Source organism: Phycicoccus sp. Root563, assembly GCF_001427915.1.
Taxonomy (GTDB): Bacteria; Actinomycetota; Actinomycetes; order Actinomycetales; family Dermatophilaceae; genus Pedococcus.
This window is the reverse complement of the sequence record NZ_LMGM01000001.1, coordinates 1,387,872-1,501,942: the sequence shown is the minus strand read 5'-3', so window position 1 is coordinate 1,501,942 and position 114,071 is coordinate 1,387,872. Positions and strand designations below refer to the sequence as shown.

101 protein-coding genes, 2 tRNA genes and 1 pseudogene (1 of these 104 only partly in view) are annotated in these 114,071 nt (G+C 71.5%); 70 read left to right on the top strand and 34 right to left on the bottom strand.

All coding sequences use genetic code 11. The features are described from left to right. Both ASD62_RS07025 and ASD62_RS07020 read left to right on the top strand, forming a co-directional pair. On the top strand, window positions 1–3,100 hold the 3' portion of the coding sequence (locus ASD62_RS07025) for an ATP-dependent DNA helicase (RefSeq protein ID WP_235530761.1). 92 nt of this gene lie to the left of the window's left edge; 3,100 of the gene's 3,192 nt are visible here — the last part of the coding sequence; its start codon lies off the left edge, out of view; its stop codon occupies window positions 3,098–3,100. Continuing rightward, window positions 3,097–6,450 (top strand): ATP-dependent DNA helicase, encoded by a 3,354-nt coding sequence (locus ASD62_RS07020; RefSeq protein WP_056915346.1) that lies wholly within the window; start codon window positions 3,097–3,099, stop codon window positions 6,448–6,450. The genes ASD62_RS07025 and ASD62_RS07020 overlap by 4 nt, the downstream gene beginning before the upstream one ends. A gap of 1 nt (window position 6,451) precedes the next feature. On the opposite strand, the gene ASD62_RS20450 is transcribed toward ASD62_RS07020, so the two are convergent. After that, window positions 6,452–7,948 (bottom strand): phosphotransferase, encoded by a 1,497-nt coding sequence (locus ASD62_RS20450; RefSeq protein WP_056915345.1) that lies wholly within the window; start codon window positions 7,946–7,948, stop codon window positions 6,452–6,454. Between the two features lie 41 nt (window positions 7,949–7,989). On the opposite strand from ASD62_RS20450, the pseudogene nudC reads away from it, so the two are divergent. Continuing rightward, window positions 7,990–8,857, top strand: a pseudogene (nudC, locus tag ASD62_RS19680) (NAD(+) diphosphatase); the annotation flags it as partial. 80 nt (window positions 8,858–8,937) lie between these two features. Here the strand turns inward: nudC and ASD62_RS07005 are convergent. Continuing rightward, complete coding sequence (locus ASD62_RS07005) at window positions 8,938–9,201, bottom strand: glutaredoxin domain-containing protein (protein ID WP_056915343.1); 264 nt, start codon at window positions 9,199–9,201, stop codon at window positions 8,938–8,940. 97 nt (window positions 9,202–9,298) lie between these two features. Between ASD62_RS07005 and ASD62_RS07000 the strand changes: the two genes are divergently transcribed. From ASD62_RS07000 to ASD62_RS06965, 9 genes are all read left to right on the top strand, one after another. Continuing rightward, the gene (locus ASD62_RS07000) at window positions 9,299–9,745 is read left to right on the top strand and encodes a PPOX class F420-dependent oxidoreductase (protein WP_056915342.1); all 447 of its coding nucleotides are present in this window, start codon (window positions 9,299–9,301) and stop codon (window positions 9,743–9,745) included. Window positions 9,746–9,799: 54 nt separating this feature from the next. Continuing rightward, entirely contained in the window at window positions 9,800–11,992 is a 2,193-nt protein-coding gene (locus ASD62_RS06995) for an ATP-dependent DNA helicase UvrD2 (RefSeq protein WP_056915341.1), read from the top strand. A 137-nt stretch (window positions 11,993–12,129) separates the two neighbouring features. Then, window positions 12,130–12,384, top strand: coding sequence for a hypothetical protein (locus tag ASD62_RS06990; protein WP_056915340.1), 255 nt, complete (start codon window positions 12,130–12,132; stop codon window positions 12,382–12,384). Between the two features lie 251 nt (window positions 12,385–12,635). Next, window positions 12,636–12,923, top strand: coding sequence for a WhiB family transcriptional regulator (locus ASD62_RS06985; RefSeq protein WP_056915339.1), 288 nt, complete (start codon window positions 12,636–12,638; stop codon window positions 12,921–12,923). A gap of 38 nt (window positions 12,924–12,961) precedes the next feature. After that, the gene (locus ASD62_RS20905) at window positions 12,962–13,093 is read left to right on the top strand and encodes a hypothetical protein (RefSeq protein ID WP_255353222.1); all 132 of its coding nucleotides are present in this window, start codon (window positions 12,962–12,964) and stop codon (window positions 13,091–13,093) included. Window positions 13,094–13,230: 137 nt separating this feature from the next. Next, on the top strand, window positions 13,231–14,712 hold the full coding sequence (locus tag ASD62_RS06980) for an alkaline phosphatase family protein (RefSeq protein WP_056915338.1): 1,482 nt from the start codon (window positions 13,231–13,233) through the stop codon (window positions 14,710–14,712). A gap of 80 nt (window positions 14,713–14,792) precedes the next feature. Next, the gene (locus ASD62_RS06975) at window positions 14,793–15,089 is read left to right on the top strand and encodes a hypothetical protein (RefSeq protein ID WP_056915337.1); all 297 of its coding nucleotides are present in this window, start codon (window positions 14,793–14,795) and stop codon (window positions 15,087–15,089) included. 10 nt (window positions 15,090–15,099) lie between these two features. Continuing rightward, entirely contained in the window at window positions 15,100–15,699 is a 600-nt protein-coding gene (locus ASD62_RS06970; RefSeq protein ID WP_056915336.1) for an HhH-GPD-type base excision DNA repair protein, read from the top strand. Window positions 15,700–15,701: 2 nt separating this feature from the next. Next, entirely contained in the window at window positions 15,702–15,878 is a 177-nt protein-coding gene (locus ASD62_RS06965; RefSeq protein WP_157581390.1) for a hypothetical protein, read from the top strand. A gap of 48 nt (window positions 15,879–15,926) precedes the next feature. Here ASD62_RS06965 and ASD62_RS06960 read toward each other — a convergent pair whose 3' ends face one another. The 3 genes from ASD62_RS06960 to ASD62_RS20375 all read right to left on the bottom strand — a co-directional run bounded on the left by ASD62_RS06960 (window position 15,927) and on the right by ASD62_RS20375 (window position 18,533). Beyond that, the gene (locus tag ASD62_RS06960; protein ID WP_056915335.1) at window positions 15,927–17,264 is read right to left on the bottom strand and encodes an AarF/ABC1/UbiB kinase family protein; all 1,338 of its coding nucleotides are present in this window, start codon (window positions 17,262–17,264) and stop codon (window positions 15,927–15,929) included. Next, window positions 17,261–18,244 carry a hypothetical protein gene (locus ASD62_RS06955; protein ID WP_157581388.1) on the bottom strand — a complete coding sequence of 328 codons (984 nt, stop codon included), beginning with the start codon at window positions 18,242–18,244 and terminating at the stop codon, window positions 17,261–17,263. The genes ASD62_RS06960 and ASD62_RS06955 overlap by 4 nt, the downstream gene beginning before the upstream one ends. A 121-nt stretch (window positions 18,245–18,365) precedes the next feature. Beyond that, complete coding sequence (locus ASD62_RS20375) at window positions 18,366–18,533, bottom strand: DUF5679 domain-containing protein (RefSeq protein ID WP_164488415.1); 168 nt, start codon at window positions 18,531–18,533, stop codon at window positions 18,366–18,368. 131 nt (window positions 18,534–18,664) lie between these two features. On the opposite strand from ASD62_RS20375, the gene ASD62_RS06950 reads away from it, so the two are divergent. Together ASD62_RS06950 and ASD62_RS06945 are read left to right on the top strand one after the other, a co-directional pair. Then, window positions 18,665–19,489, top strand: a complete 825-nt coding sequence (locus ASD62_RS06950) for an enoyl-CoA hydratase/isomerase family protein (RefSeq protein WP_056915333.1) — start codon at window positions 18,665–18,667, stop codon at window positions 19,487–19,489. An 80-nt stretch (window positions 19,490–19,569) separates the two neighbouring features. Beyond that, window positions 19,570–20,151 (top strand): M48 family metallopeptidase, encoded by a 582-nt coding sequence (locus ASD62_RS06945; protein WP_082552872.1) that lies wholly within the window; start codon window positions 19,570–19,572, stop codon window positions 20,149–20,151. Between the two features lie 17 nt (window positions 20,152–20,168). Here the strand turns inward: ASD62_RS06945 and ASD62_RS06940 are convergent, their stop codons facing one another. Together ASD62_RS06940 and ASD62_RS06935 are read right to left on the bottom strand one after the other, a co-directional pair. Continuing rightward, on the bottom strand, window positions 20,169–20,741 hold the full coding sequence (locus ASD62_RS06940) for an NUDIX hydrolase (RefSeq protein ID WP_235530654.1): 573 nt from the start codon (window positions 20,739–20,741) through the stop codon (window positions 20,169–20,171). Further along, complete coding sequence (locus tag ASD62_RS06935) at window positions 20,738–22,141, bottom strand: zinc-dependent metalloprotease (RefSeq protein WP_056915331.1); 1,404 nt, start codon at window positions 22,139–22,141, stop codon at window positions 20,738–20,740. Before ASD62_RS06935 ends, ASD62_RS06940 begins: the two co-directional genes overlap by 4 nt. 121 nt (window positions 22,142–22,262) lie before the next feature. Between ASD62_RS06935 and ASD62_RS06930 the strand changes: the two genes are divergently transcribed. Genes ASD62_RS06930 through ASD62_RS06920 form a run of 3 tightly spaced genes read left to right on the top strand, consistent with a single transcriptional unit; the run spans window position 22,263 to window position 24,939 of the window. After that, window positions 22,263–23,357: an NAD(P)H-binding protein gene (locus tag ASD62_RS06930; RefSeq protein ID WP_056915330.1), complete on the top strand. Its 1,095-nt coding sequence runs from the start codon at window positions 22,263–22,265 to the stop codon at window positions 23,355–23,357. Beyond that, window positions 23,354–23,818: a molybdenum cofactor biosynthesis protein MoaE gene (locus ASD62_RS06925; protein ID WP_056915329.1), complete on the top strand. Its 465-nt coding sequence runs from the start codon at window positions 23,354–23,356 to the stop codon at window positions 23,816–23,818. The genes ASD62_RS06930 and ASD62_RS06925 overlap by 4 nt, the downstream gene beginning before the upstream one ends. Window positions 23,819–23,829: 11 nt before the next feature. Further along, window positions 23,830–24,939, top strand: a complete 1,110-nt coding sequence (locus tag ASD62_RS06920) for a PDZ domain-containing protein (RefSeq protein ID WP_235530653.1) — start codon at window positions 23,830–23,832, stop codon at window positions 24,937–24,939. 19 nt (window positions 24,940–24,958) lie between these two features. On the opposite strand, the gene ASD62_RS06915 is transcribed toward ASD62_RS06920, so the two are convergent. Next, a complete protein-coding gene (locus ASD62_RS06915) occupies window positions 24,959–25,513 on the bottom strand; it encodes a PPA1309 family protein (protein ID WP_056915327.1) in 555 nt (184 codons plus the stop codon). Between the two features lie 299 nt (window positions 25,514–25,812). Here ASD62_RS06915 and ASD62_RS06910 point away from each other — a divergent pair, with 299 nt between their 5' ends. The 3 genes from ASD62_RS06910 (at window position 25,813) to ASD62_RS06900 (ending at window position 31,921) form a co-directional block, all read left to right on the top strand. Next, window positions 25,813–28,785 (top strand): UPF0182 family protein, encoded by a 2,973-nt coding sequence (locus ASD62_RS06910; RefSeq protein ID WP_235530652.1) that lies wholly within the window; start codon window positions 25,813–25,815, stop codon window positions 28,783–28,785. Between the two features lie 108 nt (window positions 28,786–28,893). After that, a tRNA-Met gene (locus tag ASD62_RS06905) sits at window positions 28,894–28,970 on the top strand. A 209-nt stretch (window positions 28,971–29,179) separates the two neighbouring features. After that, window positions 29,180–31,921 (top strand): ATP-binding protein, encoded by a 2,742-nt coding sequence (locus ASD62_RS06900; protein WP_056915326.1) that lies wholly within the window; start codon window positions 29,180–29,182, stop codon window positions 31,919–31,921. 100 nt (window positions 31,922–32,021) lie between these two features. Here ASD62_RS06900 and ASD62_RS06895 read toward each other — a convergent pair whose 3' ends face one another. After that, window positions 32,022–33,722 carry a ribonuclease J gene (locus ASD62_RS06895; protein WP_056915325.1) on the bottom strand — a complete coding sequence of 567 codons (1,701 nt, stop codon included), beginning with the start codon at window positions 33,720–33,722 and terminating at the stop codon, window positions 32,022–32,024. A gap of 341 nt (window positions 33,723–34,063) precedes the next feature. Here ASD62_RS06895 and ASD62_RS06890 point away from each other — a divergent pair, with 341 nt between their 5' ends. The 4 genes from ASD62_RS06890 to ASD62_RS06875 all read left to right on the top strand — a co-directional run bounded on the left by ASD62_RS06890 (window position 34,064) and on the right by ASD62_RS06875 (window position 36,711). Beyond that, a complete protein-coding gene (locus tag ASD62_RS06890) occupies window positions 34,064–34,693 on the top strand; it encodes a hypothetical protein (RefSeq protein ID WP_056915324.1) in 630 nt (209 codons plus the stop codon). A 142-nt stretch (window positions 34,694–34,835) separates the two neighbouring features. After that, a complete protein-coding gene (locus tag ASD62_RS06885) occupies window positions 34,836–35,570 on the top strand; it encodes a YcnI family protein (protein ID WP_056915323.1) in 735 nt (244 codons plus the stop codon). Continuing rightward, window positions 35,567–36,196, top strand: a complete 630-nt coding sequence (locus tag ASD62_RS06880; RefSeq protein WP_056915322.1) for a copper resistance CopC family protein — start codon at window positions 35,567–35,569, stop codon at window positions 36,194–36,196. The genes ASD62_RS06885 and ASD62_RS06880 overlap by 4 nt, the downstream gene beginning before the upstream one ends. Then, on the top strand, window positions 36,193–36,711 hold the full coding sequence (locus tag ASD62_RS06875; RefSeq protein ID WP_056915321.1) for a lipase chaperone: 519 nt from the start codon (window positions 36,193–36,195) through the stop codon (window positions 36,709–36,711). Before ASD62_RS06880 ends, ASD62_RS06875 begins: the two co-directional genes overlap by 4 nt. Before the next feature lie 18 nt (window positions 36,712–36,729). On the opposite strand, the gene ASD62_RS06870 is transcribed toward ASD62_RS06875, so the two are convergent. Continuing rightward, entirely contained in the window at window positions 36,730–37,647 is a 918-nt protein-coding gene (locus ASD62_RS06870) for a cation diffusion facilitator family transporter (protein WP_082580608.1), read from the bottom strand. Between the two features lie 59 nt (window positions 37,648–37,706). Further along, window positions 37,707–38,516, bottom strand: coding sequence for a PAS and ANTAR domain-containing protein (locus ASD62_RS06865; protein ID WP_056915320.1), 810 nt, complete (start codon window positions 38,514–38,516; stop codon window positions 37,707–37,709). A 503-nt stretch (window positions 38,517–39,019) separates the two neighbouring features. Here ASD62_RS06865 and ASD62_RS06860 point away from each other — a divergent pair. Continuing rightward, window positions 39,020–41,065, top strand: a complete 2,046-nt coding sequence (locus ASD62_RS06860) for a DEAD/DEAH box helicase (RefSeq protein WP_082552867.1) — start codon at window positions 39,020–39,022, stop codon at window positions 41,063–41,065. Between the two features lie 36 nt (window positions 41,066–41,101). On the opposite strand, the gene ASD62_RS06855 is transcribed toward ASD62_RS06860, so the two are convergent. Next, window positions 41,102–42,100: a MerR family transcriptional regulator gene (locus ASD62_RS06855; protein WP_056915318.1), complete on the bottom strand. Its 999-nt coding sequence runs from the start codon at window positions 42,098–42,100 to the stop codon at window positions 41,102–41,104. A 272-nt stretch (window positions 42,101–42,372) separates the two neighbouring features. On the opposite strand from ASD62_RS06855, the gene ASD62_RS06850 reads away from it, so the two are divergent. The 12 genes from ASD62_RS06850 to ASD62_RS06795 all read left to right on the top strand — a co-directional run bounded on the left by ASD62_RS06850 (window position 42,373) and on the right by ASD62_RS06795 (window position 55,846). After that, on the top strand, window positions 42,373–43,590 hold the full coding sequence (locus ASD62_RS06850) for a heparan-alpha-glucosaminide N-acetyltransferase domain-containing protein (RefSeq protein WP_056915317.1): 1,218 nt from the start codon (window positions 42,373–42,375) through the stop codon (window positions 43,588–43,590). A gap of 64 nt (window positions 43,591–43,654) precedes the next feature. Beyond that, the gene (locus ASD62_RS06845) at window positions 43,655–44,971 is read left to right on the top strand and encodes an NAD(P)/FAD-dependent oxidoreductase (RefSeq protein WP_056915316.1); all 1,317 of its coding nucleotides are present in this window, start codon (window positions 43,655–43,657) and stop codon (window positions 44,969–44,971) included. Next, window positions 44,968–45,699, top strand: coding sequence for a DUF1365 domain-containing protein (locus ASD62_RS06840; RefSeq protein ID WP_056915315.1), 732 nt, complete (start codon window positions 44,968–44,970; stop codon window positions 45,697–45,699). Before ASD62_RS06845 ends, ASD62_RS06840 begins: the two co-directional genes overlap by 4 nt. Further along, window positions 45,696–47,033 carry a cyclopropane-fatty-acyl-phospholipid synthase family protein gene (locus ASD62_RS06835; RefSeq protein WP_056915314.1) on the top strand — a complete coding sequence of 446 codons (1,338 nt, stop codon included), beginning with the start codon at window positions 45,696–45,698 and terminating at the stop codon, window positions 47,031–47,033. The genes ASD62_RS06840 and ASD62_RS06835 overlap by 4 nt, the downstream gene beginning before the upstream one ends. After that, window positions 47,030–48,343: a cyclopropane-fatty-acyl-phospholipid synthase family protein gene (locus ASD62_RS06830; RefSeq protein WP_056915313.1), complete on the top strand. Its 1,314-nt coding sequence runs from the start codon at window positions 47,030–47,032 to the stop codon at window positions 48,341–48,343. The genes ASD62_RS06835 and ASD62_RS06830 overlap by 4 nt, the downstream gene beginning before the upstream one ends. Further along, complete coding sequence (locus ASD62_RS06825) at window positions 48,340–49,131, top strand: DUF1295 domain-containing protein (RefSeq protein WP_056915312.1); 792 nt, start codon at window positions 48,340–48,342, stop codon at window positions 49,129–49,131. The genes ASD62_RS06830 and ASD62_RS06825 overlap by 4 nt, the downstream gene beginning before the upstream one ends. 66 nt (window positions 49,132–49,197) lie before the next feature. After that, window positions 49,198–49,620, top strand: a complete 423-nt coding sequence (locus ASD62_RS06820; protein WP_056915311.1) for an HIT family protein — start codon at window positions 49,198–49,200, stop codon at window positions 49,618–49,620. Window positions 49,621–49,624: 4 nt separating this feature from the next. Continuing rightward, entirely contained in the window at window positions 49,625–50,125 is a 501-nt protein-coding gene (locus tag ASD62_RS06815; protein ID WP_056917219.1) for a methylated-DNA--[protein]-cysteine S-methyltransferase, read from the top strand. Window positions 50,126–50,308: 183 nt separating this feature from the next. Continuing rightward, window positions 50,309–51,526 carry a lytic murein transglycosylase gene (locus ASD62_RS20900; RefSeq protein ID WP_056915310.1) on the top strand — a complete coding sequence of 406 codons (1,218 nt, stop codon included), beginning with the start codon at window positions 50,309–50,311 and terminating at the stop codon, window positions 51,524–51,526. A gap of 155 nt (window positions 51,527–51,681) precedes the next feature. Continuing rightward, window positions 51,682–53,100 carry an NAD(P)/FAD-dependent oxidoreductase gene (locus tag ASD62_RS06805; protein ID WP_056915309.1) on the top strand — a complete coding sequence of 473 codons (1,419 nt, stop codon included), beginning with the start codon at window positions 51,682–51,684 and terminating at the stop codon, window positions 53,098–53,100. Window positions 53,101–53,183: 83 nt separating this feature from the next. After that, a complete protein-coding gene (locus ASD62_RS06800) occupies window positions 53,184–54,467 on the top strand; it encodes a pitrilysin family protein (protein WP_056915308.1) in 1,284 nt (427 codons plus the stop codon). Beyond that, on the top strand, window positions 54,464–55,846 hold the full coding sequence (locus ASD62_RS06795; protein WP_056915307.1) for a pitrilysin family protein: 1,383 nt from the start codon (window positions 54,464–54,466) through the stop codon (window positions 55,844–55,846). Before ASD62_RS06800 ends, ASD62_RS06795 begins: the two co-directional genes overlap by 4 nt. Window positions 55,847–55,937: 91 nt before the next feature. Here the strand turns inward: ASD62_RS06795 and hisN are convergent, their stop codons facing one another. After that, window positions 55,938–56,729 carry a histidinol-phosphatase gene (gene hisN, locus ASD62_RS06790; RefSeq protein WP_056915306.1) on the bottom strand — a complete coding sequence of 264 codons (792 nt, stop codon included), beginning with the start codon at window positions 56,727–56,729 and terminating at the stop codon, window positions 55,938–55,940. Between the two features lie 173 nt (window positions 56,730–56,902). Between hisN and ASD62_RS06785 the strand changes: the two genes are divergently transcribed. The 6 genes from ASD62_RS06785 to ASD62_RS06760 all read left to right on the top strand — a co-directional run bounded on the left by ASD62_RS06785 (window position 56,903) and on the right by ASD62_RS06760 (window position 63,459). Continuing rightward, window positions 56,903–57,376 carry a DUF2231 domain-containing protein gene (locus ASD62_RS06785; RefSeq protein WP_056915305.1) on the top strand — a complete coding sequence of 158 codons (474 nt, stop codon included), beginning with the start codon at window positions 56,903–56,905 and terminating at the stop codon, window positions 57,374–57,376. A gap of 219 nt (window positions 57,377–57,595) precedes the next feature. Beyond that, on the top strand, window positions 57,596–59,257 hold the full coding sequence (locus ASD62_RS06780) for an ABC transporter substrate-binding protein (RefSeq protein ID WP_056915304.1): 1,662 nt from the start codon (window positions 57,596–57,598) through the stop codon (window positions 59,255–59,257). A 248-nt stretch (window positions 59,258–59,505) separates the two neighbouring features. Next, the gene (locus tag ASD62_RS06775; protein ID WP_056915303.1) at window positions 59,506–60,432 is read left to right on the top strand and encodes an ABC transporter permease; all 927 of its coding nucleotides are present in this window, start codon (window positions 59,506–59,508) and stop codon (window positions 60,430–60,432) included. Continuing rightward, complete coding sequence (locus tag ASD62_RS06770; protein WP_056915302.1) at window positions 60,425–61,357, top strand: ABC transporter permease; 933 nt, start codon at window positions 60,425–60,427, stop codon at window positions 61,355–61,357. Before ASD62_RS06775 ends, ASD62_RS06770 begins: the two co-directional genes overlap by 8 nt. Before the next feature lie 19 nt (window positions 61,358–61,376). Continuing rightward, entirely contained in the window at window positions 61,377–62,423 is a 1,047-nt protein-coding gene (locus tag ASD62_RS06765; protein WP_082552864.1) for an ABC transporter ATP-binding protein, read from the top strand. Further along, window positions 62,416–63,459 (top strand): ABC transporter ATP-binding protein, encoded by a 1,044-nt coding sequence (locus ASD62_RS06760; RefSeq protein WP_056915301.1) that lies wholly within the window; start codon window positions 62,416–62,418, stop codon window positions 63,457–63,459. Before ASD62_RS06765 ends, ASD62_RS06760 begins: the two co-directional genes overlap by 8 nt. Before the next feature lie 140 nt (window positions 63,460–63,599). On the opposite strand, the gene rsgA is transcribed toward ASD62_RS06760, so the two are convergent. The 3 genes from rsgA to ASD62_RS06745 all read right to left on the bottom strand — a co-directional run bounded on the left by rsgA (window position 63,600) and on the right by ASD62_RS06745 (window position 66,542). Further along, window positions 63,600–64,637, bottom strand: a complete 1,038-nt coding sequence (gene rsgA / locus ASD62_RS06755) for a ribosome small subunit-dependent GTPase A (RefSeq protein WP_056915300.1) — start codon at window positions 64,635–64,637, stop codon at window positions 63,600–63,602. Further along, complete coding sequence (gene aroA, locus ASD62_RS06750) at window positions 64,634–65,923, bottom strand: 3-phosphoshikimate 1-carboxyvinyltransferase (protein WP_369818755.1); 1,290 nt, start codon at window positions 65,921–65,923, stop codon at window positions 64,634–64,636. Before aroA ends, rsgA begins: the two co-directional genes overlap by 4 nt. A 79-nt stretch (window positions 65,924–66,002) precedes the next feature. Further along, window positions 66,003–66,542, bottom strand: a complete 540-nt coding sequence (locus ASD62_RS06745; RefSeq protein ID WP_056915299.1) for a DoxX family protein — start codon at window positions 66,540–66,542, stop codon at window positions 66,003–66,005. 96 nt (window positions 66,543–66,638) lie between these two features. Here ASD62_RS06745 and ASD62_RS06740 point away from each other — a divergent pair, with 96 nt between their 5' ends. Together ASD62_RS06740 and ASD62_RS06735 are read left to right on the top strand one after the other, a co-directional pair. Further along, window positions 66,639–67,577: an SOS response-associated peptidase gene (locus ASD62_RS06740; protein WP_082552862.1), complete on the top strand. Its 939-nt coding sequence runs from the start codon at window positions 66,639–66,641 to the stop codon at window positions 67,575–67,577. Beyond that, a complete protein-coding gene (locus ASD62_RS06735; protein WP_056915298.1) occupies window positions 67,574–68,227 on the top strand; it encodes an alpha/beta family hydrolase in 654 nt (217 codons plus the stop codon). Before ASD62_RS06740 ends, ASD62_RS06735 begins: the two co-directional genes overlap by 4 nt. Here the strand turns inward: ASD62_RS06735 and ASD62_RS06730 are convergent. Next, a complete protein-coding gene (locus ASD62_RS06730; RefSeq protein WP_056915297.1) occupies window positions 68,224–68,766 on the bottom strand; it encodes a ferritin in 543 nt (180 codons plus the stop codon). The genes ASD62_RS06735 and ASD62_RS06730 overlap by 4 nt on opposite strands. A 251-nt stretch (window positions 68,767–69,017) precedes the next feature. On the opposite strand from ASD62_RS06730, the gene ASD62_RS06725 reads away from it, so the two are divergent. Both ASD62_RS06725 and rsrA read left to right on the top strand, forming a co-directional pair. Continuing rightward, window positions 69,018–69,641, top strand: a complete 624-nt coding sequence (locus tag ASD62_RS06725; RefSeq protein ID WP_056917216.1) for a sigma-70 family RNA polymerase sigma factor — start codon at window positions 69,018–69,020, stop codon at window positions 69,639–69,641. 53 nt (window positions 69,642–69,694) lie between these two features. Continuing rightward, on the top strand, window positions 69,695–69,922 hold the full coding sequence (gene rsrA, locus ASD62_RS06720; RefSeq protein WP_235529062.1) for a mycothiol system anti-sigma-R factor: 228 nt from the start codon (window positions 69,695–69,697) through the stop codon (window positions 69,920–69,922). An 89-nt stretch (window positions 69,923–70,011) separates the two neighbouring features. Here the strand turns inward: rsrA and ASD62_RS20975 are convergent, their stop codons facing one another. Continuing rightward, window positions 70,012–70,086, bottom strand: a complete 75-nt coding sequence (locus tag ASD62_RS20975; protein ID WP_369791897.1) for a 50S ribosomal protein bL37 — start codon at window positions 70,084–70,086, stop codon at window positions 70,012–70,014. 310 nt (window positions 70,087–70,396) lie between these two features. Between ASD62_RS20975 and ASD62_RS20065 the strand changes: the two genes are divergently transcribed. The 3 genes from ASD62_RS20065 to ASD62_RS06710 all read left to right on the top strand — a co-directional run bounded on the left by ASD62_RS20065 (window position 70,397) and on the right by ASD62_RS06710 (window position 73,368). Further along, complete coding sequence (locus tag ASD62_RS20065; RefSeq protein WP_157581381.1) at window positions 70,397–70,558, top strand: hypothetical protein; 162 nt, start codon at window positions 70,397–70,399, stop codon at window positions 70,556–70,558. A gap of 63 nt (window positions 70,559–70,621) precedes the next feature. Continuing rightward, window positions 70,622–72,070: an HD-GYP domain-containing protein gene (locus ASD62_RS06715; protein ID WP_157581379.1), complete on the top strand. Its 1,449-nt coding sequence runs from the start codon at window positions 70,622–70,624 to the stop codon at window positions 72,068–72,070. After that, a complete protein-coding gene (locus ASD62_RS06710) occupies window positions 72,067–73,368 on the top strand; it encodes an HD-GYP domain-containing protein (protein WP_056915294.1) in 1,302 nt (433 codons plus the stop codon). Before ASD62_RS06715 ends, ASD62_RS06710 begins: the two co-directional genes overlap by 4 nt. 87 nt (window positions 73,369–73,455) lie before the next feature. Here the strand turns inward: ASD62_RS06710 and mctP are convergent, their stop codons facing one another. The 8 genes from mctP to ASD62_RS06670 form a co-directional block, all read right to left on the bottom strand. Continuing rightward, on the bottom strand, window positions 73,456–75,135 hold the full coding sequence (mctP, locus tag ASD62_RS06705; protein WP_056915293.1) for a monocarboxylate uptake permease MctP: 1,680 nt from the start codon (window positions 75,133–75,135) through the stop codon (window positions 73,456–73,458). Further along, window positions 75,132–75,428, bottom strand: coding sequence for a DUF3311 domain-containing protein (locus ASD62_RS06700; RefSeq protein ID WP_200947709.1), 297 nt, complete (start codon window positions 75,426–75,428; stop codon window positions 75,132–75,134). The genes mctP and ASD62_RS06700 overlap by 4 nt, the downstream gene beginning before the upstream one ends. Window positions 75,429–75,568: 140 nt before the next feature. Further along, the gene (locus tag ASD62_RS06695; RefSeq protein WP_056915292.1) at window positions 75,569–77,281 is read right to left on the bottom strand and encodes a hypothetical protein; all 1,713 of its coding nucleotides are present in this window, start codon (window positions 77,279–77,281) and stop codon (window positions 75,569–75,571) included. 338 nt (window positions 77,282–77,619) lie between these two features. After that, window positions 77,620–78,018 carry a superoxide dismutase, Ni gene (gene sodN, locus ASD62_RS06690; protein WP_056917214.1) on the bottom strand — a complete coding sequence of 133 codons (399 nt, stop codon included), beginning with the start codon at window positions 78,016–78,018 and terminating at the stop codon, window positions 77,620–77,622. 43 nt (window positions 78,019–78,061) lie between these two features. Next, the gene (locus ASD62_RS06685; RefSeq protein ID WP_056915291.1) at window positions 78,062–78,445 is read right to left on the bottom strand and encodes a S24/S26 family peptidase; all 384 of its coding nucleotides are present in this window, start codon (window positions 78,443–78,445) and stop codon (window positions 78,062–78,064) included. Continuing rightward, entirely contained in the window at window positions 78,445–79,239 is a 795-nt protein-coding gene (locus tag ASD62_RS06680) for an amino acid ABC transporter ATP-binding protein (protein WP_056915290.1), read from the bottom strand. Before ASD62_RS06680 ends, ASD62_RS06685 begins: the two co-directional genes overlap by 1 nt. Beyond that, window positions 79,236–80,201, bottom strand: a complete 966-nt coding sequence (locus ASD62_RS06675) for an amino acid ABC transporter permease (protein ID WP_056915289.1) — start codon at window positions 80,199–80,201, stop codon at window positions 79,236–79,238. The genes ASD62_RS06680 and ASD62_RS06675 overlap by 4 nt, the downstream gene beginning before the upstream one ends. A 12-nt stretch (window positions 80,202–80,213) precedes the next feature. Next, window positions 80,214–81,134, bottom strand: coding sequence for an ABC transporter substrate-binding protein (locus ASD62_RS06670; RefSeq protein WP_056915288.1), 921 nt, complete (start codon window positions 81,132–81,134; stop codon window positions 80,214–80,216). Between the two features lie 334 nt (window positions 81,135–81,468). Here ASD62_RS06670 and ASD62_RS06665 point away from each other — a divergent pair, with 334 nt between their 5' ends. Then, entirely contained in the window at window positions 81,469–82,671 is a 1,203-nt protein-coding gene (locus ASD62_RS06665) for an NADP-dependent malic enzyme (RefSeq protein ID WP_056915287.1), read from the top strand. On the opposite strand, the gene ASD62_RS06660 is transcribed toward ASD62_RS06665, so the two are convergent. Then, window positions 82,650–83,252, bottom strand: a complete 603-nt coding sequence (locus ASD62_RS06660) for a dTDP-4-dehydrorhamnose 3,5-epimerase family protein (RefSeq protein WP_056915286.1) — start codon at window positions 83,250–83,252, stop codon at window positions 82,650–82,652. The two genes, ASD62_RS06665 and ASD62_RS06660, sit on opposite strands and share 22 nt — an antisense overlap. Further along, complete coding sequence (rfbA, locus tag ASD62_RS06655; protein ID WP_056915285.1) at window positions 83,252–84,130, bottom strand: glucose-1-phosphate thymidylyltransferase RfbA; 879 nt, start codon at window positions 84,128–84,130, stop codon at window positions 83,252–83,254. Before rfbA ends, ASD62_RS06660 begins: the two co-directional genes overlap by 1 nt. Before the next feature lie 76 nt (window positions 84,131–84,206). Between rfbA and rfbB the strand changes: the two genes are divergently transcribed. The 3 genes from rfbB to ASD62_RS06640 all read left to right on the top strand — a co-directional run bounded on the left by rfbB (window position 84,207) and on the right by ASD62_RS06640 (window position 87,134). Then, complete coding sequence (rfbB, locus tag ASD62_RS06650; protein WP_056915284.1) at window positions 84,207–85,202, top strand: dTDP-glucose 4,6-dehydratase; 996 nt, start codon at window positions 84,207–84,209, stop codon at window positions 85,200–85,202. Further along, window positions 85,202–86,065: a dTDP-4-dehydrorhamnose reductase gene (rfbD, locus tag ASD62_RS06645; protein WP_056915283.1), complete on the top strand. Its 864-nt coding sequence runs from the start codon at window positions 85,202–85,204 to the stop codon at window positions 86,063–86,065. Before rfbB ends, rfbD begins: the two co-directional genes overlap by 1 nt. A gap of 97 nt (window positions 86,066–86,162) precedes the next feature. Next, window positions 86,163–87,134 carry a zinc-binding dehydrogenase gene (locus ASD62_RS06640; RefSeq protein WP_056915282.1) on the top strand — a complete coding sequence of 324 codons (972 nt, stop codon included), beginning with the start codon at window positions 86,163–86,165 and terminating at the stop codon, window positions 87,132–87,134. Window positions 87,135–87,203: 69 nt separating this feature from the next. Here the strand turns inward: ASD62_RS06640 and ASD62_RS06635 are convergent, their stop codons facing one another. Next, window positions 87,204–87,854, bottom strand: coding sequence for a GDSL-type esterase/lipase family protein (locus ASD62_RS06635; RefSeq protein ID WP_056915281.1), 651 nt, complete (start codon window positions 87,852–87,854; stop codon window positions 87,204–87,206). A gap of 45 nt (window positions 87,855–87,899) precedes the next feature. Further along, window positions 87,900–88,079, bottom strand: coding sequence for a DUF6104 family protein (locus ASD62_RS06630; protein ID WP_056915280.1), 180 nt, complete (start codon window positions 88,077–88,079; stop codon window positions 87,900–87,902). Between the two features lie 103 nt (window positions 88,080–88,182). Here ASD62_RS06630 and ASD62_RS06625 point away from each other — a divergent pair, with 103 nt between their 5' ends. After that, entirely contained in the window at window positions 88,183–89,520 is a 1,338-nt protein-coding gene (locus tag ASD62_RS06625) for an HNH endonuclease signature motif containing protein (RefSeq protein WP_082580605.1), read from the top strand. A gap of 105 nt (window positions 89,521–89,625) precedes the next feature. Here ASD62_RS06625 and ASD62_RS06620 read toward each other — a convergent pair whose 3' ends face one another. The 3 genes from ASD62_RS06620 to ASD62_RS06610 all read right to left on the bottom strand — a co-directional run bounded on the left by ASD62_RS06620 (window position 89,626) and on the right by ASD62_RS06610 (window position 95,550). Beyond that, a complete protein-coding gene (locus ASD62_RS06620) occupies window positions 89,626–93,519 on the bottom strand; it encodes a multifunctional oxoglutarate decarboxylase/oxoglutarate dehydrogenase thiamine pyrophosphate-binding subunit/dihydrolipoyllysine-residue succinyltransferase subunit (protein WP_056917213.1) in 3,894 nt (1,297 codons plus the stop codon). A 238-nt stretch (window positions 93,520–93,757) separates the two neighbouring features. Continuing rightward, window positions 93,758–94,564 (bottom strand): ABC transporter permease, encoded by an 807-nt coding sequence (locus ASD62_RS06615; protein ID WP_056915278.1) that lies wholly within the window; start codon window positions 94,562–94,564, stop codon window positions 93,758–93,760. Further along, window positions 94,561–95,550 (bottom strand): ABC transporter ATP-binding protein, encoded by a 990-nt coding sequence (locus ASD62_RS06610; protein WP_056915277.1) that lies wholly within the window; start codon window positions 95,548–95,550, stop codon window positions 94,561–94,563. The genes ASD62_RS06615 and ASD62_RS06610 overlap by 4 nt, the downstream gene beginning before the upstream one ends. 130 nt (window positions 95,551–95,680) lie before the next feature. Between ASD62_RS06610 and ASD62_RS06605 the strand changes: the two genes are divergently transcribed. Beyond that, window positions 95,681–97,117 (top strand): hemolysin family protein, encoded by a 1,437-nt coding sequence (locus tag ASD62_RS06605; RefSeq protein ID WP_082580604.1) that lies wholly within the window; start codon window positions 95,681–95,683, stop codon window positions 97,115–97,117. Beyond that, window positions 97,114–98,148 (top strand): hemolysin family protein, encoded by a 1,035-nt coding sequence (locus tag ASD62_RS06600; RefSeq protein ID WP_056915276.1) that lies wholly within the window; start codon window positions 97,114–97,116, stop codon window positions 98,146–98,148. Before ASD62_RS06605 ends, ASD62_RS06600 begins: the two co-directional genes overlap by 4 nt. A gap of 77 nt (window positions 98,149–98,225) precedes the next feature. On the opposite strand, the gene ASD62_RS06595 is transcribed toward ASD62_RS06600, so the two are convergent. Next, window positions 98,226–98,300 (bottom strand) — tRNA-Arg (locus tag ASD62_RS06595). A 57-nt stretch (window positions 98,301–98,357) separates the two neighbouring features. Here ASD62_RS06595 and ASD62_RS06590 point away from each other — a divergent pair. From ASD62_RS06590 to ASD62_RS20615, 13 genes are all read left to right on the top strand, one after another. Continuing rightward, a complete protein-coding gene (locus ASD62_RS06590) occupies window positions 98,358–98,774 on the top strand; it encodes a PleD family two-component system response regulator (RefSeq protein WP_082552858.1) in 417 nt (138 codons plus the stop codon). 34 nt (window positions 98,775–98,808) lie between these two features. Beyond that, on the top strand, window positions 98,809–100,455 hold the full coding sequence (gene argS / locus ASD62_RS06585) for an arginine--tRNA ligase (protein ID WP_056915274.1): 1,647 nt from the start codon (window positions 98,809–98,811) through the stop codon (window positions 100,453–100,455). Between the two features lie 3 nt (window positions 100,456–100,458). Continuing rightward, a complete protein-coding gene (lysA, locus tag ASD62_RS06580; RefSeq protein ID WP_056915273.1) occupies window positions 100,459–101,895 on the top strand; it encodes a diaminopimelate decarboxylase in 1,437 nt (478 codons plus the stop codon). Between the two features lie 132 nt (window positions 101,896–102,027). Then, a complete protein-coding gene (locus tag ASD62_RS06575) occupies window positions 102,028–103,377 on the top strand; it encodes a homoserine dehydrogenase (protein ID WP_056915272.1) in 1,350 nt (449 codons plus the stop codon). After that, the gene (gene thrC, locus ASD62_RS06570) at window positions 103,377–104,462 is read left to right on the top strand and encodes a threonine synthase (protein WP_056915271.1); all 1,086 of its coding nucleotides are present in this window, start codon (window positions 103,377–103,379) and stop codon (window positions 104,460–104,462) included. Before ASD62_RS06575 ends, thrC begins: the two co-directional genes overlap by 1 nt. After that, window positions 104,462–105,400 (top strand): homoserine kinase, encoded by a 939-nt coding sequence (locus tag ASD62_RS06565; protein ID WP_056915270.1) that lies wholly within the window; start codon window positions 104,462–104,464, stop codon window positions 105,398–105,400. Before thrC ends, ASD62_RS06565 begins: the two co-directional genes overlap by 1 nt. 237 nt (window positions 105,401–105,637) lie before the next feature. After that, window positions 105,638–107,872 (top strand): transcription termination factor Rho, encoded by a 2,235-nt coding sequence (rho, locus tag ASD62_RS06560; RefSeq protein ID WP_255354134.1) that lies wholly within the window; start codon window positions 105,638–105,640, stop codon window positions 107,870–107,872. 294 nt (window positions 107,873–108,166) lie between these two features. Continuing rightward, window positions 108,167–108,544 carry a response regulator transcription factor gene (locus ASD62_RS06555; protein ID WP_056915269.1) on the top strand — a complete coding sequence of 126 codons (378 nt, stop codon included), beginning with the start codon at window positions 108,167–108,169 and terminating at the stop codon, window positions 108,542–108,544. Continuing rightward, a complete protein-coding gene (locus ASD62_RS06550) occupies window positions 108,541–109,584 on the top strand; it encodes a HEAT repeat domain-containing protein (protein ID WP_056915268.1) in 1,044 nt (347 codons plus the stop codon). The genes ASD62_RS06555 and ASD62_RS06550 overlap by 4 nt, the downstream gene beginning before the upstream one ends. After that, window positions 109,581–111,023, top strand: coding sequence for a glycosyltransferase (locus ASD62_RS06545; RefSeq protein ID WP_056915267.1), 1,443 nt, complete (start codon window positions 109,581–109,583; stop codon window positions 111,021–111,023). Before ASD62_RS06550 ends, ASD62_RS06545 begins: the two co-directional genes overlap by 4 nt. Beyond that, window positions 111,020–113,191, top strand: a complete 2,172-nt coding sequence (locus tag ASD62_RS06540) for a cell wall metabolism sensor histidine kinase WalK (protein WP_056915266.1) — start codon at window positions 111,020–111,022, stop codon at window positions 113,189–113,191. The genes ASD62_RS06545 and ASD62_RS06540 overlap by 4 nt, the downstream gene beginning before the upstream one ends. A gap of 101 nt (window positions 113,192–113,292) precedes the next feature. Next, a complete protein-coding gene (gene rpmE / locus ASD62_RS06535; RefSeq protein WP_056915265.1) occupies window positions 113,293–113,517 on the top strand; it encodes a 50S ribosomal protein L31 in 225 nt (74 codons plus the stop codon). Window positions 113,518–113,681: 164 nt separating this feature from the next. Next, the coding region (locus tag ASD62_RS20615) for a PCRF domain-containing protein (RefSeq protein WP_235530651.1) at window positions 113,682–114,071 on the top strand (390 nt) is incomplete at its 3' end.

The following is a 114,071-nucleotide window of genomic DNA, read 5'->3' as shown; positions in this document are numbered from 1 at the left end:
CGTCCTGGGCGGCCCGGGCACCGGGAAGACGACGGTGGCGATCGAGACGGTCGTGGCCCGGGTCGAGGCGGGGGAGGCGACGCCGGACCAGTGCCTGGTGCTGACCTCCTCGCGCGTCGGTGCCGGCAGCCTGCGAGAGCGGGTCACCGCGCGGCTCGGTCGCACGTCCACCGAGCCGCTGGCCCGGACGCACCAGGCCTTCGGGTTCGGGATCCTGCGGCAGGCCGCGGCGCTGCGCGGCGACCCTGCTCCCCGGCTGCTCAGCGGACCGGAGCAGGACGTCATCCTGCGCGACCTGCTGGCCGGCCACGCCGCGGCCGAGACCGGGCTCGTGGCCGGGGCGACGCCGGCCCCGTCGTGGCCCACCGCGCTCGACGCGGCCCTGGGCACCCGTGGGTTCAGGGCGGAGCTGCGCGACCTGCTCATGCGGGCCGTCGAGCTCGACCTCGAGCCCGACGACCTGGCCCGCCTCGGTGTGGAGCACGACCGCCCCGAGTGGGTGGCCGCCGCCGACGTGCTCGCCGAGTACGACGAGGTGACCGCCTTCTCCGCGCCCGGCGCCTACGACCCCGCGTGGATCCTCGGCGCCGCGGCGGACCTGCTCGTCGAGGACCCCGACGCCCTCGACCGGTTGCGCAGGGGACTGCGCCTGGTCGTGGTGGACGACGCCCAGGAGCTCACCTCGGCGGCGACCCGCCTCCTGCGCACCGTCGCCGCGCCAGGCATCGACGTCGTCCTGCTCGGCGACCCCGACAGCGCCGTGCAGACGTTCCGCGGTGCCGACCCGCGCTACCTCGCCGACGGCTGGACCGCGCTCGGCGAGGGCCCGACCCTCGTCCTCCCCACGGCCCACCGCCTCCCGGAAGCCGTCCACGCCGCAGCCGCACGGGTGGCGCCCAAGATCGGTGCCCTCGGTGGTGGCAGCCAGCGCGGCGCCGTACCCGGCCGGCCGGGAGGCCGGGTCGAGGTCCGGCTGCTGCGGGCGGTGAGCCAGGAGGCGAGCTTCGTCGCCGCCGAGCTTCGCGAGGCCCACCTGCGGCACGGGGTCCCGTGGTCGCAGATGGCGGTGGTCGTCCGCGGCCAGGGGCGGACCTCGACCCTGCGCCGGGTCCTCATGTCGGCGGGCGTGCCGGTGGCCGGCAGCGCCACCGACCTCCCCGTGCGCGACGAGGTGGCGGTACGTCCGCTGCTGACCCTGCTCGAGGTGGTCCTCGGCATCGTGCGGGTGGACCTCGCCCAGGACGCCGTTCCCCGCATCGCCCCCCAGGTGGCGGTCGACGCCCTGCTGTCCCCGATCGGTGGCGCCGATGCCGTGGGACTGCGCCGGCTACGTCGTGCCCTGCGCCGCGTCGAGCTGGCCGCGGGCGGCAGCCGCACCAGCGACGAGCTGCTCGCGGAGGCCCTGACCGTGCCGGGTTCGCTCGTCGAGCTCGGGCCGGAGGGAGGCCCTGCCAGACGAGTCGCCCGGACCATCGCCGCCGGGGTCAAGGCCGCGCGCGGCCGGGCCGAGGGAGGCACCTGGCGCTGGGAGCCCGGCGTGAGCGCCGAGTCGGTGCTGTGGGAGATGTGGTCGGCCACCGGGTTGGCACCCGAGTGGCAGAGCGCCGCGCTGTCCGGCGGACCGGCCGCGGCCCGGGCCGACCGCGACCTCGACGCGGTCGTGGGGCTCTTCGACGCTGCGGCCAAGTTCGTCGACCGCCTGCCGCAGGCCGGCCCCGAGGCCTTCCTCGCCCACATCGGCAGCCAGGACATCCCGGGCGACACGCTCGTGGCCCGCTCACCCGTCGGGGAGGCGGTCACCATCACCACCCCCCAGGCCGCCGCCGGTCGGGAGTGGTCCCAGGTCTTCGTCACCGGGGTGCAGGAAGGGGTCTGGCCAGACCTGCGGCTGCGGGGTTCGCTGCTGGGGTCCGAGCGACTCGTCGACGTCGTCGCGGGGCGCACCTCGACGTTCCGGGCGGCCCAGGCGGCGGTGCGCTACGACGAGACCCGCCTGCTGCTGGTGGCCCTGACCCGGGCCACCGACCGGGTCGTCATGACCGCAGTCCGCAGCGACGACGAGCAGCCGTCGGTCTACCTCGACGTCGTCGACCCCGACACCATCACCGAGCTCGGCGACCGGCCGTTCGCCGACGTCGCCCGCACGATGACCTTGCCCACCCTGGTGGGCGAGCTGCGCCGCCAGCTGCTGTCCGAGGACGGCAGCACGCGCCGCACCGCGGTTGCGGCCCTCGCCCGGCTCACGCACGAGCGGGTGCCGGGCGCCGATCCCGGCCAGTGGTGGGTGATGCGGTCGGTGTCCGACGAGCGACCCCTGCGCACGGCTGACCAGCTCGTGCGGGTCTCGCCGAGCAAGGTGGAGTCGTTCGGGAAGTGCGGCCTGCGATGGCTGCTCGGCTCCGTCGGCGGCGACGGGCCGTCGGTCGGGGCCGCAGACATCGGCACGCTCGTGCACGACATCGCCGCCGAGCTGGGCGACGTCACCGCCGACGAGCTCGTCGCGGAGGTCGACGCCCGCTGGGCCAGGCTCGGCATGCCGTCGGGCTGGGTCTCGGACCGCAAGCGGGTCGAGGCGCACGAGATGGTCCGCAGGCTGGCGCGCTACTTCGACGAGGCGCGGTCCCACGGCTGGGTGCGCCTCGGCGCGGAGCTGGACATGAAGGTCACGCTCGGTCGGGCGGTGCTCAGCGGCAAGGTCGACCGCCTCGAGGAGGTCACCGTGCCCGGAGGGGGACCGACCGGGTTGCGCGTCGTCGACTACAAGACCGGCAGCAGCAAGCCCCGCAACGACGAGATCGACCGGCACCCCCAGCTCGGCGCCTACCAGCTCGGGGTCGAACAGGGCGCCTTCCCCGAGCACGGCTCGACCTCCGTCGGTGCCGCCCTGCTCCAGGTGGGCAAGGCGGCTCTGGTGAAGACCACCCTGCAGGAGCAGAAGCCGCTCGCCTCGGACGAGGACCCGACCTGGGCCGCAGACCTCGTCGCGCGGACCGCTGAGGGGATGGCCGGTGCGACCTTCCTCGCGAGCGTGGGGGACTGGTGCAAGCAGTGCCAGGTGCGGTCCTCCTGCCCGGCCCAGCCCGAGGGGAGGGTCCTGTGACGCCGCGGTGGTCGGCGCGAGCGGTCGCCGAGGCCCTCGGCCAGCCGGAGCCGACACCCCAGCAGGTCGCCGTCATCGAGGCCCCGATGTCGCCGCTGCTGGTCGTGGCCGGAGCGGGTTCGGGCAAGACCGAGACGATGACCGGCCGGGTCGTGTGGCTCGTGGCCAACGGGTTCGTCGAGCCCGACCAGGTGCTGGGCCTGACCTTCACGCGCAAGGCTGCCACCGAGCTGTCCGAACGCATCGGCTCCCGGCTGCGGCTGCTGCAGCAGCGCGAGATCTGGACCCCGCGCCCCGACGACGGCGAGAGCGACGCCGAGGTGCTCGGCGGGACGCCCACGGTCTCGACCTACCACTCCTACGCGGGACGGCTGGTGCGCGAGCACGCTCTGCGCCTCGGGTTCGAGTCCGAGTCCCGGCTCCTGTCGGAGGCCGCGGCCTGGCAGTACGCCTCCGAGGTCGTGGCGGCCTACGACGGGCCCATGGACGACGTCCCCAACGCGGAGTCGACCGTCACCGCCGCCGTCGTCGACCTCGCCGGGGAGATGGCCGAGCACCTCGTCACCCCCGCCCAGGTGCGCGAGCACATCGAGACCGTCCTGGCCGCCCTCGCGGCGCTGCCGCCCGGCGCCAGCAGGGCCAAGGACCTCCCGGGTGAGGCGAAGAAGATGCGTGAGGCCCTCAGGGCACGAGCGGGGGTGCTGCCCATGGTCGAGCGCTACCTCGCCCTCAAGCGACAGCGCGACGCGATGGACTTCGCCGACCAGATGGCGCTCGCCGCCCAGCTCGCCCTGACCTTCCCGGACATCGGTGCCATCGAACGACAGCGTTTCGGTGCCGTGCTGCTGGACGAGTTCCAGGACACCTCCGCCGCGCAGCTCGACCTGCTCCGCGCCCTGTTCGTGGCCGCCGGGGAACCCGTGCCCGTCACGGCCGTCGGTGACCCGCACCAGTCCATCTACGGCTGGCGAGGCGCCAGTGCCACGACGCTCAGCGCCTTCCGTGACCAGTTCCGCGACGGCTCGGACCCTGCGCCGGTCCGCCCGCTCGCCACCAGCTGGCGCAACGACGCGACGATCCTCGACGTGGCCAACGCCGTGGCCACCCCCCTGCGCGAGCGGTCCGCGGTGCCTGTCGAGCAGCTCGGTGCCCGCCCGGGAGCGGGCCCCGGCACGGTCGAGGTCGCACGCGTCCTCACGGCTGCGGACGAGGCTGCGATGGTGGCGCAGTGGCTGGGTGACCGTCGCGCGTCCGGTGCGAAGTCGTCAGCGGTGCTGTGCCGCAAGCGGTCCCAGTTCGCCGCCGTCATCGACGCGCTCGAGGCGCGCACCATCCCCTACGAGGTGGTCGGCCTGGGCGGCCTCCTGCTCACCGCCGAGGTGCAGGACATCACCTCGCTGCTGCACGTGGTCCACGACCCCACCCGCGGCGACCAGCTCATGCGCCTGCTGACCGGGCCGTTGTGCCGCCTGGGTGCGGCCGACCTCGACGGCCTGATGGCGTGGGCTCGCCACCAGCAGGACGTCCGGCAGCAGCAGGACGTCCGCCACCGGGAGGCGAGCGGCGCCCCCGCACCAGTCCACGACCAGTCGCCCGACAGCGCCGACACCGTGAGCATCGTCGAAGCCGTCGACGACCTGCCGCCGCTCGGCTGGCGCAGCCGGGACGACAAGGCGGTCAGCGAGGTCGCCGTGCACCGGCTGGTCGGCCTGCAGCACGCCATCCGCCGGCTGCGTTCGCTGAGCAGCCTGCCGCTGGCCGACCTCGTGGGCGAGGCCGAGCGCGCCCTCGGCCTCGACATCGAGGTGCTGGCCCGTGAGGGGTACACGCCGGCCGCGGCCCGGGCCCACCTCGACGCCTTCGCCGACGTCGCCGCCACCTTCACCACGAGCGCTGACCGCCCCAACCTCGGAGGGTTCCTCGCCTGGCTCACCGCCGCCCTCAAGGAGGAGCGCGGGCTCGACAAGGGCTACATCGAGGCGTCGACCGATGCCGTGCAGGTCCTGACGGTCCACGCGGCCAAGGGGCTGGAGTGGGAGGCCGTGGCCGTCCCGGGGCTCGTGGAGGGGTCGTTCCCGGCCCTGGCATCGGCCGCCAGCCGGGTCGGCGACGACGGCACGTGGACCCTGTCCACCCCCAAGGGGCGCGGGTGGATCGCCGGGCTCCAGGACGGCGGCATCCCGTACGCCCTCCGCGGTGACGTGTCCGGGCTCCCGCACCTGGACTGGCCGGGCGCGCAGGACTGGAAGGACATCGACGCCCGCGTCGAGGACTTCCTGCTGGCCAGCGGTGAGCACGGGGTGGCCGAGGAGCGCCGCCTCGCCTACGTCGCCTTCACCCGTGCCAAGACCCACATGCTGCTCACGGCGCCGGTGTGGACCGACGGCAAGACGCCGAAGGTCACCTCGCGCTTCCTCACCGAGGTCATGGACGACCCCGACCTGCGGGTCCGCCGCCTGGCCTGGGTCGACCTGCCCGACCCCCTCGACCCCGAGGCCACCCAGAACCCCGCCACCGCGGTCGCCGTGTCGGTGCCGTGGCCGGCCGACCCCCTCGAGGCGCGCCGCGAGGCGCTCGCGGAGGGGGCCCGGCTCGTGGAGGCGGCGATCGACGAGTATGCCGCCGGGTCACCCGCCGATGACGTGTTCGAGCAGGGCCTGCTGCCGATCCCCGGCGCTGAGCTCACCGTCCTCGAGGAGCTCGACCTGCTGCTCGAGGAGCGGCGCCGCCTGGGCGCGCGCAGCGACGTCACGGTCCTGCTGCCACGCCACCTGTCGGCCTCGGCCGTCGTCGCGCTCGCCCAGGACCCGGACCGGTTCGCGTCGACGCTGCGCCGACCCATGCCCGAGCCACCCGCGCTGGCCGCCCGTCGGGGCACCGCCTTCCACGCCTGGGTAGAGCAGCACTACGCCCAGGCCGCCATGGTCGACATCGTCGACCTTCCCGGCAGCGCCGACGACGACCCCGGTGACGACGCCGAGCTCCCCGTGATGAAGGAGCACTTCCTCGCCAGCGAGTGGGCCGGGCGCGTGCCCAGCGAGATCGAGATCGCGGTCGAGACGGTGATCGACGGGATCGCCGTCCGTGGCCGCATCGACGCCGTCTTCCCGCGCGAGGGCGGCGGCTTCAGCGTCGTGGACTGGAAGACCGGGGCGAAGCCGAGCGGCGAGGCGGCCCGGGTGCGGTCGCTGCAGCTGGCCGCCTACCGGGTCGCCTTCGCCCGGCTCCGCGGGCTGGAGCTCGACGAGGTCGACGCCGCGTTCTACTACGCGGGGACCGGCGAGACGGTGTGGCCGGACCTGCCCGACGACCGGGACCTCGCGACGCTGCTGTCGGCAGTTCCCGAGTAGGTCAGCGGCTGGTGTAGCCGGGCTCGTGCTCCGGTCCCGGGTCGTCCTCGTCGAACTCGAGCAGGTCCGGCTGGGCCGGTCCGCCCGTGCGCACCGGGATCTCGGTCGTCGCCGCGCCGCGGTGGTCGGCGGGTTCGGCGTCGGTCGGCTCGTAGTCGGTCGGTTCGGGGTCGGTCGGCTCGGAGACGGTCGGTTCGGGGTCGGCGTCCGTCGGGTCCTCGTCCACCGGCACGGCGAACGCGTCCGTGTCCTCATCGTCGTCCGCCCGCTGAACGTCGTCTCCCGCCTGCTGGTCGGTCAGGGACTCCTCGTCAGCCGAGGACGCCTCGTCCGTCGGCGGCTCCTGGTCGACCGCTGCGTCGTCGTCCGTCGCGGGACCGTCGTCCGTCGCGGGACCGTCGTCCGTCCCTGGACCGTCCGTGTCGCTGTCCGTGTCGGCCGTGCGGGCGAACATCACGGCGACGTCCTCGTCGTCCTCGTCCACGTCCTCGACCACCGGGGGAACGACGACGGGGCTCACGGGCCGGGCGGCGGCCTCGGCCTGGCGGCGGTAGTCGTTCGTGGCCTCGTCCTCGGCGTGCAGCTGCTCGTCGAGGCGGCGCAGCCCGGCGGCGTGGCGTTCCACGAGCAGTCGGTCACCGCCGCCGACGGCGACCATGAGGTCGCCGAGCGCACGCATCTGGGACGCGAGCCGGGCTCGGGTGAGCAGGTGGGGGTCGGGTCGTTCGGAGCGCGCGTGGGCGTAGGCCTCCATGAGCGTCTCGAGAGCGCTCTCGGGCACCTGGGTCACCAGGGCCGAGAAGTCGTCGGCGGGGTCGGCGACCTTGGCGTCCTCCCAGCCCGTGATGGCCTTGACCCGGCCGGTCGAGGCGTCCTGGTCGTCGTCGAACACCACGAGGACCTGGTCCCCGGTGAGGTCACCGTGGGTCGGCGTGGGCGCGAACCGCCACAGCACGACGTCCTCAAGGAGCTTCTCCCACCGGGTGAGCAGTCCGGTCGGCACGTGACCGGTGGCGGCTGCACGGTCCAGCTCGGTCAGGCGGCGGGTTCGGTAGGTGTCCGCGTCGTACGCCGGGAGGCCGGCCTCGTCGAACAGCCCGTGGTCGGTGTTGTGCAACGCCGCGATGGACCGGCCGAGCTCGGCCGCCAGCCCGGGACCGGCGGGCAGGGCCCCGAAGTCGAGGTTCCGGCCCGGCAGGTAGGGGTAGATCGCTGCGCGACCGCCCTCCTTGAGGGCGGCGAAGCCCTTGGGCGTCGGCACGCTGAACGGCAGGCGTCGGGCCAGCAGCGCCAGCAACGCGAAGGTGGACTCCATCTGCGCCGCCGCAGTCTGGCTGCGGGGCACGCGGATCACCCACCGACGGTGCTGGGTGTCCTGGACGAACGCGACGTCGTACTGGTGGTCGGGTGCCCCGGGCAGGGCTTCGACGCTGGCGGGGTCGAGGCCCGGAACGGCCGCACTGGCCAGCGCGGCAAGGAAGAGGGGGCTGCGGTCCACGCGCCCACCGTATGCCGATCTGCCACGCCTAGGGTGGAGGCGTGGGCTCCTACGCGAAAACTCTCCCGAATCTCGCGCTCGCCGGACCCGGTCTGGACCGGGCTGCGGACCGGCGCACGGACGAGAACCTCCTCCGTGAGCTCCTGGCGGACCCGTCGACGCGAGTCCTCGAGCTCCGCGGTGACCGGGTCGACCTGGTCGAGGACGGTCCGGACCTGCACCTGCGGCTGCGCCCGCCGGCACCGCACGACCTGACCCGGCTGGGACTGTTCCTGGGTGCGGACGGCGACGAGACGGCATACGTCGCGGTCGTCAGCGAGCCGCCGCCCGAGGCGGGCGACCACGAGGACGACGGCCGCACCCTGCGCCAGGTCGGCGCACTCCTCGGCGAGCGGGACGCGGCGCTGTTCACCACGGCGCTCGCACTGGCCAACTGGCACCGGGCGCACCCGTTCTGCGCGCGGTGCGGCGCTCCGACCGAGGCGGCGTCGGCGGGGTGGTTGCGGCGGTGCACGGTCGAGGGCAGCGAGCACTACCCGCGCACGGACGTCGCGGTGATCATGTCGGTCGTCGACCCCGACGACCGCCTGCTCCTGGCCCGTGGGGCCGGGTGGGGCGAAGGGCGGTTCTCGGTGCTGGCGGGGTTCCTCGAGCCGGGGGAGAGCCTGGCCGGGGCGGTGGCGCGCGAGGTGCGCGAAGAGGTCGGGGTCGAGGTCCACGCCGTGGAGTACCTCGGCGACCAGGCCTGGCCGTTCCCCAGCTCGCTCATGGTCGGCTTCACGGCCAGGACCACCACCGCACAGCTCACGCTGCAGGAGTCGGAGATCGCCGAGGCGCGCTGGTACACCCGTGAGCAGCTGCTGGCGGCGGTCGCCGACGGCTCGCTCACGGTGTCGCCACGGGTGTCGANCACGAGATCGCCGACGTGCCCTAGGGGCGCGTCGGCGAGGTCGTGCCCGTGGGGGCGGCACGTGGCGCCCGCCCGGGGATCAGGAGGCGAGGCGCTTCTTGACCTCGTTGATCGAGGGGTTGGTGGCGGCGGTGCCGTCCGGGAAGAGCAGCGTCGGGACGGTCTGGTTGCCGTCGTTCGCGTCCATGACGAACTGCACGGCCTCCGGGACCTCCTCGATGTTCACCTCGGTGAACGGGATGTTCTCGCGCCCCATCTGCGCCTTGAGACGGTTGCAGTAGCCGCACCAGGAGGTGGTGAACATGGTCACGGAGCCGGGGGCCGGGGCCTTGAGGGACGACATCTGGAGGTGCTCTCTCTCGATCGGGAGTGGTCGCAGGGTCCAACGCCGACGGGCCGCACAATCTTCCGCGCGCGCCAGTCTGTGTCCATGATGACCCATGAGCCCCACAGCCCTCGACCCGAACCTCCTCGCCCTCGCCGCCGCCGGCCACCTCGGTGGGCTCGCCGCCCTCAAGCGTGACGGCCGCCCGCAGCTGTCGATGGTCAACTACGCCTTCGACCCGGCTGCCGACGGCGGCCCCACCGCGCGGGTGTCGGTCGTCGACGGCCGGGCGAAGGTCGCGAACCTGCGTCGTGACCCGAGGGCGTCGTTGCTGGTCACCTCGGCCGACGGGTGGTCGTATGCCGTCCTCGAGGGTGACGCGGAGCTGTCACCGGTCGCGCGCGCGGAGGACGACGCGACGGTGGACGAGCTCGTGGAGCTCTTCCGCACCATCCGCGGTGAGGACCACCCCGACTGGGCCGAGTACCGCGCGGCGATGGTGGCCGACGGTCGGCTGGTCCTGCGCCTGCGGGTGACGCGCGTCTACGGGCTGCAGCAGTAGCGCGGCCCCGCCTCACGTGGGCGGCGTCGGCGGCGTCTGACAGGATCGCGGGCGATGCCCAACCTCCCCTCGCCCCTGACGCCGTTCGGTGCGGTCGCTCCCTCCCCGGACGACGTGCTCGCCGCGCTCGACCCCGAGCAGCGGGAGGTCGCGGCCCACCCGCTGGGCCCGATGTGCGTGCTTGCCGGTGCCGGCACCGGCAAGACCCGCGCGATCACCCACCGCATCGCCTACGGCGTCCACTCCGGCGCCTACCAGCCGCAGCGCGTGCTGGCCGTCACCTTCACGGCGCGGGCCGCGGGCGAGATGCGCACGCGGCTGCGCGACCTCGGCGCCGTCGGGGTGCAGGCCCGCACGTTCCACGCGGCGGCACTGCGCCAGCTCCACTACTTCTGGCCGCAGGCCATCGGCGGAGCCGCGCCGGAGGTGATGGCGCAGAAGGCCGCCGCCGTCGCCCAGGCCGCCGCCTCGTTGCGCCTCGACCTCGCCCGCGACCGCACCGCCATCCGTGACCTCGCCGCCGAGGTGGAGTGGGCCAAGGTCTCCATGCTCACCCCGGAGACGTATGCCGCCGGGGCCCGCGCCGCGCGCCGGGAGCCGCCCGGCCTCGACGCGACGGCGATGGCACGGGTGCTGGAGGCCTACGAGCAGGTCAAGACCCAGCGCGGGGTCATCGACTTCGAGGACGTCCTGCTCCTCACCGTCGGCATCCTCGCGGAGCGTGACGACATCGCCCGCGCCGTGCGTTCGCAGTACCGGCACTTCGTCGTCGACGAGTACCAGGACGTCAACGCCCTGCAGCAGCGGTTGCTCGAGCTGTGGGTGGGGGAGCGCGACGACCTGTGCGTGGTCGGCGACCCGGCCCAGACCATCTACTCGTTCACCGGCGCCAGTCCCCGCCACCTGCTGGAGTTCCCGACGGCGCGACCGACCGCCAAGGTCGTGCGACTGGTGCGCAACTATCGCTCGACGCCCCAGATCGTCGGTCTCGCCAACCTCATCGTGCGAGGGCCGTCCGGGGCGATGCGCAGCAACGCGGTCCAGCTCCAGGCCCAGGCCGGCGACGGCCCGACGCCGTCCCTCACGGCGCACCCGGACGACCCGGCGGAGGCCGCCGCGGTGGCCTCCGAGATCGCCGACCGCGTCGCCAAGGGCATGTCGCCCGGCCAGATGGCGGTGCTGTTCCGCACCAACGGGCAGTCCGAGGCCTTCGAGTCGGCGCTGTCCGAGCGAGAGATCCCCTACCTCGTGCGCGGTGGCGAACGGTTCTTCGCCCGCAAGGAGGTGCGCGACGCGATCCTCCTGCTGCGGGGTGCGGCGCGCTCGGACGACGGTTCCGTCCCGCTGCCGGAGCTCGTCCGCGATGTCCTGCTCGGAGCCGGGTGGACGCGCGAGGCCCCGAACGCCGGAGGCGCCGCGCGGGAGCGGTGGGAGAGCCTGGCCGCCCTCGCCGCCTTGTCGGACGACCTCGTGGCCGCCGGTCCCGAGGCGCGTCTGCCCGACTTCCTCCGCGAGCTCGACGAGCGCGCCGCAGCGCAGCACGCTCCCGCGGTCCAAGGCGTCACGCTCGCGTCCCTGCACGCGGCGAAGGGCCTCGAGTGGGACGTCGTGTTCCTCGCCGGCGTCTCGGACGGGTACCTGCCGATCACCATGGCCGACACCCCCGAGGCCATCGAGGAGGAGCGCCGCCTGGCCTACGTCGGCGTCACCCGTGCCCGCAAGGAGCTGCGGCTCTCGTGGTCCGGGGCCCGCACGCCAGGTGCCCGGGCCAGCCGGCGGCCCTCCCGCTTCCTTGACGGCGCGGCCAGCATCTTGGGGGACGGGGCGCGGTCCCAGCCCAAGAACGCGTCGGGAGGACGCCGCTCCGGGGGCAAGGCAGGCAAGCCGGTGCTGCCGGCGCACTGCCGTTCGTGCGGCACGGAGCTGACCACGGCGGCCCAGCGCAAGACCGGTCGTTGCGACGACTGTCCGCCCACGTACGACGAGGCCACCTTCGAGCGCCTGCGCGAGTGGCGGCTGGCCGTGTCCCGCGCGAGCAGCGTGCCGGCCTACGTGGTCTTCACCGACGCCACCCTGACCGCGATCGCCGAGCGGGTCCCCGCGTCCGAGGGGCAGCTGGCCCAGATCTCCGGGGTCGGCGCCCGCAAGCTCGGGCTGTACGGCGAGCAGGTGCTGGCTGTCCTCGGCGGCGCCACCGCGGATGAGGTGCTCGAAAGTCGTTCTGCTGCAACGGATTCCGGCGAATAGCCAGTCGTTCACCAATCTGTTCCCGAATTTCTCGTTAAATCCGTTGCTGTCGTCGCAACCGCTGCCCTACCCTTGACGAGCACGCCCGGGCGGTACAGCGACCCGGTCACCACGACATGACGAAGGAGGTTGGCCCCATGGAGAACATCACGATGACGATCGACGCGACGCACATGTCCCGCGTCCGTTCCGTGTGCCCCGAGGCCGGCCGTCAGCTCCTCGTCAGCACGCGTGGATGGGTTTCCCAGTTCCAGGGGATCGCTGTGCCCGCGTCCGTCGCCGTCCGCGCGAATGCCGATGTCCAGGCCCCGGTGGGCTACATCGGCGGTTTCGACGCCACCCCCAGCACCAAGGATCTCGCGTTCCGTCCCTTCGGAGAGCCACCTGTCTAGGCCACCAGCCAGCAGGGCCCTCCAAGGCCGCGGAACCCGACATCCGGGATCCGCGGCCTTTTTGTTTGTCCCCACGGATTTCTTCCGCTCCACGCACGCTCCACGCACTGCAGGAAGAAGCAGCACCACATGAAGCAGCACGACACCACCGAAGAGAACAGGCCGGCCCCCGACCGGGGACCAACCGGCCAGAACGCAACGAAAACCTTCGCCACCACCGTGGCGGGACGAGAAGAGGGAGGTGACACCCGATGCAGTTGAGCGCACTCCACGACCTGAACGAGCAGGCCGCGACCTCAGGCGCCGGCATCCCGTGTCGAGAGAACGACGCCGAGATGTGGTTCGCCGAGAGCCCGGCCGACGTCGAGTTCGCCAAGTCGCTGTGCCACACGTGCCCAGCCCGGTTGGCCTGCCTCGCAGGGGCCATCGACCGTGCCGAGCCGTGGGGCGTCTGGGGCGGTGAGCTCCTCGTCCAGGGAGCGATCGTCGCCCGCAAGCGTCCGCGTGGCCGTCCGCGCAAGAACCCGGTGGCCGCATGACCACCACCTTCCTTCGTCACCACACCAGGAGATCCACCATGTTCCAGGCCTTGTACGCCGACCTGGCGCGCGCTCATCGACAGCGTCGCCAACGGGAGTACCAGCGCCGGCTCGAGGCACAGGCGCAGCACGACATGCTGCTCGCCATGCCTCGCATGCTGGCCCGGTGACCCCGGCCCGCGAACCCGCCGGGACCCCCGCTCTGGGGAGGTCCCGGCGGGTTCTTCCTTGTCCCGCTGCCTGTGCTCGCGGGGGCGTCCGGGCCCGACCTCCTGCCCGGCGGCGGCCGTCCCCCTAGGCTCGCCGCATGTCGCTCGACGAGGTCGTGACCGCGCTGACCGTCCCGGACCTCGCTCGCGTCGTCGACCTGGTCGTGTGGGTGGAGGACGGAGCGGCCATGGCGGCGAACCACCTGGGTTGCGTGCGGCTGCACCCCGACGGCCACCACGAGGTCGTGTCCGGCATCGACCCCGTGCCCGACACCAGTCCCATGGCCTTCCTGCCCTACGAGCGTGAGCTGCAGGCCCCGGGCCCGCTGGTGTCCACCGACAACGCCTACCCGTATGCGGCGCAGCGCATCCTCTCGCTGTTCGCCGACCCCGACCGCAGCCCCGACCTCGTTGTGGTCCACACGCCACGTCACCACTTCCCCGACGAGGGTGGGCACGCAGGGGAGCACGGCTCGCTGGACGTCATCCAGTCGCGGGCGCCCCTCGTCATGTCCGGGCCGGGTGTACGCCGACTCGGCCGGGTGGACGACCACGCCCGGCTCGTGGACGTGGGTCCCACGCTCGCCGTCCTGTCCGGGGTGCCTCCCACCGACCTCGTCGACGCCAACGGCGCACCCCTGGACGGTCGCGCGCTGACGGCATACCTGGAGGACCTTCCTTCCGGGCACCGCCCACGGGTGGTGGGGATCCTCTGGGACGGGGCGCACTGCGGTGAGCTGCTCGCCCTGGCCGAGTCGGGGGAGCTGCCCGGGGTCGCACGGCTCATCGACCGAGGCCTCGCCCTGGACGGGGGAGCGGTGGCGGAGTTCCCGAGCGTCACGCTCACCAACCACACCTCGATCCTCACCGGGGTCGGCCCCGGGAGGCACGGCGTGCTCGGCAACGTCTTCTACGACCGCTCGACCGGTGACCAGGTCGTGCCCAACGACGCGGGGACGTGGCACCGCAGCGCCGAGTGGTTGCGGCCCTCGGTGCGGACCGTGTTCGAGATGGTGAACGAGCATGTGCAGCAAGGAGATTCGCCGCGTACGGCGAGCGTGGACGAGGCGATCGACCGAGGGGCCGACTACGGAACGATGGCACTGCTGCGTCAGGCGGGCGGGTTCGAGGCGGCGACCACGGGCCTGGGCGACCTGCTGCCGGACCCCACGGCCTCCCCGTTCGTCGCCCACCCCGAGCACCTGGAGGACGCCTACTTCTCCTGGGGCGTGCAGGTCGACGACCTCGGCCTCCAGCAGGTGCTCCAGCTGTGGGAGGACGCCGACAGCGCCCCCACCCTGACCTGGTGGGCGAACGTCGTCACCGACGCAGGTCACCACGGCGGCGGACCGCGCTCGGAGATGGCCAGGGACTCGCTGCGGCAGAGCGACGCGCGGCTGGTGGCGTTCCTGGACCACCTCGAGCGACTGGGTGTCCTGGACGAGGTCACCTTCCTGCTCACGGCCGACCACGGGTTCGAGGCAGCCGACCCTGACGTCACCGGCTCGTGGACCCCGGTCCTCGAGTCGCTCGGCATCCCCTACCGCGACGAGGGCCCCGGGTTCGTCTACCTCCTCTGACCGCTCGCAGCGCGAGGCCGGCTGTTGCGTGGTCACGCATCGCCGTGGTGCCGCCCGCTCGGGCGAGACAGACTCATCCCATGGCGCAGTGGTGGGTGAAGGTGGTCGGGTCCCCCGTGGGACGGGCGCTGGCCTGGAAGCCGAGCACCTGGCGCGGACTCCTCGTCAGCAACGTGGGGCTGTTGGTGGTGATCCTCCTCGTCGAGGACCTGCTCGGGTGGTACGACCTCCGTCGCGACCCGGCCCCGGGCCTGCTGTTCGGGGTCTGCATGATCGGAGCCCAGGTCTTCGCGTTCGGCCGGGCACGCCGACTGGACGGCAGGGACGCCGAACGTCGTGACACGAAGGCCCGGGCCGACCGGTCGAGGGCTGGCTAGGCTGGTGGGCATGGCCACGCAGATCCGGATCGCCCAGGACGCCGCCGCCGACGAGGTGCTCAGCTCGGACCCGTTCGCCCTGCTCGTGGGGATGCTGCTGGACCAGCAGTACCCCATGGAGCACGCGTTCCGCGGTCCGTGGAAGATCCTCGAGCGGTTCGGGACGCTGTCGCCGTCAGCGATCGCGGAGGCCGAACCAGAGGCCTTCGCCGACCTGTGCTCCACGCCGCCGGCCATCCACCGGTACGGCCGCTCGATGGCCGGGCGGGTCCAACAGCTCGCTGTGGTCGTCCGTGACGAGTACGGCGGCCGGGCCGAGTCGATCTGGCAGGACGCCGAGGACGCCCGGGACCTGCTGGCTCGGCTGCGGGCGCTGCCCGGGTTCGGCGACCAGAAGGCACGGATCTTCGCGGCCCTCGTCGGCAAGCAGCTCGACGTCCGGCCTGCCGGGTGGCAGGAGGCCGTCGGCCCGTATGCCGAGGATGGCAGCTACCGCTCGGTGGCCGACGTCGTCGATGCGCAGTCGCTGGCCAAGGTCCGCGAGTTCAAGCAGGCCGCCAAGGCGGAGGCCAAGGCCAGGGCGGCGGCCGCCAAGGGCAGCAAGGGCTGAGCGTGTCGGACGAGTCGCCCGTCTGCGCCACCTGCGGGGCCACGGCTCCGGACCCGGCGCTCGCCACGATCACCTGGACCCGGGGCACCGAGAACGGCCGGGACGTCTGGACCTGCGACCGGTGCAGCCGCGAGCACCTGCGCAGCATCGAGGGAAAGCTCGACAGCGCCTGGTGGTGACCTCACCGCCGTGGCCGCAGGTGCGTGCGCGGGTGGGTGCGGTGGAGCTCAGTCGATGGGCGGCGGCAGGGTGTGCAGCTTGAGCCCGGGCATGTGCTCGATGACGATGTCGCGTGCCGGGATGGTGCCGTTCAGCTGGCACAGCACTCCGATGCCGCCCAGCCAGACCCGGTGGATCAGCAGGTACGACGGCGGCAGGTTGAGCTTCATGCCGACGAGGAACTCGGGCCGGCGCACGTCGTTGACGTGGGCCGCCACGCTGCGCAGCCACTCGCGGCTGAAGGTGAACTCCTCGTGCAGCAGCGGGTCGATGAACGGCTGCAGGTAGTCCAGCAGGGCCTGGGCGTCCAGTGACATCGTGGGCTTGATGAACCCTTCGGAGCGCAGCCCGGCCTCGAGGGCCCGGGCGTCACCGCACAGTGCGGCGGCGGCGAGCGAACCCATCGCGGGCGGCAGGCCCTGGGGGAGCCGGTTGACCGCGCCGTAGTCGATGACCCCGAGGCGGCCGTCCTCAAGGAGGCGGAAGTTGCCCGGGTGCGGGTCGGCGTGGAGCAGGCCTGCGCGGGCCGGACCGACGAGCAGGAACTCCATGTAGCGCTCGGCCGCGGCGTCACGCTGGGCGCGGGTGCCCTTGGCGACGATGGTGGACAGCGGGATGCCGTCCATCCATTCCGAGACGATGACGTGCTCGCTGTTGACCAGCACGTCCGGCACGGCGAACCGCTCGTCGTCGCGGAAGATCTTGGCGAAGCGGCGCTGGCTGGCGGCCTCGAGGTTGTAGTCGAGCTCCTCGGACATGCGGGACTTCAGCTCGTCGGTGATCGGCTTGATGTCCATGCCGGGGATCCAGCCACCGGCGAGCCGGGCGACCCGGGCGAGCTGGTTGAGGTCGGACAGCAGGGCCTTGCCGGCTCCCGGGTACTGGATCTTCACGGCGACCTCGCGGCCGTCGCGCCACACGGCCTTGTGGACCTGCCCGATCGAGGCAGCGGCGGCCGGCGTGTCGTTGAACGACTCGAACTTCGCCGTCCGCCAGCGCGGGCCGAGCTCCTCCGCCAGGACGGCGTGCACCGTCGCCGCGGGGAGCGGGGGAGCTGCCTCCTGCAGCTTGGTGAGGGTGGCGCGGTAGGGCGCGGCCATCTCCTCCGGCAGTGCGGCCTCCATGACGGACATGGCCTGGCCGAACTTCATCGCGCCACCCTTGAGCTCGCCGAGCACCTTGAACAGCTGCTCCGCGGTCCTGGCCTGCAGCTCGGCCGCGACGACCTCCGCGGACTTGCCCCCGACGCGCTTGCCGAGCCCGACCGCCGTACGACCTGCGAAGCCGAGGGGCAGGCTGGCCAGACGGGCCGTGCGGGTGACGGCACGGCGTGGGAGCTCGTTCATCCAGCCATTCTCACCTGTCTCGCAGGATTCGCGTCGGCGGGTGGGTCGTAGGTCACCTGTACGGCGCACGAACAGCGGGGGTGGACGGCCCATTCACGCTGCCGGACGCGGGGCCACGGCAGGCCCACCTCGAGGGATCGACCCGCCGGGAGGGGCTGCCCGTCGACCACCCCGAGCACGACCATCGCCGCCATGCCCGCGGCCATCCCGACCAGCGTCGTCTCACCGCCGACGTCGTGCCCGGCGCCGACACCCGGTCGGGTGAGCTGGCCGAGCAGGGCCGGCCAGGCCGGGTCGAGGTCGGCCCGCGTCAGGTCGAGGCAGCGCAGGCAGGGCCCGCCCGCCACGACCAAGGGGCCGACGACCGCCTCCACGTCGTGCATGAGGACCGGCAGGACGGGTGTGCCGCGACGACGCCACGAGTGCGCCGCAGCCGGTTCGAGGGCGCCCGAGGCGGGCAGCACCACCACGTCCGGTCGGGGCACGGGCGGCCGTTCGCGCAGGGCCACGTGCTCCCAGTCGTCGGCCGAGCGCGGACCGTGCGACACGCGTCCGATCCCGGCCCGCCGGAGCGCGGCGGTGAGGGCGGCCGGCAGGTCCCCTCGGCCGGCGACGACGACGTGGGCCGCGCGGCGGGCGGACAGCGCCGCATACCCGGCGGTGGGTGGGCAGCTCGTCCGGACGAGGGCGTCCGCGTCCGGTGCGAGCACGGCCCGCACGACCGGGGGCACGGTCGAGGCAGGTGCGGCCTCGACGACGAGTCCGCAGGCCACGAGCTCCTCGAGGAGGGTGGCGCCGGTGCCGCTGGTCAGGGCGACCGGGAGGTCACGCGTGCCGTCGAGCTCCTCCAGCGAGACGACCTCGGGCTCGGTCAGCCCACCGACGACGACCGCGTGCTCGGCCGCTGTGCCGAACTGCACCTGTCCGGGGCCTCGTCGCAGCGCCGGCCACACGGTGCGCAGGAGGGGGCGGCGGGTCACCTGCGACAGGGTGGCACAGCCGATGGCGGCCGCCAGGCGTCATCCACAGGAGACGAAACGCCGCGAGGGGCGGACCCGACCGTGTGGTCGGACCCGCCCCTCGCGATGGGGTCGGCCTGGATCAGGCCTTGCCGAGAATGCGGTTGAGGTTGGTCCCGCAGACGGGGCAGACGCCCTTGGCCATGCGGCGGCCGTTCGTCTCCACGACACGGCCCTCGGCCTCGCGCTTCTCCTTGCACTTCACGCAGTAGAACTCGCCCTTGTAGGTCTCTTGGGTCTCTTCAGCCATCGCCATGTCTCCTTGTCGATCTCGGCGCACGCTGCGCCGTCGGACTTCGGCCACCGTAGACCATGCTGAGCACAAAATCGCGCAAGGGGGGTGTGTCCCTCGTGCTCAGCTCCGCCCCTAGGCTTCGCGCCATGACGGGTCGACAGTGGCGGGACGAGACGTTCGAAGATCTGCAGGTCACGAGCCGTGAGAGCGCCGGACGCCGGGTCGCGGTGGTCACCCTCGACCTGCCGGACCGCCGCAACTCGATGAGCGCCGCCATGACGGCGTCGTGGGTCGACCTCATGGGCCTGCTGCGCCTCGACCCCGACCTCGCAGCGGTCGTCGTGACCGGTGCGCCTCCGGCGTTCTGCGCCGGCGGCGACCTCTCCTGGATCGTCTCCGAACCGGACGCGGCCGTCTCCGACCTGCGCTCGCGGATGCTCGCCTTCTACCGCTCCTGGCTCTCGATCCGTGACCTCGAGGTGCCGACCATCGCGGCCGTCAACGGGTCGGCGATCGGGGCCGGGTTCGCGATCGCCCTCGCCTGCGACCTGAGGTATGCCGCCGCTGACGCGAAGCTGGGCGTGCCGTTCACCTCCCTGGGGCTGCACCCGGGCATGGCCACGACGTGGTCGCTGCCCGACGTCGCCGGTCAGGCGGTGGCCCGCGACCTGCTGCTCACGGGCCGGATCATCAACGGCGACGAGGCCTTTCGCCTGGGGCTGGTCTCCCGGTCCGTGCCCGCCGCGGACGTCCTGGACGAGGCGCTCGCGGCCGCGGACCGCATCGCCGCTGCGGCCCCGGTCGCGACGCGGCTGACGCTGCAGGCCCTTCGTGGCGGCGGTCACGCCGACCTCGAGACGGCGTTGCAGTGGGAGGCGCTGGCCCAGGCGACGACGCTGGCGACCGACGACGTCCACGAGGGCATCGCCGCTGCGGCGGGGCGACGCGCCCCGCGGTTCCAGGGGAGGTAGGGGGCGCCGGCCCGCTGACCTGCACGGGTGTCGCGGCGCAGATCACCGGCGATGTCAGATCCGTCACCTATCGTGGTCACATGGGGAGTACTGACATCGAGGTCAGGCGCAGCCGGCGCCGGCGTCGCACCGTGAGCGCCTACCGCGAGAACGGTCGCACCATCGTGCTCATCCCCGCGCGGTTCACGCGCGCCGAGGAGCAGCAGTGGGTCGCCACCATGGTCGACAAGCTCGACAAGGGCGACCAGCGCCGCCGGCCGAGTGACAGCCAGCTCCAGAAGCGGGCGGCCGACCTCTCCCAGCGCTACCTCGGGGGCCTCGCGAAGCCGTCGAGCATCCGCTGGGTGACCAACCAGAACTCCCGGTGGGGTTCGTGCACCCCTGCCGACGGCACGATCCGGATCTCGGCGCGGGTCAAGGGCATGCCGGCCTACGTCCTCGACTACGTCATCCTCCACGAGCTCGCCCACCTGCTGGCCCCCGGCCACGGGCCGGACTTCTGGCGCCTGCTCAAGGCCTACCCGCGCACCGAGCGCGCCCGCGGCTACCTCGAGGGTGTCGCGGCCACGGCAGGGCTCGACCTGTCCGAGGACGACGAGGTCGTGGACGGCGTCGACGGGGACGCCGAGCAGGCCGCCCTCGACGTCGTGGCCACCGACTGACCCGTCCCGCGCGTCGGTCAGCCCAGCTGCCTGCGGGCGGCGTGCGCGAGGGGTCCGATCTCGTGGGCGCTCTCGGGCGGCAGCGCATCGACCGGCCACCAGGCGACGTCGAGCGACTCGTCACTGACGGCGTAGGCGCTCTCGTCGCGGGCGACACCGGCGTACCGGAGGTCGAGGTGCTCGCTGCACCTGCCGAACCCCGCGGCCAGCAGCCGGTGCCGGTCCAGGTGCACCAGCTCCGGTGCCAGCTCGAGGCCGGCGATCCCCGACTCCTCCCGGGCCTCGCGGGTGGCGGCTCCGAGGACGGTCCGGTCGCCGGGCTCGAAGTGGCCGCCGAACTGCAGCCACAGGCCCGCCTTCGCGTGCAGGGTCAGCAGGACCTTGTCCAGTGAGGCGTTGAGCACGAGGGCGCTGGCCGTCAGGTGGGCCGGTGGACCCTGTTTCGACAGCGCGTCGGGATGGGACCGGCAGTGCTCGAGCAGCTCGACCCGCAGCGTCTCCTGCTGGTCGTCGGGTGCGGCCCAGGCCTGCAGGACCCGGACCGCGTCGTCCCGCAGGGCGAGGTAGCCGGGAGGGATCCGGTCGGTCACTGCTCGGGGCCCTGCTCACCCTCGCTGAGCAGCTGGTCGAGCGCGGCGTCCATCTCGGAGTCGCTGGACCCACCGACACGGTCGACGTACCCGAGCGGGTCGTCGAGGTCGGCAGCGGTCGGCGCGACGTCGGGGTGGCCCCACGCGCCGTCCCGGCCCTCCTGCCCGTGGCGGTCCTCCAGCGCGGCCCAGAGGTTGGCGGCGTCACGGAGGCGACGCGGTCGCAGCTCCAGTCCGACGAGACCGGAGAACGCCTTCTCGGCCGGACCACCGATGGCCCGGCGACGGCGGACGGCCTCGCCCAGGGCGGCTGCCTGCGGCAGGTGGTCGCGGGTGGCGCGGTCGGCCACGACGTCGACCCACCCCTCGACGAGGGCGAGGTAGGTCTCCAGGCGTCCCAGGGCAGCACGCTGGCTGGCGCTCGGCTCGGGGCGGAAGAGCTGGTCCTGCAGCGCCGACTGCAGGGCAGTCGGGTCGCTGGTGTCGACCGAGGTGAGGGCCGACTCGATGCGGTCGGTGTCGATGCTGATGTCGCGGGCGTAGTCGCGCACCGCCGCCAGCAGCTGCGGGCCGATCCACGGCACCTCGGAGAACAGCCGGACCCGGGCCGCCTCGCGCACGGCGAGGTAGAGCCGGACCTGGTCCAGGTCGACGCCCAGGCCCTCGGCGAACGCCTCGACGTTCGCCGGCAGCAGGACGACGGACCGGTCCGCCACCAGCGGGAGACCGACCTCGGTGCCGCTGACGGTCTCGGTGGCCAGTGCGCCGAGCGCCTGACCCACCTGAAGGCCGAACATCGACCCGCTCATCTTGGCCATCATCGGCTCCATCTGGCCGATCAGCGCGGACGGGTCCATCCCCGCCGGCAGGAGTCCCTCGGGCAGGGCGGCCCCGTCGCCCAGCTCCTTCATCTGCGCGCGCATGCCGTCGCCCACGGCGCGCCCCACACCCTCGGCCACCGGCTCCACCAGGGTGCGCCACGTGGGCATCGTCGCCTCGACCCACTCGGCGCGGCTCCAGGCGTGCGTGGTGATGCCGGGCGCCTCGAACGCCGTGACCTCGTCGAGCCACAGCTCGGCGACCTGGGCGGCCTGGGCGACCTGGCGCACCGTCGCCTCGCTGACGCTGGCGTCGCCGGCGGCCGAGACGGTCTTGCGTGCCGTGTCGGTGGCGAGGGCGACGTTGAACGGCCCCTCGTCGGTGCTGGCGAACATCGCCTGCACCTGGCCCATCATCATCTGCAGCATCGCCGGGTCCACCTGGTCGATCCCCATGTCCTTGAGGGTGCGCGCCATCTCGGGGTCGATCGGTCCGCCGGTGATCCTGGCGATCATCTGCTCGAGCTCGGGCGGCAGACCCGACTCGGTGGGTTCGTCGGGGGTCTGGGGGTGGTCGGGCACAACGGCTCCTCGGCAGTCCTGAGAGGATGGGCTTTCCCTAGACAACCACGCGGAGGCCATGGTGAGTTCCCCTGCGCGCGCCGGAGCAGGCGGCGTTCGCTCGCGGCGTAGCGCCATCGACGTGGCCGTCGTGGGTACCGCCGACGCCGCCAGCCACGCCGTGCTGCGCGCGCTCGTCACCGCCGCCGCCCGCGGCCACGCGGCACCGGGGGAGCCGGGCTCCGAGTCGCGCATCGGCAGCGTCGTGGCCGTGGACACCGAACGCCCGGCTGTCGGTGGGGTCGAGTTCCGCCTCGCCGACCCGGCCGACCCCGCCCTGGTGCGCGCGCTGACGGGGATCCACGCCGCGGCACACGTGGCGGCGAGCACCGACCTCGAGCAGGACCTCGCGCTCGGCACCCGTCCGCGCCGCGAGCGCAACCTGCTCCGCGCCCAGACCGTCATCACCGCGGCAGCCGCTGCGGGGGTGCGCCACCTCGTCGTGGTCACCGGCGCACAGGTGTATGGCGCCCTGCCGGACAACCCGGTGCCCCTCGCCGACGACGCCCCGCTGCGCGCGCCGGCCGACGAGGGCCAGGTCGGCGACCTCATGGATGTCGAGCAGCTCGTGGCCGTCGCCCGCGACGTGCACCCCGGGCTGAAGCTGACCGTGATCCGCCCCGCGGCCCTCGTCGGGGACGGGGTCGACACGGTCGCGACCAGGCACTTCGAGGCGCCGCGGCTGCTCACGGTGCGTGGTGCCGCCCCCGCCTGGCAGTTCTGCCACGTCGAAGACCTCGGGTCGGCCGTGGCGCTCGTGGTCGCCCGCGGGATCGAGGGGGCAGTGACGGCAGGCGCCCCCGGTCACCTCACCCAGGCGGACCTCGAGCGCCTCACCGGGATGCGGCAGGTCGAGCTGAGCCTGGGCGCCGCGATGGGAACTGCCGACCGCCTCCACCGCGTTGGTGTCTTGCCGGCACCCGCCAGCGACCTGGCCTTCGTGGCTTTCCCGTGGGCGGTCTCCTCCCACACCCTGCTGGGTCGCGGTTGGGTGCCGGTCCATGACAATGAGACGTGCCTCGGTGTCCTCCTGGACGCCATCCGGGGCTCACACGCGGTCGCGGCGAGACGCCTGGACCGCAAGGACGCCGCCCTCGGGGCGGCCAGTGCCGCTGTCGCCCTCGTGGGCACGGCGGCGATCATGCGGCGTCGCCGCAGGAAGGGTGCGACCGGATGACCGAGCCGACCACCGGGTCGACCAGCGAGCTGTCGACCAGTGCCGAGGTCGTCCTGTGCGACGTCCGGGACGAGCCCCTGAGCGTCGACGAGGTGCTCGGGGTCGTCCGGCACCCGCAGTGCGGCGGGATCGCGCTGTTCGTGGGCGTCGTCCGCGACCACGACCACGGTGCCCCGGTCACCGCGCTGGACTACTCGGCGCACCCGACCGTCGTCGACGCGCTGGCGAAGGTCTGCCGCGAGGTCGCCGAGCGCCACCCCGTCGCGCGGCTCGGGGCGGTCCACCGCGTCGGGCACCTCGAGATCGGCGACATGGCGGTCGTGGCCGCCGTGTCCGCCCCGCACCGGGGGCAGGCCTTCGACGCCTGCCGCGACCTCATCGACACCCTGAAGTCCACGGTGCCGATCTGGAAGCACCAGCAGTTCACCGACGGGTCCGACGAGTGGGTGGGCCTCCCGTGACCACTCCCGGCATGACGCCGTCCCCGATCGTGGAGGCCGGCCAGCGTGGCGGTCCCGGCCAGACCGATCCCTACCGCCTCGGGCGGCGTTCCTCGGCGAGCCTCATCGCCCTGTTCCTCGCGATCGCCCTCGGGGCGTTGTCGACCCTCGTGGGCCTGCCCTACGTCGTCATGAAGCCCGGCCCGATCACCAACACGCTCGGGCAGCTGTCGGGCAAGGACCTCATCACCGTCTCGGGTGCCCAGACCTACCCGACCGAGGGTGCGCTGGACTTCACCACCGTGCGGGTCTCCGGTGGGCCCGGTTTCCGCGTCACCATCTGGGACGTGCTCAAGGGCAAGCTCGACCCCAGCGAGGAGGTCGTCGACGAGGAGCTGTACTTCCCCAAGGGCGTCACCGACAAGCAGGTGGAGGAGGAGAGCACCGCGGAGATGATCGACTCCCAGCAGGAGGCGATCGCCGTGGCGCTCAAGGCCACCGGGCAGAAGGTCACGACCCACACGGTCATCGGGCAGGTCGCCAAGGACGCGCCGTCGGCCGCCCTGCTCAAGGCCGGCGACGAGGTGCTCGCCGTGGACGGCAAGACCGTGGACGGGCCGGACTCGATCCGCAAGGCGGTCAGCGCCCACAAGGCGGGGGAGACCGTCGACCTCAAGCTCCAGCGCGACGGGAGCACCGTCGACGTCGCGGCCAAGACGCGCGACTCCGACGGCCGCGTGACCGTAGGGATCTTCCTCGGGACCAAGTTCGAGTTCCCGTTCGACGTGAAGATCGACGCCGGGAACGTCGGCGGGCCTTCTGCCGGAACGATGTTCGCTCTCGGTGTCTACGACCGACTCACCCCCGGCGCGCTCACCGGTGGCAAGAAGATCGCCGGCACCGGCACGATCGACGCGGCCGGGACGGTGGGTCCCATCGGCGGCATCCGGCAGAAGCTCGTGGGAGCCCGCGACGGCGGCGCGAAGTTCTTCCTCGCGCCGGCGCAGAACTGCGACGAGGTCGTCGGCCACGTCCCGGACGGCCTGACGGTCGTGAGGATCAGCACCTTCGACGAGGCGAAGAGCTCCGTCGAGGCGATCGCCGCGGGCAAGGCGTCCAGCCTGCCGACCTGCACCAAGTAGGCGAGGCGGGCGGCCCCGGTCAGTCCTGGAGCGTCGCGCGCAGCGCGTGCACCAGGCCAGGTGCGATGTCCTCGCCCAGCGCCACCTGGTCGTCGCTGTCATGGGCGCGCTGGCGCAGCAGGCACCGGCTCTGCCCGTCCCTGGTCACCGCGACGAGGAGGCGCACGTCCTGCCGCTTCGGGTGCGCGGCCAGGGCGTCGACGGCCGACTCGGCGTGGACCGGGAGGTCGCGCTCCGCCTCCGGGGGCACGACGATCCGCTCGACGGCCAGGGCGGCCCCGACGACGCTCTCGGGCCAGGCGATGCCGCCGAGCAGCGACTCGAGGTTCGAGGTCTTCGGGAGGTCTTCCTGCTCGATGGCGCTCAGGGCGCCCTCGGCGAGGTCGGCGCCCTTGAGCTGGGCCCGCAGGTGCGGCTCGCGCGCGACCAGGTCCGAGGTCGGGACGAGGGCGAACAGGCGTGGGTTCTGGTCCCAGCCCGACGCCGCGACGTGCTTCTCGGTGTCGAGGGCGGCGATGGACAGCGGGTCGGCGACAGGTTGGGACGTCTGGCTCACGCGCCCATCGTGCCGCATCGCCGACCGGGGGCGCGCACGCGGCATTCCCAGCGGGTTGCCAGCCGACGCCAAGGCGTGACCGAGGTTGCCGTGGGAACCACAGGCGCGCTCGGTAAGTTGGTCCCACTACCAGCAGGCCCCCATCGTGGGAGGCGGCGCGGCAGATCGGGCGTGGAGTGAGTTCTTCAGAGTGGTTCGGGCAGGACGGACCGGGCGGCGAAGGGGGTCGGGGCGACGGTGCCCCGCGCCCCGGTGGGGCAGGGGCCGGCGGTCGGCGACCCCCGACCCTGAGCTTCGGCAGGCGCCGAGGCCCGCTCGTGCCGACGATCCTCATCCTCGTGGCGCTGGGCTTCCTCATCTCCATCGGGTCCTCGCTGTGGACCGAGGTGCTGTGGTTCAAGTCGGTCGGCTACGAGAACGTGTTCACCACGCAGCTCGTGACCAAGATCGTCCTGTTCGTCATCGGGTTCGTCATCACCGCGGCGCTCGTCGCCTCCAGCCTGCTCATCGCCTACCGGACCCGGCCCATCTACGCGCCCGTCACGGCGCAGCAGCAGAACCTCGACCAGTACCGCGAGGCCATCGAGCCGCTGCGCAAGATCGCGATCTTCGCGGTCCCGGCGGTGCTCGGGCTGCTCGCCGGCACCGGTGCCGCGGGCCAGTGGCAGACCTTCCTGCTGTGGCGCAACGGCAGCTCGTTCGGCACCAAGGACCCGCAGTTCAACCTCGACCTGTCCTTCTTCGTCTTCACCCTGCCGTGGATCCGGTTCCTCCTCGGGTTCTTCACCATGGCGCTGGTCATGGCCCTGCTCGCCGCCGCGTTCACGCACTACGTCTACGGCGGCCTGCAGATCCAGACGCGCGCCGAGCGCACCACCCGGGCGACCCGCACCCACCTGGCGATCCTCGTCGCGGTGCTCGTCCTCGTCCGTGCGGCGACCTACTGGTTCGACCGGTACTCGTTGTCCGTCAAGGACTCCACGCTCCTGACCGGCATCAGGTACACCGATGCCAACGCCGTCCTGCCGGCCAAGGCGATCCTCGCCGTCGCGGCGGTCATGGTCGCGGGCATCTTCGTCGCCTCGATCTGGACGCGCTCCTGGCGCCTGCCCGTCGTCGGTGTCGCCCTGCTCGTCATCACGTCCCTGGTCGTCGGCAACATCTACCCGGCGCTCGTTCAGCGCTTCCAGGTCAAGCCCTCGGAGAAGTCCCTCGAGCAGCCGTACATCGAGCGCAGCATCAAGGCGACCCGTGCAGCGTTCGGGATCGAGTCGGTCAAGACCACGCCGTACACGGCGACCACCGAGGCGAGCCAGGGCCAGCTGCGTGACGACGCCGAGACGATCCCCGGCATCCGCCTCGTCGACCCGATCGTGGTGTCGCCGACGTTCAAGCAGCTCCAGTCGGTGAAGTCCTACTACGCCTTCCCCGACGCCCTCGACGTCGACCGCTACAACGTCGACGGCAAGGTCAGCGACACGGTCGTCGCCGTGCGCGAGCTCGACCTGGCCGGGGTGCCCCTCAACCAGCGCAACTGGCTCAACGACCACACCGTCTACACCCACGGCTACGGCGTCGTGGCGGCCTACGGCAACCAGCGCACCGCGGACGGCGAGCCGGTCTTCTACGAGCGCAACATCCCCCCGACCGGGAAGCTCGGCGACTACGAGCCGCGCGTGTACTTCGGCGAGAAGTCCCCGTCGTACTCCATCGTCGGTGGAGCCTCGGGTGCATCGCCGCGCGAGTTCGACTACCCGGACAACAGCACGGCGGGGCAGAAGAACAACACCTACGCGGGCAAGGGTGGTGTGGCGCTGAGCTCGTTCGCGCGCCAGGCGGCCTACGCCCTCAAGTACCGCGAGCTCAACCTCCTGCTCTCGGACGCGGTCACCGACAACAGCCGGATCCTCGACCACCGCGAGCCGCTCGAGCGCGTCGAGCGCGTCGCCCCCTGGCTCACCCCCGACGGCAACCCGTACCCCGCCGTTGTGGACGGCCGGATCCAGTGGATCATCGACGGCTACACGACCTCGGCCGACTACCCGTACTCGAAGCTCACCGAGGTCGACACGGCCACGTCCGACTCGGTCACCGCGCGCTCCAGCGCGGTGCAGGCGATCGGCGCGGGCAAGGTCAACTACATCCGCAACTCGGTCAAGGCCACGGTCGACGCCTACGACGGCTCGATCAAGCTCTACTCGTGGGACGACAAGGACCCGGTGCTCAAGGCGTGGAGCAAGGCCTTCGGCAACACGGTCCTGCCGATGTCGCAGATCAGCAGCGACCTCATGGCGCACCTGCGCTACCCCGAGGACCTGTTCAAGGTGCAGCGCAAGATCCTCACCAAGTACCACGTGACCGACGCAGCGTCCTTCTACGGCGGCCAGGACTTCTGGGAGGTCCCGGAGGACCCGGCGCAGGAGGCGCGCAACGTCGACCAGCCTCCGTACTACCTGACGCTGAAGATGCCGGAGCAGGCTGCCGCCAAGTTCTCGCTGACGACGACCTTCAAGCCGGTCGGTGACCGGCAGGTGCTCTCGGGCTTCCTCGCGGTCGACGCCGATGCCGGCAGGACGGCGGGTCAACCCAGCAACGACTACGGCACGCTGCGGCTGCTGGAGCTGCCCAAGGACAGTCAGGTCAAGGGTCCCGGACAGGTCCAGAACGACATCGGGTCGTCCAACCAGACCTCGGCGGCCTTCAGCCTGACGCTGTCGCAGTTCCTCAACAACGCGCGGCAGCCGGGTTCCAGCGTGACGCTGGGCAACCTGCTCACCCTGCCGGTCGGTGGCGGACTGCTCTACGTCCAGCCGATCTACGTCAGCGCCAGCAGCACGACGGCGTTCCCGCTCTCGCGGGCCACGGTCGTGGCGTTCGGCAACAAGCTGGCGTGGTCCGACACCCTCGACGGGGCGCTCGACGGCCTCTTCGGCGGTAACTCGGGCGCGACCGCGGGCGACTCCGGCACCGGTGGGGCCACGACCCCCACCCCCACGCCGAGCCCGAGCGGCACCGGTGGCGGCAGCACGCCGACGCCCAGCCCGAGCAGCACCGGTGCCGCCAACCCGGCGGCGCTCGCCCAGGCGCTCTCCGACCTCCAGGCCGCGTATGCCGCGGGCCAGGAAGCGTTGCGCAAGAACGACTTCGCCGCCTACGGCGAGGCGCAGAAGAAGCTCGACGACGCGATCAAGCGGGCCGTGGCCGCGTCACCGAAGGGCGGCAGCGCGACGGTGTCGCCGTCCCCGTCGGCGACCACCACCACGCCGGCTCCGAGCGCGACGACCCCGTGAGGAGGGCTGCCGGGGGACTCGCCCGAGTCCTCCGGCGGCCGCCCCGCAGCACCCGCCGGGGACGATTTGGAGATGGCGCGGGCCGTCCCGTAAGGTTGGGTCTACCGACGCGGGGTGGAGCAGCTCGGTAGCTCGCCGGGCTCATAACCCGGAGGTCGCAGGTTCAAATCCTGCCCCCGCTACCAACGCGTCAGCGACAGAACGCCCGGACCACTGGTCCGGGCGTTCTGCTGTGTGCGGCGCGCCCCCTGCCGCAGCGGACGCCCCTCCGAGGCTGCTCGTCGCTCGCCGGCCCCCGCCACCGGCAAATGTGTGACTTCCGTCCGGTGGGCACCCCACGCCTCTACCATCGGCGTGCGAGAGGATCGCTGGGACGGTGGAGGGGAGGGTTCGGATGGAGTCGCGTACCGGCGTGGCCGGCCAGCTCGACCCGTCCGGCGCGGTCGTGACCTCTCCCGTACGGCGCGTGGTCACCTACCGCGCGGTGCCCGGCGAGCAGGGGCGGTTCCTGTCGGTCGCCGGTGGCGTGAAGGACGTGCTCGGGGCGCCGTCGAGCCGGATTCTCGCCGACGACGACTACTGGTCCCGCCACCTGCACCCCGCCGACCAGGCGGCAGCGCTGGAGCAGGAGGAGATCGGCTTCCGCAACGGAGAGCTGGTCTCGGAGTACCGGATCGTCCGCGAGGACGGCCGGCTGGTGTGGGTGCTCGACGAGGCGAACGTGGTCGAGGACCCCGTCGAGGGGCCGGTGTTCGACGGCGTCTTCGTCGACGTGACCTCCCTGCGGCGGTCCGAGCTCAAGGTGGCCGCGCACGGCCTCCTCGTCGAGCAGGTGAGCGCCGGGGCGCCGCTCGCGGACTGTCTCGAACCGCTGGTTCGGGCCGCCGGCGAGATGTGCATGGCCCACCACTGCCGGGTGTCGGTCGGTGCGGACACCACGGTGGCCCACGAGCTCGCGGCATCCGGCCCGATCCTCACCGAGCACGAGGCCGTCGACCACGTGCGCGACTGCGGCCTCGACGGCCCCGGCGAGGCGTCGATCCTGGCCGCGCCCTCGCCGGACGTCGAGGACACGCTGGCCTGGCTGGCGGACACGACGGTGCAGGCGCAACGCATGCTCGCCGACCGCTCGCGCTCGCTGCGCGCGGCCGCCCTCGCCGCCGCGACCCTCGAGTCCACGGTGGACGGGCTGCTGGTCGTCGACCAGGCGGGTCACGTGGTCGGGTACAACCAGAAGTTCGCGTCGATGTGGCGGGTGCCGCCGGGGCTGCTCGAGGCCGGTGACGACGAAGCGGTCATGGGTTCGGTCCTCGGGCAGCTCGTGGACCCGGCGGCCTTCCAGGCCGGGGTGACGGCGCTGTACGAGGACACGGTGGCGACGAGCTTCGACGAGATCCTGTTCACGGACGGTCGGATCTTCGAGCGCTACTCGCAGCCGCAACGCCTCGAGGGCCGCGTCGTCGGACGGGTGTGGAGCTTCCGCGACGTCACGGCAGGGCGGCAGCTGCAGCGGGAGCTGGCCACCGCGGCGGACACGCTGCAGAGGCAGCAGCGCGTGCTCGAGCTGCTCGGCACCGTGGCCGCCGCAGCCAACTCGGCCGTCAGTGTGGAGGCTGCGGTGGCGCAGACGCTCGACGCCCTCTGCGAGTTCGGGGAGTGGGACGTCGCGCACGCGTGGCTGGCCCCGCGGTCGGCGGCGACGGCGTCGACCCACATGTGGACCACCTCGGCGGGCCCGGACGACGACTCGTTCCGCAGCCAGACCGAGAGCACCGAGCTGACCGACCTCCCCGTGGTGGGCCTGGCCATGGAACGAGGGGTCCCGGTGTGGAGCGACACCCGGGAGTGGAGCAGCGCGGCCTGGCTGCGCACCGCGGAGTCGGTGGGTCTGCGGACGGCGGTCGCCCTGCCGATCCGCGTGCGCGACAACGCGGTGGGTGTGCTGGAGATGTTCTCCCGATCCGTCGTCGAGGAGGACGCAGCGGTCACCGAGGTGATGAGCCAGGTCGGTGTCCACCTCGGGCGCAGCGTGGAGCGGCACTATGCCGAGGACGACCTCGCGTCGCAGTCCACGGCGCTGCAGGAGCTCACCGACCAGATGGGTACCGTCCTCGACTCGGTGGAGGAGGGAATCTTCGGGGTCGGCGGTGACGGGGTCATCACCTTCGTCAACCGCGCCGGGGAGGACCTCGTGCGGCTGCCGCGCACGAGCATCCTGGGGCGCACCGACGTGGAGGTCCTCAGCCTGGCCTGCGTCCCGGCGACGCGGTCTGCGCAGGCGGTGGCGACACCGGCGGGAGCCGTGCCACCAGAGGTGAGGCCGGGCCTGCCCGAACGCGGCACCCACGTCAGGGCGGACGGTTCGAGCTTCGACGCCGAGTGGGTCGTGTCACCGATGCGCACCCGCTCCGGAGCGGTGGTCATCGTCCGGGACATCGGCCAGGTGCAGGTGGTCGAGCGGATGAAGGACCAGTTCACCGCCATGGTCAGCCACGAGCTGCGCACCCCGCTGACATCGTTGCGCGGGTCGCTCGGGCTGCTGAGCGGGGGAGCGGCCGGCGAGCTGCCACCAGCCGCCGCGCGGATGGTGGCCCTCGCGACGACCAGCGCCGACCGGCTGGTCCGGCTCGTCAGCGACATCCTCGACGCCGAACGCCTGCGCACGGGCCGTCTCGTGCTGCACCCGGCGGAGGTTCCCGTCGACGACCTGGTCTCGGCAGCCTCGCTCGACGCCGCGGCCGCGCTCAAGCGGGCGGCCGTCGCGCTGGAGTACACGCCGACCCCGCTGACCGTGCGGGTGGACTCCGACCGCATCGTCCAGGTGCTCGCGAACCTGCTCGTCAACGCCTCGAAGTTCTCCAGCCAGGGCGCGTCCATCGACCTCGACGTCCGCGCCGACGACCACTGGGCGACCTTCGAGGTGCGCGACCACGGCAGCGGCATCCCTGCGGAGATGGTCGAGAAGATCTTCGAACCGTTCGTGCAGGTCGACGCGACCGACACCCGGTCCCACCAGGGCTCGGGCCTGGGCCTGGCCATCTCCCGTGACATCGTGCGCCTGCACGGCGGCGACATGCACGCCGGCGGCACCGAGGGTGGCGGGGCCCGCTTCACCTTCACCGTGCCCCTGGCCTGAACATGACGACGCCCCACCCGATCGGTTCGGGTGGGGCGTCGTCACGTGCGCGGTGGGCTCGCGGCGCGCAGGTGACCTCCGCGCCATACCCAGGGGTTGGTCAGGCGTCGACGATCACGGGGATGATCAGCGGGCTGCGGCGGTGCTTGCGGTGCACCCAGGTGGAGGTGGCCTTGCGGACGAGCTCCTCGATCTGGTCGAGGTCGTCCACGCCGTCCTTGGACGCCTTGAAGAGCGCCTGCTGGATCGCCGACGTGGCGTCGGTGAAGTCGATCGTGTCGGTGGCCAGGCCGTGGACCATGTAGTCGGGGTCCTCGGTGAGCTTGCCCGAGTCGGGGTCGACGATGCAGACGATCGTCAGGACGCCCTCCTCCGCGAGGGTCCGGCGGATGTGCAGGGTCTCCTCGGTCGCCCCACCGACCCGGCCGCCGTCGACGTAGACCATGCCGGCGGACACCTTGCCGGTGATGCTCACCTTGCCGCGGACGAGGTCGATGACCGAGCCGTCCTCGGCGATGAGGGCGTTGCGGGGGTCGACACCGGTGCGGATCGCGATGTCGGCGTTCGCGCGCAGGTGACGCCACTCGCCGTGGACCGGGAGCACGTTGCGCGGCTTGATGATGTTGTAGCAGTAGGACAGCTCGCCGGCGCTGGCGTGGCCGGAGACGTGCACCTTGGCGTTGCCCTTGTGCACGACGTTCGCGCCCCAGCGGGTGAGCTCGTTGATCACGCGGTAGATCGCGTTCTCGTTGCCGGGGATGAGCGAGCTGGCCAGCAGGACGGTGTCGCCCTCGGTGACCTCGATGGGGTGGTCACGGTTCGCCATGCGCGACAGGGCGGCCAGCGGCTCACCCTGCGACCCGGTGCAGATCAGCGCGATCTTGTCCGCGGGGAGGTTCTCGAGCTTCCTGAGGTCGACGACCAGTCCCTGCGGGATGTTCAGGTAGCCGAGCTCGGACGCGATGCCCATGTTGCGGACCATCGACCGGCCGACGAACGCGACCTTGCGGCCGTGCTCGTGGGCGGTGTCGAGGACCTGCTGGATCCGGTGCACGTGGCTGGCGAAGCTCGACACGATGACCCGGCCCTTGGTGGTCCGGAACACGGTGTCGATGGCGGGGGACAGCTCACCCTCCGAGATCGTGAACCCGGGCACCTCGGCGTTGGTCGAGTCGGACAGGAACAGGTCGACCCCCTCCTCGCCGAGCCGGGCGAACGCGCGCAGGTCGGTGACCCGGCCGTCGAGCGGGAACTGGTCCATCTTGAAGTCGCCCGTGTGCAGGACCAGACCGGCCTCGGTGCGGATGGCGACGGCCAGGCCGTCCGGGATGGAGTGGTTGACGGCGATGAACTCGCAGTCGAACGCCCCGAGCGTGCGGCGGTCACCCTCCTTGACCTCGACGGTCTTCGGGGTGATGCGGTGCTCCTTGAGCTTGGCCTCGAGGAAGGCCAGCGTCAGCCGGGACCCCACGACGGGGATGTCCGCCCGCTCGCGCAGGAGGTACGGCACACCGCCGATGTGGTCCTCGTGGCCGTGCGTGAGGACGATGGCGTCGATCTTGTCGAGGCGGTCCCGGATCCAGGTGAAGTCCGGGAGGATGACGTCGACGCCGGGCTGGTGCTCCTCGGGGAAGAGGACGCCGCAGTCGACGATCATCAGGCGGCCCTCGTGCTCGAAGACGGTCATGTTGCGGCCGATCTCGCCCAGGCCGCCGAGCGGCACGACGCGCAGGCCACCCTTCGGCAGGGGGGCGAGCGTGTCCTTGGTCCGGCGACCGCGTCCGGAGCTGCGGCGGCTCATCGCGCCGCGCCGGGGATCGTGGTGGACGAGGCACGACGTGCCTGCTGGGGAGTGTTCATCGATGTCCTTCGGTATGGGGTTGAACGGTGCTGCGGGGTGAGCCACCCGGGTGCCCGCTGGGCTCCCGACCGGTTCGGTCACCTGCCAGTGTCCTCTGTCCGCGGCGGGATGGTGCGCACAGGTGGCCCCGACGACCATCCGGGGGGGCCCGCGCGGCCCTGGTCCACCCGTGTCGGTGGGTGGCTCGACCGGTTTCGTGGCGGCGTGGCAGCCCTGGTGGTGGGCGTCCTACGCAGGCTGCCGGAGGGGCCGCCGGCACCCGGGTGCGTACCCTGGTCCGCATGGTCTCGGCAGGCGCGGGTGCTCTGCGCCTGACCCGTGCCCTCGGCCTGGCCGTCGCGGCATACGGACTCTCGCTCGCCGCCCACCTCGTGGGCGGGGGGAGTGCTCCTTCGGCGGTTGGCACCGGCGTGCTGCTGTTCGTGACCTGGTGGGCCTGTGTGCTCGTCACGCACCGCCGACTCGGCCGGATCGCGCTCGTCTCGGTGCTGGCACTGTCCCAGGTCCTCCTGCACCAGGCGTTCCTGGTCGCCGGGACCGCCGGGTCGTGCGTCACCGTGGTGCACGCCCACGCCGGTCACCTCGTCGACGGCGCCAGCACGGTGTGCAGCGCTGCCGGGATGAACGGCATGGGCGCGATGTCGCACCAGGGGCCGTCGGAAGCGGCCATGGTCGCCGCCCACGTTCTCGCCGCCGTCCTCCTCGCCCTCGTGCTGGCGCGCGGTGAGGCGGCGGTGTGGTTCCTCGCCGGTCTGGTGTGGCCGACGCCGCCCGCTGCGGCGCAGCTGCCGGCGGCGCGCCGACCGCTGACCGTCCTGCCCCGGCTGCTCCTCGCGGTGGCCGAGCCCGTCGTGCCCGGCAGCGTGGGTCGCCGGGGCCCGCCGTGGGTCCACACCCCGGCCACCTCCTGAGCGACCGCACCTCCCCATCGCGTCGACGACGCGACGACGGCGTATGGCGCGCGGACGGGCCGGGTGCCCATCACCCCCCGAACTCCCTGCGTCCGCAACGCCTCGGGGCGTTCCGGCGTACCCACGCAAAGGAACCTCATCGATGAACCACTTCCCGGCGCGCCTTCGTGCGCGCACCACCACCGTCGTCCTCGGCGGACTTGCTGCAGTCTCCCTGTCAGCGGGGCCGGCCGCGGCCCACGTCAGGGTCGACCCCGACTCGACGGTCTCCGGCAGCTACTCCGGGCTCACGTTCCGTGTGCCGAACGAGTCCGACTCCGCGTCCACGACGAAGGTGGTCCTGACGCTGCCCCAGGACACGCCCTTCCGCCACGTCTCGGTGCGACCGGTCCCGGGGTGGACCGCAGCCGTCACCGAGGCCTCCCTCCCGACACCCGTCACGCTCGACGGCAGCACGCTCACCAAGGCCGCTCGCACTGTCACGTGGACGGCCGGGGGTGGGCAGGCGATCGCCCCGGGCCAGTACCAGGAGTTCGCGATCAGCGCGGGCCCGGTGCCCGCCCCCGGCACCCTGGTGCTGCCCGTCACCCAGACCTACTCGGACGGCGAGGTCGTCAACTGGGCCACGGCCCAGGCTCCCGGGCAGGAGGAGCCTGAGCACCCGGCGCCGCAGTTCGAGGTGACGGCTGCCACGGCGGGAGGCACGGCTGGCGTGTCAGCCGGGGCGGGGGACGGGCGGGCCGCGCACGCGGAACAGACCTCCGGCGACGAGGGCGACCTCGTCAGCCGCCTCCTGGCGGGTGGTGCGCTCCTCGTGGCCCTGGCCGCCCTGGCCGGCCAGGTGCTCGCACGGCGACGACGTGAGGTCTTCGCGTGACCGGCACGCGACGGGGAGGGCGCACCCGGCGCGCCCTCCCCGGGGTGCGGGCGGTGCTGGTGGCCCTCGTGGCCGCCGGCACCGTCGGCCTCGCGCTCGCGCCGTCGGCGCAGGCCCATGCCCGCGTCCGCTCCACGGTCCCGGCTGCGGGGGCCACGCTCACGACCGCGCCGCAGGAGGTCGTCCTGACGTTCAACGAGCCGCCCATCGGCGTCGGCGCCGTCGTCCGCGTGGAGGCGCCGGACGGTCGGGTCGTCTCCGTCGGTGCCGTCCGGGTGGTGGACGACGAGGTCCACCAGACCCTCGCGGACGGTCTCGCCCGGGGGGCGTACCACGTCGCCTGGCGGGTGACCTCCGACGACGGACACCCCGTCTCGGACGAGTTCGCCTTCACCGTGGCTGGGGGCGGTGCCGCGTCGTCGTCGGCGCCGTCGACGACCTCCGCGACACCCGGCGCTGCCCCCAGTGTGGCGACCACGCGCCCCACACCCCCCGAAGCCACCTCCGGCACGGCCAGCCGGTGGCTGGTCCTGGCCGCCGCCCTCGTGGCCGTGGCGCTGGGGGTTCTCGCCCTCGCGCGCACCCGCTCCACCCGTCATCTCCGAAAGTGGAGGCCCCTCCCATGACCCGTTTCCAGCACCCGCGCCCGTCCCATGGCGTTCGCGCCACCGTGGGTATTGCCGCCATCGCCGTCGCCCTCGCCGGCTGCTCCTCGGGGTCCGGCACCTCGGGGTCCTCGAGCACCACCGGGGGCTCGAGCTCCACGGCGGCGGCCACGAGCACGTCCGCCGCCTCCAGCGGTGGAGACCCGACGTCGTCCACCTCCTCCACGAGCCCGCCGACCACCACGACCTCGTCAGCGGGTGACCTGCCGGCCGGAGCGAAGCAGCTGTCGGTCACCGTCACCGGCAAGAAGGTCTCGCCGTCACCGGGGGTGGTGGAGCTCCGGGTCGGCCAGGTGTTGCGCCTGACCGTCACGAGCGACCACGCGGACGAGCTGCACGCGCACGGCTTCGAGAAGGAGGCCGAGCTCGTGGCCGGCACGGCGACGACCCTCGACCTCGTCACGGACCAGCCAGGGACCTACGAGGTGGAGACGCACCACCCGGCGCTGCGGCTGCTCAAGGTGCAGGTGCGGTGAGCCGGCTGGACGGCGGCATCACCAGGTGACCTCGGCGCAGCCGGTGTGGGTGTCGGGCTCGACCTGCAGGGTCGCGTGCTCGACCCCGAACCGGCTGCGCATCACCTGGCGCGCGTCGTCCAGCACGGCGTGCGCGTCGGTGCTCTGTGCGGTGACGAGGTGGGCGGTGGCGACGTTCATGCCGGAGGTGAGCGTCCACACGTGCAGGTCGTGGACCTCGCGCACTCCCGCCACGGCACCGAGCGCGCTGGCGACCTGGTCGGGGTCCATGCCCGCGGGGGCGTGCTGACCCAGGACGACGAGGACCTCACGACCGAGGGCCACGGCCCGGACGGCGACGAAGACGGCGATGGCCAGGGCCACGCCGGTGTCCCACCAGGCGCTGCCGGTGGCGGCCACGAGGACCCCGGCCACCAGGACGCCGAGCGACCCGACGGTGTCGGCGACGACCTCGAGGTAGGCGCCCTTGACGTTCAGGGACTCCGAGGCGCCCTCGCGCAGGAGGACGAGGCAGACGACGTTGACGACGAGCCCGAGGAAGCCCACGACGAACATCGGTGTCGCCGCGACCTGGGCCGGCGTCCCGATCCGTCCCAGCGCCTCGACGACGATGTAGACCGAGACGCCGAGCATGAGGAGGACGGCGAGCCCTGACGCGAACACCTCGGCGCGGTAGGAGCCGAAGGTGCGCCTTCCCGTCGTGTCGGGCCGCGCGGCGATGCGGGTCGCCACGAGGGCGGCGCCGAGGGCCACCACGTCCGCGGCCATGTGCCCGGCATCCGAGAGCAGCGCCAGCGACCCCGACACGATGCCGGTGACGAGCTCGACGACGAAGAACCCTGCGACGAGGGCGAATGCGGTCCGCAGTCGCCACCGGTGCGCCGCGCCCGCGTGACCGGGGATCGGCGCGTGCGAGTGGGAGTGGGAGCCGCCCACGGCGTCAGGAACCGTCCGTGGAGGTCATGTCCCGATCGTACCCGGGGGGTCTCGGAGGCTCAGTCCTCGTCCAGGGCCGTGAGGCCGAGGTAGGCGCACGCCCTTCGTGCTGCACTGAGGTCGTCGTCGTGGACGGAGTGGAACTCCGCGACGAGGCCGCGCGCCACGATGGCCAGGTCCGTGCCCGTCTCCTCCGAACGCCAGGTGAGCAGCTCGAGTGCTGCGCCGGCCGTGAGCCGGAAGGCGGCGATGAGGGCGCCCTTGGCTTGCTCGATGACGGGGTCGATCGCCGGGCGACGCGCCTCGACCATGAGGACCTCGGCGGCGGCCTGCGAGGTGGCCACGGCGAAGGCCGAGGTGAGGTCGACGAAGTAGCCCTGCACCGTGGCGATCCGTCCGTCGGCGTCACAGACGGCCTCGCCCACCGAGAGCACCTCGCGCACCTGATCGTGGGTGTCGAGGACGCGGTGCCGGCAGCAGAAGGGCTCGCCCGTCGAGAGGACGCTGCGCAGCGTCTGCTCCGTCGCGGCCAGGTCCTCGGGGTGCTTGTGGCTCATGAGCAGCTCGGTGGTGGGTTCGACCTCGCCCTCGGTGAGCCCGTGCAGGTCGAACATGCCCGGTGACCACCACCAGTCACCGCTGCGGACGTCGTAGCGGAAGCGCGCGGCGGGCTCGGCGGTGCCGGCAGTCAGGGCGGTCAGCGGGTCCCAGGCCGCGGCACCGGTGCCCGTGGCCCGGCCCGGCTGGGTGGGTGCCTCGTTGACCGGCTTGCTGTGGACCGTGCCTGCGAGGGCCTCACCGGGGACGGGGGAGGATCCCTCCGTCCGGAGGGGTCGGTCGACGGGGGAGCTGGGCGTGACGGTGCTCATCGTGCTCTCTCGCCTCGGAGGATGGTGCGAAAGATGTACCACAGCCGGGGTGCCCGCTGGGGGTTTGCGGGCCGCCGCCCGCAGGGGCGCCGCGGACGGTAGGATGGACGCAGTACCGGCCCCGGCGCCATACCGTCCCTCTCGCACCGACTCAGCTCGGTGCACGGCGGTCGCGGCACCCCGGGGTCCCCGGTCCCACCGCGGGGGCAGCTGCTCCGTCCCCGCCCCGGTCGCTCGACCGGCGGGTCCGGGTCGCGTCGAGGGGTCCCGGGAGGGACGCCTGCCGTCGCCTGATCGTCCCGGTCGTCCCAGGCCGGGTCCGCCCGTCCGCTCGTCGCGGTCCTTCGGAGGAGAAGTTCTTGGCTCGAGGCCAACGCCAGCCCGGCGCCACGCGCAGTGGTGCCGCCAGTGGTGGTCCCGCCCGCTCGGGCGGAGCGCGTCGCGGAGGTGCCCAGGGGGGTCAGCGGTCGCCCCGACGGGTCCGTGACCTCGACAACGAGGGGATGATCCCGGTCCTCGCCCGCGCCGTGCGCGAGGTCGAGGCCGCCGCCCAGCGTGGAAAGGTCCGCCCGTCCGGCCGGACGAAGTTCCAGGTCGTCGCCCTCCTGGTCCGCGAGGAGCGGGCGCGGATCCGCAGCGACGCCGAGAGCACCGAGGCGCAACGCACGGAGCAGCTCAAGCGGCTCGACGGCGTGGCCACCATCCTCGCCAAGACCGCGGCGCGGGACACCTCCCTGCTGGTCCTGCTGCCCGAGGACACCCCGGTCTCCGACGACGCTGCGACGCTCAAGCGCGAGATGCAGCTGGCCGCAGGGTTCGAGGTGCCCGACGAGCCGGAGCCCGAACCCGTCGACGACTCCGCAGCCCCGGTCCCCGAGCGGCGGGTCGTGCCCCGCTCGGTCGTCGCCCGCCAGCTCGCCAACCCGTTCCTCGCCCCCGACTTCTCCGCCGTGGAGCACAAGCGCCCCACGGGCCGGCTCAGCAGCTGGGAGCTGCTCGGTCCGCTGTTCCGCTCCTTCGAGTACGGCGGTGCGTCGTCCTGCATGGAGCTGCCGGAGGACGCCCCCGTCAAGGCCCCTGCCGGGCTCGAGCTCATGCACCACCAGGCCCAGCTCGTCGGCGCGGCCGCAGCGGGCCACCGCACCTTTCTGCTCGCCGACGAGCCCGGTCTCGGCAAGACCGCCCAGGCCCTGCTCGCCGCCGAGGCCGCGGGCGCCTACCCGCTGCTCGTCGTCGTCCCGAACGTCGTCAAGACGAACTGGGCCCGGGAAGCGGCCCTCTGGACCCCCCGCCGCACCGCGACCGTGGTCCACGGCAACGGCGACACCATCGACGGGTTCGCGGACATCGTCGTCGTCAACTACGAGGTGCTGGACCGCCACGTCGGCTGGCTCGGCAACCTCGGGTTCCGCGGCATGGTCGTCGACGAGGCGCACTTCATCAAGAACAAGACGTCGCAGCGCTCGCAGCACGTCCTGCAGCTCTCCGAGCGCATCCGCTCGCGCACCGTGCGGCCGCTGCTCATGGCCCTCACCGGGACGCCCCTGATCAACGACATCGAGGACTTCCGCGCCATCTGGCAGTTCCTCGGCTGGATCGACGACAAGAAGCCGTTGGCCCCGCTCATGCACGCGCTCGAGGAGACCGGGCTGACGCCGGCCGACCCGGGCTTCTACACGGCTGCGCGCACGAGCGTCATCGACCTCGGCATCGTGCGCCGCCGCAAGGTCGACGTCGCGTCCGACATCCCGGCCCGGCGCATCGCCGACCTCCCGGTCGAGCTCGACGACGAGGCTGGTCGGTCGATCCGCGCCGCCGAGCGCGACCTCGCCCGGCGCCTGGTGTCCCGCTACGACTCCGCGCTGGAGAACCGCCGCTCGAGCGTCCTCGTCGAGGGCATCGACCACGAGCTGGTCCGCAGGGTGGCTCGCTGGGAGCGCGAGGACACCAACTCCTCCGCCTCGGAGGAGAACGTGTTCGGCGTGATGCGGCGCATCGGGCAGGCCAAGGCCGGCCTCGCCGCCGACTACGCCGCCCAGCTCGCGCGCAGCGTCGGCAAGGTCGTCTTCTTCGCCAAGCACATCGACGTCATGGACGTCGCCGAGGAGACCTTCGCCAAGCGGGGGCTGCGCTACTCCTCGATCCGCGGTGACCAGACGCCCAAGCAGCGCCAGGCCAACATCGACGCGTTCGTGAACGACCCCGAGGTTGCGGTCGTCGTGTGCTCGCTGAGTGCGGCCGGGGTCGGCCTGAACCTGCAGGTGGCCTCGAACGTCGTCCTCGCCGAGCTCTCGTGGACCGACGCCGAGCAGACCCAGGCCATCGACCGGGTGCACCGGATCGGGCAGGAGGAGCCGGTCACTGCGTGGCGCATCATCGCCGCCCAGACCATCGACTCCAAGGTCGCCCAGCTCATCGACGCCAAGGCCGGCCTGGCCGCGCGCGCTCTCGACGGGTCGGACGAGGACGTGTCCTCCTCCGAGGACATCCAGCTCGAGGCCCTCGTGGCGCTGCTCACCGACGCGCTCCAGGCCCGTCTGACCGTCTGACCGCACGGTCGGCCGTCTGCCCGGCGGGCTCGTCGGTCAGCGCGTGGGGACCGTCGAGCCGTGCGTGGCGAGCGCGAGCTCGATCAGGTCCGCGGCGTCCCGCAGGGTGTGCCCGAGGGGTAGGGTCCCGTGGGCGACGTCCTCCTGGGCAGCCCCGCCGACGTACACCGGGAACCCGGCGTCGAGCGCGTGCAGGGCCTCGGCGGTCTCGCGGACGGCGATGACGTCGGCCCGCATCGGCACCCCGACGACCACGGCCGCAGGGGAGTGCCGACGGACGACCTGCACCCAGTCCTGCGCCGGCAGGTCGGTGCCGAGGTAGACGACCCGGACCCCGCGTCGGCGCAGCACCACCGAGAACGCCAGCACCCCGAGCTCGTGGTGCGATCCGCGGGCGAGGCCGACCACCACCAGGGGTCCGCCGGGTTGGCGCGGGCAGGCCTCCATCGCGGCGCCGAGGTGACGGTGCACGGTGGCGCTCACGACGTGCTCGCCGGCGACGTCGACCCGGCCCTCGCGCCACCAGGCGCCCACGACCTGCAGGGACGGCATGAGCCAGGTGTCGACGACGTCCTCGAAGGCACCGCCCGCGAAGGCCTCCACCATCGCGGCGGAGACCGCCCCCGGGTCCATCGCGGCAGCCCCCCGCGCCAGCGCGGCCAGGGGGTCCCCGTCCGGCACCTCCGTCGGCGCGGGAGCCGCGACCGGTGCAGGACTCCTGCCCCGGCCCGATCCCGGCGCCGAACCCGGTGCGGGCCGCAGGCCCGTCATCGTCTCGAGGGCCACGGTCGTGTCGGTGCCCCCGGTGTCCCGGCCGGGCTGTTCGGACAGCAGGTGGTCGGCGGCCTGGCGCGGCGCCCAGCCGGCGGCCACGAGCGAGGACATCGCGCGCACGACCTGCAGGGCGCGCTCGTCGTAGAGGCGGTAGCCACCGTCGGTGCGCAGCGGCTCGACCAGCGCGTACCGCCGCTCCCAGACCCGCAGGGTGGCGGCCGGAACACCGGTCAGCCGCGCGGCGTGGCTGATCGTGTACACCAGCGCAGCGTAGCCCCGACGTTGGTCAAAGTATGGACAAGAGCTCCTGCGGCGGGCAGGATCACTCCAGGGTGCAACCTTGGACAAACATTGTTCACAGAGTCTGGGCCTGCTTGGCCTCCTCGACCAGGGGCTAGGCGGCCGCGGAGCTGTCGGCTCGACCGACCACCCGACCGACCCCGACGTGCCGAGACCTTGCTCCGGCGCGTCGGGGTCCACCCGTCGGGGCCGACGGGCGCGCGGAACCAAAAGCCTGCTGACAGGATGACTGCATGAGCGAGCCCGTCCTCCCGGACATCGCGCCGGGGCGGGTCGTCGGCGTCGACGTCGCCCGAGCGTTCGCGCTCGCGGGAATGATGGCCACCCACCTCCTGCCCGGTCGGATCGGGAACGACGTGCCCTGGGCCCAACAGGTGGCCGGGGGTCGCGCGTCGGCCCTGTTCGCGGTGCTGGCCGGGGTCAGCGTCGCCCTCGCGAGCGGCCGGACCGAGCCGCTGCGAGGCCGTGAGCGCGGCGCCGCGTCGGTGCGGCTCGCCGTCCGTGCCCTGCTCATCGGCGCCCTCGGCCTGGCGCTCGGTGCCGTGCCCACCGTGATCGCGGTCATCCTCGCCTCGTACGCAGTGCTCTTCCTCCTCGGCCTGCCGTTCCTCGGGCTGGGCCCCCGCTCGTTGGCGGCCTGGGCGGTGGCGTGGGTCGCCCTCGCCCCCGTCGGCGCCCACCTCCTGCGCCCCCTGCTCCCACCTCACGAGGTCGGCAGCCCGGAACCCGAGGACCTCCTGCGCCCCGGCCACCTCCTGAGCGAGCTGCTCCTCACCGGTTACTACCCAGCCGCCGTGTGGGTCGCCTACCTGCTCGCCGGTATGGCGCTGGGCCGGCTCCCGCTGGCCCGGCCCGTGGTCGCGGCCCGGGTGCTCGCCGTCGGGGTGGTCCTCGCGGTGGCGGCCACCGCGTGCTCCCGGCTCCTGCTGGGGCAGCCGGGAGCGCGGGCGGCGCTCGCGGCGACCTATCCCGACACGGTGACGCCCGACCCCTCCCTCGCCACGGACCCCGGGGCCCTCGACGCCCTGTTGACGCACGGGCTGGGCGGGACCACGCCCACCGGTTCGTGGTGGTGGCTGGCGGTTGTGGCCCCGCACTCGGGCGCGCCGCTGGACCTGGCCCAGACGATCGGCAGCGCCATGGCCGTGACCGGGCTCTGCGTGCTCGCCACCCGGATCCACCCGAGGGTGTGGGCGGCGGTGTTCGGGGCCGGCGCCATGACCTTGTCGCTGTACACCCTGCACGTGCTGATGATGGCCCAGGGCTGGTGGCCCGACTGGGAGTCACCGGACCACTACGGCGACCAGGTCCTCGTGGTCGGTGTCGTCGGCGCGTTCTTCGCGCTCGTGCCCCTGCGCGGACCGCTGGAGACGGTGGTGTCGGTGACCTCCCGGCGGGCGGCTCTCTGGCTCGTACCCCCTGCCCGTCTGCCGGGCACGGCCCCGCGATAGGCAATCCGTCCCACCCCGCACGCCGAATGACCTGCACGTCGACCCCCTGAACGGATGGACCACCATGTCAGCACCACGCCGCGCCGTCATCGGCAGCGGAGTCGCAGGCCTCACCGCCGCCCACGTGCTCAGCACGCGCGGCCCCGTGACCCTGTACGAGGCCGACGCCCGCCTCGGCGGTCACGCGGACACGCACGAGGTCGAGGTGGACGGTCGCGTGGTCGGCGTGGACACGGGCTTCATCGTGCACAACGACCGGACCTACCCGACGTTGCTGCGCCTGTTCGCCGAGCTCGGTGTGGCCACCCAGGACTCCGACATGAGCATGTCGGTCCGGGACGACGAGTCCGGCCTGGAGTACGCCGGCGCGAAGAAGGCCAAGGGGCTGTTCCCCCGCGTCGCCAACCTCGCCAACCCGTCCTACCTGCGCATGCTCACGGAGGTGAAGAAGTTCCACGGTGCTGCCCGCGACGTGCTGGCCCGCGACTCCTCGGACACCGACCGCGACGAGACCCTGGGCGCCTTCGCCCGCCGGGTCGGCTTCAGCGCGTACTTCACCCGCCACTTCCTCGAGCCGGTCGTGGCAGCCGTGTGGTCCTGCGACCCGGACGTCTCGCTGAAGTACCCCGCCCGCTACCTGTTCGAGTTCCTCGACCACCACGGCATGCTCACCGTCTTCGGGTCGCCGACCTGGCGCACCGTCACCGGCGGCTCGAAGCGCTACGTCGAGGCCCTCGCCGCAGGCATCGACGACATCCGCCTCGCGACCCCCGTCAGCTCGGTCACCGAGACACCTGACGGCGTGCTGGTGGTCGACGCCGGCGGGAACAGCGAGACGTACGACTCCGTCGTCATCGCAGCCCACCCGCACCAGGCGCTCGCCATGTTGAGCACCCCCACCGACCTCCAGCGCGACGTCCTCGGCGCGATCCCTTACTCCAGCAACGTGGCCCAGCTGCACACCGACGAGTCGGTGCTGCCGCGCACGACGGGTGCCCGGGCCTCGTGGAACTACTGGCGTCGCCCCGAGCGCGCCGGTGGGACCGGTGTCCTCGTGACCTACGACCTCACGCGGCTGCAGCGCCTCGACGTGCCGGGACGGCGGTTCCTCGTCACACTCAACGGCGTGGACTGCGTGGACCAGGACAAGGTCATCGACACGATGAGCTACGAGCACCCCCTCTACACCCCGGAATCCGTTGCGGCGCAACGACGTCTTCCCGAGATCAACACCTCGCGGGTCGCCTTCGCCGGCGCCTACCACGGGTGGGGGTTCCACGAGGACGGCGCGCTCTCCGGGGCCAAGGCTGCGGCTGCTCTCGGCGTCGACTGGGACGAGGCGGTCGTCGAGGAAGTGCCGGAGGAGGTCGTCGCCCGATGAGGACCTCGCCCGCGACGCGCATCTACGCGACGTCGGTCCACCACGCGCGCAAGGAGCCGGTCGCCCACCGGTTTCGCACGCGCAGCCACAGCTGGCTCGTCGACCTCGACGACCTGCCGCGCCTGGGTGGCCTGCAGCGCCTTGCGAGCTTCGAGTCGCGCGACCACCTCGGTGACCCCGCGCGGACCCTGCGCCAGAACCTCGACACCTTCCTCGCCACCAAGGGCGTCGACCTGCGCGGCGGGCGGATCCTGATGCTCGCCATGCCCCGGGTGCTCGGAACCGTCTTCAACCCCATCAGCGTCTACTGGTGCCACGACCCGGAGGGCACGCTCGCGTGCACCGTGGTCGAGGTCCACAACACCTACGGCGACCGGCACGCCTACCTCGTGCAGGCCGACGAGTTCGGCCGGGCAGAGGTCGACAAGGCCCTCTACGTGAGCCCGTTCAACGACGTGTCGGGCTCCTACAGCCTCACCGTCCCCGAACCCGACGACCGGGTGTCGGTCCAGGTCGTCCTCCGACGCCCCGGACGCCCCGCGTTCGTCGCCGGGATGACCGGGCGCGCACTACCCGTCACGACCCGCACGGTCCTGCGCCTGGCGCTGACCCAGCCCCTCGAACCTCTCTCCGTCTCGGCACGGATCCGACTCCACGGCATCTGGCTGTGGCTGCGTCGCCTGCCGGTCCAACCCCGTCCGTCCCACCACCAGGAGGCAGTCCAGTGACCACCGCCACCGCCGGGCTCTCCATGAGCCCCGCCATCGACCCCGTCCGCTGGCCGGGCCTGACCACCCGCCGCGCCAGGGCGCGCCGGGTCGTCGAGGGTGCCCTCGCCCGACGCATCTTCCTGTCCGCGGTGAAGCGGCTGCCCGTGCGTGTGCAGCTCGGCCGCGAGGCGATCGTCGGCGGAGCGGCCGTGGACCCGACCGCACCCCTCATGGTCATCGAGCGCCCCGACGCCTTCTTCGAGGCCGTCGGTGCCAACGGCCTCATCGGCTTCGGTGAGTCCTACATGGCGGGCGACTGGAACGCCGAGGACCTCGGCGGCCTGCTCGAGGTGTTCGCCGCCCAGATGGCCACGCTCATCCCCGAGCCGCTGCAGAAGCTGCGCGCGGTCTACGTCGCCCGCATGCCGCACACGGAGAAGAACTCGACGGCCAACACCCGCAACAACATCGCGAGGCACTACGACCTGTCCAACGACATGTTCGCCACGTTCCTCGACAGCACCCTCAGCTACTCGTCGGCGTTGTTCGCCGGGGACGAGCAGCGCGGCGGACCGGTGGCGGGGGAGGCCGTCACGGTCAGCCGTCCGGCGTCCGCCCCGGCCTGGGACGACCTGGCCGAGGCGCAGGGCCGCAAGGTCGAGCGCATGCTCGACTCCGCGGGGGTGGGTGAGGGCAGCCGCGTCCTCGAGATCGGCACCGGCTGGGGCGAGCTCGCCATCCGCGCCGCCCGACGGGGCGCGACCGTGCTGTCGGTCACCCTCTCGTCCGAGCAGCAGGCCCTGGCCCGCGAGCGCATCGCCGCAGCAGGGTTCGCCGAGCAGGTGGACGTGGAGCTGCTCGACTACCGCCTGGTCGAGGGCAAGTTCGACGCCGTCGTCTCCGTCGAGATGATCGAGGCCGTGGGGCACGAGTACTGGGGCGAGTACTTCCGCAAGATCGACAGCGTCCTCGCTCCCGGCGGCAAGGTCGCCATCCAGGCGATCACGATGCCGCACGACCGGATGCTCGCGACGCGCTACACGTACACGTGGATCCACAAGTACATCTTCCCCGGCGGCTTCCTGCCGTCGACCCAGGCCATCGTGGACGTCAACCGTGCCCAGACCTCGTTGCGGGTCTCGGAGCGGCTGTCCTTCGGCCAGCACTACGGCGAGACCCTGCGCCTCTGGGACGAGCGGTTCCTCGGTGCGCTCGAGCGGGTCCACCAGCTCGGTTTCGACGAGGTCTTCGACCGGATGTGGCACTTCTACCTCGAGTACTCCCGGGCGGGTTTCCGCTCCGGCTACCTCGATGTCCAGCAGCTCGTTCTCCAGAGGGAAGGCGGCCGATGACCGCGACAGACACCACCCCCAGCACCGCCACGGCCACCCAGCCGGGCGTCGCCACCGAGATCGCCGCGGCGCTCGCCCCCTTCGTGGGCGGCGCCCTGCCGGTGCACCTCACCGCCTGGGACGGCAGCGCGGCCGGCCCGCAGGACGCCCCCCACGTCGTCCTCCGGTCGCCGCGCGCCCTGCGCAGGCTGCTGCGCCACCCGGGTGAGCTCGGCGCCTCGCAGGCCTACGTCACCGGCGAGCTCGACGTCGAGGGCGACCTCGACGCGGCCCTCACGCACGTGTGGTCCGTCGCGCACGAACGCGGCCTGGGCGCCATACGCCCGACTCCGGCGGCCATCGCCGCGATCGTCAAGGTTGCGAAGAGCGCTGGGGCACTGGGGATCCCGCTCCCGCCGCCGGCGAGCCAGGCCGTCCTCAAGGGGCGCCTGCACAGCCTGGGTCGCGACAAGCAGGCCATCCACCACCACTACGACCTGTCGAACGAGTTCTACGAGCTCATCCTCGACCCGCACATGGCCTACTCCTGCGGCTACTGGACCTCCGACGACCCCGACTACACGGTCGAGGACGCCCAGCGCGACAAGCTCGACCTGGTGTGCCGCAAGCTCGGCCTCCAGCCGGGCATGCGCCTGCTCGACGTCGGGTGCGGCTGGGGATCGATGAGCCTGTATGCCGCGGAGCACTTCGGCGCGCAGGTCACCGGGGTGACCATCGCCGCCGAGCAGAAGAAGTTCATCGACGCACGCATCGCCGAGCGTGGACTGCAGGACCGGGTCGAGATCCGGCTCCAGGACTACCGCGACGTGCCGGACGGCGACTTCGACGCCGTCGTCTCCCTCGAGATGGGTGAGCACGTGGGGGAGCGCAACTACCGCACCTACACCTCGGTCCTCCACGACCGCGTGCGCCCCGGTGGCCGGGTGCTCATCCAGCAGATGTCCCGGCGTGGCCGGCACCCGGGTGGGGGTCCCTTCATCGAGTCGTTCATCGCCCCCGACATGACGATGCGGCCCGTCGGCCAGACCGTCGACCTCATCGAGGAGTCGGGGCTGGAGGTGCGCGACGTGCACGCGCTGCGCGAGCACTACGTGCGCACCGTCGATGCCTGGCACGACACGTTCGAGGCCAACTGGGACCGGGCCGTCGCCCTGGTCGGTGAAGAGGTCGCCCGCGTGTGGCGGCTCTACCTGGTCGGTGGCTCGATGGCCTTCCGCGACGGTCGCATGGGCGTCGACCAGATCCTGTCGGTCCGCCCGGACCACGGTTCGTCCGGCCTCCCGCCGCAGCGCCCTACGATCTGGTCATGACCTTCGACAGCTCGAACTTCCTGGCCGTCACCGGTCTCTCGCTCCTCGCGGTCGTCGTCCTCATGGCGGCGACCGCGGTCGTCGGCGCGAGGCAGGGGCGCGTCAGCGTGGTCGACACGACCTGGGGCCTCGGGTTCGTGGTCGTGGCGGTCGTGGCCGCCCTGGCCGGTGACGGCACGGGGTGGCGCCGCCTCGCCCTCGTGGTCGTCGTCGCGCTGTGGGGTCTGCGCCTGGCGTGGCACGTGACGCGACGCAACGCGGGCAAGGGCGAGGACCCGCGCTACGCGGAGATGCTCGACAAGGAGCCCGGGAACCCGACGTGGGTCGCCATCCGGAAGGTCTACCTCGTGCAGGGCCTGGCCGTCTGGTTCGTGTCCCTGCCGATCCAGGTGAGCGCTGCGTCCGGACCCGGGATCACCGTGGTCGCCGTCCTCGGGCTGCTGCTGTGGGCGGTCGGCCTCACGTTCGAGGCGGTCGGTGACGCCCAGCTCAAGGCGTTCAAGGCCGACTCCTCCAACAAGGGCAAGGTCATGGACCGCGGCCTCTGGTCGTGGACGCGCCACCCCAACTACTTCGGGGACTCCTGCGTCTGGTGGGGGATCTACCTCGTCGCCGCGAGTGCGTGGCCCGGTGTCCTCACCGTCCTCTCGCCCGTCGTCATGACCTACTTCCTCGTCTTCGCCACGGGGGCCAAGCTCCTCGAGAAGCACATGGGCGAGCGCCCCGGGTACGCCGAGTACCGTCGGCGCACGAGCTACTTCCTGCCCCGCCCGCCGAAGCAGGCCTGAGACCTCCGCCCGACCGTCGGGACCGACGTGGCGGCCGTGTCGGACACGGCGGCTAGGGTCCCTGGGGTGGACTGCCTCTTCTGCCAGATCATCGATGGCTCGGTGCCCGCCACCGTCGTCGTCGACGAGCCGTTCGTGCTCGGGTTCCTCGACACCCGGCCCGTGTTCAAGGGGCACGTCCTGCTCGTGCCCCGCATCCACGTCGACACCTTCACCGACCTCCCGGCCGAGCTCCTCCCGGTCCTCATGGGCGCGGCCCAGCGCACGGCGAGCGCCGTCGTCGCCGGGCTCGGTGCGCAGGGGTCGTTCGTGGCGATGAACAACGTCGTCTCGCAGTCGGTCCCGCACCTGCACGTCCACGTCGTGCCGCGCACCAAGGGCGACGGGCTGCGCGGCTTCTTCTGGCCCCGCACGAAGTACGCCTCGGACGAGGAGGCGCAGGAGTATGCAGGGCGGGTCGCTGCCGCGCTCGCGCCTGCACCCCGGTGACGCCATGAGGACCCACACCGTCGTGCCCTCGCCGATCGGCGACCTCACCCTCATCGCCGAGGACGGCGTCCTGGTCGCGCTGCACATGGACCGGGCGAAGCACGCACCCGGCTCCGCGGCCGAGCTGGGGGAGCGGGACGACAGCGGCTTCGACACCGCCACCAGCCAGCTCGGCGAGTACTTCGCCCGCGAGCGGACCACCTTCGACCTGCCCCTGGCGCCGGTGGGCAACGCGTTCGAGCAGAAGGTGTGGGCGTTGCTCCGCGAGATCCCGTACGGCCAGACCCGCAGCTACGGCGACCTGGCCAGGGCGCTGGGCGACGTCGGGTTCAGCCAGGCGGTCGGGGCCGCCAACGGACGCAACCCGCTCGGCATCATCGTCCCGTGCCACCGCGTGATCGGCGCGGACGGCAGCCTCGTCGGCTATGCCGGTGGCCTGGACCGCAAGCGGTTCCTCCTCGCCCTCGAGGAGTCCGAGGAGACCCGGGCCGCACGGTTGTTCTGACCGGCCGTCCACGTCCTGGGACGACGTGGGGCGCCTGTGGCTCGTGGGGCCTGTGTCCGGTCTGCGCCTCGTCCGTTCGTGCTGTTCCCCCCGCGCGGTCAGGTGGGCGGCGACGCGGACCGGCAGGGTGGGCGGGTCTGCTGCGGCCGGGTCCGGCCGCTCCACGCGCGGGAGGAGAGGTCGGTGCGGGTCCAGCTGGTCAAGCTCGGGGTGCTGTCCGCCCTCGTCACGGCGGTCGTGGCCCAGACGGCGTCCGCCCACGAGCTGACCGCGGGGGCCGGGTCCGCCGAGAAGGTCTCCACCGCGTCGGCGGTCCCGCCGGTCGACCTGTCGGTCGGGCCAGCGGTGACGCCTCCCGTGGTTGCCGTCCCCGACGCGTGGTCCTTCGACGACGCGCACGGTGCGTTAGCGCCGGCCGCCGGTGCTGCCGGCCGGGTCGTCGTGGCCGTCCGCCGGGCCGTCGCACCGCCCAAGCCGCCGAAACCCCCGACCAGGGCCTCCTCGGGCGCGCTCCCGCGGGCGGGCACACCGCAGGCCGTCCTCGCCGCCGCCTACGTCAGGGCCGCGGCCGCCGCCCCGGCCTCCTGCCACCTCCGCCCGGCCCACCTCGCTGCCATCGGCCAGGTCGAGTCCGGCTCCATCGGTGGTCGCCAGGTCGACGCCGACCACCGGGTGACCCCGGCGATCTACGGCCCGCTGCTCGACGGCGGACCCTTCGCGGTCGTGCACGACAGCGACGGGGGTGCCTACGACGGGGCCGGCGACTACGACCGTGCCGTGGGTCCCCTCCAGTTCCTGCCGGGTACCTGGCGCTGGGCCGGGCGCGACGGTGACGGCGACGGTCGCCGCGACCCGCAGAACGTCTTCGACGCCGCCCGGGCGACCGCCGACTACCTGTGCCGCGACGGACGCGACCTGTCCCGCAGCGGTGACCTGCGCTCGGCGATCCTCACGTACAACTGGTCCGGGGAGTACGTCGCCGCGGTCTCGCAATGGGTCACCTTCTTCACGCGGCACGGGCTGGCCCCGATGACCGACGTCGCCTTCCGGGTGGGTTCCGGCGGTCGCGCCAGCGACCTGGCGGTCGCCGAGCCCGAGAAGGCGAAGAAGCCGGCCAAGAAGCCGGCGAAGAAGCCGGCGAGGAAGCCGGTCAAGGCGTCACCCACGACGCCGCACCGGGGTCCCGTGACGACCCTGCCGACCCCGTCCCCGACGACACCGGTGCCGACCACACCGCTGCCGACCACGCCGGTGCCCGACCCGACGACCTCGGGGCCCACGACCCCCGATCCCTCCACGACCACACCGGTCCCGGACCCCACACCCTCGACCCCCGACCCGGCGTCGACGGTCCCTCCGCCCGAGCCGTCGGGCGACGTGTCGACCTCCTCGACGGGGTGAACCCGACGACGTGATGCGCATCGCAGCCCACGCAGCGAGGTGAGGCCACGGCATACGTGCGCCGATAGGGTTGTTGACGCAGATGCAGGCGTCATCGAGGACGGCACCCCCGACCAGGGGTGGCCGTCCTTCGTCTTTCACAGGAGAGTGTCGGTATGTCGCACGAGGTCCACACCCAGCAACGTCACCGCGTCGTCGTGGTCGGTTCGGGGTTCGGTGGGTTGTTCGGCACGCAGGCGCTCAAGCGCTCCGACGTCGACATCACCCTGATCGCCAAGACCACCCACCACCTGTTCCAGCCCCTGCTCTACCAGGTGGCCACGGGCATCCTGTCCGAGGGCGAGATCGCGCCTGCGACCCGTGAGGTGCTCGCCCGACAGGACAACGCCCGCGTGCTCCTGGGCAACGTCACACACATCGACCTCGAGTCCAGGACGGTGACCTCCCGCGTCCTCGACCGCGAGACCGTCACCGAGTACGACTCGCTGCTCGTCGCGGCGGGTGCCGGCCAGTCGTACTTCGGCAACGACCACTTCGCCCAGTACGCGCCCGGCATGAAGTCGATCGACGACGCGCTCGAGCTGCGCGGACGCATCTTCGGTGCATTCGAGTGGGCGGAGCTGGCCACCACCCCCAAGGAGATCGAGCGCTTCATGACGTTCGTCGTCGTCGGCGCCGGACCGACCGGGGTGGAGATGGCCGGCCAGATCGCCGAGCTGTCGCGGCGCACGTTGCGTCGGGACTTCCGGTCCATCGACCCCACCCGCGCGCGCATCGTGCTGCTCGACGCCGCACCGACCGTCCTGGGGGCGTTCGGTGACCACCTGGGCGCCAAGGCCGCCGAGAAGCTGCGCAGCCTCGGGGTCGAGGTCCAGCTCGGTGCGATGGTGACCGGGGTCGACGCGACAGGCATCGACGTCAAGGACTCCGACGGCTCCATGCGTCGCATCGAGTCCGTCACCAAGGTCTGGGCCGCCGGGGTCCAGGCCTCCGAGCTGACCGCCCAGCTGTCGGAGCAGTCCGGCGCAAGCCTCGACCGGGCCGGACGCATCGAGGTGAACGACGACCTCACCCTCCCGGGCCACCCCGAGGTGTTCGTCGTCGGTGACATGGCCGCGCTCAAGGGCTATCCCGGTGTCGCGCAGGTGGCGATCCAGGGTTCGCGCTACGCCGCCGACCAGATCAAGCGACGGCTCGCGGGCCAGGCGCCGGCCGGCCCCTTCGTCTATAAGGACAAGGGATCGATGGCGACGATCTCGCGCTTCAGCGCCGTCACCTCGATCGGCAGGCTCCACTTCAGCGGCTTCGTCGCGTGGCTGCTGTGGCTGGCCGTGCACCTCGTCTACATCATCGGGTTCAAGCACCGCCTGACGACGCTCCTGCACTGGGCGGTGAGCTTCGTCGGCCGTGGGCGGTCCGAACGCACGGTGACCGAGCAGCAGGTGTTCGCCCGCACGGCGATCGAACAGCTCGGCGACGGGTACGCCCCGTCCCTGCCGCGCGTGCCTGCCGACCGCAAGCCGCCGGCGCAGTCCGTGGCCCAGGCGCGCGAGCAGGGCAGCCGCGTCCTCTGAGACCGGCGGTCCGTGCGGCGTTGGCAGGGGGGGAAGTTCGCCGCACGCAGGCACGCGGGCGGGCGTTCGCCTAGGGTGCAGCCATGCCCCTGGACTACCCGATCCACGAGTTCACGCTGCCCAACGGCCTGCGCGTCGTGGTCTCTCCCGACACCAGCGTCCCGAACGTCACGGTCAACCTCTGGGTCAACGTCGGCTCGCGCCACGAGGTCGCCGGACGCACCGGCTTCGCGCACCTCTTCGAGCACCTGATGTTCCAGGGCTCGCGCAACATCGCCAGCGGTGAGCACTTCACCCGGCTGATGGCCGAGGGCGGACGCCTCAACGCGACGACGTGGTTCGACCGCACCAACTACTTCGAGACCGTGCCCAAGGGTGCGTACGAGCTGGCCCTCTGGATGGAGGCCGACCGGCACGGGTACCTCCTCGACGCGGTCAACCAGGAGAACCTCGACAACCAGCGGGACGTCGTCAAGGAGGAGAAGCGCCAGCGCTACGACAACGTGCCCTACGGCAAGGCCCTGATCGAGGTGTATGCCGCGGTGTTCCCCGAGGGGCACCCCTACCACCACCCGACGATCGGGTCGATGGAGGACCTCGACGCGGCCAGCGTCGAGGACGTGCACGAGTTCTTCCGCCGCTACTACGGGCCGAACAACACCGTGCTCACCCTCGTCGGCGACCTGACCCCCGAGGAGGGCTTCGCCGCGGCCGAGCGCTACTTCGGTCACCTGCCGGCCAGCGCCGAGACGCCGCGCGCCAACCTCCCGCAGCTCGAGCCGCTGCCCGCGCCGGTGCACGTCGACCGGCCGGGACCGGTGCCGAACGACCGGCTGCACATCGCGTTCCGGCTGCCGGCCGACAACACCGAGGAGTTCTTCGCGGCGGCGCTCGCGATCGACGCCCTGGGTGGGCTGTCGACCTCGCGCCTCGTGCAGCGCTTGGTGCGCCGCGAGCAGGTCGCCAACGCGGTGCAGGCCCACGCGATGGGGTTCGTCGACGGCGTGAGCCTCGGGTTCTTCGTCGTGGACGTCGCCGAGGGGCAGGACCCGCAGGCCATCGAGGCTGCCGTGGTCGAGGAGCTCGAGCGGTTCGCGAAGGAGGGCCCGACCGAGGTCGAGGCCGAGTCCGCGATGGCGCAGTCCGAGCGCAGCTGGCTGTCCGCACTCGCGGGACAGGAGGAGCGGGCCGACCTCATCAGCCAGCACGCCCTCCTGCACGGCGACGCGCAGTTCATCAACACGTTCCTGGACCGCATCGGCCAGGTGACCCCCGACCAGGTGCGCGCCGCGGCGCAGGCCTGGCTGGCACCCGAGAGCAGGGCGGTCGTGCGCCACCTCGTGGCGACGCAGGAGGACGCAGCATGAGCACCGGACACACCACCGCCGAGACCCCGCAGCAGGATGGTGCCCCGCGCCCCGAGGTCACGCCGCCGGGTCCGTGGAGCTTCCCGGTCCCCACCCGGCAGACCCTCTCCAACGGCATCGAGGTGCTGGCGTACGACATCCCGGGGCAGTACGTCATCTCGGTGCGCACGGCGCTGCCCCTTCCCCTGTCTGCCGAGCCGCGCGAGGTCGAGGGCGTGGCCACCGTGATGGCACGGCTGCTGGACGAGGGGACCGCCGAGCACTCGCCCGAGGAGTTCGCAGAGCTGTTGGAGCGCAAGGGGATCGCGCTCGGGGCCTCGGTCAACGAGGCCGGTGTCGGGGTCGACCTCGACGTGCCCAAGCGACGCCTCGAAGAGGCCCTCGACCTCCTGCGGCTCGCACTCTCCGAGCCGGTCTTCCCGCAGAGCGAGGTCGACCGCATCCGTCGCACCAGGCTCGCCGAGATCGAGCAGGAGCGGGCCCTCGCGCCGCAGCGCGCCGCGCGCGAGTTCGTCGCGACGTTCTACGACGCGCAGGACCGGGCCTCGCGGCCGTCGGCCGGCACGGCCACGTCGATCTCAGCGCTGACGCGACAGGACGTCGTGGACTTCCACGCCAGGCACGTCGGCCCGCAGGGCATGACGGCGGTCGTCGCCGGCGACCTGTCCGACCTGGACGTGTTCGGCATGGTCGAGCGCACCCTCGGCACCTGGACCGCGGAGGCCTCCGTACCGGACGCCGTCCCCGCGCTCCGCGCCGCCGACGCCGCGCGGATCGTGCTGGTCGACCGGCCGGGCTCGGTGCAGAGCGAGGTCCTCGTGGGCTGCGCGGGCCCGGACCGACGCGTCGAAGGTGGCTGGGCGCCATACCCCGTCCTCGGGTTCGTGGTCGGCGGCTCGCCCAACGCACGGGTGGACGCGGTGCTCCGTGAGGAGAAGGGCTACACCTACGGCATCCGCTCGGTCTTCCGGCCGCGCAGCTCCGGCGGTTTGTTCCTCACCTCGGGGTCGGTCCGCGCCGACGCCACCGTGGAGTCCGTGCAGCTCCTGCTCGAGATCCTCGGCAGCGGTCGCGAAGGCTTCGGCGAGGAGGAGGTGCGCTCCGGGGTTGACTTCGTCAGCAAGACCGCACCCGGCCGCTACGCGACGGCCGACGCGGTCGCCGACGAGGCCTCGACCATGGCCCTGGAGGGGCTCACGACGGAGTTCACCACCCGCAACCTCGAGCAGATGCGCGAGCTCGGTCCGAAGGACCTCCAGGAGGCCTACCGCCGGTGGGTGCAGGGGGAGTGGACCGTCGTCGTGGTCGGGGACGCCTCGACGTATGCCGACGCCATCCGCGAGCTGGGCGTCGGCGAGGTCACCGTCGTCCCCAACTGACGTGAGCCGGACGCCGGATGGCGCCGGGCCGTCGGGCGCTGTCCGGCGTCCGGGGCGCGGCGCGGCGCGAACGAGGTGCCTCGTCAGCGGTTCAGGCGCGCGCGTCGGTACCCAGACGGGCGAGCACCTCGTCGTGCAGCAGCCCGTTGGTGGCCACGGCGTTGCCACCCCACGGACCCACGGTGCCCGCCAGCGACGTGAACCGGCCGCCGGCCTCGGTGACGATCGGGACCAGCGCCGCCATGTCGTAGACCGCGAGCTCGGGCTCCGCCGCGATGTCGACGGCCCCCTCGGCGACGAGCATGTAGGACCAGAAGTCTCCGTAGGCGCGCGTGCGCCAGCACTCGTCCGTGAGGTCGAGGAACTGCTGGTGCCGATCGAGGGCACGCCATCCCGACAGGCTCGAGTACGACAGGGAGGCGTCCTCGATCCGGGACACCCGTGACACGTGGATGCGCTTCGCGGCGGTCAGGCTGCGACCGGACCAGGCGCCGGATCCCGTTGCAGCCCACCACCGCCGGCCGAGCGCCGGTGCGGCCACGAGGCCGAGGACCGGCTGCCCCTCGTCGACCAGGGAGATCAGCGTCGCCCACGCGGGGACGCCCCGGACGAAGTTGTGGGTGCCGTCGATCGGGTCGATGACCCATCGCCGCGGGCCGTGTCCCGTGGTCTCGAACTCCTCGCCCTCGACGGCGTCGCGGGGCCTCGTGCGCTTGAGCTGCGAACGCACGAGCTCCTCGGCGGAGCGATCCGCATCGCTCACCAGGGTGAGGTCCGGCTTCGACTCGACGACGAGGTCCTCGGCGCGGAACCGCGCCATGGTGATGCGTTCGACGGCGTCCGCCAGGACATGGGCGAGGCGCAGGTCGTCGTCGTAGGGCACCCGGCCACGCTAGCCCGTCCCCCCGGTGCGGCGAGGGACCGCCACGGGTGCACTCACAGCAATCTCCCAGCCGCGAAGGGGTGTCGGCCCGAGCGGTCCACCGCTAGCGTCGGCGGACCTGAGGTCCCGACAGCCCGTCCGCACCGGACCCGACCGACCCGCAGGAGCCTGCCGTGTTCGACACCGTCCTCGGACTCCCCGTCCACGCCCTCGTGGTGCACGGCGTCGTGGTGCTCCTGCCGCTGATGGCCCTCGTCACGCTGGTCTGGGCCTGGCGTCGACCGGGACGGGCGACCGCCGGGTGGCTCGTCGTCGTCGCCGACGCCGTCGTCATGGTCATGACCTTCGTGGCCAAGCAGTCGGGGGAGGCGCTCCAGCGACGGCTCGGGGGCCAGGCCGCGGTGGAGCACGGTCAGCTCGCCGGACCACTGCCCCTCATGGCCGGTGCGCTGCTCCTGGCCGCGGTCCTCGTGCAGGTCCACCGCACCCGGGTGTCGGCCTCCGCCACCACCGGTCAGCAGGTGCGCACGGCCCTGTCCGTGCTGGTTACGGCGGCCGCCGGGGTCGTGGTGGTGTGGACCATCCGGGTGGGTCATTCGGGCGCCGAGGCCGTGTGGGGGCAGATCGTGAGGAACACGTCCCAATAGGTCGAAAAGCCACTCACGCCGAAGATCTGCTCTCAGGTCGGCTGCGAGACGATCACGTTTTTGTCTCGGGTTGGCTCAGAACGTCGCCTTTACTCCCTCCTTGCTCTTTCATGGGTGCCACAACACGACGCCCTGGGCGTTACAGGGCTGCACTCCGACCGGCGTGCAGCCCGGACCGACCGTTCACTCGAACGGCAGACCCTAAGTAGGAGGACATCAATGCGAGGACTTACTCGCACGGTGACCATGGTTGCTGGTATTTCCACCGTGGCGCTGCTCGCAGCTGCCTGTGGTGGCGGTAGCGGCGACAAGGCCACCAGCTCCAGTGCAGGCGGCAAGGCCGGCGGCGCTGTCACGGTCCGTGGGTGCAACCCCCAGAACCCCCTCATTCCCAGCAACACCACGGAGACCTGTGGTGGAAACGTGCTCGACGCCATCACGGCGAAGCTCGTCCACTACAACCCCGAGACCGGTGCGCCGGAGAACGACATCGCGGACAAGATCGACACCACGGACAACCAGAACTTCACGGTGACGATCAAGAAGGGTTACAAGTTCCAGGACGGCACCGAGGTCAAGGCGAAGAACTTCGTCGACGCCTGGAACTACGCCGCCTACGGCCCGAACGCCCAGTCCTCCGGGTACTTCATGGAGCCCATCGAGGGTTTCGGTGACATGCAGTGCGCCGGCACCGACGCCGAGGACCCCTGCAAGGGGTTCACGCCGAAGGCCAAGACCCTCACCGGTCTCGCCGTGAAGGACGACTACACCTTCACGATCAAGACCACCGAGAAGGTCTCCAACATGCCGGTCCGTCTCGGCTACTCGGCGTTCTCGCCGCTGCCGGACACCTTCTTCAGCGACCCGAAGGCCTACGGCGAGAAGCCGGTCGGCGCGGGCCCGTACAAGCTCGACTCCTGGACCAAGAACACCGAGATCAAGCTCAGCAAGTTCGCTGACTACTCGGGCAAGTTCGGTGGCAAGCTCGACGCGATCACGTTCAAGATCTACCAGGACGCTGACGCTGCCTACACCGACGTCCAGGCCAACAACCTCGACGTGACCGACGAGGTTCCCTCCTCGGCGATGATCGACGACAAGTACAAGACGGACCTGCCTGACCGCAACGCCCAGAAGGCCGTTGGCGTCATCCAGACCATCACGTTCGCGCCGGTCAAGGTCGACCCGAACTACGCCGACCCGAAGATCCGTCAGGCCATCTCGATGGCCATCGACCGTCCGACGATCATCAAGCAGATCTTCAACAACACCCGTCAGCCCGCCACCGGCTGGGTCTCCCCGGTCGTCGACGGCTACAAGGCCAACGCCTGTGGCGAGTACTGCACCTTCGACGCTGCCAAGGCCAAGGCCAAGCTGGACGAGGCCGGCGGCTTCAAGGGCGGCAAGATGACGATCGCCTACAACGCTGACGCTTCTCACAAGGCGTGGGTCGAGGCGACCTGCAACTCCATCAAGGGTGCCCTCGGTGTCGACTGTGTCGCCACCCCGGTCGTGGACTTCTCCACCTTCCGCGGCAACATCGCGGCGGGCAAGCAGAAGGGCATGTTCCGCACCGGCTGGCAGATGGACTACCCGTCGATCGAGAACTTCCTCGCCCCGATCTTCAAGACCGGCGCGTCCTCGAACGATGGCAAGTACAGCAACCCTGAGTTCGACAAGCTCCTCACCGAGGCTGCTGCCTCGACGGACGCTGCTCAGGCCAACCAGAAGTACCAGGAGGCCGAGGCACTGCTCGCCAACGACATGCCGGCCATCCCGATGTGGTACTCCACCGCGACCTTCGGCTGGTCCGACAAGGTCACCGGCGTGAAGATCACCGCGTTCGGCACGATCGACTTCTCCAGCCTCGCGCTGAAGTAAGTCGACCCGGTTCGCCCACCCTGATCGGGTGAGTGGATCCAGACAGGTCGTCGGCCTGCCGGCCCAGTGTCGGCAGGCCGATGGCCTGTCCGGGGACAGTCGTGGCGTGACCCGCCTGATGCCCCCGGCACCCCCTATACGACTATGTTGTGATGGGCAGCGACGCCAACCTGAGGTAGCGTCCCCGCTCGTCCAGCCACGCTGCCGGGAACACCCCATCCCGCTGGCGTCAAACCCAAGGAGGTGACGTGTACAAGTACATCCTTCGGCGACTGATTCAGATGATCCCGGTGCTGCTTGGAGCCACGTTCATCATTTTCGTCATGGTCTACGCCCTTCCCGGCGACCCCACCATCGGGCTCTGCGGCGAGCGTCCGTGCCCGGCTGCCTTCGTGGCCGAGTTCCGTGACAAGCACGGCCTCAACGACCCGTTCCTGGTCCGGTACTTCACGTACATGGGCAACCTCCTCCACGGTGACCTGGGCACCAACTTCCGCGACCTCGCGGTGGTTGACGAGCTCAAGCTCCGCTACCCGACCACGGCCAAGCTGGCCGGTATGGCGATCGTCTTCGAGACCGTCATCGGCATCATCGCCGGTGTGCTCGCCGGCATCCGCAAGGGCCGGTTCATCGACAACCTGGTCCTGGTGAGCACGCTCTTCGTCATCTCCATCCCGATCTTCGTCATCGGTGTGACGCTGCAGTACTACTTCGGCCTCAAGTACCCGATCTTCCCGGCGACCGTGGGCTCCGACGTCACGTACTACAAGCTGCTGCTCCCGGCCTTCGTCCTCGGTTCTGCCTCGATCGCCTACGTGGCCCGCCTGACGCGCACCAACCTCGTCGAGAACCTCCGGGCCGACTACCTGCGCACCGCGACCGCCAAGGGCCTGACCCGCCGGCGCACGCTGAGCGTGCACGCCCTGCGCAACTCCCTCATCCCGGTCGTCACCTTCATCGGCGCCGACTTCGGCGGCCTGCTGGGTGGCGCGATCGTGACCGAGCGCATCTTCAACATCCAGGGCGTCGGTGGGTTCCTCTTCACCGGCATCCGCAACCGCGACCCCGTGAGCGTCGTCGGCACCGTGACCGTCCTGGTGCTCGTCTTCCTCATCGCCAACCTGCTCGTCGACCTCTTGTACGGCGTGCTCGACCCGAGGATCAGCCATGACTGAGGCATCGACCATCGCCGTCTCCGCAGAGGCCGGTCAGCCGGTGGGTGGCCAGGCGGACGAGGGGCGTTCGCTCGCGTCCGACGCCTGGCGCCAGCTCAAGGGGAACCCGATCTTCTGGGTCTCCGTCAGCCTGATCACCCTGTTCGTGGTCATGGCACTCGTGCCGCAGCTGTTCACCAACGTCGACCCCGGCGCCGCCGTCCTCAAGGAGGCCCGTGCGGAACCAGGGGCCGACGCGTGGTTCGGTCGCGACATCCAGGGCTACGACATCTACTCGCGCACCGTCTACGGTGCCCGCGCGTCGATCCTCGTCGGTGTCTTCTCGACGCTGGCCACGGTGGTCATCGGCCTGGTCATGGGTGTCCTCGCCGGGTACTACGGCGGCTTCCTCGACACCCTGGTCTCCCGCGTGACGGACATCTTCTTCGCGATCCCGCTGCTCCTCGGCGGCATCCTGTTCATGTCCACCTTCCCGAACGACCAGAACACCCCCTACCTCGTGGTGGTCGGCAAGGTCGTGCTGGTGCTGTCCGTCTTCGGGTGGCCGAGCATCGCCCGCCTGATGCGTTCGTCGGTGCTGCAGGTCAAGCCCAACGACTACGTGCAGGCGGCGCGCGCCCTCGGCGCCAGCCCCTGGCGGATCATCCGGTCCCACGTCATGCCCAACGCGCTCGCGCCGGTCATCGTGGTCTCGACGATCAACCTCGGTGTGTTCATCACCGCGGAGGCCACCTTGAGCTTCCTCGGGATCGGGCTCACGCCGCCGGCCGTCTCGTGGGGTGTCGCGATCTCGGACGCCCTCGTGGCTGTGCGGACCTACCCGCACATCCTGCTGTTCCCCAGCCTGTTCCTCTCCCTTGCGGTGCTGGCCTTCATCATGCTCGGTGACGCCGTGCGCGACGCCTTCGACCCGAAGTCGCGCTGAGCGGGAAAGACACACACAGATGACGACAACTGACACCGGAACGCGCCGCGGCAAGGCCGCGGCCGGCTCCGAGTACCACGCCAAGGACGGGCTGCTGCTCGAGGTGGAGGACCTCTACGTCGAGTTCCACACCGCCGACGGCATCGCCAGGGCCATCAACGGCGTCAACTTCGACCTGTACGAGGGCCAGACGCTGGCCATCCTCGGCGAGTCGGGATCCGGCAAGTCCGTGACGGCGCAGGCCATCATGGGCATCCTGGACGTGCCGCCGGCCGTGATCCCCAAGGGCCAGATCCGCTACTGCGGTGAGGACCTGCTGACCATGCAGGCGGAGAAGCGACGCAAGACCCGTGGCCCGGAGATCTCGATGGTCTTCCAGGACGCGCTGTCCTCGCTCAACCCGGTCTTCCCGGTGGGCTGGCAGATCGCCGAGATGTTCCGCGTGCACCGCGGCATGAACCGCTCCGACTCGCTCGAGCGGGCGATCAAGCTCATGCAGCGCGTGCAGATCCCGGGTGCCAAGGAGCGGGTGAAGGCCTACCCGCACCAGTTCTCCGGCGGGATGCGCCAGCGCATCATGATCGCCATGGCCATCGCGCTCGACCCGGCCGTGCTCATCGCGGACGAGCCGACCACCGCGCTCGACGTGACCGTCCAGGCCCAGATCATGGCGCTGCTGCAGGAGCTCCAGGAGGAGCGCCAGATGGGGCTCATCCTCATCACGCACGACCTGGGCGTCGTGGCCGACGTGGCCGACAAGATCGCGGTCATGTATGCCGGCCGCATCGTCGAGCGCGCGGACGTGTACGACCTGTACCGCCAGCCCGCCCACCCGTACACCAAGGGCCTGCTCGAGTCGATTCCCCGACTGGACCAGAAGGGCCAGCAGCTCGCGGCGATCGGCGGTCTCCCGCCGAACCTCATGCGCATCCCCGAGGGGTGTGCGTTCAACCCGCGCTGCAAGTACGCCCAGGACGTCTGCCGTGAGGACCGTCCCGCGCTGCGGCTCGTTGCTCCCGGCCGTGAGTCCGCCTGCCATTTCGCCGAGGAGGTCCTCAATGGCTGAAGCCATCCTGACCGCGACCGACCTGGTCAAGCACTACCCGATCAAGGGTGGCGTCCTGCGCCGCACCGTCGGCCACGTCAAGGCCGTCGACGGTGTCAGCTTCGAGCTCCTCAAGGGCGAGACGCTGGGCATCGTCGGTGAGTCCGGCTGTGGCAAGTCCACGCTGGGCCGCCTGCTGATGCGCCTGGAGGAGCCCACCTCGGGTTCCGTGGTGTTCGACGGGGTCGACATGTACGCGCAGAAGGGTCGCGCGATGCGCAAGCTGCGTCGCGACATCCAGATCGTGTTCCAGGACCCCTACACGTCGCTCAACCCGCGCAAGACGGTCGGCGACATCGTCGGGGAGCCGTTCGACATCCACCCCGACGTGGTGCCGAAGAAGGGTCGCCGCAAGGCCGTGCAGGACCTGCTCGACCTGGTGGGCCTCAACCCGGAGCACATCAACCGCTACCCGCACCAGTTCTCCGGTGGCCAGCGCCAGCGCATCGGCATCGCCCGGGGCATCGCGCTCAACCCCAAGGTGCTGATCTGCGACGAGCCGGTCTCCGCGCTCGACGTGTCGGTGCAGGCGCAGGTCGTCAACCTCATGGAGAAGCTGCAGGACGAGCTCGGGCTGTCCTACATCTTCATCGCCCACGACCTGTCCGTGGTGCGTCACATCTCCGACCGCGTCGGCGTGATGTACCTCGGCAAGATGGCAGAGCTGGGGGAGGAGGACGACATCTACGGTCGTCCCACCCACCCCTACACCCAGGCCCTGCTGTCGGCCGTGCCGGTGCCGGACCCGACGCTGCGCGACAAGAAGGAGCAGATCGTCCTCAAGGGCGACGTCCCCTCGCCGGCGAACCCGCCCTCGGGCTGCCGGTTCCACACGCGGTGCTTCAAGGCGCAGGACAAGTGCAAGACCGACATCCCGCTGCTCGAGCTGCGCCCCGACGGCGCCGGCGAGCACCTGTCGGCCTGCCACTTCGCCCAGCCGCGCGAGATCATCGAGACGATCGACCTCACCGAGCAGGGTGCCGGCAACGCCGTCTGACGTCCCCGCACGGCATACGCACGAACGACCGCGCCGCTCCCCTCGACGGGGGCGGCGCGGTCGTTGGTTGCCATGCCGTGAGGGTGGCTCCCGCTGCAGGAGACGCCGTGGGCGGGACCGCGCCCGGAACACGTCGGGACTCAGTCGGCCTCGCCCGAGCGGGCCCGCAGGAGCCTGCGGAGCGACTCGAGCCGGGACGCCCCTGCCGGACCCGCCTGGCCCGACTCGACCCATGCGTCGAGGGCGCACTCGTCCTCGTCGTGGGTGCAGCCGCGGGGGCACAGGCCGGTGCCGGCCTCGAGGTCGGGGAAGTGCTGGATGATGCGGCCCAGGTCGACGTGGGCCAGGCCGAACGAGCGCACACCGGGGGTGTCGATGACCCACCCGTCGCCGTCCGGGAGGCGCAGGGCGACCGCGGAGGAGGAGGTGTGGCGGCCACGGCCGGTGTGGTCGTTGACGATGCCCACCGCCCGTCGTGCGTCGGGCACGAGGCCGTTGACCAGCGTGGACTTGCCGACGCCGGAGTGCCCGACGAAGACGCTCACCCGGCCGACGAGGCGCTCGGTGAGGCCCTCCAGCCCGTCGAAGCCCGACTCGCCCGTCGAGGTGACGACGTTGGGGACGTTGAGCGGCGCATAGCTCCCGAGGAACTCCGACGGGTCCTTTAGGTCGGCCTTGGTGAGGACGAGGAGGGGCTCCAGGCCGGCGTCGTAGGCAGCGACGAGGCAGCGGTCGATCAGGCGCGGCCGGGGTTCGGGGTTGGCCAGGGCGGAGACGATGACCAGCTGGTCGGCGTTCGAGACGATGACCCGCTCCACGGGGTCGGTGTCGTCGGCGCTGCGCCGCAGCACCGAACGGCGCGGGGTCAGCCGGACGATGCGGGCCAGTCCGTCGGGGTTGCCGGTGGTGTCGCCGACCAGCCCGACGTCGTCGCCGACCACGATGCCCTTGCGGCCGAGCTCGCGCGCCTTCATGGCGGTCACGAGCCGCTCGGGGGCCGCCTTGCGGCCGGTGCCCCGGGGGATGAGCACGGTGTAGCGGCCGCGGTCCACGGCCACCACGAAGCCCGGCACCGCGTCCTCGTGGGCGGGGCGGTCCTTCGACCGCGGACGCGAACCCCTCCGGCTCGGGCGGACCCGGACGTCGCTCTCGTCGTAGTCGGTGGCCTTGCGGTTCATGCGTCCGCTGCGCTGGTGCCCGGCGACACGAGGCGGTGCCACAGCGTGGTGAACTCGGGCAGCGTCTTGGCGACGGTGCCTGCGTCCTCGATGACCAGGCCGGGGCAGCGGAGCCCCAGCACCGCACCGGCCATCACCATGCGGTGGTCGGCGTAGGTGTGGAAGAGGCTGGGCTGCAACGGTTTCGGCTCGATCCGCAGCCCGTCCTCGGTCTCGGTGACCACGGTGCCGAGGGCTCCGAGCTCGCGGGCGAGGGCTGCCAGGCGGTCGGTCTCGTGACCCCGGATGTGGGCCACGCCGCGGATCACGCTGGGGGAGTCGGCGAGCGCGGCCACGGCCGCCACGACCGGCGTCAGCTCGGACGCGTCGTGCAGGTCCACGTCGATGCCCGACACCTCGCCGGTGCCCGACACCGTCAGCCCCTCGCGGCTGAGGTTCACGTCGGCACCCATGGCGTCGAGGATGTCGCGGATGGCGTCGCCGGCCTGGGTGGTGTGGTGCGGCCAGCCGGGGACCGTCACCCGCCCGCCGGTGACCAGCCCTGCGGCGAGGAACGGTGCGGCGTTGGACAGGTCCGGCTCGACCTGCACGTCGAGGGCGTTGATCTCCGAGGGCTCGACGCGCCAGGTGTCGGGGTCGCTGTCGTCGATGAGGGCACCGGCGTCGCGCAGGGTCTCGACGGTCATCTCGATGTGCGGCTCGGAAGGGACCGGCTTCCCGTCGTGGTGGATCGTGACGCCCCGGTCGTACCTCGGGCCGGCGAGCAGCAGGGCCGAGATGAACTGGGACGACGCCGAGGCGTCCAGGGTCACCGCGCCACCGGGGAGGCTGCCCCGGCCCCGGACGGTGAAGGGCAGCGTGCCACGGCCACCGTCGTCGAGGTCGGCGCCGAGGGCGCGCAGGGCGTCGAGGACCGGCCCCATCGGCCGCACGCGCGCCTGCGGGTCGCCGTCGAACGCCACCGGCCCGGCAGCCAGGGCGGCGACCGGCGGCAGGAAGCGCATGACGGTGCCGGCGAGCCCACAGTCCACCTGGGCGCCGCCGCGCAGCGTCGCCGGCGTGACGACCCAGTCCGGCAGCTCGCCGGAGTGCGCGGTCGTGTCCTCGATCCCGGCTCCCAGCTGCCGCAGCGCCTGGGCCATGAGCAACGTGTCCCGCGAGCGCAACGGGCGACGCAGCCGGGACGGGCCGTTGGCCAGCGCGGCCAGGACGAGGAAGCGGTTGGTGAGCGACTTGCTCCCGGGGAGGACGACGTCGGCGTCGACGGGTCCCGGGGCCGCGGGCACGGACCAGTCGCCCTCTGCAGGCGCCGTGGACGTGGCGCTCAGCGACGGGTCCGAGGGGCGGGTGGGGGGTCGGACGGGATCAGGTGAGGGCATCGTGGGCCTGCGACGCGGCGAGCTTGGCCTCGCGACGGGCGGCACGCGCCGCGTGCTTGGCCTCGCGGCGGGTCTGCTTCGCGACCCGCTTGGCGGAGTCGCTGGCCAGGCCCGCACGGTAGGCGAGACCGGGCTTGCCCTCGGTGTCGACCGAGGCGAGCAGCAGCCCTCCGAGGAGCCCGAGGTTCTTGAGGAACCCGATCCGCTGCGTGGTGCGCACCGCGGGGTCGGTCTCCTCCCAGAACCGGTGTCCCACATACGTCGTCGGCACCAGCGAGCCGACCAGCGCGAGCGAGGCCAGCCGCGGGAAGTGGCCCGTGGCGAGCAGCGCTCCACCACCGACCATCGTCGCGCCGTTGGCGCGGACCAGCAGCTCGGGGTCGTTGGGCAGGCCCAGCGGGGCGACCTGCTCGGCGAACGGGGCCACCTTGGCCTTGAGCGCGGCGGGGTGCCGCAGCTGCTCGAGCCCCTGCACCACGAAGATCGCGGCGAGCATCGGGCGGGCCACACGGCGGACGAGGGTCATGATCACTCCTGTGGACGTCTGGGGAGACGGGTTTTCCCCATCGGCTCCCTTCCTACCGTATGGGGCGCGTCGGCGTCGCTGCGTACCCTGTCCACCATGTGCGGACGGTACGCGGCGACGGCGAATCCCGACGAGCTCGTGGAGGAGTTCGAGGTCGAGCAGGACCGCACCGGCGACCCGTCGCGCAGCATCCTCAAGAACCCCCAGAGCCCGCCGGCGGGCGCCCCCGACTGGAACCTCGCCCCCAGCAAGCAGGCCCCCGTGGTCCTCTCGCGGGTGCCCCGCGACACCGACGAGGCGTATGCCGCGGACGCGGGTCCGGTGCGGCAGCTGCGGTTGCTGACGTGGGGACTGGTCCCGAGCTGGTCCAAGGACACCAAGATCGGGATGCGGATGATCAACGCCCGGGCCGAGTCGGTCCTGGAGAAGAGCTCGTTCGCGAAGGCCGCAGCGTCCCGCCGCTGCCTCGTCCCGGCGCAGGGCTGGTACGAGTGGCAGAAGTCGCCCGTCGCCACCGACGCCAAGGGGAACCCGCGCAAGCAGCCGTTCTTCATGCACCGGGCCGACGGCGACGTCGTGGCGTTCGCCGGTCTCTACGAGTTCTGGCGGGACCGCGAGATCGCCGACAAGGACGACCCGCAGGCCTGGCTGACGACGTTCACGATCATCACGACCGACGCCGAGCCCGGCCTGGACCGGATCCACGACCGCCAGCCGCTCGTCCTCGAGCGCGAGGACTGGGCCACGTGGCTCGACCCGGAGATGACCGACACCGCCGAGGTGGGCGCACTGCTGGCGTTCTCCCGCCCGGGGCGGTTCGAGGCGTACCCGGTGGGCACGGCGGTGTCCTCCAACCGCAGCAACGGGCCCCAGCTCATCGAGCCCGCGGGGGAGGCCGAGCTCGAGGGCGTGGTCGACCCGATGACGGGGGAGATCGTGGGCACCGGCGGTGCGGCCACGTCGCCCGCCCCGGCGTCGACCGCTGTGTCGACCGTGCCGTCCGCCGAGACCGTGGGCGGGGCGAACCCCGCATGACCACGGTGCGCACGGTCGAGGTGCCCACGACGCTGGGGCCTGCCGTGGTGCAGGTGCAGCGGCCCGTCCACGCCCGCGGGACCGTGGTGCTCACCCACGGGGCCAGCGGCCGGGTGGACGGCCGCGACGTGCTCGCCGTCCGCGACGGACTGGTCGCGCAGGGGTGGGCCGTCGCCCTCGTCCACCAGGCGTGGGGCGTGGCCGGCCGCCGCACCCCGCCGCGGCCCGGTCCGCAGGACGAGGCGTGGGTGCCGGTCGTCCAGGCGCTGACCACGGGTCGGGGGAGGCTCCCTCAGCCCCTGGTCGTGGCCGGGAAGAGCAACGGCGCCAGGGTCGCGTGCCGCACCGCCCACCTGGTCGGGGCCGACGCGGTGCTCTGCCTGGCCTTCCCCCTCCACCCGCCGGGCAGGCCGGAGACCTCCCGCGCGGGTGAGCTGCGCGCACCGCTGGCCCACGGCATACCGCTGCACGTGGTCCAGGGCACCCGGGACCCGTTCGGCACCCCCGCGGAGGTCAGGGCGGAGCTTCCCGACCCCGCTCTGGTCACCGAGGTCGTCGGTGAGCACACCGTGAGGGACACCGGGGCCCTGGTCCGCGCTGCCGCGGCGTTCCTCGCCGGGTTGGGGGACCAGCAGGGCGCGGAAGGCTAGAGCGCGCCGCCGGCGGCCTCGGGTGCGGAGGCGTCGTTGCCACCGTCGCCGACGGCCTCGCGGGCGAGGTGGTCCTCGACCTGGAACCAGTCGGTGCCCGCGCGGACCGCGATGGTCAGCAGGGTGTTCATCGAGGAGACCTCCTCGACCTGCTCCTTGAGGAACCACAGCATGAACTGCTCGCCGAGGACGTCGCCCTCCTCACGGGCGGCGCGGAAGAGTGCCTCGATCTGGGCCGTGACGGCCTTCTCCTGGGCGAGGGCGAGCTCGATCGGCGCGGTGGGCTTGTCGAACTCACCGCGGACCTCGTCCACGCCAGGGATGGTCACCGGCCAGTCCCGGTCGAGCATGTACTGGACCATCATCATCGCGTGGTTGCGTTCCTCGACGCTCTGCGCGTAGAAGTGCGCGGCCAGGCGAGGGAGGTCGTGGTCGTCGAACCACACCGCGATCGCGATGTACTGCTGGCTCGCGGTGAACTCGTGCCTCACCTGCTCAGCGAGCAGCTGGACGAAGGTGGGGTTGGCGTGGCGCGACATGGGCCGAGGTTAGCGCGCGGGGAATGACACCCGGGGCGGAGCCGTTGCACGAGATGTCCCCACCCGCAACCGGAGCCCGAGGGTCCTCGACCCGGCCTCCAAGGAGCCGCACCGTGCCAATGCTGACCGCCTCGCCGCCCGAGGGTGGCACGACCGCACCCGTGCAGCTGGGCCTGTCCGCGGGTGCCACGTCGAGCACGACCACCACGACCGGGCCGAGCCGCTCGACGAGCGGGCTAGGCTGGAGGGCAATGACTGAGACCCCTGCCCCCGACGCGACCGTCGACGTGGCCACCGAGTCGCCCGAGGAGCGGCAGGCCCGCTTCCAGCGCGAGGCCATGCCGCTGCTCGACCAGCTGTACTCCGCCGCGCTGCGGACCACGCGCAACCCGGCCGACGCCGAGGACCTCGTGCAGGAGACCTACACGAAGGCCTTCGCCGCGTTCCACCAGTACCGCCCGGGCACGAACTTCAAGGCGTGGATGTACCGCATCCTCACCAACACGTACATCAACAGCTACCGGAAGAAGCAGCGCGAGCCGCTCCAGTCGGACGCGTCGGAGATCGAGGACTACCAGCTCGCCCGGGCCGAGTCGCACAGCTCCGCCGGCCTGCGCTCGGCCGAGACCGAGGCGCTGGACCACCTCCCCGACACCGAGGTGAAGCGCGCGCTGCAGGACCTTCCGGAGGACTTCCGTATGGCGGTGTACCTCGCCGACGTCGAGGGCTTCGCGTACAAGGAGATCGCCGAGATCATGGACACGCCGATCGGCACCGTGATGTCCCGGCTGCACCGAGGCAGGCGGCAGCTGCGTGAGCTGCTGACCGATTACGCCGCCGAGCGCGGCTTCGCGACCCAGGGAGCGGACTCATGATGTGTGGAAGCGACTCAGGTCAGGGAGACGCCGCAGGAGCAGACTGCTCCGAGGTGCTGCACCGGGTCTACGAGTACCTCGACGGCGAGATGACCCGTGACGACACGGAGAAGATCGCCCACCACCTCGAGGCCTGCTCGCCCTGCCTGAAGCAGTACGACCTCGACCAGGCACTCAAGGCGCTCGTGAAGCGCTCCTGCGCCTGCGAGGAGGCACCGGTTCAGCTGCGGACCGAGATCATGGCCCGGATCACGACGATCCGGTACGAGATCTCCGAGTAGCGCCTCCTCCGCAGCGTCNNNGGTCGGATCCTCAAGGATCCGACCGCCGCTCTCGTGCTGCGTGGACGCTGCTGCGTCGTCGCACCTGCTCAGGCGTTGGGCTTGCGGCCGTGGTTGGCCGCGTTGCCCTTGCGCGAGCGGCGCTTGCGGGCGCGCTTGCTCATGGGTGTCTCCGTCGGGTGGTCCGGTGGCGCCAGAACAGCGCCCTTCCTGCCGTCATTGTCGCACAGCGACATGTGTGCTCCACGCCGCAGAGGGGGAGAAGGCCCCTTTTGAGGAGGTCTGTACACCCCGAAGTTCCAGCGAACCTTCAAGATTTGGCAAAGAAGGAACCACTCCGCCTGCGCGCTCTCGACGGCCGGGACATCATAGTCCTGCGACCACGGTGCACCCCTGACACCTAGGCGCAATGACGGCTCGAAATGGTCCGAACGGATGAGGGACCATCCCCCGAGCAGAAGGAGCACCCCAGCCATGAAGACGATCACCACCATCTTTGAGTCCATCCTCGGCCAGGACGACACGTTCGTCTGGACCCCCACCGACGGCCCGACCGAGTTCGCCCGTGGCTGGGACTGGAAGGGCGTCGACGGCGCTTCGCGTGGCTGGGACTGGAAGGGCCTCGAGAGCATCTGACGCTCCGGGTCCTGATCTTCTGGTCCGGATACGGGCGGGTCGCTCACGCCGTAGATTGGTGACGTGAGCGCCGCCCGATCAGGATCCCAGGCATCGACGCTCTACCGCCCTGCCGTGTTCGCCTATGTCGGAAGCGTCTACGCCTTCACGCTCTCCCTGGTCGTGCTGGCCCTCCACGTCGACGGGCCGCCCCAGGACTGGCCGGCGATCGGTGTCCTGACCGCCCTGGCTGCGGGCGGCGTCCTCCTCCGCGAGACCGAGCTGATCAGCCGGGTGCGCATCAGCTTCCTGAGCATCATCCTCGTCGCGGCCGCGGTGATCGTCGGCCCCGTGGGAGCCGGCATCGTCGGCGCCGTCGCGATGCTCGCCAAGGTGACCAGTGGCCCCAAGGTGGCCACCGCGTTCAACGTGGCGATGATGAGCGGCCTCGGTGTGGCCGGTGGCCTGGTCTACCTCGCAGTCGGCGGCCGCGACGTCGTCTCGGCCGACATGTCCGCCGGTGAGGTCCTGCTGCACGTGGGTCTGCCCCTCGTCGTCACCGACGTGACCCAGTGCCTGCTCAACGCCCTGCTCATCGCGCTCGTGCTCCGCGTCTCCAGCGGCAGCCCCATCCGCACCCGCGTCCTCAGTCTGCTGACCACGAGCGGCCTGGCCTACGTCGGGTACGGCGTCATCGGGTTCCTCCTCGTGGTCCTCTGGATCCCCGCCAAGGTCGGGTGGTTCGCCGGGGTGCTCGTCCTCGCACCCCTGCTGGTCGCCCGCTGGGCCTTCGACCAGTACGGCGAGGAGCTCAAGGCGCACGAGCGCACCCTGAAGGCACTCGTCACCGCGGTCGAGACGAAGATGCCCCACAACGTCGGGCACAGTGAGCGCGTCGCCCAGCTGTGCGAGTGGATCGCCGAGGACGTCGGCATGACGCCCAAGGAGATCCAGGACGTCCGCACCGCGGGCATGCTGCACGACGTCGGTCTGGTGCGGGTGCCGAGCCGGATCCTGCGCTCCCGGAAAGTCCTCGACGACGAGGACCTGGTGATCCTGGCCGACCACGCGCTCGGCGGTGTCGAGCTGATCGAGGAGATCGAGTTCCTCGTCGGGTCCAAGGAGGGCATCGCCCACCACCACGAGCGCTTCGACGGCCTCGGGTACCCCCTGGGCCTGGCCGGGAACGACATCCCGCTCGCCGCGCGCATCATCGCGGTCGCCGACACGTTCGACTGCCTCACCACGGACCGCTCGCACCGTGAGGCCCTCTCGACCCCCGACGCCCTCGAGGCGGTCACCCACAGGTCGGGCACCCAGTTCGACCCGCGCGTCGTCGGAGCGCTCGCCAAGGTCCTGGGTCGGCACGACTGGACGCCGACCCGCCACCCCGAGGACGAGCTCCCGCAGGGGCCCGCCCTCGACCACGACGAGCCCGAGATGTCCGACCGGCTGGCCGGTCGTCCCGACCTGCGCTCGCTGATCCACGGCGCACCCCGGGTCGAGACCCAGCACCTGGCGGGCCGGGCGTGAAGCGGCTGCTCGCGCGCGGCCTCGAGCTCGGTCTCACCGTCGCCGTCGCCGGAGTGCTGCTCGCCACCGCCTGCTGGGCATCCTTGTCCCAGTTCGGTGCGCTCGGGGTGAGCACGCTGCTCACCCTGGCCGTGTTCGTCGTCGCGATCGCGCTCGGTGAGACGGCCCGCCTCACCGTCCTCGCCGGACGCCTCACGGCCCCCATGTCCTCGGCGGCCGCCCTGGCCCTCGGGCTCGCCGACATCGCGCCGCCGGGTGAACCGCCGGTGGGTGCGGGCGTGGTCATCGTGACGATCGGCGCGGGCATGCTCGTCGGCAACGGACTGCTCGAGGCGAACCGCCGGACGGTCAACTGGTCGGGTCTGTCCGCCCGGTTCATCGGTGCCGCCGTGGTGCCCCTGCTCTACCGCAGCGTCACCTTCGACGGGGTCACGCTCCTCGGCCACGCCGTCATGTGGGACTCCCGGCGCTGGCTCGTGGCCGTGGTGATGCTGTGCGTGGGGTCGGTGGCCATGCTCGTCGACCTGACCCTCCAGGCGGTCGTCCGGGCCGGTCACGAGCACGGACCACTGGTGCGCAGCATCGTCGACGAGATCCGCTCCACGATCGGGCTCGCCACCGCTCTGGTCACGTCCGGGACCCTCATCGCCCTGGCGGCATACTCCCTCGGGGTCGTGGCCCTCCCGCTGTTCCTGTTCCCCCTGGTCCTGACCTACTTCGCCGTCCAGCGGTACGCCTCGATCCGGCAGACCTACCGCCAGACCATCGGGGCGCTGTCGTCGCTCACCGACCGCACGCACTACACGGTTCCGCAGCACGCCCAGCGCGTGGCCGAGATCTCGATGGCGGTCGGGCGCGACCTCGGCATGAGCCAGCGCGAGCTGACCGACCTCGAGTACGCCGCACTGCTGCACGACCTGGGCCAGGTGGCGCTGCGCGAGCCGATCCCGCAGGGGGCCACGGTCATGGCCGCCCCGGCGGACCAGCAGCGGATCGCCCACGACGGTGCGGAGATCGTCCGCAGCACGGGTGTCCTCGACAACGTCGCCACGATCATGGAGGCCCAGATCACGCCGTACCGCCAGGTGCGCGAGTTCGGCCAGGACCTGCCCATGGCCAGTCGCATCATCAAGGTCGCCAACGCCTACGACGACCTGAGCGGCCCCAACGGGCTGCACGCCGACCGTGCGATGGAGCGCATCCACCTCGGCCTGGGCTACGAGTACGACCCCAGGGTCGTCGACTCGCTCACCCGCTTCCTCACGCGCCGTCGCCGGACCGGGGCGCCCGGCCAGTAGGGGGCGGGGTGCGCGGGCAGGCGCGACGACGAGGGCGGCACCGGGACCAGGTCCCGGTGCCGCCCTCGTCCGTGGCGTGGCCCTCGGCTACGGCGTGCCGGTGGTGAGGTGCGCGTCCATGGAGACGTTCTTCTCGACGCGCGGGTCGTCCGCGTCGGCGAAGTAGTCGCCCCGGATCGTCTCGTCCTTGCCGGAGTCGACCTTGAGCGCGTTGAACAGCACGGTGAGGATCGCCGCGATGACCAGGTTGATGACGAAGGCCGTCATCCCGATGTAGCCCATCTTCCCGATGACGGGGATCATGTCGAGCGAGCCGCCGAAGTGGCCCTTGGTCGCCGGGTTGATGACCTTGTAGGCCGTGATGGTGCCGTAGAGCATGCCCACGGCCCAGCCCGCGAGGAGCGCCCAGCGGTGGAACCAGCGGGTGTAGAGCCCCGCGACGATCGCCGGGAACGTCTGCAGGATCCAGATGCCGCCCAGGAGCTGGAAGTTGATCGCGTTCTGCTTGTCCAGCGTGAGGACGAAGATCAGGGCGAACGCCTTGACCAGCAGGGACACCAGCTTGCCGACCTTGGCCTCCTGCGCGTGCGTCGCGTCGGGCTTGATCAGGTCGCGGTAGATGTTGCGGGTGAACGTGTTCGCCGCCGCGATCGACATGATCGCCGCCGGCACGAGGGCGCCGATCGCCACGGCGGCGAAGGCCACCCCGGCGAACCACGACGGGAACATGTCCTCGAACAGCTGCGGGATGACGAGCTGGGCGTTCGGCTTGCCGTCGAGGCCGATCGGCTTGGTGCCGGCGGCGATGGCGACCCAGCCGAGCAGGGCCAGCAGGCCGAGCACGAAGGAGTACGCCGGGAGGATCGCGGCGTTGCGGCGGATCGTGTTGCGGCTCGAGCTCGACAGGGTCGCCGTGATCGAGTGCGGGTACATGAACAGGGCGAGCGCCGAGCCGAAGGCCAGCGTCGCGTAGGCCCAGTACTGCTGGGCGTTGGGGATGTACGCGCCGGTGGGCTTGGCCGGGTTGGCCGCGCTCGGCTTGGCCATCTTCGCCTCGGCCGCGCTGAAGACGTGGTCCCAGCCGCCGACCTTGGAGGGCAGGTAGATGACCGCGACGATGATGACGAGGTAGATCAGTGCGTCCTTGACGAAGGCGATGACGGCCGGGGCCCGCAGGCCGCTGGAGTAGGTGTACGCCGCGAGCAGGGCGAACGCGATGAACAGCGGCAGGTCCCTGGCCAGCAGCGAGGAACCACCGACGCCGGCCACCTCGAGCACGGCCTGGATGCCGACGAGCTGCAGGGCGATGTACGGCATCGTCGCGAGGATCCCCGTGACCGACACGGCGACCGAGAGGCTGCGCGAACCGTAGCGACCCTTGACGAAGTCGGCCGGCGTGACGTAGCCGTGCCGGTGGCTGACCGACCAGAGGCGGGCCATGAAGATGAAGATGATCGGGTAGAGCACGATCGTGTAGGGCACCGCGAAGAAGCCGCTGACGGACCCGAGCGCGAACATGGCCGCCGGCACCGCGACGAACGTGTAGGCCGTGTAGAGGTCACCGCCGAGCAGGAACCACGTCACCCAGGTGCCGAAGCGGCGGCCACCGAGGCCCCACTCGTCGAGCGACTCCATCGAGTCGGCCTGGCGCCACTTCGTGGCCCAGAAGCCCATCACCGTGACGAGCAGGAAGAGCACGATCAGGACGGACAGGGCGACACCGTTGACGCCGCCGGTGCCGGTCGCCGCAGGAACGAGGGTGCTCATCGGACGTTCTCCTCACGCGAGCGGTGGTCGGGGTGTCCCGGCATCGGGCGGTGCGGCCGCGCCTTGAGCACGAGGCGGTACGCGGCATACGTCATGGCCGAGCAGAGGAACACCCAGAGGAACTGGTACCAGATGAAGAACGGGAACCCCCAGAGCTCGGGGTCCTTGCGCGAGTAGCTGCTCACCCAGAGCAGCGCGATCATCGGGAGGGCCAGCAGCACGGCGGCGACCGCCAGCAGCCCCTTGTTGGCAGGTGGAACGGTGTCGTGGTCGACGTCGGTGTCAGCACTCACGGTGACCTCCAGGTGGAAGTGGGGACGGCGGGCACGCAGTCCGGAAGGCACCGTATGCCCGACTCGCAGGTAATGGTGGGATGCGACGCGGAGGGGGCCGACCTCGGCAGAGGTCGGCCCCCGGTGGGTGAGGGAGCGGATCAGTGATCTCCGTGCCCTGCGCGGCAGGGGTTCCTGAGGTCCCCGCTGTTGAAGTTGTTGATGCGCGTGGTCGTGGTGAAGCCGACCGTGGGGTAGACCGTCTTCAGCAGCGGCCCGTACTCCGAGGTCGAGGTGCCCCCGAAGGTCCTGGTCGTCCCCGGGATGAACCGTCCACCTTCCTGCCACATGCACCGTCCGTGCGCCTTGGCGGTCGTGAAGATCGGATAGAACTGCGCCCCGTGCGGCGGGTTCACGCAGTTCGCACCAGTGACCCGGTCGCAGAACGGAGGGCTGTCCTGGGAGTCGGCTGCCTCGATGCGGGGCAGGTCGGTCTCGAAGGCGACCCTCGAGTACTGCGTCCTGCCGTTGGCCACGGGGCTGGTGAACCGGACCGGTGACGGGTGCAGGGCGCGGTCGAGGGCGACGTTGCGGAACGTCCCGGGCCAGTCGTTCCGGTAGGACTGGCCGTCGAAGTCCTCGTCGGCACTGAAGCACCCGTTGATCTTGACCAGGGTGGAGTCCTCCGCCGGGACGCAGAAGCTGTTGCCGTCGTCCTCGTCGAGGCCGCCGGCGTCCTGGCTGCCGGGATCGGTGCAGTTGAAGGCCGCATCGAGGGCCAGGCAGTTCTCGAAGTGCCCGATCTCGTCGGACATCGCCACGTTGTAGGTGTGGGCCGACCACGTGTTGCCCCGCGGGTTCGCCGTGGAGTACTCCGGGTGGAAGGCGTATGGCGCGGCCTGGCACGTGCTCGACGTGGGCGTGTAGAGGACGTGGCCGAACCCGTTGGCCACCGAGGCGGTCATCGATCCGTCCTGCCCGGTCGTGAGGTCGTCGAGGTCGATCCGCAGCCCTGCGGTGGTGTCGTGCATGTGGATCCGGATCCGGTCACCGGGGTTCATGAACAGGTCCTTGGCGGGGTCGGGGGAGACCGCCGTCAGGTCCGGGTTCTCGAAGGTGCCGGTGAACAGGGGGTTGGCCGGTGCCTGCGAGTGACCGTCGCGGGTGATGTACGCCCAGTTGATGGGCTCCACTCCACCCAGCAGGTAGTTGTCGCACGCCGCCGTGTTGGCGACCCCCGTGTTCTGGTCGAGGTTGAAGCTGTCGATCGTCATGGCCGCGCAGTACTGCGTCGCCGTGCAGCCGAAGCCCTCGAACTGCGGCACGTACCCCGGTCCGTAGAACTGCAGCTCCATGTAGGCGTTGCCGGGGTGCTTGCCGATGTAGTCGGGGGCGGTCGGGTCGGTGCCGACGAGGTCGTTGCGGTCGGAGTCGGGGGTGCAGGTCTTGGTGAACTCCGGCGCGGACTCGGTGTCGCAGAGAGTGAGGCCGAACCAGAAGGTCGGCCGGAGCTGGAAGTTCCAGGTGGAACCGGTCGCCCCGGACGCCGTGGGCTGGGTCCTGGGGTCGCGCGGGAGCTCGACCGTGTAGGTGATGTCGTTGCCGGAGCCGCGCACTCCCGACTTGAACAGGACGGACGGCTCGTCGTGGCCGACGTACTCGCCGGCGGGGTTGTCGAACGTGTCCGCGCAGAGGGAGGAGCGCCCTTGGCAGAGGGGCTCGCGGTACGCCGGGTGGGCGCTGGCCGACGCGGCCGACGCTGGGGCCGGCGCGGAGGCCGACGGTCGAACGCTGGCTGCCGCTCCGGCGGACCAGAACGGAGTCAGGCAGAGCAGGCACGCCGTTCCCAGCGCGAGGAGAGTTGGTCGTTTCACAGGCTTCACCTTTGTGGCCGTGTGACAGCCTGGGCCAAGCCGAACCGGGGTCGCCCCGACGGGTGGACCCCTCCGCCCCTTCGCGGACCCAGGGTGTCGTGGATCCGGAAATCGTGCAGACGTCGGATCGTGCGGCTACCGGCGTCCTGTCACCCGCGCCCGGCCCCAGCAGGACTCGGCCTGGGTGGGCGGGCTGGGACGCCTCAGGCGGAGTGGTCGGGGCCGTTCGTGGGCCGTCAACAACCGGCCAGTGTACGCCGACCGGGATCCACGCAGTAGGGGCAGAGCAGACGCCCGCCCCGATGGCTCGGGACGGGCGTCGCAGGGGACCAGAGGGCTCAGGCCTTCTTGGTCTCCTTGAAGATCGCGTCGATCTCGTCGATCTTGGCGAGCAGCTCGTCGGCCTTGCCGGCGTCGAGCTCGCCCTTGGTGCCAGAGGCACCCGCCAGCTTGGTCGCCTCGTTGAAGAGGGTGTGCAGCTGGGGGTACTTCTCGAAGTGCGGCGGCTTGAAGTAGTCGGTCCACAGCACCCAGAGGTGGTGCTTGACGAGCTCGGAGCGCTGCTCCTTGATGACGATCGCACGGGTGCGGAAGTCGGGGTCGTCGTTGTCGGCGACCTTGGCGATGATCGCCTTGATCGACTCGGCCTCGATGCGGGCCTGGGCGGGGTCGTACACGCCACAGGGGAGGTCGCAGTGGGCGCTGACCTCAGTGGTACGGAAGATGCGGGAGAGCATGCGGATCCCTTCTGCGAGACGGATGATCACGAGCTCCTTCAACCTACCCCGCGTCCCCGGTGGTCGCACGGCCCCCCCTGCGGCTTCCCGGCACCCGGACCCGCTGCGGGATCCGGAACAGCACCAGCGCCCTGATCTGGTCGCGGGCCAACGAACCGATGCCGTGGGTCCACGAGTCGGCCACACCGAACAAGCCCTGGTTGTCGGACTCCACCCAGTACCGCGTGCGGTCCGCGGGATCGCGCATCGTCACCCGCTTGATCGCGAGGGGGCGCGGCACGCCCTCGTCGTCCGGGGGGAGCCGCACGATGGCGAGCCGTCCCAGGCGCGGTGGTGCGCCCTTGAGGACGACCATGCGGTCGCCGGTGTGCAGGGTCGGCTCCATCGACCGACCCCGCACCACGACGACGCCGAGGCCGAGCGGCATCAGTGCTCTTCCTCCTGGCGCATCCGTCGCAGGAAGGACCTGGTGCGCTCGTGCTGGGGGTTCGAGATGACCTCGGACGGCGGTCCCTGCTCGACGACGACACCCCCGTCCATGAAGACGACCCGGTCGGCGACCTCACGGGCGAAGCCCATCTCGTGGGTCACGACGATCATCGTCATGCCGTCTTTGGCGAGGTCGCGCATGACCTTGAGCACCTCGCCCACCAGCTCGGGGTCGAGCGCAGAGGTCGGCTCGTCGAAGAGCATGAGCTTCGGGCGCATCGCGAGCGCCCGGGCGATGGCGACCCGTTGCTGCTGCCCACCCGAGAGCTGGGCGGGGTAGGCGCCCGGCTTGTCCTCGAGGCCGACCTGCTTGAGCAGGGCCAGCGCGCGCTCGCGGACGTCCTTCTTCTTCTCACCCTTGACCTGGACGGGCGCTTCCATGACGTTCTCGAGCGCGGTCATGTGCGGGAAGAGGTTGAACCGCTGGAACACCATCCCGATGTCGCGGCGCTGGGCGGCCACGGCCTTGTCGGTGAGGTGGTGCAACGTGCCGCCGCGGTCCTCGAACCCGATGAGGTCGCCGTCGACCCAGATGCGGCCGCCGTCGATCGTCTCGAGCTGGTTGATGCAGCGCAGGAAGGTCGTCTTGCCCGAGCCTGAGGGACCGAGCAGGCAGACGACCTCGCCCTTGCTGACGTCCATGTCGATGCCCTTGAGCACCTCGTTGCCGTGGAACGCCTTGGTGACGTTGAGGGCGTGGACGAGGAGGGTGTCCTTGGCGTGGGTGCTCATCGGCCACCGCCCCCGATCCCCTGGAAGGACAGCATCTTGGCTCGTCCGGCAGCGGGACCGGTCGGGGTGCCGAAGCCGCGACCGAAGCGCTTCTCGAGGAAGTACTGCCCGACCATGAGGACGCTGCACAGGATCAGGTACCACGCGGTGGTCGCCACGTACGAGGGCATGATCTGCAGGGTCCGGGTGCCGACGGCCGTCGCCTGGTAGTAGAGCTCGGTGTTGATCGGGATGGCGATGAACAGCGAGGTGTCCTTGACCATGGCGATGGTCTCGTTGCCCGTCGGCGGGACGATGACGCGCATGGCCTGGGGCAGCACGATGCGGCGCATGGTCTTGCCGGCCGGCATACCGAGCGCCTGGGCCGCCTCGGTCTGGCCCTTGTCGACCGACTGGATGCCGGCGCGGGCGATCTCGGCCATGTACGCGGCCTCGGACAGGCCCAGGCCGATGATGCCCATCATGATCGTGGAGCTGAACTGGTTGACGTCGAGGCTGAAGAAGGTCAGGTCGTTGCTGAGCCCCAGCCAGTGGGCGAACTGCTGGCTGAAGGGCAGCGGTCCGATGTCGAGCGCCGGGTAGAGGAAGCCGAGTCCGGTGCCGAGCATGCCGAGCAGCACGATGCGGGGGATGGCCCGGAAGAACCAGGTGTAGACGAACGAGACGCCACGCAGCACCGGGTTCGTGGACAGGCGCATGATGCCGATGACCACACCGAGGAAGACGCCGAGGACCATGGCGCCGATCGTGCCGACGATGGTGCCCTTCACCAGGCCCTCGAGGACCGGGTTGAAGTTCATGATCTTCAGGGCGTAGGGGAAGTTCCACTTCTCGTTCGTGACGAACGAGCTGACGAGCATGGCGACGAACACCGCGATGACCGCCACGGCGACCCACCGCCACGGGTGGCGGACCGGCCGGGCGTGGATCGCGCCCGGCCGGTCCTGGGTGGCTTCAGACATCAGTGACCCGGATCAGGGGTTGACGGCGAAGTCGGTGATGGCGCCGGTGTCGTTGCCCCACTTGTCGAGGGCGGCCTTGTAGCTGCCGTCGGTGCCCATCGCCTTGAGTGCGTCGGCGATGGCCTGGGCGAAGTCGGTCTCGTCCTTCGGCACGACGAACCCGTAGGGGGCGGCGTCGTAGATGTCACCGAGGGCCTCGAGCTGGCCGCCGGTCTGCTTCACGGCATACAGGCCGACGGGGGAGTCGGCGAGCATGGCGTCCGACTTGCCCGAGATGACGCTCGCGGTGACCTTGCTCTGGTCGGCATCGATGATCTGCTTGATGGCCGGATTGCCGGCGTCGGTGCACTTCTTCGAGCGGGCGGTGAGGTCGTCGATCTGGACGGTGCCCTTCTGCACGCCGATGTTCAGGCCGCAGGCGTTGTCGATGTCGACCTTCTTCGGGTTGCCCTTCTTGACCGCCCACTGGGTGCCGGCGTTGAAGTAGCTCACCATGTTGACGCTCTTCTTGCGCTCGTCGTTGATGGTGAAGGAGGAGACGCCGACGTCGTACTTGCCGGAGGTCACACCCAGGATGATCGTGTCGAAGCCGGCGTTCTGGAACTCGGCCTTGAGGCCGAACTTGGCGGCCACGGCGCTGAACAGGTCGACGTCCATGCCCTGCACGGTCTTGCCGTCGTCGGCGAGGAACTCGTTGGGGGCGTAGGAGGCATCGGAGCCGACGACGATCTTGCCCGCGTCCTTGATCTTCTGGGGGACCTTGGCGGCGAGGGCCGGGTCGACCGACGCACTGCTCGAGGAGCTCGTGCTCGACGTGCTCGACGAGCTCGACGACGAGCCGTCGAGGGAGTCGGAGCCGCACGCGGTCAGGGCCAGGCTGGCGACGGCCAACCCGGCGAACAGGACGGCGGTGGGGCGGAGGCGGTGCGTCATGCGAAGGGGTTCCTTCCTCGGATGCTGCGTGGGGAGTGACGTGGGTCGCTCCACCGGGGTTGTTGCGCATCCTGCCAGCATGGGACCGGGGTTGCGGTAGATCTCGGATTCCGAAACCGTCTCGAAAGCGAGACAGTCCGTGCGCGAACGCGACCCGGGTCACAGTCCCGTGACAGGGGTGTACGGCCGTCGACGCCTGTGCCACCATGAACCGGCGGGTAACCCCCGTCTCCATGCGTTTGATTGGCCACACCCCGGCCCGACTGATCGTCCGGCTGCGTCGGCTGTGCCCCACGCATCTTCTCCCTCCTTCGTTCCCTGAGGTGACTTCTCCATGACTGCGAATGCAGTGACGTCCGCGTACCCGCTCTTCGACCCGACCGACCCGGTCTTCCGGGCGCACGAGGGCGGCAAGCTCGGGGTACACGCCACGCAGCCCCTGCGCGACCGGGCCGACCTCGCGCTCCTCTACACGCCGGGCGTCGCGGACGTCTCGCGCGCCATCGCCCTCGACCCCTCGCTCGCCGCCCGGTACACCGCCCGCAGCAACACCGTGGCGGTGGTCACCGACGGCACCGCGGTGCTGGGCCTGGGCGACATCGGACCCCTCGCGGCCATGCCCGTGATGGAGGGCAAGGCCGTGCTGTTCAAGCACTTCGGCGCGGTCGACGCGGTGCCCGTGTGCATGGAGACGGGCACGGTGGACGAGCTGGTCGACGCCATCGCCCGGATCGCCCCGACGTACGGAGGCATCAACCTCGAGGACATCTCGGCCCCCCGGTGCTTCGAGATCGAGCGCCGCCTCCAGGAGCGGCTGGACATCCCGGTGTTCCACGACGACCAGCACGGCACCGCGATCGTGGTGCTCGCCGGGCTCATCAACGCCGCCACGGTGGTGGGCCGGAGGCTCGACTCGCTGCGCGTGGTCGTGTCCGGTGCCGGTGCGGCGGGGGTGGCCGTGACGCGGCTGCTCGCGCGGGCGGGCGTGGCCGACATCGTCGTCTGCGACTCCCGCGGCATCGTCGCCCCCGGGCGCACCGACCTCGCCGACCACAAGCGCCGCCTCGCGGCGACCACGAACCCCCGTGGCCTGACCGGTTCGCTGGGCGACGCCCTCGTCGGTGCCGACGTCTTCGTGGGGGTGTCGGGTGGCGTCGTGCCCGAGCAGGAGCTCGCCCGCATGGCCCGGGACGCGATCATCTTCGCGCTGGCCAACCCCGACCCGGAGGTCCACCCGGACGTCGCCTCCCGGTATGCCGCGGTGGTCGCCACCGGTCGCTCGGACTTCCCCAACCAGATCAACAACGTGCTGGCGTTCCCCGGGATCTTCCGCGGTGCCCTCGACTCCGGGGCGCCCCAGGTCACCGAGGCGATGAAGCTCGCCGCAGCGCGCGCCATCGCCGACCTGGTCCCGGAGCCGACCGCCGACGAGATCGTGCCGAGCGTCTTCGCGCCCGGGGTCGCCGACGCGGTGGCCGCCGCGGTGGTGGCCTGCGCCCGGTCGGCCGGGGGGACCTACCCGGCGAGGGAGGCGTAGAACTCCCGGCACGCGGCATACGAGGGGAGCAGGCCCTGCTCCGCGGCCTCGGCGAGCGTGGGCGCAGCAGCGTCCTTCGCCGACAGCAGTGGGGCCTGCATCCCCTCGGGGAGCTCGAGGCCGACCTGCGGGTCCAGCGGGTGGATGCCGTGCTCGCGTCCGGGGTTGTAGGGGGCGGTGACGAGGTACATCGCCGTCGTGTCGTCCTCGAGGGCCGCGAAGGCGTGGCCCATGCCCTCGGGGAGGTAGACGGCGCGGCGGTCCCTGGTGTCGAGCAGGACCGCCTCCCACTGGCCGAACGTCGGTGAACCCACCCGGATGTCGACGACGAAGTCGACGAGGGAGCCGGACAGGGCGGTGATGTACTTCGCCTGCGACGGGGGGACATCCGCGAAGTGGATGCCGCGGACGGTGCCGCGCGAGGACACGGAGACGTTCGTCTGGACCACCTGGGGGCGGTGTCCGAGGTGCTCGGCGAGCAGGTCGCCGCGGAACGACTCGAGGAACACGCCCCGGTCGTCGGGGAACTGCCGCGGGGTGATCTCGTAGGCGTCGGCGATCGACAGGGGGCGGACCTCCATCAGAGTGCCCCCCGCTTCTCCGCGAGCAGCCCGGCGAGGTGCACGCCGTAGCCGCTCTTGGTCAGGGCGGTCGCCAGCGCCTCGAAGGTCTCGTCGTCGATCCAGCCGTTGCGCCAGGCGATCTCCTCGACGCAGCCGATCTTCTGGCCCTGCCGCTGCTCGACCACGTGGACGAACTGGGCCGAGTCCATCAGTCCCTCGAAGGTGCCGGTGTCGAACCAGGCCGTGCCGCGCGGCAGCACGGTGACGCTGAGGTCGCCGCGACGCAGGTAGGCGTCGTTGACCCCCGTGATCTCGAGCTCGCCACGGGGGCTGGGCTCGAGGTCGCGCGCGATCTGGACCACGTCGTTGTCGTAGAAGTAGAGACCGGGCACGGCGTACGACGACTTCGGGCGCTCGGGCTTCTCCTCGATCGAGAGCACCGTGCCGTCCTCGGCGAACTCCACGACGCCGTAGGCCGACGGCTCGGTCACGTGGTAGGCGAAGATGTGCCCGCCGCTGACGGTGGTGTTGGAGCGCAGGGCCGTGCCGAGGCCGGTGCCGTAGAAGATGTTGTCGCCGAGGACGAGGGCCACGGAGTCGTCACCGATGAAGTCCGCGCCGATGATGAACGCCTGGGCCAGCCCGTCGGGGCTGGGCTGCACGGCATACGTGAGCTCGATGCCCCACTGCGAGCCGTCGCCGAGCAGGCGGACGAACTGCGACTGGTCGTCGGGGGTGGTGATGATGAGGACCTCGCGGATCCCGGCCATCATCAGCGTGGAGAGCGGGTAGTAGATCATCGGCTTGTCGTAGATCGGCATGAGCTGCTTGCTGATCCCGAGCGTGATCGGGTGCAGGCGCGTGCCGGAGCCGCCGGCCAGGATGATCCCCTTCATGGGACAGACCCTACTGACCGCGGCGATGTGCCGGAGGGCGAGCGGGTACCCCGGCCTGCTCCGATAACCTCGGCCCATGAAGGTCCTCGTCACCGGCGCTGCAGGGTTCATCGGGTCCAACTTCGTCATCCGGGCTCGTCAGGTGCGGCCGGACTGGAAGCTCACGGTCCTGGACTCGATGACGTATGCCGCGAACCTCACCTCCCTCGACCCCGTGATCGGGGACGTCGACGTCGTCAAGGGCTCGGTCACCGACGCCGACCTCGTGGACGAGCTCGTCGCGGCCCACGACCTGGTCGTGCACTTCGCGGCCGACTCCCACAACGACAACTCGCTCGACGACCCGTGGCCCTTCATCGACACCAACATCATCGGCACCTACCAGCTGATCCAGGCGGTCCGCCGCCACGACAAGCGGCTGCACCACGTGTCGACGGACGAGGTCTACGGCGACCTCGCGCTGGACGACCCGACCAGGTTCACGGAGTCGACGCCGCTCAACCCGTCCAGCCCGTACTCGGCGTCGAAGGCGAGTGCCGACCTGCTGGTGCGCGCCTGGATCCGGTCGTTCGGGCTGCGGGCGACCCTGTCCAACTGCTCCAACAACTACGGTCCCAGGCAGCACCCGGAGAAGCTCATCCCGCGCCAGATCACGGGGATCATCGACGGCGTCAGGCCCAAGCTCTACGGCGACGGGCTCAACGTCCGCGACTGGATCCACGTCGACGACCACAACGACGCCGTGATCACGATCATCGAGCAGGGCCGTCTCGGCGAGACCTACCTCATCGGGGCCGACGGTGAGATGAACAACCGCGACATCATCGGACTGATCCTCGAGCTCATGGGCAAGCCGGCCGACTGGTTCGACCACGTGCCCGACCGCCCCGGACACGACCTGCGGTACGCCATCGACGCGACGAAGCTGCGCACCGAGACCGACTGGGTCCCCGCGCACCCCGATGTGCGCTCCGGCCTCGCCGACACGATCGCGTGGTACCAGGAGAACCAGGACTGGTGGCGGACGGCGAAGGTGGTCGCCGAGGCACGCTACGAGCGGCTCGGCCGCTGATGACCCGCTGGCTGGTCACCGGTTCCGGGGGGATGCTCGGCCTCGACGTGCAGGTCGTGCTGGCGCTCGCCGGGGTGCCCGACGACGACGTGACGGCACTGGAGCGCAAGGACCTCGACGTCACCGACCCCGATGCCGTCCGCGACGCGGTCCGCGGCCACGACGTGGTCGTGAACTGCGCGGCATACACCGCCGTCGACGACGCCGAGTCGCACGAGGCCGAGGCGTTCGCGGTCAACGCGATCGGGGCCTCCAACGTGGCCTCCGCGTGCCGGGAGACCGGTGCCCGCCTCGTGCACGTCTCGACCGACTACGTGTTCGCCGGCGACGCAGACGAGCCGTATGCCGAGGACGCAGCCCTCGCGCCGCTGTCGGCGTACGGGCGGACCAAGGCCGCCGGTGAGTGGGCCGTGCAGGCGCACTGCCCGCGGGCCTGGATCGTCCGGACCGCGTGGCTGTACGGCGGCGGCGGACCCAACTTCGTCAAGACCATGGCCCGGCTCGCCGGGTCCCACGACACCCTCTCGGTCGTCGACGACCAGCGCGGCCAGCCGACGTGGACGATGGACGTCGCCCGGGCGATCCTCGGCCTCGTCGAGGACGAGGCGCCGTTCGGGATCTGGCACGCGACCAGCCAGGGGGAGACGACCAAGTACGGCTTCACCCGCGAGATCTTCCGGCTGCTCGGGCTCGACCCGGAGCGGGTGCAGCCCACGACGAGCGATGCGTTCCCCCTGCCTGCACCGCGGCCCGCGTACAGCGTCCTGGGACACGACGCGTGGCGGATGGCGCGCCTCGCGCCGCTGCCGGACTGGCGCGAGAGCCTGGCGCAGGCCCTGCCGGACGTCGTCGAGCAGGTCTGACGCTCTCCGGACACTTTTCCGACCCGGCGTCGGTCACCTTCGCGACGAGGGCCACACTCCCGGGCGATGGCGCCGTGCCGCCGTTAGGGTCGAGGGCATGCTCGCTGTCTACGCTGCCCGCCAGTCCGCCGACGACCCGCTGTCCGGCCTCGAGGTCGGGGAACGTCCCGAACCGCAGGCCCGCGAGGGCTGGACGACCGTCAGGCTCAGGACGGCCGGTCTCAACCACCACGATGTCTGGTCGCTGCGCGGGGTGGGTCTGCCGGCCGACCGGCTGCCGATGATCCTCGGCTGCGACGGCGCCGGAGTGGACCCCGACGGCAACGAGGTGATCGTCCACGCGGTCGTCCCGAGCGACGGCTGGCGCGGCGACGAGACGCTCGACCCGCGCCGCACGCTGCTCTCCGAGCTGCACGACGGCACCCTGGCGCAGCAGGTCGCGGTGCCCACCGGCAACCTCGTGCCCAAGCCCGAGGGCCTGTCGTGGGAGCACGCGGCCTGCCTGTCGACGGCCTGGCTCACGGCCTACCGGATGCTCTTCACCCAGGCCGGGCTCGCCCCGGGCGCCACCGTCCTCGTCCAGGGCGCGGGCGGCGGTGTCGCGACCGCACTCGTCCAGCTCGGCGAGGCCGCGGGCTACCGGATGTGGGTGACCACCCGCGACGAGGCCAAGGGCAAGCGGGCCCTCGACATTGGGGCCGACCGGGCGTTCGCCAGCGGGGAGCGGCTGCCCGAGCGCGTCGACGCCGTCATGGAGACCGTCGGTGCCGCCACCTGGTCGCACTCGGTCAACTCCCTGAACCCCGGTGGCGCCATCGTCATCAGCGGTGCCACCTCCGGCGACGCCCCGGCCAAGGCGGAGCTCACCAAGATCTTCTTCAAGCAGCTCCGGGTCCTCGGTTCGACGATGGGGACGCGGTCGGAGCTCGAGCGGCTCGCGGCGTTCGTGACCCACAAGGGGATCGAACCCGTCGTCGACTCGGTGATGCCGCTGGAGCAGGCGCGCGACGGGTTCGCCACCATGGCGGGCGGTGACGTCTTCGGCAAGGTCGTCTTCACCGTGAGCTGACCGCCGCGCGGTCTGCGGACGCGGAAGGCTCCCTGCGCACTGCGCGGGGAGCCTTCGTCGTCGCGGCGGTCAGCTGGGGGAGATCTGCAGCCAGTCGTACCAGCCGTTGTGCAGCACCAGCCAGGCGATCAGCCCGTAGCCGGCTTGTCCGGGGTGGTGCGGCACCCGGCTGGCGGCCAGGTCCGTGCGCCACTGCTCGTGACCGAGCAGGGGGCTGAAGCAGTCGACGAACTGCACACCACGACGGGAGCAGACGTCGGCCTGCGCCTCGACGAGCACGTCGAGCTTGGTGTTGAGGTCATCGTCGTCCGAGGGCGGCGGACCGACCACGAAGGTCCCGATCCCACTGCTCGCGGCATCGTCGAGGATGTTGGCGAGGTTGAGCCGGTGCCGCGCCAGCGTCACCCCCGAGGCCGCGTCGTTGCCGCCCACCGAGACGACGAGCCGCTTCTCCTGACGCCCCGCCCACCGCGGGGCGCACTCGGCCTGCCACCGGGCGAGCAGGTCGGCCGTGGTGTCACCGCGAACCCCGAGGTTGTAGGCGGTGAGGGACAGGTCCGGGTGGTGGGTGCGGCCCACGACGCGCGAGACCCAGCCCTGGCCCTTGGGGTCGCCGACTCCCGCGACGAGGGAGGCGCCGAGGAAGACCAGACCGACGTCACGGGGCCCGTCGTCGGCCACCTGGAACTCAGCGCTCGGGGTGAAGGTGGGGTCGCTCACGCGTCAGTCCTCATCATCGTCTTCGGTGACCAGCGGCCACCGACGTCACTCGTCGTCATCGTCGTCGAGCCGGGCCAGCCAGGTGGCCAGCCGCTCGACGGGGGTCTCGAACTCGGGGTTGAGGTCGACGAACGTCCGCAGCTGCTCCGCGAGCCACTCGAACGAGACCTCTTCCTCTCCCCGCCGGGTGGCGAGCTCCTCGATTCCGCGATCCGTGAAGTACACGCTGCAAGGTTAACGGGGTGCACGCCTGCCGCTGACGAGGCCACGCGGACGCGGCAGCCGTCAGAGGGTTGACGTTCGAACATGTGTTCGAATACAATGGTTCATGGCCATCGCAGCCCTGCATCCTTCACCGCCCGTGGCGGTGGCCGATGGAGTGCGCCAGGTGCACGCGGTGCTGGACCGGTGCGAGCGCGCCGCGGACCTCTCGGGACAGGCGGCCTCGGTCCTCATCGATGACGTCGACCGGGCGGTGACTCGCTTGCAGGCGCTGAAGCTCGACCTCGTCGCCGCCGTCGACCGGGCCGATCTCGCCTCGGACTCGGGGATGACCGGGACCGCGGCCTGGCTGGCGGCCAGGTCCCGTACGGACGGTGCGACTGCGGCCAAGGAAGTACGGCTCGCGACCGCCCTCGGCGAGGGACTGCGGGCGACCCGAGCCGCACTGGCCGAGGGACGGCTGTCGACGGAGCACGCCCACGTGATCGCCCGCACGGCGCACCAGCTGCCGGCTGGGGTCGACGACGCGGAGCGTGCCTCCATCGAGCGATCCCTGGTGGCCGTCGCCCGTCGGGTCGACCCGGTCGCGTTGCGCAAGGCGGCCCGCCGGGCGCTGGCGTCGGCGCAGCGCAGTCAGGCCGAGGTCGACGCGCACGAAGAGGCCGTCCTGCGCGCCGAGGAGGAGCAAGCGCTGGCCGCCACCAAACTGACGCTGCACGACAACCGCGACGGGACCATCACGGGTCACTTCACGGTTCCCACCCTCGCCGGGCAGATCTTGAAGAAGGTCATCCAGCAGATCGCATCACCCCGTCGGTTCGCCCAGCGAGCGGCGCAGGACGCCCGGGCCAGGGCGGCCGAGTGCGGCTCCGACCTGAGCGACGCGCGGGTGGCGGAGGCGACGTGGGCGAGGTTCCGGGCCGAGGGGCTGGACTGGTCCCAGAAGTACGGACACGCCTTCGTCGAGCTTCTCGAGCACCTGCCCACCGACCACCTGACCGGCAAGGTCAACGCCACGGTCCTCGTCACCCTCGACCACGAGCGGCTGGCTGCGGGGCTCGGCGCCGCCCACCTCGACACCGGGCACGACGTGTCCGCCTCGGAGGCTCGGCGACTGGCCTGCGGTGCGGGCCTGGTCCCCGCAGTCCTCGGCGGGCAGTCGCAGGTGCTCGACCTCGGCCGCGGCCAGCGCTTCTTCAGCGAAGCTCAACGGGTGGCGTTGGCCCTGACGTACGACAGCTGCGCGGCCGATGGCTGTGACCGGCCCTACGCCTGGACCGAGCAGCACCACGAGGATGCGTGGGCATGGGGTGGCTCGACCGACCTGCACAAGGCCGTTCCCTTGTGCGGTTACCACCATCGGCGCATTCACGACGCGTCCTACCACCACAGCGTCGCCCGAGAGGGTCCTCGAAAACGAGTCACGTTCGTCAAGCGCCCCTAGGTGCAGCGGGGACATGCGTATGCCGCGCGGCCCGAGGTCGTTGGGGCCACGCGGCATACGTCGTGCGTGCGGGTCGCTGCCCCGGTGGTCAGGGGCAGCGACGGGTCACTGGCGCAGGGCCGAGGTGATCAGCTCGTTCTGCTGCTCGGCGTGGCGCTTGCTCGAGCCGGTCGCGGGCGAGGCCGAGGCCTTGCGCGAGACGATCTGCAGCGCACGCTGCTCGCCGAGGTCGGCGAGGGCCTGCGGCAGGTTGAGCGCCATGAAGGGCCACGCGCCCTGGTTGCGCGGCTCGTCCTGGACCCAGACGACGTCGGCGTTCGGGTACTTGGCCAGCTCGGCGGCGATCTCCTTGGCGGGCAGCGGGGCGAGCTGCTCGACCCGGACGATCGCCGTCGTGCCGTCGTCGGCCTTGTCGCGGGCAGCCTCGAGGTCGTAGACGACCTTGCCGCTCGCCAGCAGGACCCGGGTCACGGCTGCGGCGTCGAGCTCGCGGCGGTCGGGGAGGACCGGACGGAACGTGCCGGTGGTGAAGTCCTCCGGCATGCTGCTCGCGGCCTTGAGGCGCAGCATCGACTTCGGGGTGAAGACGATGAGTGGACGACGCGGACGGGCGTAGGCCTGACGGCGCAGGAGGTGGAAGTAGCTGGCCGGGGTCGACGGGTAGGCGACCGTCATGTTGTCCTCGGCGCACATCTGCAGGAAGCGCTCGATGCGGGCGGAGGAATGGTCCGGTCCCTGGCCCTCGTAGCCGTGGGGGAGCAGCAGCACGACGGACGAGCGCTGGCCCCACTTCTGCTCCGAGGAGGAGATGAACTCGTCGACGATGGTCTGGGCGCCGTTGAAGAAGTCGCCGAACTGCGCCTCCCACAGGACGAGGGCGTCGGGGCGCTCGACGGAGTAGCCGTACTCGAAGCCCATGGCCGCGAACTCCGACAGCAGCGAGTCGTAGACCCAGAACCGGGCCTGCCCGTCGCCGAGGTAGAGCAGCGGGGTCCACTCCTCCGCGGTGTGCTTGTCGATCAGCACGGCGTGCCGCTGGACGAACGTGCCACGGCGGCTGTCCTGGCCGGCGAGGCGGACCGGTGTGCCCTCCATGAGCAGGGAACCGAACGCCATGAGCTCGCCGGTGGCCCAGTCGATGCCACCCTCGCGCGTCGAGGCGGCTCGCTTCTCCATGGCCTGGGCCAGCTTCGGGTGCACCGTGAAGCCCTGCGGCGGGTTCACGAACGCATCACCGATGTGCTGCAGCAGGTCGCTGGAGATGGCCGTCTCCTGGGCGGAGCGGGTCGTCTGGTCCTTGGCCTGGGCCGACGGCGGCTCGAGGCCGGAGTGGCCCTCGGCGTCGGTCCCGGCCAGCGTCGGGTCGACCGCTTCCTGGGAGGCGGCCTCCTTGAGGGCGGCCTTGGTCTCGACGAACACGCGCTCGAGCTGCTGCTGGTAGTCGCGCAGCGCCGCCTCGGCCTCTTCCTGGCCGATGTCACCGCGGCCGATGAGGGCCTCGGTGTAGAGCTTGCGGACCGAGCGCTTGGCCTCGATGAGGTTGTACATCAGCGGCTGGGTCATCGACGGGTCGTCGCCCTCGTTGTGGCCACGGCGGCGGTAGCACACCATGTCGATGACGACGTCCTTGTTGAACTCTTGGCGGAACTCGTACGCGAGCTCGGCGACCCGGACGCAGGCCTCGGGGTCGTCGCCGTTCACGTGGAAGATCGGCGCCTGGATCATCCGGGCCACGTCGGTCGAGTAGGTCGACGAACGCGAGGCGCTGGGCGACGTGGTGAAGCCGACCTGGTTGTTGATGACGACGTGGATGGTGCCGCCGGTGCGGTAGCCGCGCAGCTGGGAGAGGTTCAGCGTCTCGGCGACCACGCCCTGACCCGCGAACGCCGCGTCACCGTGCATGAGCAGCGGCAGGACCGTGAAGTCCTCGCCCGCGAGGTCGAGGCGGTCCTGCTTGGCCCGCGTGATGCCCTCGAGCACCGGGTTGACGGCCTCGAGGTGGGAGGGGTTGGCGGCGAGGTAGACCTTGGTCTTGCTGCCGTCCTCGGCGACGAACTCGCCCTCGGTGCCCAGGTGGTACTTCACGTCGCCGGAGCCCTGCACGGACTTGGGGTCCTGCTTGCCCTCGAACTCACGGAAGATCTGGCCGTAGGACTTGCCTGCGATGTTGGCGAGCACGTTGAGGCGCCCGCGGTGCGGCATACCGATGCACACCTCGTCCATGGAGTCGGCGGCGGCGCGGCACAGGATCCGGTCGAGCAGCGCGATGACGGACTCGCCGCCCTCGAGGCTGAACCGCTTCTGGCCGACGAACTTGGTCTGCAGGAACGTCTCGAACGCCTCGGCGGCGTTGAGGCGGCGCAGGATCCGCAGCTGCTCGTCAGGGCCGGGCTTGGCGTAGCCGACCTCGATCTTGGACTGGAGCCAGCGTCGCTGCTCGGGGTCCTGGATGTGCATGTACTCGGTGCCGATGGTGCGGCAGTAGGAGTCACGCAGGATGCCGAGGATCTTGCGCAGGCGCAGCATCGGCGCCCCGCCGAAGCCGCCGGTCGCGAAGTCACGCTCGAGGTCCCAGAGCGTGAGCCCGTGCGACGTCACGTCGAGGTCGGGGTGGCGGCGCTGGCGGTACTCCAGCGGGTCCGTGTCAGCCATCAGGTGGCCGCGGACGCGGTAGGCGTGGATGAGCTCCTGGACTCGGGCCGTCTTGTTGACGTCGTCGTCGTGGTGCGCGGAGATGTCGCGGACCCAGCGGACCGGCTCGTACGGCAGGCGCAGGCTCTCGAAGATCTCGTCGTAGAAGCCGTTCTCGCCGAGCAGCAGCTGGTGCACGATCCGCAGGAAGTCACCGGACTGCGCACCCTGGATGATGCGGTGGTCGTACGTGCTGGTCAGGGTGAGGATCTTGGAGACGGCGTTGCGGTTGAGCGTCTCCTGGCTCGCGCCCTGCCACTCGGCGGGGTACTCCAGCGCGCCGACGCCGATGATGGCGCCCTGGCCGGACATCAGGCGCGGGACCGAGTGGACGGTGCCGATGGTGCCGGGGTTGGTCAGGGTCAGCGTGGTGCCCTGGAAGTCCTCGACGGTGAGCTTGCCGCCACGGGCCTTCTTGACGACGTCCTCGTAGGCGGTCCAGAAGTGGGCGAAGTCCATCGACTCGGCGGACTTGATCGACGGCACGAGCAGCTGGCGGGTGCCGTCCGGCTTGGCCATGTCGATGGCGAGGCCCAGGTTGACGTGCCCGGGGACGACGAGAGCGGGCTTGCCCTTCTCGTCGGTGGTGTAGCCGTTGTTCATCTCCGGCATGTGGCCCAGCGCCTTGACCAGGGCGTAGCCGATGAGGTGGGTGAACGACACCTTGCCGCCGCGCGAGCGGGCCAGGTGGTTGTTGATGACGACCCGGTTGTCGATGAGCAGCTTGGCGGGGACGGCGCGGACGCTGGTCGCCGTGGGGACCGTCAGCGACGACTCCATGTTGGTCACCGTGCGGGCGCTCGCGCCACGCAGCGGCTTGACCTCGTCCTGGTTGACCGGGCCGGTCGACTTCGGCGCCTGCGGCTCGCGGGGCTTGGGCTGCTCCTTGGCGGCCGCCGCCTCCTTGTCCTCGGGCTTGTCGGCGACCGCGGTGTCGGTCTTGGCGTCCGAGCGGTCGGTGCTCGTGGCCTGGGCCTTGCCGGAGTCGGTGGCCGAGGAGGCCGTCCCGGTGCTCGCGGGGGCGCTGGCCGGCTTCGCGGGGGCCTGCTCCGCAGGCTTCGCGGCGGCCGGCTTCGCAGCAGCCGGCGCCTGTGTGGCAGCAGCCGGGGCCGGTGTGGCGGCGGCCGGCTTCGCGGCGGTCCCGTTGGGCGCTCCGTTGGAAGGCGTGGACCCGTTGCCGCCACCACCATCCGACGGCGTGTAGTCCTCGAAGAACGACCACCACGCCTTGTCGACGGAGTTCTTGTCGTTCTGGTACTGCTCATAGAGCTCGTCCACGAGCCACTCGTTCGGCCCGAAGGCCGCCATGGGGTCGCTGGTCGGGGACTGGTCGGGCACGGCGGATACGCCTCTTTCGTAGCGTCGACAATGACGGGCAATGGGTGCACCCAGCCTATCCCCGTCCGCGTGCTCAGGGGCAGGCGGGTTGACCCGATTCGGACGCGATCCGGGTCACTGCGAGCACCCCGTCCGACCTGCGGGTATGCCGCGGGGCCGGCTCCCTGACGGAAACCGGCCCCACGAGCGGGTTGCGGACGCGCCCGTGTCAGCTGATGTCGCTGCGGATGGTCCGCAGGGAACCCAGTCCCGCCAGCACCGCCGCATACGCGGCGAGCACGAGGGCGGCCGCCCACCACTCGAGCGTCGGCGCGGCGTTCTCGCCGGTCTGCTGCACGCCGTTCACCATGGCGTTCGTGGCGGCACCCGGGAGGTACTCGACGACGTGCTCGCGCCCGAACTCCCAGAAGGAGAGGCCGAAGCGGGCCAGCGGCTCGACGATCCACGCGACGCCGATCGCTATGAGCAGGGCAGCGACCTGGTTGGGGATGAGGATGCCCGCGCCCAAGCCGATGAGCGCCCACAGCCCGAGCACCAGCAGGCTGAGCGCCAGCGTGCGGAAGACCCCGGACGTGGGGAAGGGCTCGAACCCCTTCGCGTTGAGGATGATCGCCCCGGCGATGACCGAACCGACGAGGGAGATGATCCCGTAGATCGCCCCGATGCCGAGCAGCGCGATGACCTTGGCGCCCATCACCCGGCCGCGACGCGGCACGCTCAGGAAGGTGCTCGTGATGGTCTTGTGCCGGTACTCGGCGCCGATCTGCAGGACGCCGATCGTCAGGGTGAGCAGGTAGCCGATGCTCAGGCCACTCGTGTAGACGCTGTTGGCGATCTGCTCGGCCGTCCCGGACGGAGCGCCCTGCGCCGTACCGTTGGTGAAGGCGTCACTGGTGTAGAGGAACCCGAAGGCGACGGCGAGGCCGGCACCTGCGACGAACATGGCGATGGCCATGCCCCACCACATGCGGGTCGAGAAGAACTTGCGGAACTCTGCGCGGACTGCGGCGGTCATCCGTTCGCCCCTTCCTGGCCGGTGACGGCATCCCGTTCCGGGGGTGTCCCGGCACCGAGGTTGCGGTTGGTCCCTTCGGTGAGCTGGAAGAACACGTCCTCGAGGTCCGTCGTGGCGGCCCGCAGCTCGTAGACGGGAAGTCCCGCGCGCAGGGCCACGTCGCCGATGAGGCGCAGGTCCGACGTCTCGACGCGCAGGGCGCCGTCCGAGGGCGTGCTGGTCACGTCGGCGACGCGGAGCGCGCCCGCGAGGGCGTCTGCGTCACTGGTGCGCACGATGGCCCCGCCGTTGCCGTGGAGGTCGGCCATGGTGCCCTGCTTGACCAGCCGGCCGTTCGAGATGATGACGACGTCGTCCACGGTCTGCTCGACCTCCTGGAGCATGTGGCTGGAGATGAGCACCGTCTTGCCCTCACCGGACAGGTGGCGCAGGAAGCCGCGCAACCAGCGGATGCCCTCGGGGTCCAGCCCGTTGGCCGGCTCGTCGAGGATGAGCACCTGCGGGTCGCCGAGCAGGGCGGCAGCAAGCCCGAGACGCTGCCGCATGCCCATGGAGTAGCCGCCGGCACGCTTGCGTGCAGCGGCCGGGATGCCGACCAGCTCGAGCATCTCGTCGACCCGGGCGCTCTTGACGCCCATCGTGTCGGCGAGCACCCGCAGGTGGTTCCGGCCGGACCGTCCCGGGTGGAAGTTCGTCGCCTCGAGCGCCGAGCCGACCACCGACATGGGTGCCTCGATCTCCCGGTACTGGCGTCCGCCGATCGTGGCGGAGCCCGCCGTGGGGGAGATCAGGCCGAGCAACATGCGCAGCGTCGTGGTCTTGCCGGCCCCGTTGGGGCCGAGGAAGCCGGTGATCCGACCCGGCTCGACGGTGAACGACAGGGCGTTGACGGCCGTAAAACTGCCGAACTGCTTGGTGAGGTCGCGGACCTCGATGCGAGCGCCCTCTCGAGGCGTCCTGGGTGGGCTGGTGGTCTGGGTGGTCATCGTTCCCCCGGGCTCATGGACATGGCGCCATCCTCCCAACTCACGTGGGGTGAGGGTCAACGGGGTTTGATCCCGCGCGCGTCGTCGGAGTCGGCCTGGGGGAGCAGGCGACCCTAGGATGGCCTGCACTATGACCGAATGGTTACTGGTCCTCGCAGGCGTGGGACTGACTGCGGGGACCGCCGTGTTCGTGGCGACCGAGTTCTCCCTCGTCGCGCTGGACCGCCCGACCGTCCAGAAGGCCATCGACGGCGGGGACACCGGGGCGGAGCCCGTGCTGGCCTCGCTGCGCCGCCTGTCCACCCAGCTGTCTGCCGCGCAGGTCGGCATCACGCTGACGACGCTCATCCTCGGGTTCATCGCCACCCCCTCGATCGGGCGGCTGCTCGAGACCCCACTGGGGGCCGCCGGCCTCTCCGGGGGGACGCTGGACTCGGTGGCCGCCGGGCTGGCCCTGGTGGTCGCCACCCTGTTCTCGATGGTGTTCGGGGAGCTGCTGCCGCAGTTCCTGGGCATCTCCGCCCCCCTGCGGACGGCCAAGGTCGTCGCTCGACCGGTGCGGATGTTCGCGGTCGTCTCGCGCCCGTTGATCGTCGTCCTCAACGGCTCGGCCAACCTGTTCCTGCGTGCCCTCGGCATCACCCCGCAGGAGGAGCTGTCCGGCGCCCGCACGCCGCAGGAGCTCACCTCCCTGGTCCGGCGGTCCGCCGAGGCGGGCACGCTCGACGAGGGCACCGCCCGCCTGGTCGCACGCTCGTTGGGGTTCGGTGAGCAGACCGCGGCCGACGTGATGAGCCCCCGGGCCAGGTCCACGTCGATCGAGCGCACCGCGACCGCCGACGACGTCGTGCGCCTCGCACGGCGCACCGGCCACTCGCGCTTCCCGGTGACGGGGGAGGACTGGGACGACATCGACGGTGTCGTCCACGTCAAGCGCGCCATCGCCGTCCCCCACGAACGCCGGCACGACGTCCCCGTGTCGGCCCTGATGGTCCCGCCCCTGCTGGTCCCCGAGACCATCCGCCTCGACCCGCTGCTGCTCATGCTCCGCGAGCACGGGCTGCAGCTGGCCATCGTCGTCGACGAGTACGGCGGCACGGCCGGCATCGTCACCCTGGAGGACGTCGTCGAGGAGATCGTGGGCGAGGTGTCCGACGAGCACGACGTCTTCCGGACGACCGGCCGCGAGCTCACCGATGGATCGTGGACCGTGCCCGGACTGTGGCGACCGGACGAGGTGCGTGACCGCCTCGGCGCCGGGGTGCCCGACGGCCCGGCGTACGAGACGACCGGGGGGTTCGTCATGGCCGAGCTGGGCCGTATCCCCGTCGTGGGGGACCGCGTCGAGATCCCCGGCTGGGAGATCACCGTCCTCGCGATGGACGGGATGCGGGCCGACCGGCTGCGCTTCCGTGCCGAGGACCCCGAGGCCGTGGTCGAGGGCGTCGGCGCGACCGGACCCACCGCTGGAGGTGCCGACGGCACCGGGACACCGCCGGACCCGTCGCCCGCCCCGGGAGGCGCTGCCGCCCAACCCGGCCCGCGCCACACGGAGGAGCCGCGATGAGCGCCGGCGCCGTCTGGGTGACGGTCCTGCTGCTCCTGCTCAACGCCTTCTTCGTGGGGGCGGAGTTCGCGGCGATGGCCGCGCGCCGCTCCACCCTCGAGCCCCTCGCCGCAGCTGGGTCGCGGCGGGCACAGACCTGCCTCGACGCGCTCGAGCAGATGGGGTCGCTGCTCGCGTGCGCCCAGCTCGGCATCACCGTCTGCTCGGTGCTGCTCGGTGCCGTCTCCGAGGCGGCCCTGCACCACGCCCTCGAACCCGTCGTCGAGCACCTCGGGCTCCCCGCCGGGGTGGCCGACGGCGGCGCCCTCGCGCTCGCGCTGCTCATCGTCGTGTACCTGCACGTCGTCGTCGGCGAGATGATCCCCAAGAACCTCGCGCTCGCGGGACCCGAGCGCTCGGCGCTGGTGCTCGTCCCGGCGCTGCTGTTCATCACCCGGGTGCTGCGGCCGGTCATCTCCGTCATGGAACGGCTCGCCAAGTCGCTCGTGCGGCTGTTCGGGGTGGAGCCCAAGGACGAGATCGCCTCCACGTTCACCGTCGAGGAGGTCGAGCACATCCTCGCCGAGAGCCACCACGAGGGGCTCATCGAGGAGGGGCAGCACGGCCTGGTCGGTGCGGCCCTGGAGTTCAGCGACAAGGACGCCGTCGACGTCGCCGTCCCCCTCGCCCAGCTGGTGACCCTCCCGCTGACCGCCACCCCGGACGACGTCGAGCGGCTGGTCGCCAAGCGGGGTTTCTCGCGCTACCCGATGGTCGACCGCAACGGCGGGCTCGCGGGGTACCTCCACCTCAAGGACGTCCTGTACGCCGACGACACCGAGCGCTCCATCGCGGTCCCGGTGAAGCGGGTCCGCAAGCTCGCGACCGTCCAGTCCGCCGACGAGGTCGAGGAGGTGCTGCGGACGATGCAGCGCACGGGTGCCCACCTGGCCCGGGTCGTGGACACCGACGGCGCCGACATCGGGGTCGTCTTCCTCGAGGACGTCATCGAGGAGCTCGTCGGCGAGGTCGCCGACGCCTCCCAGCGCTGACCACCCGCTGACCATCGGCTGACCACCCGCCCGTCGATCGGGCACCAAAAAGGCCGAGTGCGTCGCACTCGGCCGATTGGTGCCCCCGGCAGGATTCGAACCTGCGCTCCCGCCTCCGGAGGGCGGTGCTCTATCCCCTGAGCTACGGGGGCCGAACCACGCCCCGTGAAAGGCGCGCCCGGTGAGGGTAGCAGCCTAGGGTGGCCCTCATGGAACGCGGGGGACTGGTCATGGTGTGCGACGACACCGAGCCGATCCGACGCCTCATCCGCCTCAACCTCGAGCTCGAGGGGTACGACGTGGAGGAGGTCACCGACGGCGCCCAGCTGCTGGCCCGGCTGGGCGAGCGTGCCGACGAGGGACAGCCCCTCCCCGGGGTGATCACGCTCGACGCCCACATGGTGCCGCGTGACGGCTGGTGGACCATCGCTCAGATCCGCGGTGACGCCCGGTTCAGGGACATCCCGGTGCTCATGGTCACCGCGTCGGTGCAGCAGCACGACCGCACCCAGGCGACGGCCTCCGGGCTCGACGCGTTCGTCGCCAAGCCGTTCGACCCGGAGTACCTCATCTCCCTCGTGGACGGCTTCATGGCGGAGGGTCGCAGCCACACCCCGGCGCCGTGACCGGGCACCTGCGGGCCAGCCCTAGACTTGCCCGGTGACTCCCGAACAGCTCGCTGCTGCCATCCGCACCGCCCTGACCGACGCCGTCGCCGCGGGCGACCTCGCCGTGGACGTGCCCGCGGAGGTCCGGGTGGAGCGACCGAGGAACCGCGACCACGGCGACTGGTCCACCAACGTCGCGCTCCAGCTGGCCAAGCTCGCGGGTATGCCGCCGCGCGACGTCGCGGCGCTGCTCGCCGACCGCCTGGGCCGGGTCGACGGGGTCAAGGCGGTCGACATCGCCGGGCCCGGGTTCCTCAACATCACCCTCGACGCGGCCTCGGCCGGTGAGCTGGCCCGCAGCATCGTGGAGGCGGGGGAGGCCTACGGCCGCAACGACTCCGAGGCCGGGCACGTCATCAACCTCGAGTTCATCTCGGCCAACCCGACCGGGCCGCTGCACCTCGGCCACACCCGTTGGGCGGCGCTCGGCGACGCCATGAGCCGACTGCTCAAGGCGTCCGGGGCCGACGTGACGACCGAGTACTACATCAACGACGCCGGCGCCCAGATGGACAAGTTCGCGGCGTCGGTGCTGGCCAGCGCCAAGGGTGAGCCCACCCCCGAGGGCGGCTACCCGGGTGCCTACGTCGACGACCTCGCCGCCCAGGCCCTCGCCGCCCGCCCGGACCTGCTCGACCTGCCTGCCGACGAGCAGCTGGCCGAGGCGCGCTCGCTCGCGTACGCCGCGCAGCTCAAGGACATCAAGGACACGCTCGCCGACTTCGGCGTGCACTTCGACGTGTGGTTCTCCGAGGAGCAGCTGCACGCGTCCGGTGCGGTCACCCAGGCGGTCGACCGGCTGCGCGCGCAGGGCCACGTCTTCGACGAGGACGGCGCCGTCTGGCTGCGCACGACCGACTTCACCGACGACCGCGACCGCGTGCTGATCCGCGCGAACGGCGAGCCGACGTACTTCGCGGCGGACGCGGCGTACTACCTGTCCAAGAAGGACCGCGGCTTCGACGAGAAGATCTACCTACTCGGTGCCGACCACCACGGCTACATCAACCGGCTCAAGGCGATCGCGGCCTGCGCGGGCGACGACCCCGAGCACAACATCGAGGTCCAGATCGGTCAGCTGGTCAACCTCGGTGGGGCGAAGCTCTCCAAGCGGGCGGGCAACATCATCGAGCTGCGCGACCTCATCAACTGGATCGGCACCGACTCGATCCGGTACTCGCTGGCCCGCTACCCGGCCGACAGCCCGCTGTCGCTCGACGGCGAGGAGCTGCGCAAGCAGACCAACGACAACCCGGTCTTCTACGTCCAGTACGCCCACGCGCGGACCTCGAACGTGGCGCGGCTCGCGGGGGAGGACGGGGTGTCCCGTGCGGACGGCTTCGACCCGTCGCTGCTATCCGACCCGACCGAGGCCTCGCTGCTGGCCATCCTCGGGGACTTCCCGCGGGTCGTGGCGCAGGCGGCCCACCTGCGTGAGCCGCACCGCGTCGCGCGCTACCTCGAGGACCTCGCCGGCCACTTCCACAAGTGGTACGACACCTGCCGCGTGCGGCCGATGACCGCCGACGAGGAGGTCACGGACCTGCACCGCAGCCGGCTGTGGCTCAACGACGCGACCCGCCAGGTCTTGGCCAACGGACTGGCGCTGCTGGGAGTCTCCGCACCAGACAGGATGTAGCCCATGCGCGCTCACGAGGCTGGTGCCCTCCACGCCGAGGGGTACGGCGGTCCGCCGCACTGGTTGCCCACCCCGGGCGACGTCAACGAGCTCATGCCCCAGCTGTGGCCGCAGACGGTGGCCCGCGACGAGCAGGGCCGGCTGACGGTCGGTGGGCTCGACGTGGTGAGCATCGCTCGCGAGTTCGGCACCGCGGCATACGTGCTCGACGAGGAGGACTTCCGCGCGCGGGCGCGGGCGTTCCGTGACGAGTTCGCCCAGCCGTTCGCCGAGCTCGGCGGGGTCGACGTCTACTACGCCGGCAAGGCGTTCCTGTGCACCGAGGTCGCGCGCTGGGTGGCGGACGAGGGGCTCTGCCTCGACGTCTGCTCCGGCGGCGAGCTCGCGGTCGCGCAGCGCGCGGGGTTCCCGGCGGAGCGGATCGGCCTGCACGGCAACAACAAGTCGCTCGCCGAGATCCGACAGGCGCTGGAGTACGGCGTCGGGCGGATCGTCGTGGACTCGTTCGAGGAGATCGAGCGCGTCGCCGCCGTGGCGACCGAGCTGGACGTCCGCGCGCCGGTCATGGTGCGTGTGACGGTCGGCGTCGAGGCGCACACGCACGAGTTCATCGCCACGGCCCACGAGGACCAGAAGTTCGGGTTCTCGCTGGCCGGCGGCCGGGCCGCGGAGGCCGTCGCCCGGATCCTGGAGCACGACGGGACCCTGGACCTGCTCGGCCTGCACTCGCACATCGGCAGCCAGATCTTCGACACCAGCGGCTTCGAGGTGTCGGCGCGACGGCTCATCGGCCTGCACGCCGAGGTGGCGCGGGTCCACGGGGTGCACATGCCCGAGCTCGACCTCGGTGGCGGATACGGCATCGCCTACACGTCGGAGCACACGCCGCTGCAGCCGCGCGAGCTCGGGGAGCAGATGGCCGACCTCGTCGCCCGTGAGCTCAAGACCGTCGGCGACGGGAGCCCCGACGTCCCCGCGCCGAAGATCTCGATCGAGCCCGGCCGGGCGATCGCCGGCCCGAGCACCTTCACCCTGTACGAGGTGGGGACGGTCAAGGACGTCGACCTCGGCGGGGGCCTCACGCGCACCTACGTCTCGGTCGACGGCGGCATGAGCGACAACATCCGCACCGCCCTCTACGACGCCGACTACTCGTGCACGCTGGCCAGCCGCCGGTCCGAGGCCGGGCCGCGGCTGGCGAGGGTGGTCGGTAGGCACTGCGAGAGCGGTGACATCGTCGTCATGGACGAGTACCTCCCGGACGACATCACGGCCGGCGACCTCGTCGCCGTCCCGGGGACCGGCGCGTACTGCCGCAGCATGGCCAGCCAGTACAACCACACGCCCCGGCCGCCGGTCGTGGCCGTCCGCGACGGACGGGCGCGGGTCCTCGTGCGGCGCGAGACCGTGGAGGATCTGCTGGCGCTCGATGTGGGCTGAGGAGATCTGGCGGCGGGACCGGCACGTTGCGCGAAGACGTCCGGATGACGGAACAATGAGCGTCCACAACGTGGTCACACGGCACGATGGCCGGACCGCAACCAAGCCCCCAGGGGCGCTGAGGAGCACGTCGTGAGTGACAGCCAGAAGGTGACGGCAGGGGAGCCCCTGCGGGTCGCCCTGCTCGGGTGTGGCGTGGTCGGGTCGTCCGTGGCCCGCCTGCTCACCGAGCACGCCGACGACCTCGCGGCCCGGGTGGGTCGCCCGCTCCAGCTCGTCGGCATCGCGGTGCGCCGCGCCGGTCGGGACCGCTCCGACCTGCCCGTGGACCCCGCGCTCTTCACGACCGACGCGGACGAGCTCGTCACCCGCGCCGACATCGTCATCGAGGTCATCGGCGGCATCGAGCCGGCCCGTGGCCTGATCGAGAAGGCGATGGCCCACGGCGCGTCCGTGGTCTCCGCCAACAAGGCCCTGCTCGCCGAGGCCGGGCCCGGCCTCTACGCCTCGGCCGCCCAGCACGGCGTGGACCTGTACTACGAGGCCGCCGTCGCGGGCGCCATACCGATCCTGCGGCCGATCCGGGAGTCCCTCGCGGGCGACGACGTGCGCAAGGTGCTCGGCATCGTCAACGGCACCACCAACTACGTCCTCGACAAGATGGACAGCACCGGTCAGGGGTTCGCCGAGGCGGTCGAGCAGGCGCAGGCCCTCGGGTACGCCGAGGCCGACCCGACCGCGGACGTCGAGGGGTTCGACGCGGCGGCCAAGGCCGCGATCCTCGCCTCGCTCGCCTTCCACACGCGGGTCTCGAGCGACCAGGTCTACCGCGAGGGCATCACCGAGGTGAGTGCTGCCGACGTGCAGGCCGCACGCGAGATGGACTGTGTCGTCAAGCTCCTCGCGATCTGCGAGCGCACCGAGGTCGCGGGTGAGGACGGGGAGCTGGCGCCTGGCGTCAGCGTCCGGGTGCACCCGGCGATGATCCCCCGGTCGCACCCGCTCGGCGGGGTGCGCGACGCCTTCAACGCGGTGTTCGTCGAGGCGGACGCAGCCGGGCAGCTGATGTTCTACGGCAAGGGCGCCGGTGGTGACCCGACCGCGAGCGCCGTCCTCGGTGACGTCGTCGCCGTGGCCCGGCACCGCGTCGGTGGCGGACGAGGTCCGGGGGAGTCCGCCTACGCGGACCTGCCCGTCCTCACGATGGGTCAGGCGCTGACGAGGTACCACATCAGCCTCGCCGTGGCCGACCGTCCCGGCGTCCTCGCCCAGGTGGCCACGGCGTTCGCGGCGCACGACGTGTCGATCGAGACCGTGCGCCAGAAGGTGGTCGTCGACGAGGAGGGCGGGGAGACCCGCGCCAGCCTCGTCGTGGTGACCCACACCGCCCCCGACGCCGCGCTGTCCGCCACGGTCGAGGCGCTCGCCGCGCTCGACACGGTGCACGAGGTCACGTCCGTGATGAGGGTGGAGGGAGCCTGATGCCGACGATGTGGAAGGGCGTCATCCGCGAGTACGCCGACCGCCTGCCGACGCTGGCCGGTGCCCCGGTCATCACGCTGCAGGAGGGTGGCACGCCGCTCATCCCGGCCGAGCACCTGTCCTCGCTCACCGGCGCGAACGTCTTCGTGAAGTACGAGGGCCTCAACCCCACCGGTTCGTTCAAGGACCGCGGCATGACGGCGGCGATCTCGGTCGCGGCCCGCAACGGTGCCAAGGCCGTGATCTGCGCGTCCACGGGCAACACCAGTGCCAGCGCGGCCGCCTATGCGACCAAGGCCGGTATGACGTGTGCGGTCCTGGTGCCCGACGGCAAGATCGCGATGGGCAAGCTCAGCCAGGCGATCGCCCACGGGGCGACGCTGCTGCAGGTCGACGGCAACTTCGACGACTGCCTGACGTTGGCCCGCAAGCTGGCCGAGGCGTACCCGGTCGAGCTGGTGAACTCCGTCAACCCGGCGCGCATCGAGGGCCAGAAGACGGCGTCGTTCGAGGTCGTCGACGCCCTCGGGGACGCCCCCGACATCCACTGCCTGCCCGTGGGCAACGCCGGCAACATCACGGCCTACTGGAAGGGCTACCGGGAGTACCACCGCGGGTCCGAGCAGCCCGGTCCGGCGAGAAGGCTGCCGCAGATGTGGGGCTTCCAGGCCGCCGGCGCCGCCCCCATCGTCCTGGGCCACCCGGTCGACGAGCCGGACACGATCGCGACCGCGATCCGGATCGGCAACCCCGCTTCGTGGAAGCAGGCCGAACAGGCGCGCGACGACTCCGGCGGCCGGATCGAGTCGGTCACCGACACGCAGATCCTGCACGCCCACCGGGTGCTGTCCGCGGAGGAGGGCATCTTCGTCGAGCCCGGGTCCGCCGCGTCCGTCGCGGGGCTGCTGCAGGCCGCCGAGGCCGGACAGGTGCCGGCCGGGGCGACCATCGTCTGCACCGTGACGGGTCACGGGCTCAAGGACCCGCAGTGGGCGCTGCGCAACGCCGACGGTTCCGACGTCACCCCGACGCGGGTGTCCGTGGACGCGTTCACCGCCGCCCAGGCGCTGGGGCTGGACGGCTGATGGGGGCTGCCCTGACGCCCGGGGCGGCAGTCGAGGTGCGGGTCCCGGCGAGCAGCGCGAACCTCGGGCCGGGGTTCGACTCCGTGGGGCTGGCCCTCGGCCTGTGGGACTCCTGCGTCGCGACGGTGACCGAGGAGCCCGGCCTGCGGATCGACGTGGAGGGGGAGGGGTCCGCCGACGTCCCGCGCGACGCCACCCACCTGGTCCACCGGTCGATGCTGCGCGCCTGGGAGGAGCTCGGCGTGGACGCCCCGGCCGGGCTTCACCTGGCCTGCCGCAACGAGGTGCCCCACGGCCGTGGCCTGGGCTCGTCGGCGACGGCCATCGTCACGGGAATCGTTGCGGCACAAGGCCTGCACGACGTATGCCGCGAGCTCACCGATTCCCTCGACCTCGCCTTCACCAACACCCTGGCGGCTCGTCTGGAAGGGCACCCGGACAACTCGTCCGCGTCCGTCTACGGCGGCCTGACCCTGTCGTGGTCGGACGGCGACGGCGACGGCACGCACACCGTGCGGTTGTCCCTGCACCCCGACGTGCGGATCCGGGTGCTGGTGCCGGCGACCCAGCTCTCCACCGCCAAGGCCCGCTCAGTGCTGCCGACCCACGTGCGGCACGGCGACGCGGCCCTCAACTCCGCCCGGTCGGCCCTGCTGGTGCAGGCCCTCACCGCGCACCCTGAGCACCTGCTGGCGGGGACGAGGGAATGGCTCCACCAGGAGGCGCGGCGCGAGTCGTTCGGCGGCTCGATGGAGCTCGTCGACAGCCTCCGGGCCGCAGGGCACGCCGCGGTGATCTCGGGTGCCGGGCCCTCCGTCCTGGTGCTGTCCACGGTTGACGCGGTGGACGGGGTAGCTCCTCTGGGTGACGGGGCCTGGCAGCTCCTCGACCCCGGCGTGCCGGACGAAGGAGCGCAGGTCAGGGCCCTGACACCCTGACCGACAATCTGGACAGGCTGGACTTCCTGACCGGCCAACGGTGTTACATTGAGCACGCACCCGCCGCCGATGCCGCCTCTTCGCGGACCACCGTTCGGGTCGCACCCTCCACATGACGGCAGCGTTCGCTGCCTTGGCCTCACCGTGCTGCATGTGGCTCCACTGGTCGGCCCACTGCCGACCCAAGCACCGGCTCGGGATCTGAACCCGGCCGCATACGAGGGGGAAGGATCCTTCGTGACAGACACCACCACTCTCGGCACTGCGCCCGCGCAGGACGAGAAGCCGCGCCGTTCCGGTGCCCTGAGCACCATGAAGGTGGCGGAGCTCCAGGGCCTCGCCGCGAGCATGGGCATCGCCGGGACCGCGAAGATGCGCAAGGGCGACCTCGTCGCCGCGATCAAGGACCGTCAGTCCGGTGGCACCGCGCCGCGCCGCGACAGCGGTGCCGAGCGCCCGGCCGCGGACACCGCGTCGGCCGCCGCCGCCGTGACCGAGGCCCCACGGGCCGACGCGCGCCGTGAGGACACCCGGGGTCAGGCGCAGCGTGCCGACTCCTCGCGTGCCGACGCCGCAGGGGGCGATTCCCTGGGTGCCGAGTCCCCGCGCACTGAGTCCCCGCGCGCCGAGGCGGAGCAGGCTCGCGCCGCACGCCAGCAGGCGCGGTCGGAGCGTTCTGCCCGTGCGGCCGAGCGCCGTGCCGAGCGCCCGCAGACCGAGCAGGCGACCGAGCGTTCCGGCTCCGACCGTGCCGGCTCCGACCGTGCCGCCTCCGACCGCGCCGCCTCGGAGCGCAGCGCCGCCGAGCGTGCCGGCTCCGACCGGGCCGCGACCGACCGGCAGCAGGACCGCGAGGACCGGCCCGAGCGCACGGACCGCCAGCAGCAGCGCGCCGACCGCGCCGAGCGCCAGGCCTACCGGGCCGATCAGGCCGACCGTGCCGACCGTGCCGACCGTGCCGACCGGGCCGATCGCCAGGACCGGGGCGAGCGCCAGCAGGACCGCGACGACCGCCAGGACCGGGGCGAGCGCCAGCAGGACCGCGACGACCGCCAGCAGGGTGACCGGCAGCAGGGTGACCGGCAGCAGGGTGACCGGCAGAACACCCGCACCCAGCAGCAGGGCGACCAGAACCAGGGTGGCCAGAACCAAGGCGCTCAGGGCGGCCAGAACCAGGGCGGGTACGGCGACGACGACGGCGAGGGCCGTGGGCGCCGCCGCAACCGCAACCGCAGCCGCAACCGTGACAAGCGCACCCGCACCGACCGCCCCTACGGCAATGACTACGAGTCGGAGCCGCAGGTGGCCGAGGACGACGTCCTGATCCCCGTCGCGGGCATCCTCGACGTCCTGGAGAACTACGCCTTCGTGCGCACCTCGGGCTACCTGCCCGGGTCCAACGACGTCTACGTCCCGCTGGGCGCGGTGAAGAAGAACGGCATGCGCAAGGGCGACGCCGTCACCGGTGCGGTGAAGGCACAGACCGAGGAGCAGCAGCAGAACCAGCGCCAGAAGTTCAACGCGCTGGTCCGCCTCGACACGGTCAACGGCATGACCCCCGACGAGGCCCGCAAGCGGGTCGAGTTCGGCAAGCTCACGCCGCTGTACCCGCAGGAGCGCCTGCGCCTGGAGACCGAGGCCGGCCTGCTCACCACGCGGGTCATCGACCTCGTCGCCCCGATCGGCAAGGGCCAGCGCGGTCTCATCGTGGCCCCGGCCAAGGCCGGCAAGACGATGGTCATGCAGGCCATCGCCAACGCCATCACGACGAACAACCCCGAGTGCCACCTCATGGTCGTCCTCGTGGACGAGCGTCCCGAGGAGGTCACCGACATGCAGCGCGCGGTGAAGGGTGAGGTCATCTCCTCGACCTTCGACCGTCCCGCGGAGGACCACACCACGGTGGCCGAGCTGGCCATCGAGCGCGCCAAGCGGTTGGTCGAGATGGGCCACGACGTGGTCGTGCTGCTCGACTCCATCACCAAGCTGGGTCGCGCGTACAACCTCGCGGCCCCGGCGAGCGGACGCATCCTGTCCGGTGGTGTCGACAGCGCCGCGCTGTACCCGCCGAAGAAGTTCTTCGGCGCCGCCCGCAACATCGAGGACGGCGGTTCGCTGACGATCCTCGCGACGGCGCTGGTGGAGACCGGGTCACGCATGGACGAGGTGATCTTCGAGGAGTTCAAGGGCACCGGCAACATGGAGCTCAAGCTCGACCGGGGGCTGGCCAACCGCCGGATCTTCCCCGCGGTCGACATCAACAACTCCGGCACCCGCAAGGAGGAGATCCTCCTGTCCGGGGAGGAGCTCAAGATCATGTGGAAGCTGCGACGGGTGCTCGCAGCGCTCGACCAGCAGCAGGGGATCGAGCTCCTCATCGACCGGCTCAAGAAGACCAAGAGCAACGTCGAGTTCCTCATGCAGGTCCAGCAGAACTCCTCGCTCAAGCCGCAGGACGACGAGAACGCCTGACGCCTGTCGGTCACGGCCCCTGGGGCCGCAGCGGGTGGAGCCCGGCACCGAGGTGGTGCCGGGCTCCGTCGTCGCCGGTGGAGCGCGTCACGGGTCACGAAGGGCCCCTCATTCATTCCGCGTACCCGGCGATTTCTCTGGTTGATGGAGGCGCCGAGTAAGCCGTTCGGCCGTATTTGCCATCGCAGGCCCATGGATGCCCGCCGACGCGAGCTGTTGGGGTCCGTACCCCATACATTTGATGTAATGCAACGTAGTGATCCAGGAATGGCGAAAGGACTAGCCGTGGCGGCAATGCCCGATGGGGCCCGTGTGCTCATTGCTGACGACGACCCGGACATCCGTGACCTCGTGGAGTTCAAGCTCACGCAGTCGGGGTACGCCGTCGAGGCCGTGGGTGACGGACTGGCTGCCTGGGAGTCGTTCCAGGCACAGCGCCCGGCGCTCGTCATCCTTGACGTCATGATGCCCGGCCTGTCCGGCATCGACGTCCTGCGCAAGATCCGCGACAGCGAGAACGGCGCGGTGCCGGTCCTGCTGCTCAGTGCGAAGTCGCGCGACAGCGACGTCGACACCGGCTTCGCGGTGGGTGCGGACGACTACGTGATCAAGCCGTTCAGCCCACGGGAGCTCCTGCACCGGGTGAACGGCATGCTCTCCCGAGCGCGGTGACCACCCGCCAGCTCCTCCTCGGCATCGAGTTCCTGGTCCTCGTCGCCTGCGTGGGGCTCGCGCTCAGCGTCATCGTCTCGAAGGTGGTGCGGCTGACGCGGGAGAACCGTACGGCCATCGCCCTGTCGCCCGTCCGTGGAGCCCTCATCGAGCTCGCCGCGGGTGAGCCCGAGGGCCTCGCCGTGCTGCGTGGCGCTCGTGGTGAGACCGCGGACGCCATCGACGAGGCGGCCGTCCGCCTCCTGGCCAAGGTCCGCGGCGAACCAGCCACCCAGCTCGTCGCCGTCCTCGAGGACCACGGCGCGCTCGAGCGCGCCAAGGCCGACGCCTCGCACCGCTCGCCGGTCCGCCGCGCCCACGCCGTGCAGCTGCTCGGCCTCGCGCGCGTCGCCGACTCCACCCCCCTGATCTCCGAGGCGCTCGAGGACGAGGCGTCCGAGGTGCGCGCCAGTGCCGCGTATGCCGCCTCCTACCTCGCCGACCCGTGGCTCGCCGCGCCCCTGCTGCGGTCCGTGGGGGTGGGTGAGGGCATCCCCGCCGGCCTCGCCGCCGACGCGCTGCTCGAGATGGGGGTGGAGATCGTCCCCGTGCTGCGGGCCGCCATGCGGAACCCCGCGCCGCGCACCCGGATGGTCGCGGCCCACGTCGCGGGCGTCGGTACCTTCGTCCAGGCCCTCCCCGAGCTGCGGGAGCTCGTCGGTTCCGACCCCGACCTGACCGTGCGCGTCGAGTCGGCCGAGGCCCTCGGGCTGATCGGTCGCGACTCCGAGGTCGACCTCCTCGCGCGGCACACGGCCGTCGGTGTCGCCACCGACCTGCGCCGGGCCTGCGTCCGCGCCCTCGGTCGGATCGGCGCCGCCAACGCCCTGCCCACCCTCGTGGGCCTGCTGGACGACACCGACACCCGGCTGGCCGAGCTCGCGGCGCACGCCCTCGTCGAGCTCGGGGCGCCCGGCATGGAGACCCTCGAGGCCCGTCGCGCCGAGCCTGCTGCCGGCACCGCCCTCGTCCTCGCGGGGCTCAAGGCGGCCCGTTCGTGAACGGGTTCCTCGACGGCCTCCGGTCGGTCGTGCAGTGGCTCTACGACGTCACCGCCATCCCGATCCTCGTCTACTTCACGCTGATCAACCTGTCCTTCCTCGTGCTCATCGGCACGGCGGCCCTGCAGTTCCGCCGGTACCTGCGCATGCGCGACGCCTCGGTGGACACCCTCGGTGGTGAGCTAGCCCTCGGGGTCTCGGTCATCGTCCCGACGTACAACGAGGAGGTCGGCGTCGTGACGTCGACCAAGGCGATGCTCTCCCTGCGCTACCCGCGCCACGAGGTCGTCATCGTCGACGACGGCAGCACCGACAACACCTTCCCGCTGCTGCGCGAGGCCTTCGACCTCGTGGAGATCCCCCGTGAGGTCCCGCGTGACATCCCACTGCGGGCCCAGATCACCGAGGTGCACGTGCCCCGGGACGGGCACACCCGGCTCGTGGTCGTGCGCAAGACGAACTCGGGGCGGTCCGAGGCCATCAACGCCGGCATCAACGCGGCGATCGAGCCGCTGGTGGCCGTCATCGACGCCGACTCGATCCTGGAGCCCGACGCCCTCCTGCGTGTCAGCAAGCCCTTCACCGACGACCCCACCCGCATGGTCGCCACGGGTGGCACCATCCGCGCGGTCAACGGCAGCCGGGTCGTGTCCGGCCGTCTCGTGCGGTTGGCCATGCCTAAGCCGTGGCTGGCCCGGATCCAGGTCGTGGAGTACCTGCGGGCGTTCCTCATCGGGCGCACGGGCTGGTCGCGCCTGGGGATGCTCATCCTCATCAGCGGCGCGTTCGGCATGTTCCGGCGCGACGTCGTCGTCGAGGTCGGGGGACTGGACCCCGACAGCATCGGCGAGGACTTCGAGCTGATGCTGCACATCCACCGCCACATGATCGACACGAAGCGGGACTACCGCGTCGAGTTCGTCCCGGAGCCGGTCTGCTGGACCGAGGTGCCGTCGAGCTTCGCGGTGCTGGGTCGGCAGCGGCGGCGATGGCACCGGGGCCTGTGGGAGACCCTCTGGGCCTACCGCGGGATGATGTTCCGCCGTCGCTACGGACGCCTCGGCGCCCTCGCCCTGCCGTACTACTGGTTGTTCGAGCTGTTCGCCCCGCTGCTCGAGGCCTTCGGGATCATCGTCGTCGTCCTCGGACTGGCGCTGGGGATCGTCAACGTCCCCTACGCGATCCTGTTCATGCTCCTCGCCTACGGCCTCGCGATCCTCGTCACCCTGGCCGCGATGTCGGTCGAGGAGTGGGCCTTCCACCGCTACACCCGCTGGCGCGACCTGCTCACCACGTTGGCAGCGGCGGTCCTGGAGAACTTCGGGTACCGGCAGCTCACGGTCTTCTGGCGCCTGTCGGGTTGGTGGGCGAGCCTGCGCGGGAAGAAGCAGGTGTGGGGCGTCATGACGCGGACCGGCTTCGACGAGGTCCAGCCTTGAGCCGTCCGGCGCAGTGGTCGGTCTCGGCCCAGCTGCGCCTCCTCGTCATCACCATGCTCTGCATCGTCCCCGTCGTCGCCGGCGCCGCCCTGCTGACCGTGCGCTCCAACTCGCTGGACACGGCGCGCTCCAGCCAGGCGTTGTCGCCGGCCATCGATGCGACGAACGCCGTGCGCCAGACGATGACGGACGCCAACACGGCGTGGATCCGGCAGGTGGCTGGGACCTCGAACGACGAGGCCGCCGAGGTCCGTGCCGCCCTCACCACGATCGAGCAGCTCGTCGACCGCCAGCAGGCGGCCCTGTCCCGCGACGTGCTCCCACGCAGCGACCGCACGCGGTACCTCCAGCTGAGCCGCGACCAGGAGACGGCCGCCCAGGCCTGGTTCGACTGGATCGACCAGCCCGCGACGGGAACCGACGCCGCCGCGAGGACCGCGCTCCTGGCGGGTGCGGACCAGCGGTTCGACGCGTTCCGCGCCGTGTCGGCCACCCTCCAGTCCCAGCTCGGCGACCAGCGTGCGCAGACGCGCGAACGCATCGCCGGCGCGTTCAACCGCCTGCTCGCCCTCATGCTGCTGCTCACCGTGCTGTCGGTGGTGGGGGCGTACCTGATGTGGCGCACGATCGAGGGTTCGCTGTCGCGTCCCATCGTCCGGCTGCGCGGTGTGGTCGGCCGCCAGCGCGCCGGTGATGTGCTCGCCATGGCCGACGGCAGGGCCGGGGCGGCCGAGATCCGGGCGCTCGCCGACGACTTCAACGACCTGACGACGACCAACCGGGCGCTGCTGGAGGAGCAGGCCCAGGTCCTGCGCATGCACGAGCTGGTGCTGGACGTCGCCCAGATGGTCCGCAGCGCCGAGGACATCGAGGAGGTGCTGCGACTGGTCTGCTCCCACCTGGGCACCGAGATGCGCGCCGACCGGGTGCTCCTCTACACCCTGGGCGACGGCGAGGGCGGGGTCGACGAACGGGTCCAGTGGCACCGCGACGACCTGCCGCCACTGCCGCCCCTGCCGCCGTCCCTGGCCGGCAGCGTCCCCGACGTGAACCGCGAGCTGCGCCGCGAGGGGTCGGTCTTCGTCATCCGCGACCTGCTCGACCCCGAGGTCGCCCGCGACGAACGGGCCGCGGCGTTCCACCGGGCGACCGGGGCCCGCTCCCTCGTCATGGTGCCGGTCGGCGTGGGAGAGCGCGGGCTCGGTGTACTGGCCCTGATGACGGTGGACATCTACCGGCGCTGGCGGCGCTTCGAGATCCAGGCCGTCCAGCAGTGCGCCGGCTACCTGGCCCAGACGATCGCCCAGCTGCGCCTCAACGAGATGCAGCTCGAGCAGGTCCGCCGGCTCACCGAGCTCGACCGCCAGAAGACCGACTTCATGGCCACCGTGAGCCACGAGCTGAGGACGCCCCTGACGTCCATCAGCGGGTACCTCGAGCTGCTCGAGGACGGTGACTACGGCGGCCTCGAGCCCTCCCAGCAGTCGGCCCTGCGGGTCATCGGCCGCAACGCGTCCCGCCTGCGCGGGCTGATCGAGGACCTGCTGGTCCTGAACAAGATCGAGGCCTCGGGCCTGGAGTCCGACCCCGAGGACGTGCTCGTCAGCGACGTGGTCCGGGGGGTCACCGAGATGCTGCAGCCGGTCGCGGCCCGCGGGTCGGTGCGCCTCGTCGTCGACGACGTCGACCCCTGCCTCGAGGTGCACGTCGACCGCATCCAGCTCGAGCGCGCCCTGATCAACCTCGGCTCCAACGCGGTGAAGTTCACGCCCGCCGGTGGCGTCGCCACCATCACCACCCGGGCCGTGGGCCGGGAGGTGCAGATCAGCGTGGCCGACACGGGCATCGGCATCCCGGCCAAGGACCAGGCCCGGCTGTTCGACCGCTTCTTCCGGGCCTCGAACGCCAACGCCCAGGCGATCCCCGGGACCGGTCTCGGGCTGGCCATCGTCCGGGCGATCGTCGAGGGGCACGCGGGCACACTGGGCTTCGAGTCGACCGAGGGGGTGGGGACGACGATGACCATCACCCTCCCGCTGCTGGGCAAGCCCGCCCCGCCCCGCCGGATGGCGCCGCCGGCGTCGGTCTCCGCGCCTGCTTCGGTCCCCGTCACCGCGACCCCTCCCGGACCTGCCTCGGGGAATGAGCAGCAGGCCTCTGCCGTTTAGGAGATGTGCGCCGCTGTCTGGCACACTTGACCGCTGACCGGTTCACGGCAGCCAGGGCACTCCGCCCGGCCGACCCGGTCTCATGACTCAAGGAGCGCGAAGTGAAGAAGGACATCCACCCCGAGTACGTCGACACCACGGTGACCTGCACCTGTGGCAGCACGTTCACGACCAAGAGCACCGCCACCTCCGGCCAGATCCGCGCCGAGGTGTGCTCGCAGTGCCACCCGTTCTACACGGGCAAGCAGAAGATCCTCGACACCGGTGGTCGCGTGGCCCGCTTCGAGGCCCGCTACGGCAAGAAGGCCGCGGCCGAGAGCAAGTAGCTTTCCCGATGCGCCGGTCCTGACCCTCGTGGTCAGGGCCGGCGCATTGCTTTACCTGCCACCCCGCGCCGAGAACCACCCCGCGCCGAGAACCACCCCGCGCCGAGAACCACCCCGCGCCGAGAACCACCCACGCCCGACCCACGCCCGACCCAGGAGCCGTCATGTTGGAGTCCGCCGCAGCCCTCGTCCAGGAGCACGCCGACCTCGAGCAGCAGCTGGCCGACCCCGAGGTCTTCGGGGACCAGGACCTCGTCCGCCGGTTGAACAAGCGGTATGCCGCGCTGGGACCCACCGTCGCGGCCTACCACGCGTGGCACGCGGCGACCGATGACCTGGCCGCCGCCCGCGAGATGGCCAAGGAGGACGCCGAGTTCGCAGCCGAGGTGCCGTCCCTGGAAGCGACCCTCGAGGCCGCGGAGGACAAGCTGCGCCGCCTGCTGGTGCCCCGCGACCCCGACGACGACCGTGACGTGATCCTCGAGGTGAAGGCGGGGGAGGGTGGCGAGGAGTCGGCGCTGTTCGCGGGCGACCTGCTGCGGATGTACCTGCGC

Excerpts from the sequence above, each read along its gene's own strand:
- ASD62_RS07005 (WP_056915343.1), bottom strand. The coding sequence starts at position 9,201 with ATGTCGTCCCTCAAGGCCCCGGCCCCCGGCTCCGTGACCATGTTCACC.
- ASD62_RS07000 (WP_056915342.1), top strand. The coding sequence starts at position 9,299 with ATGAGCCCCACAGCCCTCGACCCGAACCTCCTCGCCCTCGCCGCCGCC.
- ASD62_RS06995 (WP_056915341.1), top strand. The coding sequence starts at position 9,800 with ATGCCCAACCTCCCCTCGCCCCTGACGCCGTTCGGTGCGGTCGCTCCC.
- ASD62_RS06990 (WP_056915340.1), top strand. The coding sequence starts at position 12,130 with ATGGAGAACATCACGATGACGATCGACGCGACGCACATGTCCCGCGTC.
- ASD62_RS06985 (WP_056915339.1), top strand. The coding sequence starts at position 12,636 with ATGCAGTTGAGCGCACTCCACGACCTGAACGAGCAGGCCGCGACCTCA.
- ASD62_RS20905 (WP_255353222.1), top strand. The coding sequence starts at position 12,962 with ATGTTCCAGGCCTTGTACGCCGACCTGGCGCGCGCTCATCGACAGCGT.
- ASD62_RS06980 (WP_056915338.1), top strand. The coding sequence starts at position 13,231 with ATGTCGCTCGACGAGGTCGTGACCGCGCTGACCGTCCCGGACCTCGCT.
- ASD62_RS06975 (WP_056915337.1), top strand. The coding sequence starts at position 14,793 with ATGGCGCAGTGGTGGGTGAAGGTGGTCGGGTCCCCCGTGGGACGGGCG.
- ASD62_RS06970 (WP_056915336.1), top strand. The coding sequence starts at position 15,100 with ATGGCCACGCAGATCCGGATCGCCCAGGACGCCGCCGCCGACGAGGTG.
- ASD62_RS06960 (WP_056915335.1), bottom strand. The coding sequence starts at position 17,264 with ATGAACGAGCTCCCACGCCGTGCCGTCACCCGCACGGCCCGTCTGGCC.
- ASD62_RS20375 (WP_164488415.1), bottom strand. The coding sequence starts at position 18,533 with ATGGCTGAAGAGACCCAAGAGACCTACAAGGGCGAGTTCTACTGCGTG.
- ASD62_RS06950 (WP_056915333.1), top strand. The coding sequence starts at position 18,665 with ATGACGGGTCGACAGTGGCGGGACGAGACGTTCGAAGATCTGCAGGTC.
- ASD62_RS06945 (WP_082552872.1), top strand. The coding sequence starts at position 19,570 with ATGGGGAGTACTGACATCGAGGTCAGGCGCAGCCGGCGCCGGCGTCGC.
- ASD62_RS06925 (WP_056915329.1), top strand. The coding sequence starts at position 23,354 with ATGACCGAGCCGACCACCGGGTCGACCAGCGAGCTGTCGACCAGTGCC.
- ASD62_RS06920 (WP_235530653.1), top strand. The coding sequence starts at position 23,830 with ATGACGCCGTCCCCGATCGTGGAGGCCGGCCAGCGTGGCGGTCCCGGC.
- ASD62_RS06915 (WP_056915327.1), bottom strand. The coding sequence starts at position 25,513 with ATGCGGCACGATGGGCGCGTGAGCCAGACGTCCCAACCTGTCGCCGAC.
- ASD62_RS06900 (WP_056915326.1), top strand. The coding sequence starts at position 29,180 with ATGGAGTCGCGTACCGGCGTGGCCGGCCAGCTCGACCCGTCCGGCGCG.
- ASD62_RS06895 (WP_056915325.1), bottom strand. The coding sequence starts at position 33,722 with ATGAGCCGCCGCAGCTCCGGACGCGGTCGCCGGACCAAGGACACGCTC.
- ASD62_RS06890 (WP_056915324.1), top strand. The coding sequence starts at position 34,064 with ATGGTCTCGGCAGGCGCGGGTGCTCTGCGCCTGACCCGTGCCCTCGGC.
- ASD62_RS06885 (WP_056915323.1), top strand. The coding sequence starts at position 34,836 with ATGAACCACTTCCCGGCGCGCCTTCGTGCGCGCACCACCACCGTCGTC.
- ASD62_RS06875 (WP_056915321.1), top strand. The coding sequence starts at position 36,193 with ATGACCCGTTTCCAGCACCCGCGCCCGTCCCATGGCGTTCGCGCCACC.
- ASD62_RS06865 (WP_056915320.1), bottom strand. The coding sequence starts at position 38,516 with ATGAGCACCGTCACGCCCAGCTCCCCCGTCGACCGACCCCTCCGGACG.
- ASD62_RS06860 (WP_082552867.1), top strand. The coding sequence starts at position 39,020 with ATGATCCCGGTCCTCGCCCGCGCCGTGCGCGAGGTCGAGGCCGCCGCC.
- ASD62_RS06850 (WP_056915317.1), top strand. The coding sequence starts at position 42,373 with ATGAGCGAGCCCGTCCTCCCGGACATCGCGCCGGGGCGGGTCGTCGGC.
- ASD62_RS06845 (WP_056915316.1), top strand. The coding sequence starts at position 43,655 with ATGTCAGCACCACGCCGCGCCGTCATCGGCAGCGGAGTCGCAGGCCTC.
- ASD62_RS06840 (WP_056915315.1), top strand. The coding sequence starts at position 44,968 with ATGAGGACCTCGCCCGCGACGCGCATCTACGCGACGTCGGTCCACCAC.
- ASD62_RS06830 (WP_056915313.1), top strand. The coding sequence starts at position 47,030 with ATGACCGCGACAGACACCACCCCCAGCACCGCCACGGCCACCCAGCCG.
- ASD62_RS06825 (WP_056915312.1), top strand. The coding sequence starts at position 48,340 with ATGACCTTCGACAGCTCGAACTTCCTGGCCGTCACCGGTCTCTCGCTC.
- ASD62_RS06815 (WP_056917219.1), top strand. The coding sequence starts at position 49,625 with ATGAGGACCCACACCGTCGTGCCCTCGCCGATCGGCGACCTCACCCTC.
- ASD62_RS06805 (WP_056915309.1), top strand. The coding sequence starts at position 51,682 with ATGTCGCACGAGGTCCACACCCAGCAACGTCACCGCGTCGTCGTGGTC.
- ASD62_RS06800 (WP_056915308.1), top strand. The coding sequence starts at position 53,184 with ATGCCCCTGGACTACCCGATCCACGAGTTCACGCTGCCCAACGGCCTG.
- ASD62_RS06795 (WP_056915307.1), top strand. The coding sequence starts at position 54,464 with ATGAGCACCGGACACACCACCGCCGAGACCCCGCAGCAGGATGGTGCC.
- ASD62_RS06780 (WP_056915304.1), top strand. The coding sequence starts at position 57,596 with ATGCGAGGACTTACTCGCACGGTGACCATGGTTGCTGGTATTTCCACC.
- ASD62_RS06770 (WP_056915302.1), top strand. The coding sequence starts at position 60,425 with ATGACTGAGGCATCGACCATCGCCGTCTCCGCAGAGGCCGGTCAGCCG.
- ASD62_RS06765 (WP_082552864.1), top strand. The coding sequence starts at position 61,377 with ATGACGACAACTGACACCGGAACGCGCCGCGGCAAGGCCGCGGCCGGC.
- ASD62_RS06760 (WP_056915301.1), top strand. The coding sequence starts at position 62,416 with ATGGCTGAAGCCATCCTGACCGCGACCGACCTGGTCAAGCACTACCCG.
- rsgA (WP_056915300.1), bottom strand. The coding sequence starts at position 64,637 with ATGAACCGCAAGGCCACCGACTACGACGAGAGCGACGTCCGGGTCCGC.
- ASD62_RS06745 (WP_056915299.1), bottom strand. The coding sequence starts at position 66,542 with ATGACCCTCGTCCGCCGTGTGGCCCGCCCGATGCTCGCCGCGATCTTC.
- ASD62_RS06740 (WP_082552862.1), top strand. The coding sequence starts at position 66,639 with ATGTGCGGACGGTACGCGGCGACGGCGAATCCCGACGAGCTCGTGGAG.
- ASD62_RS06735 (WP_056915298.1), top strand. The coding sequence starts at position 67,574 with ATGACCACGGTGCGCACGGTCGAGGTGCCCACGACGCTGGGGCCTGCC.
- ASD62_RS06730 (WP_056915297.1), bottom strand. The coding sequence starts at position 68,766 with ATGTCGCGCCACGCCAACCCCACCTTCGTCCAGCTGCTCGCTGAGCAG.
- ASD62_RS06725 (WP_056917216.1), top strand. The coding sequence starts at position 69,018 with ATGACTGAGACCCCTGCCCCCGACGCGACCGTCGACGTGGCCACCGAG.
- ASD62_RS20065 (WP_157581381.1), top strand. The coding sequence starts at position 70,397 with ATGAAGACGATCACCACCATCTTTGAGTCCATCCTCGGCCAGGACGAC.
- mctP (WP_056915293.1), bottom strand. The coding sequence starts at position 75,135 with ATGAGCACCCTCGTTCCTGCGGCGACCGGCACCGGCGGCGTCAACGGT.
- sodN (WP_056917214.1), bottom strand. The coding sequence starts at position 78,018 with ATGCTCTCCCGCATCTTCCGTACCACTGAGGTCAGCGCCCACTGCGAC.
- ASD62_RS06685 (WP_056915291.1), bottom strand. The coding sequence starts at position 78,445 with ATGCCGCTCGGCCTCGGCGTCGTCGTGGTGCGGGGTCGGTCGATGGAG.
- ASD62_RS06680 (WP_056915290.1), bottom strand. The coding sequence starts at position 79,239 with ATGAGCACCCACGCCAAGGACACCCTCCTCGTCCACGCCCTCAACGTC.
- ASD62_RS06675 (WP_056915289.1), bottom strand. The coding sequence starts at position 80,201 with ATGTCTGAAGCCACCCAGGACCGGCCGGGCGCGATCCACGCCCGGCCG.
- ASD62_RS06670 (WP_056915288.1), bottom strand. The coding sequence starts at position 81,134 with ATGACGCACCGCCTCCGCCCCACCGCCGTCCTGTTCGCCGGGTTGGCC.
- ASD62_RS06665 (WP_056915287.1), top strand. The coding sequence starts at position 81,469 with ATGACTGCGAATGCAGTGACGTCCGCGTACCCGCTCTTCGACCCGACC.
- ASD62_RS06660 (WP_056915286.1), bottom strand. The coding sequence starts at position 83,252 with ATGGAGGTCCGCCCCCTGTCGATCGCCGACGCCTACGAGATCACCCCG.
- rfbA (WP_056915285.1), bottom strand. The coding sequence starts at position 84,130 with ATGAAGGGGATCATCCTGGCCGGCGGCTCCGGCACGCGCCTGCACCCG.
- rfbB (WP_056915284.1), top strand. The coding sequence starts at position 84,207 with ATGAAGGTCCTCGTCACCGGCGCTGCAGGGTTCATCGGGTCCAACTTC.
- rfbD (WP_056915283.1), top strand. The coding sequence starts at position 85,202 with ATGACCCGCTGGCTGGTCACCGGTTCCGGGGGGATGCTCGGCCTCGAC.
- ASD62_RS06640 (WP_056915282.1), top strand. The coding sequence starts at position 86,163 with ATGCTCGCTGTCTACGCTGCCCGCCAGTCCGCCGACGACCCGCTGTCC.
- ASD62_RS06625 (WP_082580605.1), top strand. The coding sequence starts at position 88,183 with ATGGCCATCGCAGCCCTGCATCCTTCACCGCCCGTGGCGGTGGCCGAT.
- ASD62_RS06620 (WP_056917213.1), bottom strand. The coding sequence starts at position 93,519 with ATGGCGGCCTTCGGGCCGAACGAGTGGCTCGTGGACGAGCTCTATGAG.
- ASD62_RS06615 (WP_056915278.1), bottom strand. The coding sequence starts at position 94,564 with ATGACCGCCGCAGTCCGCGCAGAGTTCCGCAAGTTCTTCTCGACCCGC.
- ASD62_RS06610 (WP_056915277.1), bottom strand. The coding sequence starts at position 95,550 with ATGACCACCCAGACCACCAGCCCACCCAGGACGCCTCGAGAGGGCGCT.
- ASD62_RS06605 (WP_082580604.1), top strand. The coding sequence starts at position 95,681 with ATGACCGAATGGTTACTGGTCCTCGCAGGCGTGGGACTGACTGCGGGG.
- ASD62_RS06600 (WP_056915276.1), top strand. The coding sequence starts at position 97,114 with ATGAGCGCCGGCGCCGTCTGGGTGACGGTCCTGCTGCTCCTGCTCAAC.
- ASD62_RS06590 (WP_082552858.1), top strand. The coding sequence starts at position 98,358 with ATGGAACGCGGGGGACTGGTCATGGTGTGCGACGACACCGAGCCGATC.
- lysA (WP_056915273.1), top strand. The coding sequence starts at position 100,459 with ATGCGCGCTCACGAGGCTGGTGCCCTCCACGCCGAGGGGTACGGCGGT.
- thrC (WP_056915271.1), top strand. The coding sequence starts at position 103,377 with ATGCCGACGATGTGGAAGGGCGTCATCCGCGAGTACGCCGACCGCCTG.
- ASD62_RS06565 (WP_056915270.1), top strand. The coding sequence starts at position 104,462 with ATGGGGGCTGCCCTGACGCCCGGGGCGGCAGTCGAGGTGCGGGTCCCG.
- ASD62_RS06555 (WP_056915269.1), top strand. The coding sequence starts at position 108,167 with ATGCCCGATGGGGCCCGTGTGCTCATTGCTGACGACGACCCGGACATC.